This window comes from Sorangium sp. So ce1335 (genome assembly GCF_051521615.1).
In the GTDB taxonomy this organism is placed as follows: domain Bacteria; phylum Myxococcota_A; class Polyangia; order Polyangiales; family Polyangiaceae; genus Sorangium.
This window is the reverse complement of the sequence record NZ_CP150363.1, coordinates 2590929-2706271: the sequence shown is the minus strand read 5'-3', so window position 1 is coordinate 2706271 and position 115343 is coordinate 2590929. Positions and strand designations below refer to the sequence as shown.

Sequence of the window (115343 nt, the reverse complement as noted above, 5' to 3'; positions counted from 1 at the left end):
CGGGCATGGCGGGCTCGCGGTCGAGGAGCTCGAAGATGCGCTCGGCGGCGCCGGTGGCCCTCATGAAGTCGGCCCAGAGGTCGCTGAGGCCGCCGAGCGCGAAGGCGACGACGAACGTGTACATCAGGAACGAGGTGAGCGCGCCGAGGGTCAGGCGGCCGGCGACGACGAGGTGGCCGCCGTACCAGAGCACGAGGGCGGCGGCGCTGTAGCCGGCGAAGTTGACGACGGCCAGGAAGCTCGACGACGCGCGGATGCGCGTCCTGGCGAGCTCGAACGACGCGGAGACGCGGCCGGCGTAGCGCTCGGCCTCGCGCTTCTCGGCGGCGAAGGCGCGGACGGTGCGGACGCCGGAGAGCGCCTCCTCGGCGACCTCGCTGGCGCGGGCGAGCGCGTCCTGCACGCCGCGGGAGAGCCGGCGGACCCTGCGGCCGTAGGCGACCGAGCCGATCGCGACGACGGGCACGACGGCGAGCATGAGCAGGGTGAGCCGCGGCGACGTGTAGAAGAGGAGCGCGACGCCGCCGATGACGGACGCGGTGTAGCGCAGGGCCATCGAGACGTTGACGCTGACGCTGCTCTGCAGGACGGTCGTGTCCGAGGCGAGGCGGTTCGTCAGCTCGCCCGTCCGGTGGTCGTCGAAGAACGCGACCTCCTGCCGGAGGAGGTGCTCGAAGAGCTGCGTCCGGAGGCGGGCCACGACGCGCTCGCCGGCGGTCGAGAAGAGGGCGTACCGCAGCGCGAGGGACGCGGCCTGGACGACGATGAGCAGCGCCAGCCAGAGCGCGGCGTCGTCGATCGCCTCGACGGTGCGGCCCGGGCCGAGCGCGTCGTCGATGATCTTCCGCATCCCCTGGGGGATCAGGAGGGTGATGCCGCTGCCGATGGCCAGGAACACGGTGCCGAGGGCGAGCCGGCCGACCTCCGGGCGGGCGAGGCTGAGGAGGCGTCGGAGGTGCGCTCGGCGGGGGCGCCGGCCGTCGGATGGGCTCTGCATGGCGGGCGCGAGCGTAGCAGGCGCCGCGGAGGCGGCCCGGATCAGCGCTCCGCGGCCCCGCGGCCCGGCCTGCCGCGGCGGTGCAGCGCGACCGCGATCGCGACCGCCGCGGCGCCCAGCGCGGCCACGGCGAGGAGCAGCCCCGTCGCGCGCCAGCGGCGCAGCGGACCGGGCTCGGCGTGGCCGTCCGCCGGGCGCCCGTCCTTCGCGCCCTGCGCGCGCGCGAGCGGGACGAGCGCGCGCCGCGCCACCGCCGCCTCGGCGAGCGCGCGGCGCACGCCGGCGGCGTCGAGCGAGGCGCCCGCGGGGATCAGGGCGCGCAGCGCGTCCCGGCCCCGGAAGAACGGGGCGCCCTCGCTGCTCCACGCGGCGGGCGAGGTGTCGAGCGCCTCGTCGAGCGCGGCCGGGATGACCTCCTTGACGATCGCGTCGACGGCGGCGGGCGACGCCGACCTCGCCAGGGCGATGTAGCCGGCGTCCTGGATGCCGCGGCGCAGGCTCTTCAGGCGCATCGAGGGGAGCACGCCGGCGAAGCCGACGGAGCGGGAGGCGAACTTCCCGCGCTGCGTCCCGGGGTAGAGGAGCATGCCGTCGCCGAGGCAGGCGTCGCCGTCCTGGTTGTGGAAGTTCTCGGCGGTCGTGAACGGGTCGACCGGGCCCCTGCCGCCGCGGTTGCCGTCGTGCCAGAACGCCGTCTCCCACAGGAACCAGCGGCCGACCTCGTGCGAGGCCGCGATCCAGCCGTCGGCCATGAGCCCCGTGAGCGGCGCGTCGATCATGAAGGTGCCGGTCCGCGGCAGCGCGCCGTTGTACACCCAGAGCCGCTTGCCGGCCTCGCGCGCGGCCCGCGCCCACACGGAGTCGAAGCGGTTGGCCGGCGTGAGCACGAGGTCGACGTCCTGCTTCACGGGGTCGACCTCGCCGCACGAGTGCCCGACGAGGATGCGCGACGACAGCCGCGAGCCGCGCACGAGCCGGCGCCACCCGGGCCCGCGGGGGCTCTCGCACTGCTCGTCGACGGCGTAGAGCATCACGTCGTCCACCGCCGGCGGGAGGAGCTCGGCGACGGCCTCGACGCGGCGGAGGGTCTCCTCCCGGGGGTCGCCGAAGCCGCCGTAGGCGCCGAGCGCCACCGCGGCGGGCGGGACGCCCTGGCCCGGCCCGCGGTAGCCGCGCGCCTCCGTGTAGAGCGAGCCGTCGATGGCCGGGCGCAGCCGCTCGACCTCGGCGGGGCTCCGGACCGACGCGAAGCCGTCGACGTGGTGCTCGTGGAGGAGCTGCCAGAGCTGCTGCTCGACGGCGGGGCCGTCGCCGACCCGCTGGGCGACCTTGTCGGCCTCGTAGAACGCGATGAAATCGACGGCGCCGTACGGCAGCGTCACCGGCGCGACGTCGAGCCGCAGGTCGAGCGCCGCGAGCTCGCCGTGCGAGGCCGAGGTGACGACCACCTTGCCCTCGCGGGCGCCGGGGGCCGCGCCCTCGGGGACGTGGACGTCGATCCAGACGGCCCGGGTCTCGCGGGCGCCGACCTCGATCGGATACGGCGCCCAGGGCGGCGCGATCTCGACCGGGATGAGCGCGTCGGGGAGGGCGCCGAGGTGCCGCTCGTCGGGCGGCCGCGCCGCCGGGCTCCACCCGAGCGACTCCAGGGGCCGCTGCTCGTTGCGCGAGCGCTGCGTGATCTCGACGTAGTGCTCGACGAAGCGGTCGATCCGGATCGCCTGCGCGGGCGCCGCTCCGTCGGCCTGCTGCTGCTGCGCCGCGGCCGGCTCCCCTGCGCCGGCCGCGGGGTCGAGCCCGGAGACCTCGACCTTGACGCCGCGCACCGGCTCGGCGCCGGCCTCGACGATCACCTGGAACGCGACGACCTCCCCGCGCAGCGCGCCGAGCCGGATGGGCTCGCCCGGCCGGAAGAGCGCGTTCCCCTCGCCCCGCGAGAGCGGCAGGCCGACGTCCTCCCGGCGCACGCGCGTGCCGTCGTCGGCCGCCCAGACGCGCGCGCCCTCGGGCTGGCCCCCGTCGGCGGCCGCCGCTCGGGCCAGCGCGGTGATCGAGAGCGCGGAGAGCAGCGCGGCGGGGAGGAGCGGGAGGGATCGCGGCATGGCGCTCGGCTTTCGAGGGAGAAGCGGCCGCCGGGATCGGCGGCGAGGCCATGGTAGGAGCGCGGCGCCTCCCCCCTCAAGCGCGGCGTGGCCCGCAGTTGACAGCGCGGTCGCGCTCGGGCCATGTCGCGCGCCGTGGATATGATGAGCGCAGCGCTCCTCGCCGGCGGCGCCGCCGTGGCCGGCGTCATCAACGCGGTGGCCGGGGGCGGGACGCTCGTGTCGTTCCCCGCGGCGATCGCGGCGGGGCTGGCCCCGCTCGCGGCGAACGCGACGAACGCCGTGGCGCTCACGCCCGCGTCGCTCGCGTCGGCGTGGGCGTACCGCCGCGAGCTCTCGCGGGACTACCGGGTGCTGCGCGTGCTCCTCCTGCCGTCGCTGCTCGGCGGCCTCGTCGGGTCGGCGCTCCTGCTCGTGACGCCGCAGCGCGTGTTCGACGCCGCGGTGCCCGGGCTCGTGCTCCTGGCCACGCTGCTGCTGCTCTGGCAGAACCTGCGCCCGGCGAAGCCCGCCGGGCAGGGCGACGCGGCGGAGGAGTTCGCGCTGCCGTCGCGGCCGTGGGTCGTGTTCCTCCTCCAGTTCCTCGTGAGCGTCTACGGCGGCTACTTCGGCGCGGGCATCGGCATCATGATGCTGGCGCTCCTGTCGTCGTTCGCTGGCAACGTGGACATCCACCGGATGAACGCGATCAAGACGGTGCTCGCCAGCCTGATCAACGGCGTCGCGGCGATCGCCTTCCTGTTCGCGGGCGCCGTCGACGGGGCCGCCACGGCGATCATGATGGCGGCGGCGGTCGTCGGCTCGTTCGGCGGCGCGGTCGTCGCGCGGCGCATCGCGCCGAGGAAGGTGCGCTGGTTCGTCGTCGCGCTCGGGCTCGTGCTCACGGCCAAGCTCGCGTGGGACCGGTTCGCCCCGTAGGCCCGGGCGCCGCGCGCGCGCCGCGATGTCACACGGTGGAGCGCGGCACGGCGACCGGGCGGGTCGGCCTCGCGCCCACGAGCAGCGGATAGAGCACCCCCGCGAGCACGCCGCCGACGAGCGGGGCGAGCCAGAACAGCCAGAGCTGCGAGAGCGCCCAGCCGCCGACGAACAGGGCAGGACCGGTCGAGCGCGCCGGGTTCACCGAGACGTTCGTGACCGGGATCCCGATGAGGTGAACGAGCGTGAGCGCGAGCCCGATGGCGATCGGCGCGAAGCCGATCGGGGCGCGGAGATCCGTCGCGCCGAGGACGACCATCACGAAGCCGAAGGTCAGCACGATCTCCGCCACGAGGCACGAGAGCAGCGAGTAGCCGCCGGGCGAGTGCGCGCCGTAGCCGTTCGAGGCGAAGCCGTCGGTCAGCGAGAAGCCCGCGGCGCCGCTGGCGATGGCGTAGATGATCCCCGCGGCGACGATGGCGCCGGCGACCTGGGCGAGGAGATAGGGCAGGAGGTCCCTCGCCGGGAACCGGCCGCCGACGACCTGGCCGACGGTGACGGCGGGGTTGAAGTGGGCGCCCGAGATGTGGCCCACGGCGTACGCCATCGTCAGCATGGAGAGCCCGAACGCGAGCGCGACGCCCAGAAAGCCGATCCCCAGCCCGGGGTACGCGGCCGCGAGCACGGCGCTGCCGCAGCCGCCGAGCACGAGCCAGAACGTCCCGAGAAACTCCGCGGCCGTACGCTTGGACAACGACATCTCCATCTCGACTCCCCCTGTGGCCGGCTCCCTCCGCGTGGCGCGACGCGCGGCAGCGGCCGCGCCCGGCCGCGGAGCCTCCTCGGCGGCCCGGGCAGGCCGCGCGTCCGGCCGGCGGGCTGCCGCCGGACGACGCTTCGCCTGCGCTTCGTCGACGTTGGATGAGCCGCGGCGCGCCGGGTTGCGGGGCATCGCCGCGCGCCGCTCACAGGGGATCGGTTCGTCTCACAGCAGGCCGACGAGCTGGGGCGGGCAGCTGTAGGTGTTGCCCATGTGGGTGACGTCGGTCTGCTCGCCGGAGATGCTGTCGCGATCGCCGGAGATGGTGTTCCCGGCGTTCGTGTTCTCCAGCACCACGTAGTTGCCGCCGAGGTCGTGGGCCTTGTTCTTCATGTCGTTCACCGCGCCCTCCTGCAGGTTCGCGTTGCTCGTGAACTTGCCGGAGATCGAGCCGCCCTGCTCTCCGATCACCGTCCCGAGGAACCTGCACCCCTGGGGGGCAGGCTGCTTCGTGACGATGACCTTCTCCGCGCCGGGGTTGAGCTCCACGGCGGCGCAGGCGGGCAGGATCGACGAGGACAGGAGGATCAGGGCAAACGCGCGGTAGATCGGGGTTTTCATGACAAGCACCTTCTGCCGACTCCTACGGGCGCGCGGCGGCGCTTCTTCCTCGCCGCGCCGCGGGGGCGGCAGGATCCCGACACCTGCCTGGGCGGCGACCGTGTGCCTGCGGGGGTGATCAGCCCGGAGCGAGGCTGCTCAGGCTGTTCCAGGAGGTCATGAGAAGAAAATGAACCACAGAGGCACAGAGGGCACAGAGGGGGAGAGAGGGACGAGAACCTCATTCTCCATCTCTCTTTCTCCCCTCTGTGCCCTCTGTGCCTCTGTGGTTCGTCTCTCTTCTCTCCTTCGTGGCGTCACGATGCGCTCGAGCGCGGCCTCACACGGGGTCGAGCCGCCGCAGCCGGTACGCCCGCCCGTCCCACAGCGCGAACGGCCGTTCGCCGCTCACCAGCACGTCGAACCCGTGGCGGGCGGCGAGCCGCGCCACGTCGGCCGCGTCGCGGTCGGCGTCGCCCCGGTACGCGTAGTTCAGGACGACGAGCTCCCCGCCCGGGCGCAGGACCCGGCGCGCCTCCGCGACGTGACGATCGACGACCTCCTCGCCCGCCGCGACGAGGTACGGGAACGAGTCGACCGCGTACACGAGGTCGAAGCGGGCAGGCGGCACGTCGCCGAGATCGACGCCCGACGAGACAGCGAGCACCACGTTCGAGAGCCCGGCGCAGCGGCGCCGCGCGGCCTCGATCATGCCCGGCGAGACGTCGAGCCCCCATGCCTCGCGCACCCGCGGCGCGAGCGCCGCCTCGAAGCGGCCGATGCCGCAGCCTATCTGCAGGACCGCGCGGTCCTCCCCGAGCACGCCCCACCGGTCGAGGAGCTCGACGACCTCCCGCGTCGACCGCTCGAGGAGCTCCGGGTCGCCGAGCGAGTACGCCGCGACGCTCGCCTCCTCGGAGCGCGCGCAGAGCGCGTCGAAGAGCCGCGCCGCGCGCGCCGGCGCGTCCGCCCCGCCGCCGCCCGCGTCCCGGTGCGCGCCGAGCATCTCGACGAGGGTCGCGCACGCGGCGCGCCGCTCCTCCAGGCAGCGGCGCAGCGCCGCGAGCCGCGCCGCCGCCTCCCCCGCCCCGCCGCCCGCCTCGGCCCCCTGCCCCGCCGCCTCGATGGCGCGCTCCGCGGCCGCGAGATCGCCCGCGGCGCCGAGCAGCCGCACGAGGCCGACCTCCGGCGACACCTCGCCGGACATCACGGCCCCGACCGCGGCCTCGAGCTCGCCCTGGCCGACCGACCGCCCGGCCTCGCCCGCGCCCCGGTGCCGCAGCCGCCGGCGGTACGTCCAGCGGTCGACGGCGCCCCACTCGTACTTGTACGGCTCGCGGCCGCGGAGAAAGTCCACGGTCCGCGCGCCCTCGCGCGCCGCGTGCTCGATCGCGCTGGCGAGCATCACGAGGCCCGGGCTGTACCAGGCGAACTCCGGGTCGAAGCCGGTGATGTACGACGCGAGCCCGTCGCGCTCGGCGAGCCCGTAGAGCGACGCGATGATCCGCCCGTCGAGCCGCAGGCCGAACAACCGCAGCGCGCCCCGCGCGCACAGCCCGGCCGCGACCGCGCGGTGGAACGGCCGGAGCGCCTCGTCCAGCACGCCGCCCTCGCCGCGCGAGACCCAGCGCGCCCGGTGGTTCGCGAACAGCGCGTCGAGCAGCTCGTCGACGCTCGCCGCGTCGGCCACGTCGACGCGCAGCGCCCCGGCCTTCGCGAGCCGCTTCCGCGCGCGGCCCACGCGCGCGCGCATCCCCGGCGAGAACAGGTCGTCCGGCCCGGCGCCCTCCGGGATCGTCACCATCGGGCACGCCTCGAGCTTCTCGATCTCGTCCGACCAGCCGGCGGGCGCCTCGACGGCGAGGAGGGGCGACGACCCGCGGAGGTCGTGGAGATCCGCGACGTCCCAGTCGGCCGCGCGGTCGCGCAGGTGCGCGAGCACCGCCGCCGCCACCGCGCGCTCGTACCCGGGCGCGGCCAGGACGTCGTTGTAATCGGTGATCCCGGCGCCGAGCAGCGCGACGAGGCGCTCCCCTCGGTAGCGGTGGATCGCGAGCGGCGCCAGGCCGACGAGCCCCTGCTCGGACGGCGACCGGAAGACGAGGGCCAGCACCTCCTCGGGCCCGAGCTCGCGGCACCACGGGATCAGCCACTCCGGCCGCTGGAACGTCGTCGCCGCCGGGCACCGCTGCCAGAGCGCGTTCCACGGCTCCCGCAGCGCCGCGAGCTCCCCGCGGCGGTACAGCACCTCGATGTCGAGTCGTTCGCTCACCTGCCCTCCGAGCGGCCGGCGCGAACCTAACACGGCCGCGCGCCCGGGTGTGCCCGAGCGCCGGGCGCGGTCAGGCGCTGCGGGGGGCACCTCGAGAGCGCCGCGCTCGTCGCCGCGCCCGTCAGCCGTCGGCGCGCGCCACGGCGAAGATCAGGTGACGTTCGAGCCGGATCCCCTCCGGCGTGCGGCGGCGCTCGAGCTCCGCCTCGAACGCCCCCCTGACCCGCGCGGCGTCGGCCGGGGCGAAGTTGGACAGGAAGTTGCCAAACGAGCTGGCCAGGTTGAACGCGATCACGTCCTCCGTGTCCGCGAAATGATCCGTGAAGGTGCGTATCTGCAGCTTCGGTCGCGGGAAGCCGGCGAGCACGAGGGTGCTCCTCAGCGCGTCGGAGGTCACCTTGTGGGTCGTGCCGCCGGACGCCTCCGCGGTGCCGGTCAGGCCGAGCGAGGACAGCACGTCCTCGAGCACCCGCTCGACGTCGTGCGGGCGCTCCTTGGCGGCCGCGCTGATGCCGAGTCGCCCTCCCCGCTTGAGCACGCGGCGCGCCTCGCGCAGCGGGCCGAGCTTCTCGGGCAGCCAGTGGAGCACGCTGTTCAGGAAGACGACATCGAAGCTCCCGTCGGCGAACTGCGAGAGATCCTCGGCCCGGCCGACGCTGGCGCGGAACCCCGGCCCGCGCTTGCTGTTCGCCAGCGCGACGCGGAGCGGCAGCGGATCGACGCCGACCACCTCGCCGGAAGGGCCGACCAGCTCGGCCACGTGGGCGCCGAGGCGGCCCGTCCCGCACCCGACGTCGAGGACGCGCTCGCCGGGCGACACCTGGAGATCGTCGATCAGCAGTTTTCCATGGTTGAACTGCCGATCGCTGACGCGATCGTACGTCTCTGCCAGAGCGGCAGAATCGAGCGCAAGGCTGACCATCGTGGCTCCTTCCGTCAGAGGACGGTGGAGCTCGGCCAGGACGGCTCCGCAAAGGAGGTCTCCCCTCGAGCACCACGCGTCTGCTATCCAGGACACTAGTCCGCCATAACGGCAGAAGCAAGCGCGATCTCGACCGCCGCGCGCGACCGCGGCGGTACGTCGGAGTCGCCCGGACAGGGGCGGCCGGTGCCCGACGCGATCGACCGGCACGCACGGCCATGGTACGGTGCGCGCCTGACTTGAACGAGGATCAACGCATGAGCTGGAACGAGCAATACCGCGCCATGGCTCGCTACAATCGGTGGATGAACGACAGGCTCTTCGGTCTTGTCGGCGAGCTCGACGACGTCGAGCGCAAGCGCGACCGCGGGGCCTTCTTCCGATCGATCCACGGCACCCTGAACCACATCCTGCTCGCCGACCGCACGTGGATGGGGCGCTTCACCGGCGACCTGGAGCGCTTCGCCTCCCGCGACGCGAGCGGCAAGGGCATCGAGATCACCTCGCTGGCGCAGGAGCTCTACGCCGATTTCGCCGATCTCGCCCGCGAGCGCGCCAGGACCGACGCGGACATCCTCGAATGGATAGAGAAGGTCGATGAGCGCGCGCTCTCGAGCGACGTGACGTACACGCGGGCCGGGGTGGTCCACACGTATCCGCTCTGGAAGCTCGTGGGCCATTTCTTCAACCACCAGACCCACCACCGAGGCCAGGTGACAACCCTGCTGTCGCAGATGGGGATCGACCCCGGCGTGACGGATCTGTTCGCGATGCTGCGCGACGAGGCCAGCGCGTCGTGACGCGCGCGGGCCCGCGGCGCGACGCGCGCTCGCGTGCCCCGCGCTCGCTCAGCGGTCAATCCGCGGCGAAGCAGTAGACGCGGCCGTTTCCGCCTCCCGGGGCCGTGTCGGCGCAACTGCCATTCGAGTGCACCGAGTTCCACGGCCGGTACATCTCGGCCGTGTTCTGATTGGGACCGGTCCCGTCGGAGTGCCCGACCCAGGCGGTCATGTTGGCTGCCTCGGAGGTCCAGTCCGCGCAGGTCTGACCGGCCTTGAGGGTGCCGTCTCGGTTGCTGCCTGTGAGGATGTCGTGCTGGTTGGGCTGCGGGGAGCCCGCCCACTGGCCCGGCACCGTCTCGCCGTTCTCGTCGAGGAACACGGTGTGATCGCCGTCCCTCGCGTGCAGCTCCTCGAGGTTCGCCGCCACCAGCTCGAGCTTGGCGTTGTACCAGGGGCCCGCGCCGATCCGGTCCCTTGCGTGCACCGGCTGGTCGTCCGGGCCCTTCTCGACGCTGAGGTAGGCGCGCCATGTCCTCGCCCCGGCGCCGGCCGCCGCGGCCAGCTCCTGGCACCTGCGGTCCGCCCCCGCGAGCCCGCCCAGGTTCGCAGTCGGGCTCCCGGTGCTCGACACGAAGAAGCTGAGGGACGGCGACGCGCTGTCGCTCCCGCCGCCACCCCCCGCGCCGCCGTCGCCCGTGCCGCCGCCGCCACCGCCGCCCGTGCCGCCGCCGCCGTCGCCCGCGCCCCCCGTGCCGCCGCCGCTGCCGTCGCTGCCGCCCGTGCCGCCGCCGCTGCTGCTGCTGGTCGTGGCGGCGCTGCTGCTGGAGGCGCTGCCGCTGGTGCCGTTGCTCTCATCGTCGCCGCACGCCGCGGCGGCGAGCGACAGGCCGAGGCCGAGGAAGATGCCGACGTTGCGAAGACCCTCTGATCGTGATCGTCCCATGAATGACTCCTTCACAAATTCCGCCGTGCGCGCGCAGGATAGCCCACGTGAGCCGGATCGATGGCGGCAGATCGTCCTCGCGGGAGCCCCCCGCCGCGACGACGACGACGACGCTCGCCTCGGCGAGCGCGAGCGCGAGGCGACGCTCGCCCCGCTGCGCTGCGCGCGGATGTCGCGCTCGGTCAGCGCGCGGCTCTCTTTTCGGCGCCGCTCCGCGACGTCGTCGTTACCGGCGGGCTCAAGAGTTCGGCCGCCGCTGGATGCGTGGAGACGCGCATGTCTGGATCGGGTAGATTGAAGCGCAGAAGGCGCCGGCGGGCGGCAAGGATGTTCGAGATGCCGTCGTGCGCCAGGAGATCCGGAACGTGAAGATCACCTTCCGCTCTCTCGCTGCCTCTGAGCGCCCGCCGGCCTTCCTGCCCCCCAGCACCCCTCCTGCTCGTTCGAAGAGGAATCGATGTCCACGCAGCACCCCCTGGCGGCCTTCTCGATCTACCTGTCCGGCCGACACGCGGTCCTGCTGTCGATCGCGCGCGAGATCACCGATCGGCTCGACGCGTGCGCCGCCAGCGAAGGCGGCTTCTCCCACGAGGCGAGGACGCGCGCTTCGGATCTGATGTGGCTGTGGACGCTGGGGGCCTACGAGGTGGTCCGGACCATGTGCCAGGCCCAGCGGTGCTTCTCGGAGCGCTGCTACAGGTCGGTATCGAGCCTGAAGGTCGAGCTGGAGCGGGTCAGGGTGCCGAACACCAAGCTGGAGCGTATCAAGTACAACCGGCGGGAGAGGAGCATCCCGGTGGCCTCGGACCGAGGCCCGGACGTGTGGGACGACGCCAGCAAGGACCTCCTCGTGGGCGATCCCGCGGATGCCGTCTCGGCGCGCCTGCTGCTCAGGAGATACGAGAGCGTCATGTCGTCGCTGACGCGGGACGATGTGGTGATGAGCCACGAGGAATCGTTCGAGAGGAAGTAGCGCCACGAAAGGGTGAGCGCGAGCATCGACGGCGGGTCGCCGATCCAGCGGCTCGCCATCAGCGGCTTCCCCGTCAGGTGGCCCGGACGCCCCGTCACGTCCTCTCGAAACGAGCCGTCGCTTGGTCTCGCGATCAGGCGTCGCACAAGGCTGGGCCGGAATAGCACGCATGCGGGCAGATATTGTGCGCCAGTGCCGATGGCTGGGCGGCCAAGGACGGATAGCGCCGCGCTCCGCTCTTGTGCCCACCACATAGCCGTTCGAAGGAGCGAATGACCCAGCATGTCGCTCCGGTTGCGCTCGCCAGATCGGTCTGATAGTCTAGATTCGAACACAAGACGCTCTCCTGTCGGCCATCGGCCTGAACGAAGAGCAACGCCCGGTAGACGGCTCGAGATCTCTACTCCCGGCGCCAACCAAGGATATATCTGCGCCGAGGAGCGACCGTCGGCCGATGGCGCGCGCAGCATGAAGCCGCGTTCGCACGCGTGCGGTGACCAGCGTCGTTCGACGCGGCAGTTGCGTCACTCGCGCCGTGATCGGGCACACGAAATTCTGGCCCCCTGAGTCCCCCGGCACCCGATGACCACCGGGACCGCGTTGTCCTGCGGTGATCGTTCTCGAGCACTCGATGAGGAGGATTGCATGCATCGTTCCATCGCGCGATGGGCGCCCGTCTCCTTCGCTGTCCTGGCCACCTGTCTTCTCGGCGACCGAGCGTCCGCGCACGCGCCGGGCGGGCACGGAGATCCGCCGAAGAGAGACGCGGTCCTCGACTGGAACGCCGTCGCCCTGGATGCGATCGCACGCGACTACAGAGACCCCTCCGGCCCGGTGGAGCAGCGAGGGCCGACGCGCGTCTCGCGCGCTCTCGCGATCGTCCACGCGGCGATCTTCGACGCGGTGAACTCGATCGTCGAGGGTCACGAGCCGTACACCATCCTGTTCCCCGCCCCGGGTGCATCCATCAACGCGGCGGTGGCCGCGGCAGCCCACCGCACGCTGACGGCGTTGTACCCGGGCCAGACGGCCGCGCTCGGCCGCAGGCTCTATCGGTACCTGGAGGAGATCCCCGAGAGCGACGCCAAGGAGGACGGCATCGCGCTGGGCAGCGACGTCGCCGACGAGGTCCTCGCGCAGCGTGAAGACGACGGGGCAGACGAGCCGATGTCATACACCCCCGGTACCGAGCCCGGCCAGCATCGCCCCGATCCGCTCTATCCCGACCAGGGGTTCTTGACCCCCGACTGGGGGGATGTGCGGCCGTTCGCCTTGGCCAGCGGCGACGAGTTCCGGTCTCCGCCGCCCCCGCCGCTGTGGAGCGCGGCGTACGCGCTCAGCTTCTACGAGGTCTTCAGCCTCGGCGGCGATGGCTCCAGCACCCCGACCCTGCGCACGCCGGAGCAGACCGTCATCGGCATCTTCTGGTCGTACGACGGCGCCCCGCGCATCGGGGAGGTGCCTCGGCTCTACAACCAGATCGCGCGCGCCATCGCGGTCCAGAAGGGCAACTCGGAGATCGAGAACGCCCGATACTTCGCCCTTGTCAACATCGCGCTGGCCGACGCGGCCATCGCCACCTGGGACACCAAATATCATCACGAGCTCTGGCGTCCGATCGTCGGGATCCGCCTCGCCGACAGGGATGGAAACGCGTTGACGATACCTGACAGGAGATGGAAGCCGGTCGGATCCCCGGGCAGCAATCGGAGCCCGCAGCGCATGACCCCGCCGTTCCCGGCGTACGTCTCTGGGCACTCGAGCTTCGGGGCTGCCATGTTCCAGGTGCTGACGCGTTACTACGGGAAGGATCGTGTGTCCTTCTGCGCCAGGTCCGATGAGTTCAACGGGATAACGACGGATGCGCGGGGCAACGTCCGCCCCGCGATCAAGCGCTGCTATTCCAGCTTCAGCCAGGCGTCTCAGGAGAACGCGTCGAGCCGCATCTACCTGGGCGTCCACTGGAGGTTCGACGCCGTGGAAGGAATGCGCCAGGGCAAGAGGATCGCAGACGCCGTCGTCGACAGGGTCCTCCAACCGCTGCCTTGACGCCAACGCCGAGGACCTATCGAGGAACGGGCAGCCGGTCCGCGAGCTCTACGGCTCCACGGGCGTATCACCGCGGACCGGCGCGGCGGCGAGCGCGCGGCGCGCGGCACGCGGTGCCAGCACCGGAACGCGCTCGACAATTCCAGCACCACGGCAACATTGCCACTACGACGAAATCCAGACAGCTTTGCGCTGCCGGCACCGGGCCGGGCGATCGGCTCGGGGACGCCTCGGCGAAATAGTTCGAAGGGTCGCTCGGGTCGCGGCATCAAGTCTGTGAGCTGCCCGGATCCGGGCGGCGGGCTGGTGCTCCGTGAACTGCAGCGCTGTGTCGAGGCGTGGTGTCGCACGCGGACGCCGGCGGCTGAGCGCGGCTCGGCGACGCCTTGATCCGCGCGCGGATCGAGGCGTCAAGGCGTTGCCGCTGCGGGCGATGGCGCGCTCGACACCGCCACGGGTCGGAGCGAGCCACAACAGCCGTGCTCGCATGATCCACAGCGGCGCTTCGAACAGAAATCATCTCGGGGCATGAACGATCATGGTGAGTCCGGGAACAGAGGCCTGACAACGAACAGCGCTCTCCAGCTCACGTGACCGAGCCCGGCGGCGCGAGCCGCCGGCCCGCCGGAGACGATCCGAGGGCGCCCGCACACCACCAGGAGCCGATCATGCCTTCTCTGCACCACAGCGTCACTCCTCCGATCTCACATCTTGCCGGCGCAGCGGCCGCGCGCTGGCGATGCGGCCTCGCCATGGTCCTCGTCTCCGCGCTGCTCGGCTCCTCGGCCCTGCTCGCGGGCTGCTCCGGCGACGACGGGGCGCCGGCGAGCACGGCCGTCACCAGCAGCGGCGACGGCGGCAGCGGCGGTGAGGACGAGGGCGGCGACGGCGGCAGCGGCGGCGAGGACGAGGGCGGCGACGGCGGCAGCGGCGGCGAGGACGAGGGCGACGGCGGCAACGGCGGTGAGGACGAGGGCGGCGGCGGCGACGCGGGCACGCCTCCGGGAGAGTGCGCCGGTTCCACGGCCGAGGCCAACACCGACCCTGACGACCCCGTGCAGCAAGGCGCGGACCACCTGGTGCGCGACCTCGAGTTCCCCGCCGTCCTGGTGGCCGTCCAGGATGTCGACGGGGAGACGCGCCACTACGTTGCTGGCGTCGCCGACCTGGAGACCCAGGCGAAGGTGCCTGTCGACGGGCAGGTGCGCATCGGCAGCAACACAAAGCCGTTCACCGCCGCGGTCGTCCTGCAGCTCGTGGGTGAGGGAAAGGTCGACCTCGACGCGCCCATCGAGGCGTACCTGCCGGGCCTGATCCGCGGCGACGGCATCGACGGCCACGACATCACGGTACGGCAGCTCCTCCAGCACACGAGCGGGCTGCCCGATTTCGTCGGCGCGCTCCTGGGCGGCGACTTCGCGAGGACCCTGCACACCTACGTCGACCCCCGCACGCTGCTCGATCTGGCGCTGGCGCAGACGGCGAGCTTCCCCCCCGGCGACCGGTGGGGGTACAGCAACACGAATTACATCGTCGCCGGGCTGCTCATCGAGGAGGTCACCGGCCGCCCGCTGGCGGAGGAGATCACCGAGCGGATCATCGATCGCGTCGGGCTGCGCCACACCTACGTTCCCGGTGTCGGCGACATGAGCATCCGGGAGTGCCACCCCAGGGGCTATCACGCGGACAGCTTCGGAGATCCGCTGTACGACGTGACCGAGCTGGACCCGTCCATCGCAGGGGCCTCCGGCAACATGATCTCCACCCCGAGCGATCTCAATCGCTTCTTCTCCGCCCTGCTCGGCGGCGAGCTCCTCGAGCCGGCGCAGCTCGAGGAGATGCGCGCCACCGTCGACGCGTCGAGCATGTGGCCCGACTACGCGTACGGGCTCGGGCTGAGCAGCAGCCCGCTGAGCTGCGGCGGCCTCGTCTGGGGCCACGGCGGCGACATCTTCGGCTACGAGACCGCCGGCGGCGTCACCGAGGACGGCCGCGCCGTCACCGTCGCCGTCACGGCGCTGCCCTCCGCCGTGCCCGGCGTAGAGACCCGCGAGCAGGCCTATGACGCCTACGCAGATGTGCTCGCCCTCGTCGACGCCGCCCTGTGCGAGTGAGCGCCGCGCGCGGCCTCGCGCGGGCGGTGAGCACGACTGCGATGCTCGCGTGATCCACGGCAGCGCTCGAGACAGAAGATCATCAGAGGATTGAACGATCCTCACGAGTCCGGGAACAGAGCCACGAAGACCAACGGCGCTCTCCACTGCGCGTGACGATGCCTGGCGGCGCGAGCCGCCGGCGCGGCGCGGTGAGCCGAGGGCGCCCGCACACCATCAGGAGCCGATCATGACCTCTCTTCACCACCGTTTCACCTCTCCGAGAACACGAATCGCCCGCGCAGCCGCCACGGGCTTGCGCAATGTCGCCTCGCTCGTCCTCGTCTCGTCGCTGCTCGGCTCCTCGGCCCTGCTCGCAGGCTGCGACGACGACGACCGGGCGCCCGCGAACACCGACGCGGACAGCGGCGGCGGCGGGGGCGTCGAGAGCGGCGACGGAGGCGGCGGCGCCGTTGACGGCAGCGGCGGCAAGGACGAGAACGGCGGCGAGGGCGGCGAGGGCGGCGAGGGCGGCGAGGGCGGCAGCGGCGGCGAGGACGCGAGCGGCGGCGGCGACACAGGCGATCCGCCGGGTGAGTGCGCCGGCTCCACCGAGGAGGCCAACAGCGACCCCGACGATCCCGTGCAGCGGGCCGCCGACCACCTGGTGGGCGACCTGAAGTTCCCCGCCGTGCTGGCGGCCGTCCAGGATGTCGACGGGGAGACGCGCCACTACACCGCCGGCTTTGGCGACGTGGAGACGAAGGCCGAGGTGCCTGTCGACGGGCTCGTGCGCATCGGGAGCAACAGCAAGGCCTTCACCGCCGTCGTGGTCCTGCAGCTCGTCGGCGAGGGAAAGGTCGACCTCGACGCGCCGATCGAGACGTACCTGCCGGACCTCGTCCGCGGCGAGGGCATCGACGGCAACAACATCACGGTGCGGCAGCTCCTCCAGCACACGAGCGGGCTGGCCGATTACGACGCTCTGCTCCTGACCGGCGACTTCTCCGCGCTCCGCAACACCTACTTCAGCCCGCGCGATCTGCTCGATGCCGCGCTGGCGGCGGGGTCGCAGTTCCCCCCAGGCGATCGGTGGGACTACAGCAACACGAACTACACCCTCGCCGGCCTGCTCATCGAGAAGGTCACGGGGCGCCCGCTGAACGAGGAGATCACGCGCCGGATCATCGATCGCATCGGGCTGCGCAACACCTATCTCCCCGAGGTCGGCGAGCAGGGCATCCGGGGGTGCCATGCCAGGGGGTATCACGCGGACAGCGTCGATGGGCCGATGTACGACGCCACCGAGCTGGACCCGTCGTTTGGATGGGCCGCCGGACAGGTCATCGCGACCCCGAGCGATCTCAACCGCTTTTTCCTGGCGCTGTTTGGCGGCGAGCTCCTCGAGCCGGCGCAGCTCGAGGAGATGCGCACGACCATCGAGGCCCCCGGCATGTGGCCGGGCGCCGAGTACGGGCTCGGCCTGTTCACGACGCCGCTGAGCTGCGGCGGCCTCGCCTGGGGCCACGGCGGCGACATCATGGGCTACCACACCCGCGGCGGCGTCTCCGACGACGGCCGCGCCGTCACCGTCGCCATCACCGTCCTGCCGGGCGCGATCCACGGCGAGGAGACCGTCGAGCAGGCGTACATGGATGTCCTCGAGCTCGTCGACACCGCCCTGTGCGACTGAGCCCCGGGGTGCGCGCGCGCGGGGCGCGGCCGCGCGCGGCGCTCACCCCTGCTTGACGAGCTGGATGTCGAGGGTGATCGCGATCTCGTCGCCCACGAGGACGCCGCCCGTCTCGAGGATGGCGTTGAAGCTCATCCCGAAATCGCTGCGGCGGATCTTCGTCGTGGCGGTCGCGCCAAGCCGGCGGCCTCCGTAAGGGTCCGTGTGCTCGCCCGAGAGCTCGCTGACGGCGAGCGTCACCTCGCGCGAGACGCCGCGGATCGTCAGGTCGCCGACGACGTCGAGCCCGTCGCCGCGGCGGCGGACGCTCGTGGCGACGAAGGTGATCGTCGGGTACCGCTCGGCGTCGAGGAAGTCGGCGCTCCGGAGGTGCGCGTCGCGCTCGTCGTTGCGCGTGCGGATCGACGCCGCGTCGATCGCGGCGGAGACCTGCGACGCCTCGGGGCGCCGCGGGTCGTAGGTGACCTCGCCGGCGACGCCCTCGAACTCGCCGCGCACGTTCGAGATCATCATGTGACGCACGGAGAAGGAGACGCCCGAGTGCGCCTTGTCGATCGTCCACCGGGCGGCCTGGGAGGGGATCGCGCTCGGGGTGGTGGTGGTGCTCGTCGTCGTGTTCATGGCTCGTCGTCCTTCCTGGTGAGGGTCAAAGGCCCGCCGCGCGCTGGCGTCCCGGGGCTCCGGGACTTCGGGGCGCGCGGGCCGTGCGTCACACGACAGACCATGCATCGTTGCTCCTGGATGCACTAGACGCGCGGCCGAGAACGGGCTGTTCTCCTGGGACGAACAATGGACCTGAACCGCATCGCCGTCTTCGTGCGCGTCGTCGACGAGCAGGGCTTCACCGCGGCGGCCAGGGCGCTGGGGCTGCCGAAGTCGTCGGTCAGCCGCTCTGTCGCGCTGCTCGAGGAGGCGCTCGGGGCGCGGCTGCTCCACCGGTCGACGCGCAGCGTGCGGCTCACGGAGGCGGGCGCGGCGTTCTACGAGCGGGCGTCGCGCGGCGTGGCGACGCTCGAGGAGGCCGCCGCGCAGGTGGCCGATCTCCAGGGGGTCGTGCGCGGCACCGTCCGCATCACCGCGCCGGTCGACGTCGGCATCGTGATGCTCGAGCCGGCGGTTGCCCGGTTCGTGAAGCGGCACCCGGCCGTGCGGGTCGACGTCGTGCTCACGGGGCGCGTCGTGGATCTCGTGGAGGAGGGCTTCGACCTGGCGCTGCGGGCCGGGCCGGTCCGCGACGGCTCGCTCATCGCGCGCAAGATCGGGCACGTGGAGGACGCGCTGTACGCATCGCCCCGGTACCTGGAGCGCGCCGGCGTCCCCGCGCGCCTCTCGGACCTCTCGGCGCACCGGTGCGTGCTCTTCCGCGAGGCGCGCGACCGCGCCGCGTGGACGCTGCAAGGGCCGGCGGGGGACGAGACGGTGGAGGTGAAGGGGCCGCTCACCGTCGACGAGCAGAGCTTCGCGCGGCGCGCGGTGCTGGCGGGCGTCGGAATCGGCCTCCTCCCGGCCGTCATGTGCGCCCGCGACGTCGCGCGCGGCCGCCTCGCGCGCGTGCTGCCGTCGTACCTGGCCCCGGGGGCGCCGCTCCACCTCGTGTACCCCTCGGCGCGCTACCTGCCCCACCGCGTCGCGGCGCTCCGCGACCTCCTCATCGAGGCGCTCACGCGGCGGCTCCAGCGGTCGCCGTGACCGCGGGCGCCGCGCGTGGAGCGCGGCCCTTCAGCGGGCGGCGCGCCGCCGGGCGTCCTGCCGCCCCTGGCTCGCCGCCCTGGCCTCGACGAACGGGTTGCGCGCCTCCGCGGCGCGCAGCCGCTCGAAGCGCTCGATCCGCGCGCGGTCGCCGCTCTGCCGCAGCGTCCTCGCCAGCACGACGCTCTTGGCGAGCCGGATGAACCGGAGGCGGTGCGCCGAGATCACGTCTTCCACGTCGCGCCTGCCCGCCCCGGGGCCGAACTCGAGGTCGTACGCCGCGCGCAGCCGGTGCTCGCCGCGGAGGCGCAGCGCGTCCGAGAGCCCCTCCAGGGCGGCGCGCTCGGCCGGGCTCGCCCAGGCGAGGATCCTGGAATAGGGCGTCGCCATGGTCTCGTGATCCGGCTTGTTCACGAACCGGCGCAGGAACACATCGGACGTCGCGACGGGCACGTCGCTCGTCGTCTGGTGGAGGAGGGCGTACGCGTACGCCTCGTTCATGCCGACGAACCGGTTCCTGTCGTAGTCGGCGCCGTCCACGCGCCGGCCGAGGCGATCGACGCCCGAGAGGGCGGCGAAGAAGAAGCTGCTGAAGTCCGTGTAGTCGGCCTCGTTGATCTCGGGCGTGCAGCCCGACGCGGGGCGGTCCCTCGTCGCCGCGAAGAACCCGACGACGTCGCGGTCGACGAGCTCGCCGTCGGGCCGGCCGCCCTCGAAGAGGAGGTTCGCGAACGACCCGGAGAAGCACTGGGCCATCACGAGGACGACGGGCGTCTCGTCGGGCAGGTCGTCCATGCGCGCGGCGAGATCGCGCACGGACAGCCCGCCGCCGCCCCAGAGGTCGAACACGTTGTTGTCGAGGTCGCGCTGCGGGTTGGGGCTCCCGTGGCCGGCGAAATACAGGAGCAGCGGGTCGCCCGGGCGCCTGGCGGCGAACCTGCGCCACATCGCGTCGAAGCCGGCGCGGGTCGTCGCCCCGTCGATGCGCGGCAGCCTTGGCGCGCGGTAGCGCATGCGGCGGCCGTCGAGGAACTGCACGCTCCGCGTGCGCCGGCGCCCGTCGGCGAAGAGGACCCGCCGCTCCACGGAGGCCGGGAGCAGCGACTGGAAGTACCGGATGTGCCCCTCGATGGCGACCTGGTTCATCGGCGGCCTGGGGCCGCCCCCGACGACGAGCGCGCGCCAGGACGCAGGCTCGGGCGACGGCGCGGCCGGCGGGGCGAACAACGGCGCGGGAAGAAGGACGGGCAACGGCGCGGGCGCGAGGGCGGGCAACGGCGCGACCGGAAGGACGCGCAATGGCGCCGGCGCGGCAGCCGGCGCGCGCGAGGGCGCGGCAGCAGCGGCCGGCGCGCGCGAGGGCGCGGCAGCAGCGGCGGGGGCTGGGCTGGGCGAGCGCGCGGCCGCCGCCGCCGTCGTCGCCGTGGCAGCAACGAGGACAGCAGCTCGGAGGAGCAGACGGTACGCGGCGGTCACTTCTCGGCCTCGGCAGCGCGCATCGCGCCGCTCGATTCTAGGTAGCACCCGCCCGGCGCTCGCGCAGCGAAGGACCGCGGCGGCGCGCTGCGGCGCGCCTACTTGGCGAGCCTCATCACGAGGCCGCCGACGTCCGTCCAGTAGATGCTTGTGCCGTCGACCGCCAGGTCGTTCGGCGAGACGCCCGAGATCACGACGACCGGCTCGCCGCCGTCGATGGGCACCCGCCTGATCTCGCCCGCGCTCGTGTTGACCCAGTAGACGTGCGTCTCGTCGAGCGCGATGTAGTACGGGCTCGGCTGGTCCGTCGCGAGCGCCACCGGGGTGCCGCCCTCCTTCGGCACCTTGTTCACGGAGCCCACGCCCGGCCCCTCGCCCGGCGTTGTCCAGTACACGTGGGTCGCGTCGAGCACGACCTCGTGCGACTCGAAGTATCCGGTGGCGAGGGCCACGGACTCGCCCCCTTCGATCGGCACCTTCCGGATGGAGCTCGCATCCGCGTTGGTCCAGTAGACGTGCGTTTCATCGACGCTGACGCGGCGGGAGCCGCTGCCCCGGGCGAGCTCTTCCGCGGCGCCTCCCAGGAGCGGGAGCTTCTTGACCGCGTGGTTGTCGCCAACGTAGATGCTCGTCGCGTCCAGCGCGAGGCCCACCGGATCTTCCAGCCCCGCGGTGGAGCGCAGCAGGGGGGTGCCCCCGTCCAGGGGCGCGCTGTAGACGCCGACGGGAACGGCCATCTCGAGGCCGGAATCGGGGGAGCAGGTCCAGTACACGTGCGTCGCGCTCACCGCGATCCCGTACGACGGGCAGCTGTCGGCGAGCACGACCGGCGCCCCTCCTGCGATGGGCGCTCTCATGATCTCGCCAGCGTCCGAGTGCGTCCAGTAGACGTGTGCCCCGTCCACCGCGATGGCGAGGGGATTGCCGGTCGCCTCGGCCAGCACGACCGGCTGGCACGCGCCGTCGATGCACAGCCCGCCCTGGCAGCCATGGCCGCGGGCGCCGCCGACAGCGACGCTCGCCGTTTCGTTGGCCCCGATGCCGCCGCTCCCGGTCGCGCCGGGGGCGTCGATCTCCAGCGCGCACCCGGGCGCGAGCGCCGCCGTGGTCGTGACGAGCGCCGCGCGCGCGGCGGCGATCGCGAGGATTCCCCGTCGCCTCGGGCGCGGCGGACGAGCGTGACGCCGGGAGGACGTGGTATGTGGTCTGTCTGGTTGCATGGTCATTGCGCTCTGCGCATCGCGCAGCCTCCCGCGGATCGGCTAGAGCTCGACCGGTGGCCCGGTCAAGCGAGCTCCCCGTGGCGACTCGACACGATCGAGCGCTGCGCACCCCGCGTGGCGGACGGCGACAGCCTGGCTGAGACCGCCAACATTTCGCCGCAGACGAGGCAGATTGCCCCAGCGCGCCTGTCCTTGAGCACGGCAGAGCTCCCTCCGCCCGGCCCCGGTCATGGCCTCGCCGCCCGGGCTCGCGCGCGCAGGTGGCGCGCCCCGGCGCGCGCGGCGACGGAATGGGCTCGCCCGGCGATGTAGTCGATGTCCGGGAAAGACCTCTCAAGGCCGAGCTCGACCATCTCCTGCCCGGATCGCCGCAGGGCCCCTGGCACGCGCGTTGCCGCTCCCTGTGCAATCGACGTACGAGCACAGGAGAGTGACCATGTCGGCCAGTTCATCGAAGACGACCATCGATCATGACGAGATCCGCCAGTGGGCCGAGTCGCGCGGAGGCCGCCCGGCGACGGTGAAGAGCACCGAGAAGAACGGGGAGCCGGGCATCCTGCGCATTGATTTCCCGGGGTACAGCGGGGAAGGCAGCCTCGAGGAGATCTCGTGGGACGACTTCTTCGCCAAGTTCGAGGAGTCGAACCTCGCCCTCGTGTACCAGGAGACGACGGCGGACGGGCAGCAGAGCAACTTCAACAAGCTGGTGAGCCGCCCCGACGACATGGTCCAGAAGGCCAAACCCACGTCGGGCGCCGCGAAGGGCGGCAAGGCCAAGGCGACCAGCGGAAAGGGCGCGAAGGCGAAGGGCGATGAGCGCGAGCTGGACGTCGAGGTCGAGGTCCAGATGGATCTCGACGAGGAGGCGTCGGGCGAGTCCGGCGGGGGCGAGCGGAAGAAGCCCCGCAGCAAGCAGGCAAGCGCCAGGGGTGCCCAGGAGGGCGCAGAGGACGACCACGCGTCCCACATGACGATCGATCACGACGAGATCCGCGCGTGGGTCGAGGCGCGCGGCGGCCACCCGGCGACGGTGAAGAGCACCGAGAAGGGCGGAGAGCCCGGCGTGCTCCGGATCGACTTCCCGGGGTTCAGCGGGGAGGACTCGCTCGAGGAGATCTCGTGGGACGACTTCTTCGCCAAGTTCGAGGAGTCGAACCTCGCCTTCGTGTACCAGCAGGCCAAGGCGAGCGGCGAGCCGAGCTATTTCTCCAAGCTGGTGAGCCGCCCCGACGATATGGGCGGCAGCAAGGCGAAGCAGGGCAAGTCGAGGTCGAAGAAGGCGGCCTGAGCCGGTAGAGCCCCTGTGCAGGGGCCCGGCGGCCGTGGTCGGATGGGACCATGAGGCGGGAAGGCAGGAAGAGATAGCGCTCTTCCGCCTTCCCGCTTTGCCATCAGCTCGCCCTGAGGGGCCGCGACGGCCAGAGCGACAACCGGGCTGAACCCGCCTGAAACGAGCAGAATTTCAAACCGCCAAGACGCCAAGGACGCCAAGACATCATCTTTTTCTTGTTTTTCTTGGCGTCCTTGGCGCCTTGGCGGTTTATTTCTCTTTCGCCCAACGTGATCGATGTTCTACCGGCTCGGCGCCGGAGGACCGGGAGCGCCTCTCCCTCCACGTTCACGTTCTCTCCGCTTCCAGGCAGCGCCGTGCGCGAGCAGCGTGTCGCGGAGCTCCGCCGCCGCGCCCTGGAGCTCGACCCCGCGACGGCGGACGACGTGGAAGATCCTGCGCGGCAGCTCGGGCATCGGGCGCGCGACGAGGCCGCGCGGCAGGCGGCAGCAGCCGTTGACCACCGCGATGCCGACGCCGAGCCGGACGAAGTGGAGCATCAGCTCCCAGCCGTTCGCCTCGACGGCCGGCTCCCAGCGGACGCCCGCCGAGAGCAGCGCCTGCGCGAGCAGCGCCCGGTGGGGCCGCGAGGGGCCGGGGACCACGAGGCGGGCGCCCTCGAGGTCGCGCAGCGCGATGCGGCGCTTGCGGGCGAGCGGGTGCGCGTCAGGGACGACGAGGACCTGCTCGACCTCGGTGAGGCGGTCGGCGACGAGCCCGTCCGGCGCGCCCTCGAGCGGCGCGACGCCGAGGTGCGCCTCGCCCGTCGCGACGGCGTCGAGCGTGGCGTCGCGGTCGCGCGTGAGCAGCCGGAGCGGGGCGGCGGCGCGGGCGGTGAAGGCGCGGATCCCCTCGCCGAGCAGGTAGAGGTACGAGCCCTCGCCGGCGCAGAGCACCACGGGCTCGCGGCTCTCGCCCTTGCGGAGCACGTCGAGGAACGACCGCGTCCGTTCGCCCACCTCGCGCCCGAAGGCGGCCACGCGCTTGCCGTCGGCGGTGAGCTCGAGCCGCTGACCGCGCCGCCTGTAGAGCGTCACGCCGAGCGCCTCGCCGAGCTTGCCGATCTGGGCGTGGAGCGCCGGCTGCGAGATGTGCAGCGCCCGCGCCGCGCGCGTGAAGTTGAGGTGCTCGGTGAAGACCACGAAGGCGCCGAGCCAGTCGAGGTTGAGCATGGCGGGAGGAAGCTATCGCGAAACGCGATAGCCTATCCAGAAATATCGCTTCCGCGTGATAGCTGGGTGTCTATGCTCCACGTACGTTGACTCCGGGGTTCCGGGGTCCGAGAGGGAAAGAACGGAGCTTGACGATGGGCCGCGATCGCTTGACCGACACGAGCAAGAAGCTCTCCTGGCTGCTCCGCCACGGGGCGCCGTCGCTGGGCATCGCCATGGACGACGCCGGCTGGGTCGCCGTGGACGACGTGCTCGGGGCGCTCGGGATGACGCGCTCCCGCCTGGACGAGGTGGTGGCGAACAACACGAAGAACCGCCTCGAGCTCCGGGGCGACCGGGTGCGCGCCTCGCAGGGACACTCGCGCGAGGGGATGCCGGTGACGCTCGCCGGGCTCGAAGCGTCGTGGGAGGAGGTCCACGTCGACGCGCCGATCTGGCACGGCACGAGCGTGGACGCGGTCCGCGGGATCGCGCGAGACGGGATACGGCCGGCGGCGCGCACGCACGTGCACTGCACCGACGCGCTGGACAGCGCGGTGGGCAAGCGGGCGCGGGTCGACGTGATGCTCGAGATCAGCCCGGCGCGGCTCCGGACGCGGGGGATTCGGGTGTTCCGGAGCCAGAACGGGGTGATCCTCGCGAGGCAGGTGCCGGTGGGGTGCGTCGTGGGGCTCGTGCCGATCGCCGCGCGGGCGCAGCGGGAAGCGGAGGTGCTGCGGGCGCTGCTGCTCGGGGGGTAGCGGCGGGCCCGAGGTGGGGAGTCCGGGGCGGTGCCGCGCCGCTCCCGCCGCCCAGGTGCGCGGCGCGCGGGACGGGCGCCCCCTGCCGAGGCGGCGGCGCGGCCCGGCGCTCAGCCGGCCAGCGCGGCGAGCACCGTCGCCGTCGTCATCACGCGCGCCTCGTCGAGCACCACGCTCCCCTGCATGGTCCCGCCGTAGACCCAGCCGGTGAAGCTCGCAGGATCGAGATCGTCGGGGAGCGGCACGCGCAGGCGCGCCGACGCGTCCCAGGAGCCGTCGGGCCGCTGCGCGCCGCGCAGCCACGCCTCGGCGGCACGCGCGCGACGGCCGATCGCCTCCTCCCCCGCGCCGATGCGCAGGAGGCGCAGGCACCACGCGGTCGCGAAGGGCGAGCCCGCGGGGTGCGCGTCGGTCCGCGCCGCGCCGTCCGCGCCGAGCCTCCGCGCCGCCCAGGCGATCGCGGCGGCGACGCGCGGTCGATCGGCCGCGACGCCGCACCCCGCGAGCCCGAGCGCCGCCAGCGCGGTCGCGTACTCGTCGTCCTGCCACCAGTAGGCGCCGAACGAGCCGTCGGGGCGCTGCGCCGCGAGCAGGAACGGGCGCACCGCGTCGCGCATCTCGGGCAGCGCGGCGGCGGCGGCGGTGACGCAGACGTGCGAGCTGCACCAGCCCGCCAGCGAGATCGCGGGCGGGGCGTTGATGAACGCGCGGATGGCGCCCTCGGAGGCGTACGTGGAGAGGCCGGCGTCGGCCTGGTAGTGACCCATCAGCGCGGCGCGCGCGGCCGCGATCCGCGGGACCTCGGGCGCGCCCACCGCGCGCGCGAGCTGCAGCCCCCAGAGGGTGCTGTCCGCGTCGCCCGGCGTGATCCCGTTGTAGCCCCACGCGCCCCCGGGGCGCTGCGCGCGCGCCACCAGCGCCGCGAGCGCCGCCGCCGCCGCGCGGCGCGCCTCGGAGACCGAGAGGCGCGCGAGCGCCGCGCCCACGTAGCCGGTGACCCACTCGTCGCCCTCGCCGGCGGCGAGCGCGTAGTCGTGGAAGAAGCCGCCCTCGTCCTGCGCGCGCAGGAGGAAGGACAGCGCCCGCGCCGTCGCGGCGCTCACGACGCCCCCCGCGCGCCGCCGCGGCCGCGGCGGTCGAAGATAAGCGGCGTCCTCTCGCCTGCCGCGAGATCGCCCGGGGCCAGGCCGGGGAGCGACTCGCGCCGGTTGTTCTCGCGGATCGTCGCCGCGAACACCTCCTGCGGGGCGGCGCCGGGCGCGATCCCCGGGGCGGCGACGCGCGCCCCGTCGGCGAAGAAGACCACGACGATCGCCTCGCGCCGGCGCGGATCGGTGTTGCTCCGCGACGCGTGCAGCGTCCACCCCGCGTGGAAGCTGGCGTCCCCGGCGTCGAGCGGGCCGTAGCACGTCACCGGGTAGCCGCGCTCGAGGAGCGAGCGCTCGAAGCGATCCATCGAGTCGTCGTCCGGCAGCGACGTCCCCACGTAGCCGGAGCGATGGGAGCCGTCGGCGAAGAGCATGGGCGCCATGTGCGGCGTAACAGGGGCGAGCGCGAGCCACATGGTCACCACGGCCTCGGTGTCGAGCGGCATGAAGTACGCGTCCTGGTGCCAGGCGGTGTTTCCACCGCCGGGCTGCTTGAAATACGACTGGTCCCGGAAGACGCGGACGCGATCGACGCCCAGGAGATCGGCGGCGATCCCCCCGAAGCGCCGCCCCAGCACCAGCTCCCGCGCCGCGGGGTCGAGCCGCCAGAGGTTGTTGACGAACTGCCACCCTTGCTCGCGACCGGCGACGCTGCGCTCCATCTCGTGTCGCTCCTCGTCGTGCCGCTCCACCGCGCCGCGCAGGCGCGGGGCGTAGGCGCGGACCTCGGCCCCTGTCATCACGCCGCGCACGAGCGTGTGCCCGCGGGCGCGGAACCCCTCGACGGCCCCGGCGGGAAGCGCGTGGGGCGAGGCGAACGGCGCCTCGCCCCCGGCGAGCGCCGCGACGGGCTCGGGCGCGGCGGCGTACACCACCGGGTTCGCTGGCCCGGCCGCGACGTCATGGTCGCCGGCGCCGGGGAAGTAGTGGGCGCGCAGCGCCTCCCGGTAGTACGCGCCGGCCCCGCCGCCGGGAAAGCCGAGCACCTCGTCGGCCGGGGCGAGGCGGCTGTCCGCGGGGTAGTAGCAGATGGCGATCACCTCGCGCGTGTAGGCCATCCGGTTGGGGGGCGCGCAGTGCACCACGCGGCCCGAGTGGTAGTCCGCGTCGCCGGCGCGCAGCGCGCGCCCCTCGTCGATGGGATAGCCGAGCTGCTCCATGTCGGAGCGCACCGGATCTCCGGGGCCCCCGTCGCCGCCGTGGCCCAGCTCGACGAACCCGGCGCCCTGCGAGCCATTGGCGAACTTCATCGCCGTCTCGGAGGAGACGTCGACGAGGGGCAGCCAGAGGGTCACGACGTCGCGATCGAGCGGCAGGAAGAGGCCGTCCTGGTGCCAGGGAGTCTCGGCTCCGCCCGGAGCCTTCCAGAAGCCATAGTAGTGGAGCACGCGCACCGCGCGCACGCCCAGGAGCTCCGCGGCGATGCGCCCGAGGCGCCGCGAGAGAAGGAGCGGCCGGAGCGCGGGCGGGGCCTCGGAGATCAGGAAGGCGATGCGGCTGGAGCTGCCGCCGAGCGCCCGCTCCTCGGGGGCCAGCTCGGCCGTATTTTGCCGCACGGCTTCGGCCACGTGCGGGCGGATGGCGGCGACCTCGGCCGCGGTGAGCACCCCGGGCAGGAAGACGTGGCCGTCGCGGCGATACGCGTCCTGCGCGCCCGCGGGGAGCGCGAAGGGGCGATCGAGGGTGGGCAGTGAGCGTACGAGTCGCTCGGTCGAGGAGACAGGGATCATGGGAGTATCCTCCACGCCTAGAAGAGGTAGCGCTGCACGAGGGCGATACGGGATTCGCGGACGTTCTCGTCCAAGGCCACGACGAAGGTTTGCTTGACGATCTTCTCGAGCGCCTGCTGCGTGAGGTAGCCGGTGAGCGGCGCGAAGTTGCGCGCGGCCACCCCGCTGGCGACCCCGCTCAGGGTGAAGGGGCCCGGTCGGACGTAGGCCCCGGCGCCGCGGAACGCGCCGCCGGCGCCGCTGCCGAGGCCGTAGGCGAACCCGCCCACGAGCGCTCGCCGGGTGACCTCGCCGGTGCCGGAGCCGGCGGCGGCCGCCGACCCGCCGGAGAGGAGCAGGCCCGACGTGAACCCGGACACGCCGCGCTGCACGACGCTGGCCTGCAGACTGTTCAACACGGTGTTCTCCACCGCGTTGTATGCCACCCTCGACGAGAATCGAACCGCGGTGTTGCCCAGCGCCTCTCCGGCGAAGCTCACGGCGATGCCGGCGGCCAGATAATAGCCGAAGCTCGCCGGGTTGCTGTCCGCCGGCGCCAGCGAGTAGCCGTTGTAGAGCCCGAAGCCCTCGGCCAGGACGATCGAGCCGGTGCTCAGCCCCACCAGGGGCGCGCCGAGCGCGCCGGCCGCGGCGGTGAGCCCCGCGATTCCATAGGAGGTGCCGTAGTCGAGGAGGTCCGTGCCCTCGGCGCCGCGCGCGATGCCCACCGCGCCGCCGACCGCCCGCCCCGCGGCGTAGGCGCCGAGCAGGATCGTGGCCCCCGCCAGCACCGCCGGGGTGGCCGGCAGCAGGGCGCCGACCGCGATGCCGGCCGCCGCGGCGCCCACGACCGCGCCGATGACGCCGAGCACGTCGCGCCAGGACTCGCCCGTCGGATCGGCCAGAGAAACGGGGTTGTTGCCGACGTAGGCGTACGGCGTTCCGAGCTGCCGCGCTGGATCGGGCGCGTAGAAGCGGCTCAGGTTCCAGTCGTAAAGGCGAGCGCGGTAGTTGTAGAGCCCGTCGTCCAGCGTGGCGCTGAACGGGTCGAACTCCTGCCCGGTGTAGCGATAGCGCAGGGTGTCCGGCGTCCCCGTGGTCCGCATCAGCTTGCCAAAGGGCATGTAATCGTACGAGGCCACCACCCCGCCCGTGGAGTCGATGATCACCCGGGTCGATCCCAGCGCGTCGCGGAGCACGTTGTACGTGGCGCCGCCGCGCACGAAGGCCACCCGCCCGTTCGGCGTGTAGACGTGGAGCGTCACCACCTCCGCCCCGCTCGTGTCCCGATCGATCTCCACGAGCGGCTGGGCGGCGAGGCCGTGCACATAGAGCGTCGCGCGGGTGGCGCCGCCGGTCGTCACGGCCTTGTAGACCCGCCGGGCCTGCTCGTCGTACCGGAACGCAAGCGTGGGCTGAGCGCCGGTCGCAACCGCGACGCTGGTGGCCCTGGTCCACAGCGGGTCGTAGGTGATCGTGCGGATGGAGGGGAGCGCCGACGCCACCGATCCCGAGGGCGTATAGGTGAACTGCGCCGAGACGCTGCCGGAGACCTGGGCCACCTGGTTGGGCACCTGATAGGCATACTTCAGCATCGTGTTGCCGCGGTTCAGCTGGAGCAGGTTGCCGCTCGCGTCGTACTGGACCCCGGGGCCGATGCCGATTCCCCACTCGGTGTTGAGGTTGTTCAAGGCGTACTTGAGCTGGCCGAGCCCGTCGTACGCGTACTGGTTCGTGTAGCCGGCCGGCGCGCCGCTCCACACGGGGCTGTAGGCTTCGGCGGCGACGAGCCCGCTGTAGTAAGTCGCGCCCTTGTAGCCGGCCCCGGGCTGATCATAGAGGAGCGTCTGGGCCAGGTAGCGGTAGCTCACCGTGGAGATCCAGCCCGGCGAGTTGTACGTATAGGTGCGGCTCACCCCCTGCGATCCCCAGACGCCGAGAGACTCCTTGGCGATGGCCCCGTCGGCATCGTAGAGGTACGAGGCGAACGCCGGCGCGCCGTCCTTCGCGGCGGTGTCGAGGAGCCCGCGACGGTTGTACGTGTAGTTGACCACGAGCGTGGAGGAGTCCAGATACGTGATCGTGGCCGGGTTCCTGAAGTTGTCGTAGGTGTAGTCGACTCGATAGGTGCTCGATCCGTAGTCGGCGACGGTGAGCGCCACGGAGGCGACGTTGCCGGCCGCGTCGTAGGTCATCGACTTCAGCACGTCGGGCTTGCGCGCCCCCGCCGCCGTGATGTTGACGGAGGCGAGGCGCCCCAGGTCGCCCGATCCCGGGCCGAAATAGGCGCGCTGCACGCGCGGCGTGAGCGGCGAGGGCGGGACGTACGAGGGCGGCGCGATCGCGGGGAGCCGCGACCAGTCGCACGTGGTCGTGCCGTCGTCGAGCGGGCGCCCGACCGCGTCGTAGGTGAAGTATTGCACGACGTTCGCTGCCGGGTTCGTGTTCACGCCGTCCGCGGTCATCCGGAAGCGCAGCCGCCCCGAGGCGTCGTAGATGGCGCGCGTGTCCCCCTCGGTCCGCCCCGAGGTCTTCACCAGGTGGCCGAGGTAGTTGTACTGCGAGAGGACCGCGTAATCCGAGCGTTGCGTGGGCGGCGGGGGCGCGGCGGCGTCGGGGGGATAGACGGTGATCGCGCGCCCGCTCGACGTCCAGACGTAGGAGTACGTCGTCGTGGCCAAGGTCGCCCCCGAGCTCGCGACCTGCTGGACGATCAGGTTGCCGCCGCGATCCACCGTGGAGGTGACGATCACCCCGTCGGGGTCCGTCTTCGTCGTCACGAAGTAGCTCCGCAGCGGGAGCGAGCCCGTGGTGTTGGTGCCGTAGGCGTACCGCGTCGAGTGCTGCCCCACGGCGAAGCTCTTCCCCGGCAACCCCACCTCGATCACGCGCCCGAGCGGGGACGCCTCGAAGACAGAGCGGCTATAAGGATAGCCCTCGTCCGCGGGGAGATAGGTGGTGATGGCGCCCGTCATCACGCCGTCGCTCCACACGCTGTCCGCGTTGGTGATATAGTCCGTCCGGTAGCCGAAGAGAGCCCCGGCGCCGCCCACGGTGTAGGTGGCGGACTTGGATTGGATGGCCCCGCGGGCGAGGCCATCGAACAGGGTCTGGGTGACCGACACCGTCCCTGCCCCCGTCATGACCTGCACCTGCTGCGCGTTGCCGAGCCCGTCGGCATAACTGATCTCCAGCGTCGGCTCGACGAAGGTGACGAGATCGCGGAACGCGGCCGGGGCCTGCGCGGAGAGCGTCACCGTCCCGGGGACGGCGCCGCTCTGGATGGTGTCCACGAGGAGCCAGCCGCCGGACCAGAAGAGCACCCGCCCGTCGACGTAGGCGAGCGTCCACTCCCGGTCGTACGGGAAGCTGCCGCCGAGCGGGTTGGTGAGGGGCACCGCGCCGAGGTAGTAAGCGCCCTGTCCCGGGTTCGCCGGATCGGGCTTCCAGGAGACCTGCACGTTGCCGAGCGAGAGCGAGACTTGCCCGGCGAACGCGCCTCCCGAAGGCGGGTCGATCTGGACGCGAACCCCGTAGTTCTGCTGTCCGGTGTATCCGCTCCAGGTCGCCGTCCCGCTCGTCCCCGCGTAGACGAGGGCGCCGTTCGCCGCCTGCCACCGCGAGGCGTCGGTGACCTGCCACTGCGACGCCCAGTCGGCCTGGAAGGGCAGATACGCGCCGCCCGCGCGCGCCCCGCAGGTCGTGACGGCGTTGGGCAGCGACGGCGCGGCGTTCGTCGCCCCCGCCTGCCGCGCCAGGAAGTCGAGCGTGAGCGCGTTGACGGACTCGGCCGGCCCCACCGTCGCGACCCGGCGCTGAAAGCCGTCGTGGAGATAGCGCATGGTCCCGTCGAGGGAGAGCTCGGCGGAGACCACCAGATTCGGCGCCAGGTACACCGAGGCTCCGAAGGCGCACACGGCGGGCGCGAACACGAGATCGTCGAGCAGATAGAAGGCAGACGCCTTCTGGGTATACGCCGAGATCGTCACCGTCACCGTCGCGCCGGACGTGGAGGGGGAGATCGGCCCGCTCTCGATCCGCGCCCAGGCCCCGGCGGTGTCGGTGATGGGCAGGCGCTGCACCGGCCGCCCGTCCGAGAAGGCGATCTCGACGTGCGCCGAGCCCGGATCGCCGGCGAACCCAGGAGCCGTCTTCACCCAGAAGGAGAAGACGTATGCCCGCGCCTGGGTGGCCGGCGTGAAGCTCCGGCGCAGCGCGAGGGTGGGCGACGACGAGCCCGACGCCGGCACGCGCAGGCTCGCGACGCCGGTGTGGGCGTCCTGGGTGTCGCTCGCGGCGCCGCCGGACAGGGCCCATCCGGACGCCGCCTCGTAGTCCTCGAATCCGCAATACGACGCCTCCTGTCCGGCCACGGAGGCGTTCTGGAACTCGGCCACCCTGAGGGACTGGGTGGTGTCGTAAAGGGTCGAGATCGTGATCCCGTCCTGGTTCGTGGCCTCGAGCGTGAGCCCGTACGAGGACCGCCGGCTCACCTGGGAGGTCTTCAGCCAGGTCGAGGTCGGCGGATCCTGGTTGCCGGACCACGCCGTGAAGTTGAAATCCGTGGTGTTGCTGAGCGCCTGGAAGGTCTTGAAGGGCGCGTACTGCGTGCCATTCCAGGGCTGCCATGTCGTCGCCGTGATGGCGGTGGCGATCGCCCCGACCGTGCGCTTGCTCTGGGCCACCTGCACGAGCATGTTGAGGGCGGCCATGGCCGGATAGACCTCGGCCGCGTAGGCGACGACATCGGAGATCTCCTCGACGGAGCCGTCCCACGCGGTGTTCGTGGCGGTCGTCGACCGGAGGAGCCCTGCATCGTTGTACGTGCTGGTGACGGTGCCGCTCACGCCGTCGGTCGTGTTGTCGGATCGCGTCTGCCGGAGCCGGCGCCCCACGGTGACGTGCGCGAGCGGGGCGAGGTAGGCCATCCAGTAGAGCGTCGTCCGCGCGGCCTCCGCCGCGGCCGAGGTCCGGGCGATCTCGCAGTAGGTGAGCCCGGTGAAGAGCCCGTAATACGAGCTCGCGTTGGTATAGGCCGTGTCGGCCGGGAACGGCAGCGCGAGGAGCGCGCTGGGCAGCCCGTTGAAGAGGTACTTCTCCGTGCTGCCATGGGGCGCGCTCCCGTCCGCCGCAGCGCCGGAGGCGATGGTGATCTTGTTGTAGAGGTTCGCGTAGCCGGAGGGGGCGCTCGTGGCGCTCGCCTGGTCGTAGGTATAGGCGATGGAGCGCTTGCCGAAGCCGCCGTCCACGTCGACGCGGGTGACCACGTAGTTGGTCACGGGGTCGATGAGGCCGTCGGCGACGAGGGCGTGGATCTGGAGCGAGCCCGGCGTATCGAAGGACCCGGTGTAGCTCACCAGCCCGAGCGGCCCGACGAGCTGCGTGGAGGTGGTGTAGATCGAGCGCCCGGTGAGCACGATCGGGGACAGCGGGGCGCCGTTCTTGAGCGGGATCACATGGCTGTCCGCGCCCTTCTGGTAACAGAGGAACCGGGAGCCCGAGATCTGTACGCTGGCGGCGTTGTTCTTGGCCACGTCGTCGGGGATGGTGCCCACCACGGCCCAGGAGAAATCGGGGTTCTCGTAGTAGAGCTGATCGCTCAGCAGCACGAAGTTGCTGGGGAACCGGATGGTGCTGCTGGTGCGCGGGAAGAACCCCCACTCCGTCTCCTGGCGCGAGGGCCGGTTCGCGCCGTTGAAGGCACCGACGGCGAGCTGCCCCGTCGCGGGGAAGAACTCGGTGATATCATACGCATAGCCGAGGATCTCGCCGTCATACGCTTGCTCGACGCGGCGGACCACCTTGTCGAAGCCATAGGCGAGGAGCCTTCCCCCGGTCTGGTTCGGGTAGCGATAGGCGCGGTCCGAGAGGTCCACGTGATGGCTGAAGTCGCGCCCGTCGAAGCGGAAGACGTGGGTGTCGATCCCCACGAGCGCGCCGCGGATGGCGACCGTGTAGTGCTCGCCCACCCCGGTGGTGACGAGATCCGTGGCCCGCGGCGACCCATAGCGCGCGTCCCAGGTGATCGCCTGATACCGGTATTCGTTGAGCCCGAGGCGGTCGTTCTCGACCTCGAGGATCGCGAACGCGTCGCCGGCGAAGAGCTTCACGCTGTCGGCGTTCTGCGCGGTGGTGACGATCGGTCCCTGGAAGCCCGTCTGCCACGCGCCCTGATCGTCGATGTAGAGCAGGCGGAGCTGGGCGGTCTCGTCCGGGCTGGAGTACGGCCGGGCGATGACCGCGAGGTAGTTGTGATCGCCGGCGACGCTGTAGCAGGGGCTCTGCGTGGCGTAGGGGAGCTGGATGGCCGCCTCCTGCGTCCACGACGCCCCCGTCCACGTGAAGCGGAGCAGCTGGCCGCTCTGCTTGCCGAGCACGGCGACGTAGCGCCGCCCCGCCACGACCTCGACGGGCTCGCCGTCGGTCAGGGAGGTGAGCTCGAAGCGGGCGTACACGTGCTTGCCGGGCTGCGCCGCGTCCTGGTGAACCAGGTCGAGAGAGGGCTTGACCGGCGAAGAGACGGTGTACGTCGGGCGGTAGATGGCGAAGAGATCGGCCGCGGTGGCCACCTGCAGGTTGTCGTACTGGTCGTAGACGCCGATGTCCGGGAGCGCGTCCTCGACCCACCGGCCCGTCCAGGTGTAGACGTAGACGTCCGCGAAGCGGCTCGTGCCGTCGTACCAGGTCACCACCGTGTAGTTGGCGTACGCGTAGACACGGGGCTTGGAGACTCCGGTCTTGAGGATGCTCGTGGTGCGGTCCGCGATCGGCCGCGCCGGGGAGGCGGCCGTGTGCGTATATTGAAAGACCCCGCCCTCGGGGAGGGTCACGCGGTCGAGCACGCCGAGCGGCGCGCCCTTCGCGTCCTGGTAGAGATAGGCGAGCTTCAGGCTCGGGAGCGCGGCCCCGGCGGCGCTCGTGAGCGTCACGCTGGTGAGGTAGCGCTTGGCGAGGAGGCCGTCGCCCACCACGGCGTAGCCGAGCGACACGGTCTCCAGCAGGCGCCCGGCGGCGTCGGTGACGCGGATCGACGAGAGGAAGCGCGTCTCGTAGCGATCCTGGTAGGCGTTCGGGGTGTTGTACTGACCGCTGTGCGGCGCGACATACTCGCGCTGCCCGGAGGGTTCTTGGAGCTTGTCGCCGTACTGGAGCGAGATCACCCGCCCCACGGAGTCCGTGATCGAGAGCAGATAGGAGGCCCGCGTGTAGGCGAGCCCGCCCGCGCCGACCGCGATGTTGTCGTCGGGATAGGCCGAATAGGCGTAGGTGAGCGTGTCCCCGAACGGCGAGGTCACCGAGGCCAGGCTCCAGATCACCGCGCCGCGCGACTGGCCGCTCGTCTGGCTGCTCGCCCCGAGGAAGGCGCCCCAGCGCACGCCCCACTGCACCGCGTTGCCCGCCGCTCCCCCGAACCGGAAGACGGTCCCGTCCTCCTTGGTCACCGTCCAGCCCTCGTTCGCCGCGTCGTAGGCGATGAGCCACGGCTGCCGCCCCTCGGCCGTGAACGCCGGCGTCTGGCCCGGCGCCGCGGTGTTGACGAGCCGCGTCGCCGCCTGCCCGGCGACGTGATAATAGGTGATGTTCCCCGCCGCGGCGCTCTGGTCGGGCACGGCCACGATGTACTCGGTGTCCAGGGAGAACCCGAGCCCGACGACGCCTGTCCCGGCCTCCAGGTTCCAGGTGCCGGCGCTGGCCTGCACGCCGCCGTCGTAGCGGATCGACACGCGGGCGCGGAGCCCGTTCCTGCCCGGGAGATCGATCAGCCTGACAGGGAACGTTATCTGGCCGGTCAGGTGGTTAACGCTCTGATTGAGAACATCGGCCGTCAGCATGATGCGAGTCCTTTCTGACCGCGGTGTCACGCGGGGAGATGAGGGCGGCCCGCCCTCGCGGGTGGGCGCCGCCTCACACGATCGCGAGGCGGCGATCGACTCAGGCGTTGTAGTTGAAGCGCTGGTCGAGGACGGCCGTGCTCCCATCCGGGTTGGTCGCCACGACGTAGACCTCACCGGCGGCGGTGGCCGGCGGCGTCGTGCCGTCGATCTCGACGGAGGAGACGAAGGTGGTCGTCGCCACCGCGCCGCCGAACTTCACCGTCGTGTCCGGCGTGAGGTTCGTCCCGCGGAGGACGAACCTCGTGCCGCCCGCCGCCGGGCCTTGCAGCGGCGAGAGCGAGGTCAGCGTCGGGACGCTGGCGTTGCGGCTGATCCGCGCGACGCCGTTCGACCCGGGAGAGCCCGTGTTGCCCGGCGCGCCCGCGGTGCCCGTCCCGCCGGAGGGCGACTGGGGCCCTTTCCCACCGTTGGCGTGGCCCCCCGCGCCAGGCGCGCCCGGATCGCCGCCGGCGCCGCCCGTGCCCGCTGCGCCGCCGGAGACATCCATGGTCACGTTCCCCGGCATCTGATCGTAGAACACCGCGATCGTGCCGCCCTTGCCGCCGTTCCCGCCGTCGCCGCCCGGCGCGCCGTTGCCGCCGTCACCGCCGTCGCCGCCGGCGGCGATGGGCGTCGTGCACGCCCCGTTCTTGCCGCCGTTTCCGCCGTCCTGCCCCTTGCCGCCCTGGCCTCCCTTGCCGCCATCGCCGCCGGCGCCGCCCACGGCAGCGACGGTGATGTCGCCGGTGAGGCTCGACACCGTGATCGTGCAGTTCGGGCCGGGCTCGCCGTCGTCCCCGGCGCCCCCCGCGTTGGAGGCGTCCCCGTTGCTCCCCTTCTGCCCGGGCAGGCCCCGCGTGGCGGCCTTGCGGCTCCACGCCTCGCACACGGCATCCTTTCCATCACCCGCCCTGGGTGGGTTGGGCGGAGGCGAGGACAGGCCATCGGCGCCGTCCTTCCCGCTCGCGCCCTGCACGCGGATGCCCGTGAAGCCGTCGTCACTCTTCATGGCGCCGCTCCTCTCAGGTGTACGTGAACTTCGAGTCGAGGACTCCGGTGCTTCCATCCGGGTTGATGGCCACCACGAACGCCGCGCCCGAGCCCGGCGGCGTGGTGCCGCGCAGCGTGGTGTCGCTGACGTAAACGAGGTTCGTCACCGCGACCCCGCCGATACGCACCTCCGTCGCGACCTTGCCGCTGCCATCGACGACGAAGTTGGTACCCGAGATCGTCACCGAGGTCCCGCCCGCGGCCGGCCCGTTGTTGGGCGAGATGGCGGTGAGGCTCACGGCAGGCGGGTTCACCCGGAAGTTGAGCTCGCCGTTCCTCCCGGGGGTGCCCGGATCGCCCTGAGGCCCGCTGCCGCCAGGGGCGCCGCCGGCGGCCGTCCCGCCGCCGCCGTTGGACCCTCCCTTGCCACCGTCGCCGCCGCGGCCGCCGGGGCCGCCGGGGCCGAGCGGGCCGCCGGCGACGTTGCCGGTCAGATTGAACCCATTGGCGTTCGTGTAGAGGATGGTGATGATGCCGCCGTCGCCGCCATTGCCGCCCGCGCCGCCCTTCGAGCCGTCGCCGCCGTCGCCGCCCTTGCCGCCGCTCCCGGCGCTGCAGCAGTTGCCGCCGCTGCCGCCGTTGCCGCCCTCGCCGCCCGTGCCGCCGGGCCCGCCGGCGGCGCCGATGCCGCCCGCCGCGCCCGTGGAATAGGCGACGATCGGCGTGAGCAGATCGCGGACATAGGCCGTCGTGCTCCCGCCGGACTGGCCGTCGGTGGCGCGCGAGGGCGGGACGCCCGTGCCGCCCTTGTCGCCCGCGGCGCCGTCGCGATCGCTGGAGGAGTTGCCGCAGCGACTCCAGGTGTTGCAATAGCCGTTCGCCCCGCTGGCGGCCTTCCCCGGGGACGAGCCGGGCTGTCCGATCGGCGGCGTCACGCCGGCGACCTTGCCGCTCAGGTCGATGTTCGTCCCCGAGTCGCTGGGATCGACGAGCTTGATATCGCCGAAGAACGGGATGCTGGCAGTCTTCTTGTTGTGCATCGGAAACCTCTCTTCTCGGTCTGTGGGGTGGTGGTGCCCGGTCGCCTCAGCTCGACTGCTTGGCGATGTACGTGGCCTGGATGGAGAGGTTTCCGGAGCTGACGATGGTCCCGCCCGGGTGGAACAGGATGGTGTTGGCGAGGAGCAGCGCGGCGGGGTCGGAGAACTTCAGCTCGCCGCGGACATCGAGCGTCGTGTAGATGTAGGTGGGGATCGAGAACGGCGCGAAGTACTTCTCGAGGGCGCGCTTGTACCAGCCCACCTGGCGAGAGTCGCCGTAGATGTAGCGGCGCGCGGCGTCGCGCAGGGCCTGGGCCTCGGCGGCGTCGAGCTGGCAGAGGTCCTTCTCCAGGTCGATCACGGTGGTGGGCGCCGTCAGCTGGCAGGGGGCCCCCTGGTGGAACACGGAGTCGGGGGTGCCGATCCACCGCTTCACCACGTCGAGATCGCTGGTGCGGAGGACGAGGTGGGTGCCGCTCGTGTCCTTGCCCTGATCGAGGTGGAGCGTGGCGTGGGCCGGGACGACGAGGTGACCGCGCATGTGCGGGTCCCCCGTGAGCCCGTAGCGGGCGAGCATGGATTCGACGTGCGCGCGGTCGCGCGCGTCCAGCTTATCGATGGTGTGTTGCATGGCTCCTCGTGTTGATGGGTGTCGAGAGGGGGCGAGTGAAATGGTTCAGCCCTTCAGATAGAGGTTCAGCCGGACCTCGCCGGCGGCGTCGAGGCCGAGCCCCAGGAACACGGCGGTGGCGGCGCGCGCGAGGATCTCCGGGAGCACCGGCGGCGGCGCGAGCCCGAAGGCCGCGCACGCGGCCTCGATGCGATGCACCCACTCCTCCGGGGAGAGCGCGAGGCAGGCGCGGCAGCCGCAGATGTCCACCTTCACGTCGGCGAGGGCCCCCGACTCCAGCGCGAACCCCGCGCTGAAGACGGGATAGGTGACCCGGAGCTCTCGATCTCCGGCCATGATGTGGAAGAACCGCCGCAGGGGCTCGTCCCCGAGCAGCGGGAGCCCGAGCCGATCGAGGAGAATGGGCGCGACGACCCCCCACTGGACCTTCACCCGCGACAGCGCCGGCGTGACGCCCTCGACGCCCACGCCGCCGAGCCCGCCCACCGCGTCGAAAGCGGAGAGGAAGCGCTTGGCGAGCGAGGCGTCCGGCAACATGCGATCGAGCCACGCCCGCCCGCGCTCGAGCGACTCGAGATACGAGCCGACGCGGCCGTCGAGGTAGATCCCCACGCCCGGCGTGTCGATCGCTGCGGCCAACCAGAGGATCCGGCTCGTGATCAGCTCGAGGGAGGCGTCGTCCTCCGGCAGCCAGAGGTCGACGGCGGCGTCGAGCACGGGGGCGAGCCGCGTCGCGGAGGTGAGCGGGAGCAGCCGGGCCAGGGCGTCGCGGAAGAGGGCGAGCCGCGCGCGACAACCACGCTCCTCGGGCTCGGGGTCGCCGATGATCCGGTATCGGCAGCCGCTCCGGGTCGAGGTGATGCACAGCTCGAGCGGCGAGCCGTCGTCGTTCAAGGTGGAGGGCCGGCGCCCGCTCACCTCGGGATGGACGCGCATCGTCTCGGCCAGGAGCCGCGTCCTTCCCCCGCTGCCGGCGAGGCGATCGGCGAGATCCAGGAGGCGCGCCTCCGGCGTCGAGCACGGCGACACGGGCCCCGGGGATCCGGCCATGGCACCGAGTCGAGGCGACGGGGTGACTTCGATGGTGGATTCGGACATACCCGCGAGCGCTGCAATCGATGTACCGCGGACATTCCACGGCCCGTGCGGCGACGATCCCTGCGGAATTCAGGGCGAACAGGCCGCCTCTCTCGATGCCGGGCCCTCCGCGACGCAACGGCGACCTGCCGGCTCCGGCAAGCATTTGCCGGCCAGCTTGCCGGCGCGGCAAGCATTTGCCGGCCAGCTTGCCGGCCGGCAAATGCTTGCCGGGCCGATAGCGCACGTGGCCACGCCCATGGTGATGGTCTATTCCCGTCCCGCGCCGACCGCGCCACCGCCCCGCGCCTCCCGTGCCTCCCCGTCACGCTCACGCACCGCCGCCCCGCCTCCCCCGCCCTCCCCCTGTGGTACCCTCCCCCGCATGGGTACCGCGACCTCCCCCTCCCCCCGACGGCGCTCTGCCCTGCGCTGCGCCCCCTGCGCGACCCTCCTGCTGGCCGCCTGCGGCCCCGCGCCCGGCCTCGGCGAGCCGCGCGCGCCGGAGCCGCCCGCCGCCGAGACGGTCTACATCGTCATCCAGGATCCGCCCCCGACGGCCCCAGTGGCGACCGACGGCTGGGTGCCTGACGAGGCCCGGGGCGACAACCCGTTCGAGCGCACGCGGACCTGGATCGGCGATTACGACTGTCCGCAGGGCACGACCCAGATGACGTTCCGGATCCTCCAGGTCAAGGACGACCGCATCAAGGCCATCTTCGACTTCCGTCATGCCGACTCCGGCGCTTCCGGCAAATACCTCATGCTCGGCCGCTACGACGCCGAGACGCGGACCGCGTCGTTCACGCCCGGCGCCTGGCTCGAGCGTCCACCCAACTACGTCACGGTGAGCATGAAGGGCGACCTCGCGCTCGACGGCTCGCTCTTCGCCGGCCGCATCGAGCACCCCGAGTGCGGCGCGTTCCGGCTCCGGCCGGCCGGATAGCTCCGCGCTCTCCACGGCGCCGCGATCAAGACCGTCGTCGGGCGGGTGCTCGCCGTGGGCGCCGGCGGCCAAATGGCGCTCCAGGTGCCGGCGAACACCGGCGTTCGCGTGATCGAGCGCGACGAGATCGGCGGCTATCGTGTCGTGGTCTGGAATGACGCCGCTCACCTCGGCGGCGCGCTCGCCGGGGCGCTCTCCGCGCCCCCGGCGTGACGCGCGCCGCGCTCGGCGCCGCGCGCACGGCAGCGCCCCCCGCGCCGTTCCGCGCGCGGCCCCCTGAGCCGCTGCCGCGCGGGGCCGCCGCCGCTGCCGCGCTTGACGTGGCAGCGAGGCCCGATACCCTCGCCCGAGCCACAGGAATGGACCGCGCCGGAGCGGCGCCGTGGCGAGGAGCGTGCGCATGGACGACCGACGGGCTGCGATCTCCCGGGAGGAAACCCGCTGCGTGTTCGAGCAATGGTTTGCCGCCTGGTCCTCCGGCGACGTCCCGGCGCTCATCTCGCTGCTCGCCGAGGACTGCACGTGGGACGACGTCCCCAACGCGGTCCATCGCGGCAAGCAGGAAGCGGAGGCGCTCGCCCGCGCCACGTACCAGATGGTGCCGGACCTCCACCTCGAGATCCTCAACGTGCTGATCGGCGAGGGTTTCTTCGTCGCGGAGTACCAGGCGACAGGGACGAACGCCGGCGGAGCGCCCGGCATCCCGGCGATCGGCAATCGATTCTGCATGCGAGGCGCGGCGGTGCTGGAGCTGCGCGACGGCAAGATCCACCGATATGCCTCGTACTGGGACACGAACAGCATCACGAGACCGTTCTCCGGATAGGAGCGCGATGGTTCCTTCCCATGGAGGATCGATGACGCCGGAGAAGACGACGGATCCCGCGCGCGGCGCGCTGGACGGGAGCCGAGGGGCCTTCTCGGGGACCGCCGTCGTGACCACCGCCTCGTCAGATGCCGTGACAATAACCATCGAGTGAAGTCAAGCCCCATGCAACATGCAGGTAGAGCGCGACGCCGGTCGGCCTGCCTCCGCGACGCGGTCGCTGGCGAAGGGGTTTAATGCTGGGCGGCGGCCCTCCTGCGCGAGGCACAAGGACCGCGATCATCGTCGTCTCCTCGGAGCGCGAGAGCACTCCGTCCTCGACGCAACGGACGCACGTACCGCCCCCTCCAAGCTGCGTCGTCCGTGATCTCGCGTTTCGTGCCGAGGCCTCGCGCGGCGCTTCCAGGCCGTGGACAGCAAGACGGCCGACCGCGCCGCCACGTCCGCCATCGGCTCACCGTCGGCTTCGGGTATACTCGCGGCCAGCCCGAGGGCGCCTGCGCGGTTAGGACCATGCACGAGCCGATCGACGTCTTCTTTTCCTACGCACAGCAGGACGAGGCGCTCCGCCACGAGCTCGAGAAACACCTCGCGGTTTTGAGGCAGCGCGAGGTCATCCGAGGCTGGCATCGGGGGCGTGTTGGGCCAGGCGAGGAGAGAGAAGGCGCGGCGGCAGCGGCGCTCGACCGTGCGCGCGTCATCCTGCTGCTCGTCAGCGCTGACTACCTCGCATCGGAGGACTGCTATCGTGTGGAGATGGAGAAGGCGCTCGAGCGGCACCGCGCCCGCACGGCGCGGGTGATCCCCGTCCTCCTGCGCGCGTCCGACTGGCACGACGCGCCGTTCGCGCAGCTCGCGGCGTTGCCCGCGGAGGGCAGGCCCGTCACGAGCTGGCCGAACCGGGACGAGGCATGGGAGCACGTGGCACGAGGGATACGCCTGGCCATCGAACAGCTCGGTCCGCGGATCGCTGGACCTTCGCATGCCAGGGGAACTCCGGTGAGCCGGAGCGCGGCGCCCGCTTCCGCGGCCCGGGCTCTGACCCCCGCGTATCCGGACGCCGCGACAGAGCTGCTCAGCCGGCAGATCGAGGCGGCGCGGGCGCGCAGACTGGAGCTCACAAAGGGCGGATTCACGACTGCAGAGATCGATCGCGAGATCGTCGCGTTGCGCAGGCAGCTCCGCGAGGGGGGGCAGGTCCGCGAGGGGGACTCGCTGGAGGACGGGCGCTATCTCCTCCTCGAGCGCGTGGGACGCGGCGGGTTCGCCGTCGTCTGGAAGGCGCACGATCGGGTGAGGGACGAGATCGTCGCGGTCAAGGCGCTCCACGCCAACCTCGCGGGCGACCCGATCGCGCGAGAGCGCTTCTTCCGGGGGGCGCGCACGATGGCGGAGCTCAATCACCCGGCGGTCGTGCGCGTACTCGAGCAGCGCGGAGAAGACGGCGGCCATCACTACTTCGTCATGGAGTTCATCGCCGGGGGCGATCTGCGTAAGGCTGTATTGAGCAACAGGATCTCGAGCGCGGAGGCGCTCGCCGCCATCGTTGGAGTAGGCGAGGCGCTCTCGGCGGCGCACGAGAAGGGCTTCGTCCACCGTGACGTGAAGCCTGCAAACATCCTCTTGGACGACGATGGCAAGCCGAGGCTCAGCGACTTCGATCTCGTCGCTGCTGGTGATACGACCGGTGGGACGAGGACCGGAGCGCTCGGCACCTTTGTCTATGCGTCGCCGGAGAGCATGAATCGCCCGCAGGACGCCGGTCCGAGGGCGGATGTCTACAGCCTGGCGATCACGGCGTTGTTTTGCCTCTACAGGGCAGATTTACCGTTCGATGTTCTCCGGGACGTAGACCGGTTCATCGATTCGATCCCGTGCAGCGCCGCGACCAAAGCGGCGCTGAAGCGAGCGACAGCGTTGGAGCCGGAGAAACGGCTCGGGAGCGTGGCCGAGCTGTGCGAGGCGCTGCGGGGGGAAGGAGCACGAGCGGGGGAGCGGGACCAAGCGCCGCCGCGCGAGCGCACAGCCCGAGCGGGGGGAAGGCGGGCCCGGGCCCTCGTCGCTGCCGGCGCGCTGGTGCTCGCCAGCCTCGGGGTTGCTGGGTGGCGAGCGTGGCGGCTACCTGCAAGCTCGCCTCCAGCGCTTCGCACGCTCGCGCAGGAGTGCCCGGCGGGCATGGTGTTCGTTCCTGCTGGCACGTTCACGATGGGATCGCCGAGCGGTGAAGGCTATTCGGCCGAAGAGCTCCCACCGCGCGAGATCACGGTGAGCGCCTTTTGCATGCATCAGACGGAAGTGACCGTCGCGCAGTACCGCCAGTGCGTGGAGGAGACGCGCTCCGGACTCGCATGCAGGGTAACCGGTGAAGACCGCGGCTGCAACTGGGGCGAGAACGGAATGGATGCGCACCCGGTCAACTGCGTGGACTGGCAGCAGGCGGACACCTACTGCGCCTGGCTCGGAGCGCGCTTGCCCACGGAGGCAGAGTGGGAGTACGCGGCACGGGGGCGCGACCGCCGTACCTACCCCTGGGGGAACGAGTCCCCCCGACCTGCGCTCGCGAGCGCGCAGTTCGCGAGCGCGATCTCGCCGACGAGAACGTCCCCCGTGGGGTCCCACCCAGAGGGGGCCAGCCCTTTCGGTCTGCTCGACATGGCAGGGAATGTGTACGAGTGGACCCAGGACTGGTACGCGCCCTACGACCCATCGGCCCTGGTCAATCCCGTTCGTTCGACGAGGCCCGAGAACGTGTCGCGGCGCGTTGTCCGCGGCGGGAGCTGGCGAGACGACGCGCCGCGGCTCCGAGCGGCGCACCGGGCATGGTACGAGGGCTCGGACCGCGGCCGCACCGTCGGCTTCCGCTGCGTGAGCGCGCCGCAGCGATAGCGTCGCGCTCTTCGTCGGAATCCGCGCCCCGGAGCGCGGCGCCGGCCCGCTCTCTCACATCACGGCGTGCTCGCCGGGTCCGCCGGGTCGCTGCCCTCGTCCAGCTCGTCCCGGTCGCGGTAGCCGTCGCCGTCGCGATCGATCCCGATGCGCACCCCCGAGCCCGGGGGAGCGCACGTGTACGTCAGCTCGCTGTTCTTGTTCCACACCCGCTGCCGGAGCGCGGCGTCGGTGATCGGCGGCGCGTCGATCCGGTCGCCGACGAACAGGCCCGCGCCGACGTAAACGAAGCCCCGCTGCACATGGTTGTGAAGCCCCTTCACGACGAGGTCGCACTCGCCCTCGTCCGCGCGCGCGCGCAGCAGGTCGATCCGCGGCCCGACGACGGCCTCGCTGCCCTTCGTGAGCGTCACCTGCTGTCCCACGATGGGCGCCATGTTGCTGTCGAACGCGAGGAGGAACTGCTCCAGCTCGCGCCGCATCACGTCGCCCTGCGGCCCCGCCGGGAACCCGCCCGGGGTGAGCGGCGACTCGTTGAACCCCATGTCGGGGGTCATCGAGCTCACGAAGCGGAACAGCGTGGGGACGCCGCCCTCGTTGTTGAAGCCGAACCCGCGGACCTGGTCGCCCACGTGATCGTCGCTGCCGGGGAAGAGCTCGTTGTCCCTCATCCCGAACATGCCGACCTTCTGGTACAGGTTGCGGAAGTGCGGCGACTTGAAGGCCTCCGTCTCCAGGTCGAACGTGTACCGCCCGTCGGTCCCGAAGAAGCCCGGCGCGGCGACGCCGAACTCCTCGTTCGCGTGCGGGTCGAGCACGTGGCACGAGACGCAGGTGCCCTCCTCGCTGAAGTCGGACACCGCGTTGAAGAAGAAGTCGCGCCCCGCCGCCTGCGCCGGGGTGAGCGAGTTGTCGAGCGCCCGGATCGGGTTCGGCGGATACGTGACCTGCAGGATGAAATCGGCGAACGCCTGCATGTCGGCCTCGGGGATCGTTTCGCTCCTCCCCACGAGATCCGTGAACGCCGCGTTGAACTTCTTGAACGCCGCCACCTCGTCGAACGTCCCGCTGTCCGGGTGCGCGCTCGGCTCCTCCGCGCCCGCGGTCCGATCGCCGCGCCAGTGCATCGGCCCGTGATTCGCCATCCCGCGGAGGCTCTGCGTCGTCATCGGCCCCTTCATCGGGTGGTGCGTGTCGGGGATCCCGAAATCCAGCGGGTGTGACTCGAACGGCCCCGGGATGTCCACGACCGCCTCGTCCGGGTTCCCGAGATCCCACGCCAGGCTGTCGAAGTCGCCGTACACGTGGCAGCTCGCGCACGCCGAGTCCCCGTGGCTCGACGAGAACGTCGCGTCGTAGAGGAACCGCCGGCCGGCGACGACGCTCGGCGGCTCGGGGTTGTGCATGGGCACGTGCGCCACCTCGGACTTGCTGACCGTGCTGATGACCGAGATCGCGTTATCGAAGCGCGTGATCGTGTAAAGCCGATCCCTCGCCTCGTCGAGCAGGAGCCCGGTCGGCCCGCCGCCGGGCACCGCGATGTGGCTCGCCGCGCTCGGCGTGAAGGTGTCGTTCTCCAGGGCGGCGGTGCTGAACACCCCGATCCTGGACGACCCGATCGTCGCCACGTACAGCGTGCCGCCGTCGCTCGTCACGGCCATCTGCTGCGGCAGCGCGAGGCTCTTCTCGTTCTCGGCGTTCGGGAGCGGCGCGCAGCACGCCTCGTAATCGATGTGCTTGTTGAGGTGCCTCGGCGCGACGCCGCCGGCCGGGTCGAGCACGGTGATCCTGCTCTCGTGGAGGTGGCCTCGAACGCTGTGGCCGGCGAAGATGCCGGGCCCCTCGAAGCGCTTCTCGTTCCCCGCCTCCGTGTTCGAGACATAGACCTTCCCGCTCACCGGGTTGACCGCCATGTTGTAGAGGATCGTGCCGACGCCGGCATAGAACCCCGCGGCGCCGGGGAGCTGCGCCGGCGGGCTCGCGTTCGCGTCGATCACGAACACGTCCTTGTCGGGCAGCGACAGCCGCACGTAGTCGTCCCAGTTCCGATTCAGCTCGTCGACCCAGTGGGCGCCGTCGTGCTTCAGGATGAGCCCCGTCTCGGGGTGCGGGATCCCCTCGAAATTCGTCGCCGGCCCGGGCACGCCGCCCGCCGCCTCCCCGCCGTTCGGCACAACGCCCTCGTGGATCGCCGTCGTGCGGTTTCCTGAGTGGAAGGCCGCCGCATACACCTTGCTGCCGTCCGGCGTCACCGCCAGCGCCCGCGGGGTGTCGCTGAACAGCGTGACGATCGTGAGCGACGTGCCCCCGAGCGTCGCGCCGAGGTCGCCGGCGTCGAACACCCACACGTCCGCGCGGCCGACGCCCGGCGTCGTGAGCTGCGGATCGTACGGCACGTTCTGGCCGCGGTGGGCCGTCGTGATGAAGGCGCGACCCTTCCCGGGCCCGGCGAACACGATGTCCCGCGGCTCATCGCCCACGAGCAGCGTCCGCACGACCCGGCCCGTGTGCGCGCCGTCGGTCAGCTCGACGACGCTCACGCTGTCGGACAGGTGGTTGACGACCCAGACCTCCGTATCGCTCCGCGCCGCCACGGCCACCGGCTCGAGGCCGACGGGGATGGTGGCGCGGTGCTCGAGGCCATGGGGCTTGACGCGATACACCTCGAGGTGATTGTCAGGGGTGTTGACGGCGAAGAGCAGCTTGCCGTCGGGAGAGAGCGCGAGCGGACGCACGTGTCCGCTCTCGAACAGGGTGAAAGGCGACTCCGCCTCGGCAGACCTGCCGGCCGTGAGGCACGCGAGCAGCGCCGAAGCCGCGACGAGACGGGCGAGAAATGGACGCGCGAAAGAAACCGGGGCCATGGCCACCTCCGGAAGTGAGGGTCTCCTCGAAACGATTGCGATGACGGGAGGACAAGAGGCGCGGAGATTCGAGGCTATTCGTGGCCCGTTCGAATTGCAATACTGCAATGCACTGCTGTTCCTTGTTCCCATTCGCCACCTCGTCTTCTTGCTCTTTGCATTCGCTCCTTCGTGCCGTCGCTCGACGTACACCTGCGCCCGATCACCCACGCGCGCTCTCGATGGCTGGTCGGGTGTCCGCCGTGAGGACCGGGAGATCGGCCGCGCCGCGGCAAAACACGGACGCCCCGTCGTACGGCGTCGCGGCGCTCGCCAGGCTCATGGTAGGCTGCCCAACATGTACGAGTTCTCGCCGTCGGGCCGCCGCCGCGACGCTGGCCAGCTGTCTCCGGCGTCCGGCGGCGCGCGGAGGATTCCCAAAGAATCATGAGGACATCGGCCATGCGACGCCCCCTCGGCCGGCTCGCCGCCGCGGCGTTGTTTCTCGTCGCGGCGTGCGAGCCCGGGCCGTCGCCCGGCGCGAGCGGCGCGAGCGGCGCGCGCGGCGAGGGGGCGCGCCCGCCGCTCCGCTTCAGCCACGGCTACTGGCTCGGGTACTTCCCGCTGTCGATCGCCGAGGAGAAGGGCTTCTTCGATCAGCAGGGCGTCGACGTCGAGCTCCTCTTCAATCCGGACCTGTACGGCATGATCTCCGATTTCACCGCGGGGAAGGTCGACGGCTTGCCGTGGACCATGGAGGTCGTCGTGCGCGTCCTCGCGAAGGAGCCGGACGTGCGGGTCGTCCTTTACTCCGGCCAGACCGCGGGCGCCGACGTCATCATGGCGCGGCCGGAGATCCAGACGATCGCCGATCTCAAGGGGAAGCGGATCGCGGCAAAGACCGGCGCGATGGGCGAGATGCTCGTCGGCGAGATGCTCGAGAGGAACGGCCTCGCGCTCGACGACGTGACGCTCGTCAATACGCGCGAGACCGACGTCATCCCGTTCCTGCAGAACAACACGATCCAGGCAGGCCACACCTGGGAGCCCTACGCGACGCAGGGGGCGAGCTCCGGCGCCAAGGTGATCTTCTCGAGCAAGGAGACGCCCGGCCTGTTCGCCGACTTCACGATCTTCCGCGCCTCGGTGCTGCGCGACCGGCCGGACGACGTCCGCGCCTTCCTCCGGGCCTGGTTCCAGGCCGTGGACTACTGGAAGGCGCACCCGCAGGAGGGCAACGAGATCATCGCGAAGGCGCTGAACATCCCGGCCGCGGACATCAGCACGGAGGGTTACGAGTTCTTCTCGCTGGAGGAGGTCCGGCAGAGGTTCGCGCCGGGCAACGACCCCACCTCGCTGGCCTGGCTCGTCGACAAGCACGTCGAGTTCCTCGTGCAGGACGGGCAGCTCGGCCGCCGCCCGGACATCCACCGGATCTTCGACTCGTCCTTCCTGCCTCCCCCAGAGAAGGCCGAGTGATCGCCCCGGCGCCGCGCGCAGGGACAGCCGCCCCACCGGAGACGCAACGAACGCGATGAGCCGCCCGACGCAGCAGAAACCCCCGCTGTTCACCCTCCGGCTGAAGCTCGTGGTGGCGCTCTTGACGGTCGCGCTCGCGCCGCTCTCGATCCTCACCTTCCTGAACAAGCGGACGAACGAGACGGTGATGACCGAGGGCGCTCACCAGGCGCTCGCGGCGGCCGCGTCGCAGGCGGCGACGAGCGTCGACGACTTCATCGAGAGCAACCTGGACGCCGTCCGCGTCGAGGCGCGCCTGCCCGGGCTGACCGGCTACCTGAGCCTCGGCGACGAGGCCCGGAAGACCGCGGCCGAGGAGCACGCGTTCGCGTCGAGGACGCTGCAAGGGCTCATCCGGAAGGACACGATCAACATCCTTTCCTATGCGCTGCTCGACGAGCGCGGGCAGAACATCCTCGACACGAACCAGGCGCCCGCCGACAGGGACGAGTCGCGGCGGGACTACTTCGTGCGCGCCGTGGAGACGGGCCTGCCCTACGCCTCGTCCGTCGTGTTCGCGGGCGCGGTGCCGCAGCTCGTCTTCAGCAGCCCGATCCGCGACGCGGCGAACAAGAAGCGGACCATCGGCGTGCTCCGGTGCGTCTACAACCTGTCCGCCGTCCAGCGGATCATCCTGGAGCAGACCCGCCTCCTCGCCGAGTCGGACGCGTTCGCGGTCCTCCTCGACGAGCACCACGTCCGCCTCGCCCACGGCCGCTCGCCGGACCTCGTCCTCAGGTCGCTCGCGCCGCTCGCGCCCGCCGTCGTCGAGCAGCTCAAGGCGGAGCGGCGCCTCCCGGAGAGGGCCGCCGCCGAGCTGTCCACGGAGCTCCCGGGCTTCGACGAGGGCCTGCGCCGCTTCGAGCAGGAGAAGGACGCGAGAACGACGGCGGCGCGCTTCCTGCGGACCCGGACCGCCGTGACCGACGACATGAGCGTCGTCGCCTTCGCGCGCGTGAGCGCGTTCGAGGGCATGCAGAAGCCCCCGTGGACCGTCGCGTTCATCCGGCCGGAGCAGGCGTTCCTCGGCCCCATCGAGGCGAAGACGACGCGCGACGCGCTGCTGCTCGCCTCGGTGATCGCCGCGATCGTCACGGCGGCCGCCGTCGTCATGGCGCAGCTCCTGACGAGGCCGATCACCCGCCTCGCGCACGCCGCCTCCCAGCTCGCGGCCGGCAAGCTGGACACCGCGGTCGAGGTGCGATCGCACGACGAGATGGGCACGCTGGCCGAGGCGTTCAACCGGATGGCGCGCCAGATCCGCGGATCGTTCGAGGAGCTCGAGGAGCGGGTCGAGCAGCGCACGGCCGAGCTCAAGGAGGCGAAGATCGCCGCGGACGCCGCCAACAAGGCGAAGAGCGAGTTCCTCGCCAACATGAGCCACGAGCTCAGGACCCCGCTCAACGGCATCCTGGGTTATGCGCAGATCCTCCGCCGCTCCCGGGGCATGAGCGACCAGGACCGGCGCGGGCTCGACGTCATCTATCAATCCGGATCTCACCTCCTCACGCTGATCAACGACGTCCTCGATCTCGCGAAGATCGAGGCGCAGACGATGGAGGTCCACGCGAGCGATTTTCACCTCCCCTCCTTCCTGCGCTCGACGGCCGAGATCTGCCGCGTGCGCGCCGAGCAGAAGGGCATCTCGCTCGTCTACAGGCCCGATCCCGATCTCCCCGCCGACGTGCACGCCGACGAGCGGCGGCTCAGGCAGGTGCTGATCAACCTCCTCGGCAACGCCGTGAAGTTCACCGAGAAGGGCAGCGTCACCTTCACGGTGAGGCACCTCGGCGGCGCCGAGCGCCCGCACCTCGGCGGGCCGCGGGACTCGAGCGCCGGCCACGACGCGCCGGCCCGGGCGCACCGGGTGCGCTTCGAGATCGAGGACACCGGGCCTGGCATCCGCCCCGAGCAGCTCGACCACATCTTCCTGCCGTTCAAGCAGGGCAGCGAGGGCAAGCGGCGCGTCGAGGGCACGGGGCTCGGCCTCGCGATCAGCCAGCGGATCATGAAGCTCCTCGGCAGCGCGATCGAGGTGAAGAGCGAGCCCGGCAAGGGGAGCGTCTTCTGGATGGACGTCACCCTCGCCGAGTCCTCGCGCCGGACGCAGGCCGCGGCGCAGCGGCCGAAGGCGGCGATCGTCGGTCACGAGGGCAGGCGGCGGACGGTCCTCGTCGTCGACGATCAGCCGGAGAACCGCGCCGTGCTCGTGGCGATGCTCGCGTCCGTCGGGATCGAGACGGCGGAGGCCACGAACGGCAAGGAGGGCCTCGAGACGGCGTCGGCGCGCGCGTTCGACCTGGTGATCACGGATCTCGCGATGCCCGAGATCGACGGCTGGGAGCTCATCCAGCTCCTCCGGCGAGCGCCGGACCGGGCCGGCCTCAAGATCTTCGCGTCGTCCGCGAGCGTCTTCCTGGCCGACCAGCACAAGAGCCTCGCCGCGGGCGCGGACGACTTCCTGCCGAAGCCTGTGCAGCTCGAGGAGCTCCTCGACAAGCTCGAGCAGCACCTCGGGCTCGTGTGGGTCCACGAGCCGCAGGGCGACGCGGGCGGCGCGGGCGGCGCGGGCGATGATCCCGCGGACGCGCCGCCCGGATCGCGCGCGCCCGAGGCGCTCGAGAGCGCCGATCCCCCCGCGGTCGTCCCCGCCGCCGAGGAGCTCCGGGCCCTCTTCGATCTCGCGCACAGGGGGCTCCACAACCAGCTCCAGAAGCACCTCGACAGGCTCGCTCGGGCCGACCCGAAGCTCGCGCCGTTCTCCAGGCACCTGCGCCACCTGATGAAGGATTTCAGGATGGATGCGGCGGAAGACTTCATCAAGCAGCACTTACGCGACTGACGACGTTGGGCGGCGCGCTCGCGGGAGGCGACATGCGGTCGCGCGCGTCTTGAAGGAGTGAAGATGGATGCCAGTGAAGCCGGAACGATACTGATCGTGGATGACAACCCGAGGAACCTCGGGCTCCTGTCCGACACCCTGACGGGCTCGGGCTTCGACGTCGCGGTGGCGGTGGACGGCGTACGCGCGATCCGGCTCGCGAAGGAAGGGACGCCCGATCTCATCCTGCTCGACGTGAAGATGGATGGGATGGATGGATTCGAGACCTGCCGCCGGCTCAAGGGCGATCCTGCGACGAGCGCGATCCCGGTCATCTTCATGACGGCGAGCACGGATCTGTCCGCAGACCGGGTGAAGGGCCTGAACCTCGGCGCCGTCGATTACCTCGCCAAGCCGTTCCTGGACGAGGAGCTGCTCGCGCGCGTCCGCGTGCACACGAAGCTGAGGAAGCTGACGAAGAGCCTGGCGGCGCAGGTGGAAGAGCGCCTCGCGGCGGAGTCGGCGCTGCAGAGGCTCACCCAGGAGCTGGAGCAGCGGGTCGCGGAGCGCACGGCCGAGCTCGAGCGCGCGCTCGCGGGGCTCAGGCAGGCGCAGGCGGAGCAGGCGGAGATGGCGGCGGCGCTGCGCCGGTCGAACGAGCGCCTGGAGACCGAGGTCGCGCGCCAGACCGAGGAGCTGCGCCGGACGAACGAGCGCCTGGAGCAGGAGCTCGTGGAGCGGGCGCGGGCCGAGGAGGCGCGCGCGGCGCTCCAGGCGGAGATCATCCAGGCGCAGAACGCCCGCCTGGCGGAGCTCTCCACGCCGCTCATCCCGATCACCGATCACATCATGGTGATGCCGCTCATCGGGACGATCGACTGCACCCGGGCGCAGCAGGCGCTCGAGGCGGCGCTGAGCGGCGTCCACGCGAACCGCGCGCGGGTGGTGATCATCGACGTCACCGGCGTGACGGTCCTCGACTCCGAGGTCGCGAGCACGCTGATGAGCACGGCGACGGCGCTTCGCCTGCTCGGGGCGAGGACGGTGATCACCGGCATCCGGGCCGAGCTGGCGCAGACGCTCATCGATCTGGGCATCGATCTCGGCGCGGTCGTCACGAAGGGCACGCTCAAGAGCGGCATCGGCTACGCGCTGAGGCAGGCCGGCGACGGCGCTCCGCACCTCTGACGCCGCGCCGCGCGCTTCAGCGCGCGTCTGACGCCGCGCCGCGCGCTTCAGCGCGCGTCGACGCGCTGGAGCCCGGGGAGCTGCGCCCGGTAGCCGAGGTAGCGCCCGAACCCGCGCATCGCCTGGTTCCAGTGCTTTGGCTGCTTGACCCGCATCGCCTTCACGCCGGCGTCGGCGAGCTCGTCCCCCACGGCGATCCAGTGCGGGTCGCGGGTCAGCGCGTAGGCGGCGCCGAACACGGGCACGATCAGCAGGTTGAGGTCGGCGGTCCCGCTGTCGTCGTACGGGTCGGTCTCGCAGCCCCACAGGTAGCGGAAGGCGCGCCGGTCCGAGGTGATCGCGCGCTCCTCGAGCCAGCCGGCCGCGCGCGCGACCACCTGGCGCACGCGCGGGTCGCCGGTGAGCGCGTGGTACTCCATGAGCGCGTCGACGAGCAGCGCGGTCATGAACGGCGAGCCGCCGCGCGGCCCGCGCTCGCACTCCGACGGGTCGGCGCGGTAGAGGTCGTGCTCGAACGCGCCCGACGCGCCCTGCTGCTGCCAGGCCACGGTGCGATCCGCGAGCCCGCGCAGCGCCGCGAGCACCTCTGGCCTGGGGTCGAGCGCGTACGAGCTCGCGAGGGTCATCATGGCCCAGGCCATGTTGCGCTCGGTCGCGCGAAGCACGTCCTCCTTTGCGCCCGTTGCGCCCGTCGCGCCCGTTGCGCCCGTTCCGCCGGTTCCGCCCGTGAGCGCCGCGAGGTTCATCCGGAGCGCCTCCCCCATCGCGAGGACGGCCTCCTTTGCCGCCGGGTCGCCGGTGAGCAGGTAGTCGTCGAGCATCCCCTGGCCGAGCATGCGCCGGAGGGCGTGCCACGCGAGCGGTTTCTCGGGGCTCCAGGCCTCCGTCTCGCACACGTGGATCGCGAGCCGGCGGTCGGGCGAGAACCGGAGCTCGTGCTGCCTGTACCAGACGGCCTCGGCGCGCGCGCGCCTGTAGCGGACGGCGTCACCGTTCCGGAGGAAGCGCTGGTAGAGCGCGTGCGGGCCGTCGTAGTACGTGCGGTGCGGGCCCGAGCAGCTCACGCCGTACGAATCGTACGCGGGCGACATGCGGTCGAGCCCGCGCTCGATTCCGATCTCGAACCCCGGGAAGCGGCGGTCGTCCATCGCGGGCAGCTGCGGCCCGCACACCTGGCTCGCCGCGTACCACGACGGCGGCAGCACGGCGGCGACAGGCCCGTCCGGGTTCGGCAGGAGCGCCTCGTCGAGCACGGCGCCCTGCGCGACCTGGGCGCCCTGGGTGATCGGCGCGCCTGCCCGCTGCTCCGGCACGCCGGCCCGCTGCCCCGGCGCGCCGGCCCGCTGCCCCGGCGCGTCGGCCCGCTGCCCTGGCATGCCCTCCGGGGGAAGCGCCGGGGCGCCATACTCGAGCGTGTAGATCGCGCGCTCGCCCGGCGAGAGCGCGGCGCGGAAGGCGACGAGCGCGCTGCGGATCGAGCGGCCCTGGGGCCAACCGGCGAGCGGCTTCGCGCGCAGCGGGACCGGCGCGCCGCCCCCGTCCCGCAGGCGGATGAGCCGCACGTCGCGCAGCGCGCCCGGCGCGAACGGCACGGCCGCCGAGACGACGACCGCCGCTGCCGGCGCGGCGCTCGCGCGTGGCGCGCGCTCTTCGGGCGCGCGCGCGGTCGCGCCGTCGCCGCCGTCCGCGACGAGCAGCAGCGGCACCGAGCCCGCGCGCGGCGGCGCCGGCCGCGCGGCGGCGTGCGCCTCCACGACGGCGCGGACGCGCGGCTCTGCCCGGCGCGCGACGGCCACCCGGGCGGGCAGCCTGCTGCAGCCCGCGCAGAGGAGCGGCGCCGCGACCAGCAGCGCCGCGAGCCGGCGGCGGGCGCCGGACCTCATCTTTGCTCGTTGCGCATCCACACGGCATCCGATGCCCGGCGCCGCGGCGCATCGCGGCCGAGCCCGCCAGCCTTGTGTTTACCTGGCGTCCCTGGCGTCCTGGCGGTTCAAGAGACCCCTCCTTCGGCCGAAGTACCCCACGACCGACGGCTGCTCATCCATTGTGGCGCGTCACCGCGATGAGCATCACGGTCAAGCAGATCACCACCCCGAAGGAGACCGCCGCCCCGATGAGCAGGATCCGCTGGAGCTTCGCGACGCGCGCCGCGGAGAGGATCTCCTGCTGGATCCCGTGATAGATCTTCTTGGTCTCCCGCAAAAGGTGTCGCGCCGCCGTCGCATCTCGGGCGATGCGGCTCGATTTGAGGCTCTCCGGCCGTCCGCGCACCATCGCACGGAGGATCAGCACCATCAGCTCGTCCTGCCAGAACTTCTCGGGGATGGCGTTGCGGCGCTTCAGGTAATAGTCGTTCTTCGCCAGCGCGCCCGGCGTGAGGGGCAGGGGCACGTCCTCCAGGGAGCCCACGAATTTTCCGAGCGCCTCCACGTCCTGCTGCTGCTCGGTCAGGAGGAAGTAGAAGAGCGCGCCGACCGCATAGAGGTCGTGCGCCTCGCCGAGCCGACGCACGAGATAGAACTGCTGGTTCTTGTCGTTGAGCGGCGGCTCGCCCCGGAAAGAGGCGACGAGCTCGCCGTTCGACTGGTCCCGCTCGATCCGGATGATCTCGAGATCATGGTTGTGCCGCTGGTCGCGATCGTCGGTCAGGAGGTCGGTCTCCATCAGGTCCGTCGCGAGGGGCTTCGGGATCCGGAAGCGATCCCCCTCGAAGGTGAGCGGCTGCACGATGCGGAACCTGTGGCGGCAGGCTTCGGGCGAGAGGAAGGGGTGCTTGATGCTCCCGCCGGCGACCTCCTCCTCGTACCAGCTGCGCGTCAGCTCGTTCTTGTCGGAGAGGCCGAAATCGATCACCCGGACGTGGAACCGTGGGGAGCTGATCATGTCCTCGAGCACATCCTCGAAGTCCATCGTCGCCTCGCGCTGCCGATCCGCCGTCTCGCGGCTGGCGGGGCAGATCATCAGGTTGTCGGGCGCGAGGTCCTTGTGCACGATGCTCTTCTCGCCGTGCAGCCAGGCGACCGACTCGGCGATCTCCACCATCATCCGCACCTTCTCGAGCAGGATCGCCTTCTGAAAGAGGACATGGGGCCGGTCCTGCCGCCACACGTCCTCGATCCAGGTGCGCGCCCGCCTGTGCCACGGCTCGCCGCGCTGGGCCCGCCCATCGAGCTCGACCCAGGGCTGGCCGTACCGCGCGCACAGGGCCTGCAGGTCGCCCCGGCGGTGCCCGACGAAGTCGACGAGGCTCTCCTCGAGGAGCTCCATCACGATCGCCTCGCGATCGACGAAGTTCAGGATCCTGCCGGATCTGGCGTTGGGCCCTTGCGGGCAGCAGATCTTCGCGGGGTACTCGAGGAGCTCGAAGAACTGCTCGTTGATGTAGCGGCCCGAGAGCTCGTATCCGCACGCCTCGCAGTGCAGCGCCGGGTGGCTCTCCGTGGAGTTGTCCTTGCGCACCAGGGGAACCCCGCACCCCTTCGGGCAGGCAGGGTGATAGATGTTGCCGCAGCCGCACATCACCATCGGCTCGAGCTGGATGATGTCGAGGGTGCTGACCACGTTCACGCCGACGTCGGCCGTCATCTCCTTGAGCAGCTCGATCTCCTGCTTGAAGAGGCGCTCCTCGGCGTTCTTCGCGAAATCGTGGAGCACCTTGATCGCGACGAACCGCACGTGCTGGCCGGCGCTCAGCTGCTTGCCCTTGTAGACCTTGGCGAACTTCCCCTGACCGAGCTCGATCGGCACGCAGCCGCCGCTCGGCTCCTGGTTGATGAGGAACTGATAGCTGACGTTGGCCTGGACGGCGCTCAGCGACGCGCCCGGCGGTGCGCCGCGGAGCGGGGCTCGCGGCGGCGCGCCCTGCGGAGGGCCTCCGGCTGCTCCGGGCGGTATCGGTTGCGTCGACTCCGGCGTCTGTACCAGTGTCAGCATGCTCATCACCTCATGTTCAGGGGTTCGCCGTGCGCGAGGCCGCGAGGGCTCAGGAGATGCTCACGCACGCCAGGTGGATCGCCCCGTCCGCGGGATCCACGGCCGACAGGACCACGAGCTGCTTTGGGGCCTTGTCGGTGGCGATCTCGACGTGGAAGGGCGCGATCTCCACGACGGCCCGCCGCGCGCCGCCGCGCGCCGCCGTGCTGCCGACGAGGATCCGCTGCACCCGCGCGCGGCGGTGCCCCACATCGAAGCTCATGTGCCGCGCGCACTCGGGGATCTGGAGCCCCTCGACGCGGGTCGATGGGTCGGCGGCGTTGTGGTAGAGGCTCGCGCGCTGCCCTCCGGCGAGGACGGCGCGCCGGTCCACCTCGATGTAGAGCGCGTTCGGGCGAGGCGACACGAGCAGCGGCGTCGGCAGGAGCGCCGGAGCGGCCGCGAAGACGAGCGGCGTCGGGACGCGGAGACGCTCGTCGAGCGCGAGCGACTGGAGGACGAGCCGCCGCCCATCGGGCAGCGCGAAATCCCTGTACGCCCCGTCCTGCGGAGCGACGACCTCCAGCAGGCCGTCAGGCTCCTGCGTCGTCGCCCAGGGATCGACCGGCAGGACCGCCGGTGCCACGGCCCGGTGTTCGGCCGGGGCGGCCGCCGGTGCCGGCGGCGCGGCGCGCGGGACCCTCGCGAACCAGGGCGCCTGGCCAAGGGGCCTCGGGGGGCGGGCGGCGAGGCTCGCCCCGAGCGACTCGAGGCAGCGGGCTGCGGCCTCGGGATGGGCGAAGCGCCCGCCGGCCTCCCGGACGATGGCGGCGAGCTCGTCCGCGACGGCGGCAGCGCTCTCCGGCCGCAGCGCGGGATCGCGCGCGAGCGTGCGCAGCACGAGATCATCGAGCCGCGGCGGCACATCGCCCCGCAGGGCGCGCAGGGAGGGGACGGGTGCCTCCCTGACGGCCATGATCGTGGCGACGTCGGTACCGCGCCGGAACAGCGGCTGGCCGCTCAGGAGCTCGTGGAGGATCACGCCCACGGAGAACACGTCGGATCTCCGGGTCAGCGGCGACGCCGCCGCGGTCTGCTCCGGCGACATGTACGCGAGCTTGCCCTTGAGCTGAGGGCAGGAGGTGGCCTCGACGAGCCGGTCCTTGGCCCAGACGATGCCGAAATCGATGATCTTCACCGCACCGTCCTTGCAGCACATGATGTTCTGCGGGGTGACGTCGCGGTGCACGAGGCCGCGCGGATTGCCCAGCTCGTCGCGCAGCTCGTGCGCCGCGTGGAGCCCCCGGCACGCCTGGGCGAGGAGAGAGGCCGCGAGATCCGGCGGGAAGGCGCGCCCCGCGGCCCCGATCTGGGCCCGGAGCGAGGAGAGGGTCACGCCCGGCAGGTGCTCCATCGCCATGTAAAGGACCTGCTGCTCCTCGCCGAAATCGAGGATTCGAACCACGTTGTTGTGGTCGATGCTCGCGAGGACGCGCATCTCCTCCACGAACATCCTGGCGGCGTTGGGGACTTTCCTGGCCAGGTCCGGGAGCATCACCTTCAACGCCACGTTGCGGCCGAACCCGCCAGGTCCCTTCTGCCGCGCCAGGTAGACGGCGCCCATTCCGCCGGAGCTGAGCTCCCCGATCACCTCGTAACGACCGAACGTGAACGGAGCGCTCCTCTGGTGTCCAGGCTCGTGGAGAAGGCGTTCGTCCGTCGAGGCCAGAAAGCGAGCGATTGCATCGGTCACGGTGATGAAAAATATGAGACATGCTCCCTGATCTGGACAGTAGAAATACCGTTGGTCGATAGAATTTGGACGAGTGATATGCGTCCGAATCGGACGTTCGGCAGGCGGGCCCGATGCTGGTCAAGCGCTGCCCGACTGCCAGAAACCGCTCCAGCGCTGCCCCAACCGCTCCAGCTCCGGCACGGCCCGCCCCAGCCATGCCCCGCGCCATGGCCGAGCGCCGGCGGCGCGCGAGCACGCCCGGCTCCGTGATAAGCGTCGCCGCACCATGCAGGCGCCCGACCCCGCCCCTCCCGCACCCCCGGAGCCGCTCGCCGAGAGCGCCCCGCAGCCCGCGGACGCCCCCGCCCCCGCCGCCCGCGGCGCCGCCGCCCCGCCGCCCCGCCGCTGGGCCGTCGGCCTGCTGAGCCTCCTCCACGCGCCCGTCTTCGCCTGGGCCGCGCTCGCCCTCCCCTTCCGGCCGTGGACGCTCTTCGCCGTGGTCACCGCCGCGCTCGCGCTGCTCCACGCCGCCACCGCCGCGCTCTCGCTCGCCCCCCACCCGCTCGCGCCCCGCGCGTTCCGGGTCACCTCCTTCGTCTCGCTCGGCTACCTCGCGTTCCTCAGCTACGGCCTCCTCTCCTCGGCGGTCTACGTCGCCTCGCTGAACCGCGGCCTCGGCGCCGGCATCGCGGCCGCGCTGCTCGCGGTCTGGGGCGTCGTCGCGCTCCTCACGCTGCCGTTCGCCTGCTGGGGCGTCGCCTCGACCGGCGGCCTCCCTCGCCTCCGCCGCCGCTCGTCCCCGCGCGCCGCGCGCGCCACCCTGGCCGCGCTCTCCGCGCTGGCGGTGCTCGCCGCGCTCGCGCTGCTCCTCCGCCACCGCACCGCCAAGGCCGACGTCCTGCCCGTGCCGGGCGGCGCGCCGTCGGGCACCGGCGCGGCGCTGCGCGAGGCGCTCTCGTCCTTCGAGGCGCTCCCCGCGCCGCCGGCCAGGGCGCCGTCGCTCATGACCACCGCGCCCGCCGCGTGCGACGCGCCCCCGGAGCCCGGCCGCCCCACCCTCGTCGTCACGCACCTCGCCCGCGGCAAGGAGCCCGAGCGCGCCGCCGTCGCCACCCGCTGCCTCCAGCCCCCGCCCGGCGAGGACGCCGCGGCCGCGCTCTCCGCCGCGCTCGCCGACGCGCTGCGCGGCTCCCTCAAGATCGACGTCGTCGCGGCCGTGCAGCCGCTCGGCTCACCCGGCCCGGGCCTCGTCGGGCTGTCGCTCCGCCCCGGGCTCGACGGCGTCTGCCTCGCGGGGCGCTGCCTCATGCCGTGGCAGCTCATCGCGCTCGACGCGTTCAACACGAACGCGCCGCTCGCCGGCGTCCCCGACTTCCGCTTCGGCGTGGACCTCGCGACCCTGCGCCGCGCGCTCGGCGAGCCCGAGCCGCCCGGCGGCGCCGCCGGCGCGGACGAGCGCGCCCTGCGGAGCGGCCTGCTCCGGATCGAGACGCTCAGCTACACGGTCGACAGCGCGGGCGCGCTCCACCTCCTCTCCCGGATCGGCGAGCCCGGCGTGGAGCTCACCGAGGCGACCGTCCAGCGGGCGGCGGACGCTGCGCGCCGTTACATCCTCGGCGCGCAGCGGAAGGACGGCATGTTCCGCTACATCGTCGACCCGTTCACCGGGCGCGCCTCGTTCGACGGCTTCTCGATCGCGCGGCAGGCCGGCACGACGCTCGCGCTGTGCGAGCTCGGCGCCGGCGCCGAGGGCGCGCCGGCCCCGAAGGAGCTCAGGACCACGGTGCAGCGCTCGCTCGCGCTGCTCGCGAAGCTGGAGCGCCGCGCCGGCGACGGCGGCGCCGTCGGCGCGCTCTTCTACCCCGCGGACAGCCGCGGGACGGTCGCGAACCTCAACCCCACGGCGCTGAGCCTCGTCGCGTTCCTCTCCTGCCGCGACGCGCTCGGGGAGAAGCGCGAGGCGCGCGCGGCGCACGACCCGCTCATCGGCCGGCTCGCGCGCATGGTGCTCGCGACGCAGCGGGACGACGGCGGCTTCGCGCCGCAGCTCGATCTCGCGCGCGTCGCCCCCGTCCTCGGCCCGACGCAGCTCTACGAGGGCGGCCAGTCGGTGCTCGCGCTTTCGCTCCTCGAGGACCTCGCCGCCCGCGAGCCGGGGCCCGAGCTCCCGCCCGCGGCCGAGGTGCGCGCCGCCGTCGACCGGGCGATGGGCTATTACGCCAACCGCTACTGGGACCATTTCGCCAGTGATTTCGTGTATATGGAAGAGAACTGGCACTGCCTCGCGGCGCGCGCGGCGCTCGGCCGTCATCGCCGGGACGACTACGAGCGGTTCTGCCTCGACTACGTGGCGTTCAAGTCGCGGCTCGTGCTCGACGAGGAGAGCGGCGTCGCGCCCGATCTCGTCGGCGGCTACGGGTTCGGCAACGTGCTGCCCCCGCACAACACGGCGACGGCGGGGTTCGGCGAGGCGCTTGCCGCGGCGATGGCGGTCAAGGCGGCGCGCGGCGAGGATCTCGGCCGCGAGCGGGCGCTGATGGAGCGGGTGCTCCGGTTCCTCGTGCGGCAGCAATGGTCGCCTGCGACCTGCTTCGCCTGCAGCCGCGACGTCGTCATCGAGGGCGGCTTCAGCGAGAGCATGGCGTCGCCGCGGATCCGCATCGACTACGTGCAGCACGCCTGGGCCGCGCTCGGCCACGGCGGCCGGATGCTGGGGCTCTTGCCCGGGCAGAGCGCCCCGCAGGCGGGGCCGCTGTGAGCGCGGGCGAGGGCGGCAGGGTGAGCCCGGGCGGCTTGGCTGGCGGCGGCGCGAGCCCGGGCGGCATGGCCGGCGGCGGAGCGAGCCCGGGCGGCGGCGCTCGCTGGGTCGACCGCAGGGCGTACGCGTACGCCGTGACGGCGGGGTTCGTGCTCCTCATGCTCGCCCCGCTGTTCCGCCGCCCGCCCGTCGACAGCTTCCCGCTGTCGACCTACCCCATGTTCTCGTGGGGTCGCCGCGACGCCAGCGCGACGGTCGAGCGCGCCGTCGGCGTCGACGCCCGGGGCGGGCGGCGGCCGATCCCCCCGCGCCTCGTGGGCAGCGAGGAGGTGCTCCAGGCCAGGGCCACGCTCGCGCAGAGCATCCGTCAGGGCGCCCGCGCGGCGCGCGCGCTCTGCCGCGGCATCGCGGCGCGCGTGGCCGAGCAGGCCGGCCACGCGGACATCGTCAAGGTGGAGATCCGGACCGACACCTTCGACGCGATCGCGTTCTTCGACGGGCACGAGACCCCGCTCGACTCGAAGCTCCACGCGACCTGCAAGGTGGGCGCGCGATGAGGCGGCTCTTCGATCGCTTCGACCGCGCCTTCTTCGCCGAGGCGCCCGCCGAGCGGCTCGCGATCGTGCGGCTCCTCGTCGGCGGCTTCGCGCTCGTGTACCTGTGCGTCCGCGCGGTGCACCTCCAGCGCGTGGGCCACCTGCCTCCGGACGGCTTCAGGCCTGTCGGCGTCGTCTCGGTGCTCTCCGCGCCGCTCCCGCTCTGGGCCGTGCGGGGCCTCATCGGCGCGGCGATCGCGGCCGGCGCCGCCTTCGTCGCCGGCTTCAAGTTCCGCGTCGCCGGTCCGCTCTTCGGCGCGCTGCTGCTCTGGGTGCTGACCTACAGGAACTCGTGGGGCATGGTGTTCCACACGGAGAACCTGCTCGTCCTCCACGTCATCGCGCTCGGCCTCGCCGCTGCGGCCGACGCCTACTCGCTCGACGCCCGCGCCGCGCGCCGCGCGGGCTCGGTGTCGTCGACGTCGTCGACGTCGTCGACGTCGGTTCCCCACGCCCGCTACGGCTGGCCGCTCCGGCTGCTCTGCGCGATCACGGTGACCTCGTATTTCATCGCGGGGGTGGCCAAGCTCCGGAACAGCGGGCTCGACTGGGCGCTCAGCGACATCCTCCGCAACTACGTCGCTTACGACAACGTGCGGAAGATCGCGCTCGGCGACACGCACTCTCCGCTCGGCGGCGCGCTCGTCCGCTACGGCTTCCTGTTCCCGCCGCTCGCGCTCGCGAGCCTCGGCATGGAGCTCTGCGCGCCGCTCGCCCTGTTCAGCCGGCGCGTCGCCGTCGTCTTCTGCGGCGCCGCCTGGCTCTTTCACCTCGGCGTGCTCCTCACGATGGCGATCCTGTTCCCCTACCCGCTGCTCGGCATCGCGTTCGTGGGGTTCTTCGAGCTGGAGAAGATGCGCGACCTGAGGCGCCCGCGCCGCGCCGGGCCTGCCTGAACGACGGGGCTCGGCAACAGGCAGGCAGAGCCCTGGCGGGACTGTTCCGCGGCGCCGTACCGTCACGATCCGTCGGATTCAGGGCGCGCTGAAGGCGCTCCGTTCGCCGCGTTCTGATCTCATAGCTCACCTCGGGGAGGGCTCCGCCTGGCCATCGCGGCCGGCGACGCGGCGGGCTGGATCGCGGAGCGGACTCGGATACGATGCCGTAGTCGAGCGGAGGGAGCTGGGCGTGAGAGCATACATCAAGGAGATCGTCGCGAAGCAGGTGTCCAAGCTTTTCCACGAGCCCGACGCCGAGACGGTGCTTTCCTGGTGGATCGCGAATGAGGGCCGAAGGCCCGTAGTCGTCGTGGGGGCGGGCTTCACACGAAACGCGGTAGTCACGGCGACGGGCATGCCGGTCACAAGCGAGCACGTCCCCCTCTGGGCTGACATCTCGCGGCGCTTCGCCGAAGATCTACGGATCGAGGACGCGAGCGGTATCGATGCGCTCACGCTGGCGGAGCTTCATCGCGACGGCCTCGGCGACCGGCGGTTCTACGATCTCCTGCGCGACATGCTCAAAGATGACGAACTGTCGCCGGGTAGGGCCCACGAGGCGCTGTTCAAGTTCGACGTCGAGGCGATCGTCACCACGAATTTCCTTGACACGCTGCTGGACCGTGCCCCTCGTCGGTGCTCGCCGATCTTCGAGGACATCGACGTGGCCAGAGGCCCTCGTCGGACCCAGGTGCTGTACCTTCACGGGCACCGGACGTGCCCGAGCACGTGGGTGCTCTCGCGGTCGCAGTACGAGGACCTCCCCACCACGCGCCCGGTGCTCCTCGCCCGTGTGCGCCAGCTCCTATCTCAACACCCGGTGCTCACGGTCGGCTTCAGCTTGACGGACCCGGACTTCCATCAGGTCTACCGCCAGCTCAGCCTGGACATGAAGAGCAAGCATCCCATGGGGCTGGCGTTGCTCGGGCCGTCCAGCGACGCGGAACGGAGGTCCGAGCAGGAGTCAGCGCAGCGCCTTCATTGGATGAAGCTCGGGATGCGGATCGCGCGCTTCAAGGACTGGAACGACCTGGGCGATAAGTTCGCGGACTTCTTCGGCACGCTAAACCGCATCACGACCGATCAGCTCAAAGACCACATGCCGCATGGGCGTCCCTTCTCATCTCGCATGGAGTTCGCCAGAAGCGCGATCGAGGATCCCGACGTCGCGAAGTACGTTGAAACCTATCGTGGGTGGGAAAATGACATCTGGCGTCACTGCATCGACCTGGAGTTCGACCGTCGCGAGCACGACTACGTCAAGGAGAAGATTCAGGAGTACACTGATGCTCAATTCGGTGGGCGGGCTGCGGGGCAGGCGGAGATCCGCGTCAGCATCGACGTCGGTGGCCCAACAAAAACCGAGGACAAGAAACCCAAGTTCAAGACGACTTGCTTCGAGGAACGCGTACACAAGCGCTGGAAGTTGGCGTGGCTCGCAGATGAATGGCTCACGACGCGGAAGACAACGGCGGAGCTCTTCGCGGACTGGCTTTACTACCGTGTGCAGCACGAGTTCTGGGAGCAACACCATTGGCGAGCAGACGATGCCGATGTCGACATCGCCGAACTGCTCGCAGTGGTGTGGCTTACGATAGACCAACGGGCCGACGAAACCGGAGGAAAGCCGCACCGAAAGCGAGCTATCAGTCAGTTGCGCGCCGCGCACCGACTCTTAGTAAATTACGACACAGACGAAAGGGCTGCTCGCGTCAAGAGCGACATTGAAGCACTGGGCGGATCGCCGGAGAAAATGAACGAAGAGCCACGGGGAGCCGCACTCATGGAGGCAGCATTCCGCCACATGATGAATGGCGACTATAGCGCGGCCGCCGACGCATACGACAAGGCATTCACCGAAACCCAGCGAACGGAGGACCCCCTGCTTCCATGGCTGGCCGCATGGGGTCGGAGCAGGGCGTACCGCTCCTTCATCAATAGCACAGATCACTACAACAAAACCACCAACGAGGAACGCCGGCTCGCCAAAGAGCACTCGCGCACCGAGAAGGAATTGATTCAAGACACGGCTGTTGATCAATGGATGGAGGAGGCAAGACGGCGCATCACCGAGCTACAAAAGGAGACAATTAAGCAGCTACAAAATAATACACGCGACCGGAAATACGAGCGACGGGGCATGTCATTCAGCCCGACTCTACACTTCGCATGGCGCACATTTCGCGACCTTGAGAACAAGTTCGCCCCACCCGGACTACAAGAGCAGTACCTAACACCTTTGCTCGATCATGGATTTAACAATCCCCCGGAAGAGCTTCGCTATCGCCTGCGCTTCGGCATCCCCAAGACCCAGGATTGGCTTCGCGATGTGCTGGAGTCGAGAGAAAAATCCGTCACGGAGCACCGAAAGCGCGACCGAGAACTTGTACAGATCTGGCGCGATGCGTGGCGCAACGACCCGACGAAGGCGACACTCGTCGCGTGCATCGAAGCGCTAAATCCGATGCTGAAGGTACTGGACGCTGATGACGTCGACCTACCGCTCGAGTTGCTTCGAAAAGCCGATACACTTGGCTCCTCGGTGAACCATCATCGCGGATGGCATGCTATCGGCCATGAGCTGGCGGCGGCCTGGCGCGAATATGCTTCAAATTGCCGCGACACGGCATCTTACAAGGCCTTTCGCACGTTCGCGGAGAAGACGAACGACCGCTTCGCTGCCGATGAGATCGCGCGACACATGAACAACCTCCCCTGGTATCCGTGGCTCATTCTCGAAGTCGCAACACCCGCCGAGTTCGTGACGTGGTTGTGTCGGGATGTCCCCGTGGACGAAAACGGGGAGCGCTGGTCGTGGGGAATGGCGCAAGGGATTGGAGCCGCCATCGTTCGCGTGATCGCCAATGCCCAAGAGGCCATCGAGCCACTCTCGGGAGAGTCTTGGGATCTCGTTGCCGAATGGTGCAATGCGGTCGTGAGGCGAGCGAGAGAACGAGAAGGCGATATTGGCTCGCTCGGCCCCATAGTCGAGATTGTTACACTTCGACGGGCACGGAAGGGCAGCACGGGCAACGGTGAATCGTGGAAGGACGTCGAGCAGCAGGTCCGTGAAACGCTGTTCGCGATATGGAAACGTGCCGCGGCCCAATCCGACAAGCAACCGGATGCATCTGTGGCAATATCCGTGGCCTTCTGTCTTGCGCTGGCCCTCATGGAGGAGGGATTCGATGAGACATGGACCAACCTCGCCGAGCAAATCTGGCTCTGGATCATCAACCATTGGGAGAAGGTAAAAAGCCACCTGACCTATAACCCGCTAGACTCTGCCGAGCTCATCTGGTTCCTGTCCGCGTTCATCGAGCGAGATCTGGGTGGCCGTCGTGCAGAGGCCAGCAAGAGGCTGCTCGAGCTGTGGTCGGTGTCCACGTCAGTTCCGCGCCCGATCTACCGCATCCTCGACCCCGCGTACTGGCCGGGCGGCACATGGATCCAGCTCGTGGACAAGCTCCGCGAAGGCGTGGGCGGAGCCCGGGGCGAGTTCTCGGCGAGCTGGCGAATCGCAATCTCCTCCCTGATCCGCAGCGCCCTCCTACACCGCACGGGGTCCCTTTCTGACGATCTCCAGTTCCTCGTCGAGCACGTTCTCGTCCTCGTCGCCAACGAGGAGGCTTCCGTAGCGAATCATGCAGCCTATACCGCGATCTACTACGCCGAGCTCTGCACAGACACGGACAGCCGTCGGCTAGACCTGGCAGCCAGTACGCTCGAGGCGATGGCCAAAGACGTGCGCTTGCTGGTGCGGCAAGGCGCTGCGTATGGGGCCGCGCGCCTGCGAGAGACTGCCAAGAGCCAGCGTATCCGAGATCTGGCCGAGCGCATGCACGGCGAATTCGAAAAGGAGATGTATCTGCTTATCCAGACGCAGCTGCGAATTGGCGCCGCGGAGGCCGCAGCGAAGGACAGGCGGACGGCGGCTGAGCAGCCGCCCCCGGCGGTGTGAGGGCAAGCGCCGCGGCGCTGTGACCATCGAGCGAGCGGTGCGCATGGGCCGGTTGACGCGGTTCGTCGTCTGCAGCGGGTGACGCGGCGGCTACAGGCGACTCGTTCGCCGCGGGCCGGGTCCCGCTCAGCGGCAGATCAGACGGGGACTGTTAGAGGTGCTGAGCTTTCGCCGTGCCCTTCTCACTGCCGGAGAGATCCTGATGGGATCTCCGCCCCGCGGCACCGGGCGAGCGCGCGCGGCCAGGCAGCGGTCGCCCGGCCGGCCCTCAGTCGCCGAGGGCCTCGATCATCTTCTGACCGTAGCGCTTCCCGAACTCGCGCTGGGCAGCGAGGTTGAAGTGGTACTGATCCATGGCCCCGAGCCCCTCCGAGGAGACGACGAAGGCGTTGGTTATCTGGCCGGGAGCTGGTTCGATGGAGCTGGTGCTCCGGTTCCTCGTGCGGCAGCAATGGTCGCCCGCGACCTGCTTCGCCTGCAGCCGCGACGTCGTCATCGAGGGCGGCTTCAGCGAGAGCATGGCGTCGCCGCGGATCCGCATCGACTACGTGCAGCACGCCTGGGCCGCGCTCGGCCACGGCGGCCGGATGCTGGGGCTCTTGCCCGGGCGGAGCGCCCCGCAGGCGGGACCGCTGTGAGCGCGGGCGAGGGCGGCAGGGTGAGCGAGGGCGCGGTTGCCGGCGGCGGCGCGGGAACGAGCGGGATGGCTGGCGGCGGCGCGAGCCCGGGCGGCTTGGCCGGCGGCGGCGCGAGCCCGGGCGGCGGCGCTCGCTGGGTCGACCGCAGGGCGTACGCGTACGCCGTGACGGCAGGGTTCGTGCTCCTCATGCTCGCCCCGCTGTTCCGCCGCCCGCCCGTCGACAGCTTCCCGCTGTCGACCTACCTCATGTTCTCGCGGGGTCGCCGCGACGCCAGCACGACGGTCGAGCGCGCCGTCGGCGTCGACGCCCGGGGCGGGCGGCGGCCGATCCCCTCGCGCCTCGTGGGCAGCGAGGAGGTGCTCCAGGCCAAGGCCACACTGGCGCACAGCATCCGCCAGGGCGCCAGCGCGGCGCGCGCGCTCTGCCGCGGCATCGCGGCGCGCGTCGCCGAGCAGGCCGGCCACGCGGACATGGCTGCTCTGCTGCATCGAGGATGCCTGCGCCCGATCGCGCGGGCCGCTTCCAGCTGTACGACCGGGTCGTGCGCCGCCGGATCGAACAGCAGCTCGGACGTCTCCACGGCGGCGCCGCAGTAACCGAAGCTCCGCTCGCCGGGCAGGTGGGCGTGACCAGGGCGGCCGTGATCGTAAACTTACCACCTGAGGCGACTCTTCGATCCCTCGATGAAGAAGTCGAGCGACCCGTGATTGATCGAGAGCGCTCCGGTACACGGAGACAGGGACGACGGGTTCCCGATGTCCGTCGCGGGCAGGAAGGAGAGCTCTATCTCAGACGCGATGATCGCGCGACGCGCACCTCGCCCTGGGAGCCCCCTCGGCGCAAGACCGGCCATGATATCGAACGCTTCTTGCTGGCGACGTCTCTCCCTCGCGAGGCTACACCGATGAGCATGAATCGAAAGCAGTCTCTGGCGGCGACCTCGACGACCGCGGGCCTCTTCGTGCTGCTGGCGACCGGACACGCGCGTGCGGCGGAGCACTACGTGGCGCCGGACGGCAGCGATTCCAATCGCGGGAGCATCGGCGAACCGTTCGCCACCCTCTCCAGGGCGAACAGCGCCGCCGCCGCCGGTGACACCATCTGGGTGCGCGGCGGCACCTACGACATCACGACCCAGCTCGTCCTCTCGAGGAGCGGCACGTCGGATGCCAACCGCACCAAGATCTGGGCCTACCCCGGTGAGAGGCCGGTGCTCGACGCGTCGAGGTATGTCACCAGCAACCGGGCCGTCGATGTGCCGGTGGTCCTGGTGACCGGAAGCTGGATGCACCTTCGAGGGCTCGAGATCGGCAACGCGAAGGTGGGCAGAAGCGGCGACCACTCGTACTCGCTGCTCCGCACCAAGGGCTCCAGCAACAACGTCTTCGAGCTGCTCCACCTCCATCATGGCTTCGGGCCCGGCCTGTTCATCGATGGAGGCGAAGGCGGCAACCTCGTCCTCAACTGCGATGCGCACGACAACTACGACCAGAACGGCAGCCAGGGCGACGGCCAGAACGGAGACGGCTTCGGGGTCCATTACCAGCGGACGGGTCCCGGCACGATCATCCGGGGATGCCGTGCGTGGAACAACTCGGACGATGGCTACGACTACATCTCGCAGGAGGTGCCGGTCATCACCGAGGGCAGCTTCGCCATGTCGAACGGCCGGGGCAGCGAAGGCAACGGCAACGGGTTCAAGGTCGGCAGCAGCAAGACGGGCGTCCGGCACATCGTGCGGAACAACGTGGCCTGGAAGAACAAGGCCGCGGGCTTCTACGCGAACCATTCGTCGGGCGGCAACACCTGGCTCAACAACACCGCGTACAACAACGGGACCCAGTACAACATGCTGGCGAGCCCGCCCGACGACAGCAGCCAGACGATCATCTTGACCGGAGCGCTCGCGCACATCATGCGGAACAACATCGGCTTTCCGAACAAGAACTCGAACATGGGGGGCGTCGACACCGCGTTCAACACCTGGGACCTGGACATCACGGAGACGAGCGCGGCCTTCGAGAGCACGTCCGACGCCGGTTGCACCGGCCCCCGCGAGGCCGACGGCAGCATCCCCTCCGCGTGCGTGTTCATGAGGCTCACGACCGAAAGCGCCTTGATCGACAGGGGCACGGACGTTGGGCTTCCGTTCGTCGGCTCGGCGCCGGACCTCGGAGCGTACGAGCTCGGCGCCCAGCCGACCGCAGGAGCGGGCGGCGGCTCGGGCACCGCCGGCGGCGGCACGGGCGGCACGGCAGCCCATGGAAGCGGCGGCGACGGGTCCGGTGGCGCGGTCGGCGCCAGCGGTGGAGCGGGCGCAGCTGGTGACGCTGGCCAGGGTGGCGCTCCGGGTACCGGCGGCTCCCCGGAAACCGTCGGCGCCACCGGCGGCGCCGACGGCGAAACGGGAGGCCGCGCCGGAGCCGCAGGGATCTCGGAAGACGACAGCTCCGCGGCGGGCTGCGCTTGCGCCGTCACTCCCGACGACGCCGCCGCCGGCACCGGCGGGTTCGCGTTCGTCGCGCTTGCCTCCGCGCTCGCCGCGCGCTCTCGAGATCGGAGGGCGGCGCGACGCGAGGGCGGCCGGCAGCCGAGGTTCTGATCAACGAGCCCGGAGGCGTGGACCGGTGCGTCGTCGCCGGCGGACCATCGAGCGGCGGCTCGTTCTCCTGCGCGCGGTGCGTCTCCGAGAAGAACAGCGCACCGAGCTCGGCGACCCAGACCGGCCCCTCGACGACGTCGAGCATGCAGATGGGGGCCGAAGACGCGGTCCGCGAGCCACGTGACAGGCCCCCAACAGCACGGCTACTGGCACGTCGTTCCCTGGAGCGCTTCGGGAGGGGTCGACGGTACGGGAAGCCCATAGGACTCGGCCAAGCGCGCGTACGCGGCCATGTTCGCGTTGGTCGTATACGTATTGTCGCTGAAGTCAAACAGCCTGCGATCGCCATACGCCGTCGGCTCCCAGAGGAACGTACCCCGGCCCATCTGGTCCGGGAAGTCGTGCATGACGGAGTTGATGAGATCCCTGCGGTTGTCGGTATACTCGCAGCTCATCACGGGCAGCTTGTACTCGTTGATGATGTACCCGAACTCCTCCCTCCAGTCCTGGCCGTTGTTGGTGGTTCCGTAGGTCGAGCCGCAGATTCCGTCCACGTCGATAGGCGGATTGTTGGTCAAGTGCGCGTCCACCCACGGGCGGAAGTTGCCGTCGGGTCGCGGTCGACCGTGCTGCGCCCACACGATGATGTTCGGGTCGGTCTCGCGCACGGCCCGAATGCCCGCGTTGACGAGGCCGGAGAAGTTGGCCCAGTTGCTCATGGACACGCCCGACATGCGTGAGTTAGTCTCGTTGCCGACCTGGACCATGTCCGGCTTCACGCCAGCCGCCACCATCTCATCGAGCACACCTTTTACGTGGTCGTGAGCGGCCTCCTGCATCTGTGAGGGGTTCATCCCAGCCCAGGCGGACGGTACGTTCTGGTGACCGATGGACGCCCAGGTGTCGCTCATGTGAAAGTCGAGGAACAGGCCCATTCCGCAGGCTTTGACCCGCTTGGCCATGGCGATGGTGTGAGCGGTGTCGCAGAAGGCCTCCGTCGGGCGAGCGCCCGAATAGAGCTCCGAGGTATAGCCTCCCGGACAATCCGGACACACGAAAGTCCGGAGTCGAACGAAGTTGAACCCGTTATCGACCAAGATCCTCTCGATGGATCTGGTCTGGCCCTTGTCTCGGTAGCGCCGACCAAGCGACTCCTGTTCGAGGGTCCATGAGATATCGGCCCCCAGGATATACGGAGGGTTGAAGATCTCGCCGGTGCCGGAACCGGCGCCGCCGCTCCCCGAGGCACCACCGCTCGTGCTGGTCCCGCCGGCCTCCCCCCCACCCGTGCTCGCCGCACCACCCGAGCTCGAGGTCCCGCCGGAGCCGGTGGACCCGCCGGAGCCGATGGCCCCACTGGAGTGTAGACGGCCACCCCGATCCGCAGATTTGTGACCCTCGCGTCGTTACGCCTGGGGCGAGCGCCGGCGGCCGGGAAGTTCGCCAGCGCGAGGGGCGGCGGTAGAGATCGCGCCCAAGCAGCGCGCCGAAAAGACGAAGGCCCTGGGTAGCGACCAGGGCCTTCCGGGGATCGGCGACAGACCGATGTTCGGCCTGTCTCGCACGACCCAGCCGCCGAGGGCAACTTCTCGGCGCGCTCGTCCGGGGACTCGTGCAAGGCAGCTTCCGGCTCGCCCGTTGTGGGCTCTGCGCCGCCATCTTCTTCGTCTGCGGGCGGTGTGATCGAGGGCAGATGTACTGCGGCAGCGGTTGCCGCGACGCGGCTCGCCAGCGGGCCCAGCGCGCGGCGCGGCTGCGGCACCAGCGCTCCCCCGAGGGGCGCCTCGATCACCGCGATCACCAGCGTGCCTACCGCGCCCGACAAGGCCGGCGCGTGATGGATACGGGTTCCGATAACTTGCCCCCGTCCGCCAGCGTGTGCCCGCGGGCCGGCGCGCCGACGTCGAGGGACGACGTGGCCGTCGCCGGCCCGCAGGAGTCGAGGGATGGACGAGCTGGTGATGACGATCTCCGCGACGCCGCGGGAGACGCGGGTGTTGCTGACGCAGGGGCCCGACGAGGTGATGAAGGCCCGGCTGCGGTCGGTGGCCACGCCGGCGCATCGGTTCGCCGGACCCATGCTGTGCGAGTCGATGGCGCTCTGGCACGATCAGAGGGTCCGCGCTGTCGTTTCTGCGGAGTCCGAGGACGTCTTGTTCGCCCTGGGTTTGTGCGACGGCCTCGGCGTCGCGCGCGCGACGCTTCACTACGTTGTCGAGCCTCTGTTCATGGACGCCCCGCCCCGCCGTGGTCAACGGCTGCCGGGGATCGGTAACTTCCGTGGCGAGCATCGCCTTCGCAGGAGCCTCGGTCGATGACGATCGACCAGGCCAAGGAGGCGGAGATCCGCCGCCTGCACTTCGCCGAGCACTGGAAGGTCGGCACCATCGCGACGCAGCTCGGTCTGCACCACGACACCGTCGAGCGCGTGCTCGGCCTCGGCAAGGGGGCGCGCTCGCTGCCCATCGTTCGCGACGCGGAGGCCGCGATGAGCGAGGTGCCTTTGCCGCTGCGCGGCTACGAGGCCTTCGTCATCGAGACGCTGACGCAGTATCCCCGGCTCCGCGCCACGCGCCTGTACGACATGCTGGTGGAGCGCGGCTACGAGGGCAGCATCCGCACGGTGCGACGGCATGTCCGGCTCGTGCGCCCGGCGCCTCAGAGCGAGGCCTTCCTCCGCGTCGAGCCGCTCATCGCCGAGCAGGCCCAGATCGACTGGGCCTATATCGGCAAGCTGTGCGTCGCGGGAGGCACGCGTCAGCTCTGGGCCTTCGTCATGGTCCTGTCGTACTCGCGCGCGATCTGGGGCGAGCTCGTGCTCGATCTGTCCGCGAGCTCGCTCCGCCGCTCGCTCGTGCGCGCGTGCTGCTACTTCGGCGGCGCGACCAGACAGTGGCTCTTCGACAACCCCAAGACCGTTGTCATCGAGCGCCACGGCGACGCGGTGCGCTTCCACCCGGACCTGCTCTCGCTCGCCGGGCAGCTCTGCGTCGCGCCGCGGCTCTGCGCCGTGCGCAAGCCGCAGCACAAGGGCAAGGTTGAGCGAGCGATCCGCTTCCTGCGCGACCGCTTCTTCGCCGCGCGGACGATTCGTGACCTCGATCAGGGCAACGCCGAGCTGCTCGCCTTCCTCGACGAGATCGCCAACGTGCGCCCGCACCCGCGGTGGCCTGAGCGGCGCGTCGACCAGGTGCTCGCGGAGGAAAGGACGCGGCTGCTCGCGCTGCCCGACCCGCTGCCGGAGACCGACCTCGTCGAGCCCGTGTCCGTCGACAAGACCGCCTTCGTGCACTTCGACGGAAACCGCTATTCGGCGCCGTCGATCCACCACGGCAAGACGCTGACGCTCGTCGCCAGTGACAGGACCGTGCGGCTCTCGGACGGCAGCACCGAGGTAGCGCGGCACGCGCGCTGCTGGGGACGACGCCAGATCATCGAGGCGCCCGAGCATCGTGCCGAGCTGCTCGACCACAAGCGCGCCGCGCGCGAGGCCAAGGGGCGAGATCGGCTCGGCGCCGCGATCCCCGGCTTCGAGATCCTGCAAGCGCGCTGGGTCGAGGCCGGTCGCAACGTCGGCTTCATGACCGCCAAGGCCCTGCGCCTTCTCGACCTGTACGGCGTCGAGATCCTGGGCGCTGCGGCGCGCGAGGCCATCGCCCGCGGCACCCACGATCCCGGCGCCCTCGCCGTGCTCTGCGAGGAGCGCCGCCGCGCCGCCGACGGCCCCGTCCCCATCGACATCGATCTCGGAGCCCACGTCCCCGATCGCGACGTGATCCCCCACGACCTGGAGTCCTACGATGCCCAACGATGACGTCGCCGAGCTGATTCGCTCTCTCGGCGTACGCGTGTCGCGCGAGGCGCTGCTCGCGCTCATCGCGCACGCCACCACGGCGCGCCTGTCGCCGGTGCAGACCTTCGAGGAGCTCGCCGCCATCGCCCGCCGCGAGCGCGCGGAGCGCAACCTCGCCGCGCGCGCCAAGGCGGCGACCCTCGGCGCCTTCAAGCCCCTTGAACGCTTCGACTGGAACCACCCGCGCACGATCCAGCGTGAGCTCGTCGAGGAGCTGATGACCCTCGACTTCATCGCCAAGGGGCACAACGTCCTGCTCCGAGGTCCGAGCGGCGTCGGCAAGACCATGCTCGCCCAGAACCTCGGCATGCTCGCGCTCCAGCGCGGCTACACCGTGCGCTTCACGACGCTGTCGGCCGCGCTCGCCGATCTGCTCAAGCAGGAGTCGCTGCCGGCCCTGGAGCGGCGGCTGCGGAAATACACGGCCCCGTCGCTGCTGATCCTGGACGAGATCGGCTACCTGCCGTGCAGCCGTCAGTCCGCCGACCTGCTCTACAACATCATCAGCCGCAGGCACGAGAGCCGCTCGCTCGTGCTGACGACGAACTTGCCATTCAAGCAGTGGAGCACGGTGTTTCCAGGCGCGGCGTGCGTCTCGGCGCTGATCGACCGCTTCGTCCAGCACTGCCACATCCTCGACATCGATGCCGACTCGTGGCGGCAGAAGGAGTCGCTGGCCATGAGCGAGGCGCGCTCCAGGCCGAGGGCGGAGGCCGCAGAGCCGCCTGCGCCCGCGGCAACGAAGCGGCGCTGACCCGGGCGAGATCGGGTCAGATTTCCGCGGCGCCCAGGGTGAGATTCCCGCGGGCGCCGCGGTCATTTCTCTGCGGACGCGAGGGTCACGTTTCCGCGGATTGTCGCGGTCAGATTCCTGCGGATTTTCGAGGCCATCTACACACTGGAGCCCGTGGCCCCGCCGGAGCCGCCGGATCCGACCGAGCTGGAGGTGCCGCTGGTTCCGTTACCTCCTGTGCCGCCGTCCTCCTCTCGGGGTGCACCACTGCACCCCAGTCCGACGAACACGAGGGCGGTGGCCGTTGCTGCCGATAAGCAAGTTCGCATGGAATGATCCTTTCGGCGGGCGCCGGACACGAGTCGGCCCGCGGGCAACCCCTCGTCCTGCGACGGCTCACCTGTCAGGCGTGCTCGGCGGTCGAGGTTCGATTGACCCCTTCCAGGTTGCTCGAGCGGATCGGACTCAATCACCAGAGTCTCGACCACGGTGCATTTCTTGGAAGCTCGAACATTTCGCAGCGCGCGAGAACATGCGCTCGCGCGCTGCGCTGGAGGGCCGTGCGCCTCCTCGACGCGCACCCCACCCCTGATTTACCGGGATCACCGCAGATCCACGCACACCCCTGGGCCGCCGTCCTCGTGCGCGCCGACGCACCCGCTGCCGCGGCCGCTCCGGATGCGAAACACCTGCTCCACGCACCGAGGTAGCGGCCCCTCGGCTTCTGGTTCGACTCGAGCAGGCCCGACCTGCTCGACGCGCCGCCTCCTCGTCTCTCCCTGCTCTTCGAAGGAGGGGCCTGCGCGACCTCGACGGGATGGGCCTGGGCAAGGCGCACGCGAAAAACGATACCGTGCGGTTCCGGAACTTGACAGTTTCGGAACTGTACGGTATCGATATGTCCAGAGATCGAGAGGCAACGGGAATGACTCGGAAGGATGGCGATTCCGTCGAACTCCAGCCCGCGCAGCCCGGGCGAAAGCGAGACCCCACGCGCGACGCTGAGATCCTCGACGCAACGCTCGAGGTCCTCGCGGAGGTGGGCGCTGCGGGCCTGACGATGGACCTGGTGGCCGCGCGGGCGGGAGCCGGGAAGGCGACCATCTACCGCCGCTGGACCTCGAAGGCGGAGCTGGTCATCGACGCCGTCGCACACATGAAGCGCAAACAGGTGGCTCTCGAGCACCTGCCCGACACGGGCACGCTCCGCGGAGACCTCCTCGGCCTGTTCAAGCCGCAGTCGATCGAGGAAGGCGAGCGCAAGCTCAAGATCATGACGGGGCTCGCCTCGCTGCTCTCGCAAGAGCAGGCGCTCGCCGAGGCAGCGAACAGCGCGGTGGTCCAGCCGTGGGCCGAAGCGCATTTCGCCCTGATGCAGCGAGCCATCGCGCGCGGCGAGATCTCGGCGTCCGCCGACATCCGCACGCTGTCTCAGGTCATCCCGACGATGGCCGCCTACCGCGCCTTGGTCCAGCGCAAGCCGTTCGACCTGACCTTCCTCGTGTCCATGGTCAATGGCGTCATCCTACCGGCCCTCCGGAATCTGCCCTCCGACGTGCCACCAGGCTCGACAGGTCACCACCCCGATCACGCTGCCTCCCTCAGCGGCAGATCCCCGTCGCGCGGACGGACCGCGAGCGCGCGGACACGCTCGAAACCATGAACCTGCACAGGAGAAAGCCATGACCGTGAGCGTCACAAACCACCTCAATTTCCGTGGCAATGCCCGAGCTGCGCTGGAGTTCTACAAGTTCGTATTCGGCGGTGACATCACCATCGTGACCTACAAGGACGCACAGAACGTCCAGGATCCATCGGATGCCGATCAGGTGATGTGGGGCCAGGTCGCTGCCAGGAACGGCTTCCGGGTGATGGCTTACGATGTGCCTTCCGGCACGCCATGGGATCCAGGCAAGAACGCGTTCTTCGTCTCGGTCCGAGGCGACTCGGCCAAGGAGATCACCGAGCTCTGGGAGAAGCTCTCTGCTGGCGCGACCGTCGCGCAGCCTCTGGCGCCGTCCGGATGGGCGCCCCTCTACGGGATGCTCAAGGACCGCTTCGGCATCACCTGGGTCCTGGATGTCGCCACGGAGTACAAGGCCCCCTGACCGCGGATCCGCAGTTTCGGTCAAGCCCGGCCGTTCGTCGCGGTCTACACAGGGAGCATGACCAGATCGAGAACGCTGGAGGAACACCGGCTGCGGATCGCGCGCGCGGTCGAGCACCTCGAGACGCACCTCGACGAGCCGCTCGACGTCGCCTCGCTCGCGCGCGTCGCTTGCATCTCCGAGTTCCACTTCCACCGCGTCTTCCGGGCGATCGTCGGGGAATCCGCCATGAGCCACGTGCGCCGATTGCGGCTCGAGCGCGCGGCGCGGCAGCTCCGCACGAGCGACCGCAAGGTGATCGAGATCGCGCTCGAAGCGGGCTTCGAGGCCCATGAAGCCTTCACGCGGGCGTTCTCCTCGCAGTTCGGCGTCTCGCCGTCCGACTACCGCCGAGCCCACGCGCGCGCGGCCTCCCACGCCCCGGTCTCGCCGCCACCGTCGTTTGCGCGCGTCGAGACGCGCGAGCCCGTCGCCGTGCTCGCGCTGCGGCACGTCGGCGCGTATTCGGATGTCGGCGCCACGTGGAGCGCGCTCCACGCGGCGGCCTCCTCGCGCGGCCTCGCCGGCGACGCCTACGGGCTGTGTCACGACGATCCCGAGGTCACCGATCCCTCCCGCTTCCGCTATGACGCCTGCCTCGCCGTCGGTGCCGTCGATCCGTTCGGTGAGCTCCGGTCCCATACGATCGCGGGCGGCACCTACGCCGTCGGCATCCATCGCGGGAGCTATTCGTCGCTCGGGGAGAGCTACGGGCTTCTCACGCGCTGGGCGCTCGAGCGTGACCTCGCGGTCGCCCCGGACGCCTCGGTCGAGCGGTACCTCGCCGCGCCGGGGAGCGCGCCCGGAGCGGTCATCGAGATCGCATTGAGGATCGGATGAGGAAGCGCATGACGTTGTTCCTCGTCTCCGCCGGCGCGGCCGCGGTCGTCGGGCTCGCTCTCTTCCTCGGGTTTCGATGGCTGACCGGGCGCGCGATGTTCGAGCCCGGCACGGTCGCCGAGCGCGCGCGTGCGGCGGGCGAGCCCCTCGATCCTCCGGGAAGAACGGCCGATCGCTTTCGCGTCACCGAGCACATCGAGCTCGCGCACGACACCTTCGGCGCCGGCGTCGAGCACCTGCTCTTCGTGCACGGCGGTCCGGGATTCCCCCCGCGCGGCCGGCCGCGCGCGCTCGAGATCGCCGCCCGCAAGTACACGGTGCACCTCTACCATCAGCGCGGCGTCGGCGGCTCCACGCGCCCGTTCGCGCGCGCGCCCGAGGGCTCCTTTTACGAGCAGCTCGTCGCTGTCGAGTCGAAGCTCGGGCTCGCCGCGCAGATCGCCGACATCGAACGCATCCGCCGCTCGCTCGAGCGCGAGCGGCTCGTGCTCGTCGGCCATTCGTTCGGGGCGCTCGTCGCCGCGCTCTACGCCGCCGAGTTTCCCGACCGGGTGCGCGCGCTCGTGCTCGTCTCGCCCGCTCCGCTGCACGTCATGCCCGGCGACGTCGATCTCTTCGCGCTCGTGCGCGGTCGTCTACCGGACGCGGACCGCGCCGCGTTCGACGACTACATGCGGTCGTACTTCGATCTCCCTGCGGCGATGGCGCTCGACGAGGGAGCGCTCTCCCGGCATTACGGGCGACTCCGATCGTTCTATGCCCGAGCCGCTGGCATGGCCGAGCCGGAGAACGGAGGTGATGCAGGCGGCTTCATGACCCTCGCGACCTACGCGAGCCTCGGACGGCGACACGATTGGCGCGATGCGTTGAGGCGGGTCACCGCGCCGGCGGTCGTGATCCACGGCCGATCCGATATGGCGCCGGAGTCCGCGACGCGCGATTTCGCGTCGACCCTCTCTCGCGCGGAGGTCGTCGTCGTCGACGCCGCGCACTTCGCGCTGGACGAGGCCGCCGAGCCCGTCGCTGCTGCGATCGACCGGGCGGTCGGGATGGCGCGCTGAACCGGCCGCACCGGCCGGCAATCATTCGCCGAGGGCCTCGATCCTCTTCTGACCGTAGCGCTCCCCGAACTCGCGCTGGGCGGCGAGGTTGAAGTGGTACTCCCTGCGATGGGAGCGCCGCGTCACGATGCGCCTTCGTCCGTCGTCTCGGCGAACGGCTCGCACACGACATAGAACGTCTTCCCTGTCGGGTGGATCGCGAGCGTCCCGAAGCGCTTGCAGGCGAAGCACTCGTGAGCATCCGTCATCTCATCTTCCTTCCGCGGACAGCGCACCTGCCGTGACCTGACGCCATCGCCCTCGACCTCCAGCCACGCCAACCGCTCCGGTGCATCAAGACGACAACCCATGGCGCCCTCCTCCCCCGGCCCTCGGCCGATGAGAGGTACGACTGCAATCACCGAGCCACACGCGGGCGAGCCACAGCGCAGTCCGGCCCGCCGTCTTGGCCATACGCGCCCCACGTCATCCTGCCGTGTCACGGGGCCTCGCCCTGTCCCTCCCTCGCGCCCTGACGGCGAGGACGTCGCGCGCTGGCGGTGGATCCAGCCAGAGCGGCGCACGCGCTGCGCGAACACGCATCCGCTGCACCTCGCGCGGCCCCGTCGCCCGCGCGCCCGCCTCCGCCTCGGCGCTCCGGATGGCGCGCCTCTTGCCGCGACCCTCCGGAGGGGATCACGATGGCAGACTGGCTCATCACGGTGCTGGCGGCGGGCGGGGGCGCCCTCGCGCTTGTCGTCTCCGCACGACGCTGGGTTGCCCGGCGGCATCACCGCGCCTCGGAGGCCACCCTTGTCTGCCCGCGGACAGGCTCCCCGGTGCGGTGCCTTCTCGTCACCGACGAGCGCTCGGGGGAGCACGTCGAGGTCGCCCGGTGCTCGCGGCTCCCCGGCGGGCGGCCCACGTGCGATCAGGACTGCGTGAAGCTCCTCAACCTCGGCATCCGACTCGCGCCCTTCGACCCGGGACGCCGCGACGAGCGCTCCGCCGAGCCGCCGGGCGGCCGTCCCGTGCCCTGATCGCCCCGCGCGTCGCCGCGCGCGCCGGCCGCGCAAGGCGTGCGCCGTCGCGCAGCCCCTGCATCGCGCCGCGCGCCCCGCGGCCGTCGTCGCCGGAGAGCCGTCGCCGGCACATCGTATGCTCTCGCGCCCGGATCATGGCTTTGCCCCGCTCGCTTCACGCGGCGCACTCGTCGCCGTCGTGAGCCCGGCGCCGCGGGCGGCAAGGCAGCGCGCGCGGGAGGGCGCGTCGCGCCGGCGCCGCCCGGCGGGGCGGGCGGGCCGGCGCGCTCGCCGCGCTCAGAAGTCGAACTTGTCGAACGAGTTCAGGTCCTTGCACGCGTCGACGAGGCGCGCCGCCACGCCCTTCTCGCCGAGGTGGAGCCAGCCGCGCGGGTCGATGTACTTCTTGTTGGGCTTGTCCTCGCCCTCGGGGTTGCCGAGCTGCGACTTCAGGTAAGCGCCCTTGTCGTCCATGTACTTCTTGATGGGCTGCGTGAAGGCCCACTGCGTGTCCGTGTCGATGTTCATCTTGATGACGCCGTAGGACACCGCCTCGCGGATCTCCTCGCGCGACGAGCCGGAGCCGCCGTGGAACACGAAGTCGACAGGCTTCGCGCCCGTCTTGCGCTCCTTCTGGATCACGTCCTGGGAGTTCTTCAGGATGGGCGGGCGGAGCTGCACGTTGCCCGGCTTGTAGACGCCGTGCGTGTTGCCGAACGACGCGGCGACCGTGAAGTTGCCGATCGGCTTCAGCGCGTCGTACGCCGCGAGGACCTCCGCCGGCTGGGTGTACAGCTTGGCGTTGTCGATGCCGCTGTTGTCGACGCCGTCCTCCTCGCCGCCGGTGACGCCGAGCTCGATCTCGAGCGTCATGTTGAGGGCGGCCATCTGCCGCAGGTACTTCTGGCAGATCTCGAGGTTCTCGTGGAGCGGCTCCTCGGACAGGTCGAGCATGTGCGAGGAGAACAGGGGCTCTCCGTTCTTCTCGAAGAACTTCTTGCCGTACTCCAGCATGCCGTCGACCCACGGCAGCAGCTTCTTCGCGGCGTGGTCCGTGTGGAGGACGACCGGCACGCCGTAGGCCTCCGCCAGGTTCCGCACGTAGTGCGCGCCCGCGATCGCGCCCGCGATGGCGGCCTTCTCGCCCTTGTTGTCCAGGAACTTGCCGGCGAAGAAGTGGGCGCCGCCGTTCGAGAACTGGATGATGATGGGGCTCTTCGCCTCTCGCGCCGCCTGGAGGGCGGCGACGGTGCTGTGCGAGCCGATCACGTTCACGGCCGGCAGCGCGCACTCGACGCTCTTCATGTACTCGAACAGTTCCTGAAGAGCGGAACCAGTGATCACGCCGGGCTTGAGCTTCATCTTGGACATGGCAGTTTGAATCCTTGTTCCTTGCTCGGGTTTCCGCCGAGCATGCAACGCGGCAACGGAAAGCGGAAGGGTGGATCGGACCCCAGGGGCAGGCGCGTCCGGTACCATCGCCAAAGCCCAGGGAGCAAGCGGATTCTCCCGTTCGGAAGCTGGCAGAGTGAAGCGTCGCGTCACCGCCGATGAGGTGCTGCGGGAAGAAGCCGCCTGGAAACGTCCCTGAGATGTCAAGCGCAACCTCTGCGGCGGGGCCCAGGCAGCACAAAAGCCCTTTGGATTCAACGAGTTAACACGACCCAGGCGGGCGGCTGACGATTGACGCCGCCCGGGAGGTACGCCATGTCGCACGGACACCCCATGACCACCTCATGCGCAACGATCGCGAAAAGGGTTCGCACTCGGGTCGCCTGGCTCGGCCTGGTTGCGTCGCTCCTCCCGCTGGCGGCCGGCTGTGGTGATGACGAGCACAGTCCACCCAAAGGCACCGGCGGCGGTCAGAGCGCTGGAGGAGGCGGCGACGGCGGACTGGGCGGCGACGGTGGCCAAGGCGGCCTGGGCGGCCACGGCGGCCTGGGCGGCCACGGCGGCCTTGGCGGCGGCGGCGGGGCGCCGGGCGAGGTGCAGCGTGTGACGTCGCCGGGCGGCGAGATCGTCGTGACGTTCGACGTGGAGGACGGCGTGGCCTCCTATTCGGTCGAGCGCGCGGGCAGGGCCATCCTTGCCGACTCCGCGCTCGGCCTCGACCTCGGCGACCTCGGGCCGCTCGGCCGCGGCGTGCGCATCACCGGCGTCGATCGGCGGACCGAGGACTCGACATGGCGCCCTGTGTGGGGCGCCGCCTCCGAGATCCGCGAGCACTACAACGAGCTGACGGTCCACCTCGCCTCGGACGCCCCGGCGCGGCGCCTCGACATCGTCTTCCGCGTCTTCGACGATGGACTGGGCCTCCGCTACGTCATCCCCGAGCAGGACGGCCTGAGCGAGCTCACGGTCACCGCCGAGGACACGGAGTTTCGCTTCGCCTCGGACGGCACCGCCTGGTGGACGCGGGCCGATTTCGAGGGCGACGAGTCGCTGTACAACCGCGGCGCGCTCAGCACGGTCGCGAACGCCAATACGCCCATGACGGTCCAGCTCGCCGAGGACCTCTATGTGGCGCTCCACGAGGCCGATCTCGACGACTACGCCGCCATGACCCTGGAGGCGCTGCCGGGCGTCCCCCACGCGTTCCGGAGCGGGCTGGTGCCGGCGCGGAGCGGCCCGGAGAGCACCGACGTCAAGGCGCGGGTCGCGCTCCCCTTCGAGACCCCGTGGCGCACGCTGACCATCGGCACCGGCGCGGGGCGCCTCATCGAGTCGCACCTCATCCTCAACCTCAACGATCCTTGCGCCATCTGCGACGGCGACCTGTCGTGGCTGCGGCCGGGCAAGTACGTGGGCGTCTGGTGGGAGATCCACAAGGGCCTGTCCACGTGGGAGCCCGGCGAGCACGTCGGCGCCACCACCGAGAACACGCAGCGCTACATGGACTTCGCGAGCGAGCACGGCATCCCGTTCGTCCTCGCCGAGGGCTGGAACCAGGGCTGGGACGGCGCGTGGACCGACATGGATTACACGGCGCCGAACGACCGCTTCGACCTCGAGGAGGTCGTCGCGTACGGCGCGGCGCGCGGGGTCGGCTTCGTCGCCCACATGGAGACAGGCGCCAACGTCGACGGCTTCGAGGCCCAGCTCGACGAGGCGTTCGCGCTGTACGAGTCGCTCGGCATCCACGCCATCAAGACGGGGTATGTCGGGAACATCCCGGGGTATCACCATTACAGCCAGCGCATGGTGAACCATTACGCCGAGGTGGCGCGGCGGGCGGCGGACCACGGGATCATGGTCAACGCGCACGAGCCCATCAAGCCGACCGGGGAGGAGCGCACGTATCCCAACTTCATGAGCCGCGAGGGGGTGCGCGGCATGGAGTACGAGGCCTGGAGCGACGGCAACCCCGCCTCGCACACGCTGACGGTGCCGTTCACCCGCATGCTCGGGGGCCCTGTCGACTACAACCCGGGGATCTTCGAGATCCTCTGGGCGCCGGAGAAGATCCCCGAGAGCCCCTTTGCGGGGAACCCGCCCGCCCGGGTGCACACGACGCGCGCGCACCAGCTCGCGCTCTACGTCATCCTGCTGAGCGGGCTCCAGATGGTGACCGACATCCCCGAGCACTACGAGGGGCGCCCCGAGCTCGCCTTCCTCTCGCAGGTGCCGGTGACCTGGGACGAGACCCGCGTGCTGAACGCCTCGATCGGCGAGCACATGACGATCGCGCGCCGCAGCGGCGACGCGTGGTACCTCGGCAGCGGCACGGACGGCACGCCGAGGGCGCTCCGGATCCCGCTCGATTTCCTCGGCGACGGGACGTTCGTCGCCGAGACGTACACGGACGACGCCGAGGCCCACTACGACGCGCGCCCCGAGCTCGTCGCGCGCAGCCGGTTCCTCGTCACGTCCGCCGACACGCTCGTCGCGGCCATGGAGTCGAGCGGCGGCCAGGCCGTCCGCCTCCGCCCGGCGACGCCCGACGATCGGGCGACCCTCGAGGCCTACCGGCCGCCGAGCTACGCCGTCGAGAGCGTCACCGTGCCGGCGCAGGTCGTGAGGGACGACGTCGTGCTCGTGACCGCCGAGGTGACGAACACAGGCAACCTCGTGGGCGGCGAGACGATCGGCATCACCGTGGACGGCGCCTCTGTCGACGCGCGCCTCGTCCGGATCAACGCCGACGCGACGGTGACGGTCGCCTTCGAGATCCGGATCTCCCAGCTCGGCGAGGTCGGCGTGGCCGTCGGCGACGCGGCGCCGGTGCTCGTGACGGTCGTCCCGCCGGACGCGGCGCCCCCTTCGCCGGTCGATCTGCGCGTCACGGACACGAGCGCCGACACCATCGAGCTCGCCTGGGAGCCCACGCCCGAGGCTGTCGCCTACCGCGTCTACCGGCACCTGCCGGGCGGGCTGTACGGCGACACGGCGCACGCGGAGGTGGACGGCGAGCTGACGACGTTCTCGGACACCGGGCTCACCGCCCACCAGACCTATTCGTACATCGTCCGCGCCGTCTTCGCGGATGGGACCGAGTCGCCGGCGTCCAACGAGATCGTCCAGGCGGCGACCCCGCGGCTCGTGGCCGTGACGTTCCGCGTCTCGGCGCCGCTCGAGACGCCGGCGATGTCCGCGATCTACGTGCCCGGCAGCATCGACGCGCTCGGCCCGTGGAACCCGGGCCTCGTCCCGATGACGCACACGGGCGGCGGCCTCTGGCAGACGACGATCGACATCCCGGAGGGGACCGAGCTCCAGTACAAGTACGCCCGCGGCACCTGGGAGCGCGTGGAGTGGTGGGGCAGCATCACCGGCGTCACGAACCGCGCCGTCGCGATCCCGATCGGCAGCGCCGGGCAGGTCGTCGACAACACCTCGACGGCGTGGGACGACGGCGCGATCCCCGACACGCAGAAGGGGATCCGGTTCTGGCGCGATCCGCTGGTGGCCGGCACCGCGCCGGCGGACGGGGCCGTCATCGCCGGGGCGCCCGCGATCGAGATCGGCTTCTCGCGCGACGTCGATCCGCCGGACGCGGGCGGCTACGAGGCCGCGGTGCAGGTGGCGCGCGACGGCGAGCCGGTCGCCGGCGCCGTGGACGAGGTCGCGCCGGGCAGCCTCGTCTTCACGCCGGCCGAGCCGCTCGTGCCGGGCGACTACGAGGTGACGATCTCCCAGGTGAAGAGCGCGCTCGGCGTGGACAGCGTGCCGATGCAGGCGCCGTACGCCTTCGGCTTCACGGTGGAATGACCCGCCGCACGATGGAACACCCCTCCACCGCCACGTGAGACTGACCGCCCCACGGCAAGCGCGGGCTCGCCCGCCGAGCCCGCCAGGAGACCCACATGCAGGCCCAACCCGCGTCATCTGAAGAGCTCCTCGCCGCCCTCCAGGAGGCGGCGCAGGACCTGCTGTTCCCGAGCGAGTCCGACCACCCACTGCAGCCGGCCCGGTGGGGCGTCGACGCGTCATCGCCCGCCGCGCTGCTCGCGGCCGAGGGGCTCGCCGCGGACACGGCGGTCGAGGTCACGACCGTCGACGATTTCTTCGCGCCCGTGCTCGAAGCTCCCGAGGAGGCCGGCGAGGCGGCGCTCGCCGCGGCGGGGCGGTACCAGCGCCTCGTGGACCTGCTGGAGCGCCACCTGACCGATCTCCGCGTCTACCGCGTGGGGCGCGTGGACATCGACGTCCACGTCGTCGGCCGGCACCCGTCGGGCGCCTGGCTCGGCCTGAAGACGAAGGTCGTCGAGACGTGATCGACGGAGGGCGCGCCGATCAGCGGCCGCCGGTGGGCCCGTCGTCGGTGCGCGCCTCGAGCGCCCGCTGCACCGGCTCGGGGAGGGCCGTCAGGACGTCGTAGCCCGAGCGCCGCTCGATCTCGTCGACCGTCGTCCGGTACTTCCCCCAGCCCTCGTCCAGGATCCCCGTCGCGTTCGGCATCACCGCCGCGATGACCCGCGTCGACGGCCCGATGTCCTCCGGCCCCTGCCCTGGCTCGAGGACCACGGCGATCTTGAAGAAGGCGTCCGGCACGGCGACGCCCTTGCCGATGGTGGCCGGGCGCTCGGGCTGGTCGAAGAGGCCGCCGGCGACGAGGAACAGCACCCGCCGCTGCTTCTGCGCGAGCTCCTGGCACGCCTCCTCGAGCCGGAGCCACGGACCGGCGTTGAGGTCGTGGCGCTGCGGGAGGATGTTGGTGAGGAGGAACGTCGCCTTGTTGTCGTCGGGGGTCCGCGTCCGCTCCTCGGAGCGGACCATGTGGCCGCGATCGAAGCCGGAGCCCGTGTAGTCGTCGTGCTGGACGCGGTACCATCCGTCCGGCAGCGCGCTGTCGGTGAGGAACTTGCCCCGATGCCGGGGCGCGTCGCCGAACGACGCGGCGTCGAGCCGCCAGCTCACCCAGTTCGCCCCGTTCCTCGACCGGTTGTACGAGAGGGCGTACTGGGGCTTGATCATCAGGTGATCGTCGGACGCCGCGTCCCCGGTCCGCGCGCCCCTGGCTCCTGTGCGGGCGGGCACGCCGAGCTCGAGGTGGACGCTCGGCGCGGGCGGGCGCGAGGTCGGCGCGTCCTTCGTAGGAGCGCCCTTCGGCGCCGCGGTGCTGCCGGAGCGGCCGGTCGATGGCGACGGCTTCGAGGGGCGATCCCCGCCGTGATCGAGGCCGAGCTCCTTGAGGCCGCGCTCGAGCCCGCACTTGACCCCCGCTGCGCTGAGCCCGGTCACGGCCAGCGCGATGAGCACCTGGGCCCCCCGGGATTTCTGTTTTCGCTTCTTCGAGCCCACGTCAGCGCGTCCAGCCATCCACCTACGGCGGCGGCGGCACGCTACGGCAGCGACGGCGCGATCGTCCAGCGCGACGTCGGCGCGCGCGTGGAACGCGATGGGCGGCGACACGTTTCGCTTGAGCATGCCGCCGCGACTCTCCATGGTTTCCGGAGCGCCGATGGTGAGGCCGGAGGAGAGGGTCCTGCGACGCCGAGCCGCCCCCGGCTCCGCAGCCGAGGCACCGCCGCGCGCCCTGGGCGCGGCTCGGCGCTCCGCCTCGCTCGGCCGCCGCCGCGCCGTCGCTGCGGCCATGGCGCTCGGCGCATGCCTCCCCCTCGCCGACGAGGCCACGGCAGAGCCCGCCGAGGCGCAGCCCCCCGCGGCCGCGGAGCACCCCGCGGCCGCCGCGCAGCACCCCGCGGCCGCCGCGCAGGCGCCTCAGGTCACGATGCCGACGCCGCTCGGGCCCACGGACCCGCCCTACCCGCCTGGCGGCGTCGGCGATGCGACCGTGGTGCTCCGCATCACGGTGCACGCCGACGGATCGGTCACCGTCGTCGACGCCGAGGGCGACGAGCCGTTCGTGAGCGCCGCGGTGAGCGCGGCGCCGTCGTGGCGGTTCGAGCCCGCGCGCCGCGGAGGGCGGGCCCTCGGCGCGCGCATCCTGTTCCGCGTGACGTTCCGCGACCCCCGGGCGGCCGTGCCCGCGGCGCCGGCCGCGCCCGCCGGGCCGCCCGCCGGGCCCGCGCCGCCCGGCCCGAGCGCGGCGCCGGCGCCGCCCGCGCAGCCGCCGGCGCCCGTGGAGCCCATCGACGTCGTGGTCGTCGGCGAGCGCGCGGCGCCGATGACGACCTCGATGACCCGCGAGGAGGTGCGCCAGATGCCCGGCGCGTTCGGCGACCCCTTCCGCGCGGTCGAGGCGATGCCGGGCGTGACGCCCATCGCCTCCGGCGTGCCGTACTTCTTCGTGCGCGGCGCCCCCCCGGGCAACGTCGGCTACTTCGTCGACGGCGTGCGCGTCCCGCTGCTCTACCACGTGGCGCTCGGCCCCAGCGTGATCCACCCGGCGCTCGTCGAGCGCGTCGACCTCTACCCCGGCGGCTTCCCGGCGCGCTTCGGGCGCTACATCGGCGGCGTCATCGCCGGCGAGACGCGGGAGCCGGCGCGCCTGTTCCACGGCGAGGGCAACATCCGCCTGTTCGACGCGGGCGTCCTCGTCGAGGCGCCCTGGGCCGACGGCCGCGGCACCGCGCTCGTCGGCGGCCGGTACGCGTACCCGGGCGCGCTCCTCTCGCTCTTCTCGCCCGGCGTGGAGCTCGGATACTGGGACTACCAGGCCCGCGCCACCTACGACCTCTCGCCGTACGACAGGATCGGGCTCTTCGCCTTCGGGTCGCACGACTACCTCGCCCAGATCGAGGACGACGGCGAGACCGACGTCGTCCTCGCCGGCGACTTCCACCGGCTCGACCTCCGCTACGACAGGTTCTTCGCGCGCGGCGGCCGCCTGCGGCACGCGGTCACGCTCGGCTACGAGCAGAGCTCGAACCAGGACGGCGAGCGGGCCGGCCGCACGCGCCTCCTCGGCACGCGCGCGGAGCTGTCGGCCCCCGTCTCGGATCGGCTGACGGTGCGCGCCGGCGCCGACGCCCAGATCGAGCGGTACGACATCGACATCCGCGAGAACGACGGCGACTTCCCGAGCCGGAACGACATGGCGCTCGCGCGCCTGTTCACGAGCCGCGAGGACCTCGCGGCCGGGCTCTGGGCCGACGTCGTCGTGCGCCCGACGCCCTCGTTCGAGGTCGTCCCCGGCCTGCGGGGCGACCTCTTCGCGTCCGACGGCGCGACAGCGGCGACCGTGGACCCGCGGCTCGCGACGCGCCTGCAGGCGACGCCGGACGTCGCCCTGCTGAGCGCCTTCGGCGTGACCCACCAGCCGCCGAGCTTCCTCGGGGCGGTGCCGGGCCTCCAGGTGGGGGGCCTTCAGGGCGGCGCGCAGACGGGGCTGCTCGCGAGCGCCGGCGTCGAGCTCCGCCTCCCCGAGGGGTTCAGGGCGACGGTCACCGCCTTCCGGAGCGGCTTCTTCGACCTGAGCGACCCGCTCGGCAACCGGCCGCCGACCACCGACATCGGGCTCGCGCGGCGGGCGGAGCTGCGCGCGACCGGCAGCACCCACGGGCTGGAGATCCACGCGCACCGCAGCCTGTCGAAGCGGATCGGCGGGTTCGTTTCCTACACCCTCTCGCGCTCGGTCCGCCATGTCGGCCGCGAGAGCTTCGACTCGGCCTTCGATCGCCGCCACGTGCTCAACGCGGCCGCCGCGGTCGACCTGGGGCGCGGCTGGAAGCTCGGGGGCAGGGCGGTGTTCTACAGCGGCATTCCGATGACGCTCGATTACGACCTGTGGGGGAACGACGACCCGAACAGGCCGCGGCCGGGCAACGACGAGGATCGCCCCGACACGGAGGAGGACATCCGTCGCCGCGAGCGGCTCCGCGAGCAGGTCGCCCGGTACGTGCGCGGGCTGAACCTGCCGGAGCGGCTGCCGGCGTTCTTCCGGCTGGACCTGCGCCTCGAGAAGCGCTGGGTCTTCCGGGAGGGCCGGTGGATCTCCTTCACGGTCGAGGTGCTCAACGCGACCGCCGGGAAGGAGACGCTGCAATACGAATGCTCGATCGTGCGCGGCTGTGAGCCGGAAGAGCTCGGTCCCATCGTGATCCCCAGCATCGGCGGCGAAGCGAGCTTCTGAGCGCCATCGACGTTGGTGTGGGCCGCGGCGGTCGCCGCGAGCCGCGCCAGCGCGCCCGCGTCGCGCTGCGGCGCGCCGGAACCGCATGCCCGGACCCGGGTCGTGCTGAGCCCGCGACTACAGCACGATCGCAAAATTGCATATCGCCACACCGACAACGTCACGGCGGCGATGACGGCTCCTGGCCGAGACGGATCGCGAGGCGCCGTGAAACCACGCGATAATTTGGCGCCATCACAGCAATCGAAACAAGCACGTTTGCCACGGAGCCTGCGGGGACGGCTGGCTCGCGGCGCCCGACCACGCAAGCCGTTGCGGGATGACGCAAACATTTGTGCGCGATCCATGGAGCGTCCACGCCGCGCGAGCGTCCGCTCGTGTCGATCGGTTCACACGTGCGGTGCGCCGAGGGCCCAGAGCACGCCCGGATCCCTTCATTTGTCCGCGCACGGCGCACGTGCGCAGTTTCGGCTGATGCCTATACTCACTGGTCCAACGCTTGCGAACATCGTGAAGCGGTGCTGGGGCGAAGAGGCCACGGGCATCGCACCTCGAGAGCCGTTGCCTCACCTCCAATCACCTACCGCAACCATGAGGGTCAAGTAATGAATCTGTATTCCCGCACGCTTAGCACGGTTCTCTTCTCTGCAGCGCTCGCGGCCACCGCGCTCCCCGCGAGCCAGGCCGAAGCGTCCTCGTCCAGGCACCAGCCCACGAAGGTCGAGCGTCTGGTCTTCCCGGTGACCCTCTCCGACGGCAACACGTACGACGTCGTCGGCTACCTCTATTATCGCGGCCACTACAAGTACCGCCCCCTCCAGGTGCTCGTCCACGGCCTGACCTACACGCACGAGTACTGGGATATGCCGTCGATCGGCGGGCGCAATTATTCCTATGCCGACTACATGACCAAGGAGGGATACGCCGTCCTGGCGCTCGACGTGCTCGGCGCCGGGGAGAGCAGCCGGCCGGACGGCGACTTCCTCGACCTGGCCGAGACGGCCGAGAGCGTGCATCAGGTCATCACGGAGATGCGCACACGCGGCGGGGTCTTCAAAGAGCCTTTCCGGAAGATCGCCCTCGTCGGCCACTCGAACGGCGCCATCATCAGCACGTTCGTTCAGAGCACCTACAATGACGCGGACGTCCTCGTCAACACGGGCTTCGCCTTCACGCCGCACCCGATCCCGGTGCCGCCCGAGGCGATCTCCCAGCTGCTGCAGACCCCCTATATCGCGATCCCGACGGAGATCCGCACCGAGGTCTTCTACGACGCCCCGAACGCGGATCCCGCGGTGATCGATTTCGACAACGCCACCATCGCCGACACGTACACGCGGGGGCAGTTCCTGAGCCTGCTGGCCGTCTCCGGGGACCCGTCGCTCGCCGGCATCGAGGGGGTCACGAGCCCGGTGCTCATCCAGTTCGGGGAGACGGACGAGCTGCAGCCGGCGGCGTACGTGGACTCCGACGCGGCGCTCTACACGAGCGCCGAGAGCGTCACGACGGCGATCGTCCCTGACACAGGCCACATCCTGAACGGCCACTTCGGCTCGCCGGCCGGATGGGAGCAGATCGACTGCTGGATCCACCACAACATGGGCTGGTAGCCCCCGGGCCGCGCTCCCCGCCGATCCCGCGCTGCGCGCCGCGCGCCACGAGCGCGCGCGGCGCTTCCCCCCGACCCGCCACATCCGATCTGCCGGGCGCCCGCGAGGTGAGCGGCCGCCGGCGCCGCGCCCGCGCGATCGGCGCGGGCAGCCGGCTCGCCGCCTGGACCGCCGAGGCCGGCGGCCGCTGCCCTCGCCCGCTCGATCCGCGCCCCGCCACCTTGGCGGCCGCGGCCAGGGATCTATGCTGCGTCCATGCGCGAACAGCTCGCCATCACGCTCGGGGAGGTCTTCTGGACCGACCTCCGCGCCCACGCGGCGCGCGATGCGGTCATCCTCGTCGACGCCGCGCTCGATCTCCTGGACGTGGGCGAGGCCGTGGCCGCGAACGACGCGGCCGCGGTCCAGGCCTGGATCGCCGCCGGCAAGCTGACGAAGCCGACCGCCGAGGACCTCGCGCGCTGGCCCCTCCAGCTCGAGATGCGCTTCCTGTCGCTCGTCGTCGCGCCGTTCGTTCTCGTGCGCCGGCCGCCCGCGCCGGCGCTCTCCTGAGGCGCGCATGCAGCGGGCGCCGGCGCGCCCATTCTGCGCCGTGATATCGTCGCCATCATGCGCAGGTTCGAGTTCGTGCAGGGGACGAGCGCCAAGTTCTGGATGGCCGATGTGGACGACAGGACGTTCATCGTCGTCTACGGCCGGATCGGCTCCGCCGGCCAGCGCAAGGAGAAGGCGTTCCCCACGGCCGAGGCCGCGACGCGCGAGCTGGAGAAGAAGATCGCCGAGAAGCTCAGGGAGGGCTACCAGGAGGTCGCCGCGGCCTCCGGCGGCGCGCCTGCGGGCGCCGCTCCCGCCGCCGCCGAGGAGGCCGCGCCCCCGCCGCCGAAGCTCGACCTGCCGCCGCGCGTGCGGCCCGGCGAGTCGACGGAGGCGCAGAGGAAGGCCGCCGTCCACGCGCTGACCGCGCTCGCGGCCGCGCGCGGCCGGCGGAGCTGGGCCCTCGGGCGCGCCGTCCGCCGCGCCCGGCGTGCGCTCGAGGCGCTCGGCGGGCTCGACCCCGCGACCGACGCGGCGCTGTCCGCCGCGCTGGACGCGCTCATGGCCCGCGTCGTCGCGCCGAGCGCGCCCGATCGGCTGCCGCTCGTGCACGCGGTCGAGCTGCTCTCGGAGCTCGACGCCGCGGCGTTCGCGCGCGCGGTGCGCGAGACGTGGAAGGCCCCGCCCGCGACGTCGCCGGCCGCCGGAGCGCTCGCCCTCCTGAGGCGGCAGCTCGAGGAGCTCGGCGACCCGGAGCTCGGCCTCCGGCTCGGCGCGCTGCTCGTGGACCGGCCGCACAACGGCTCGATGAGCTCCGAGGCCGGGTGGGCGCTCCGGTGGAAGGCGCTCTCGCCGTACCTCGAGGCGCACCTCGCCCGCGGCGGGCGATCGCTGAAGGACCACCTGGCGCGCATCGACGCAGGCGGCGACCCGCACGTCGCAGAGCGCCTCGCGCGGATGCGCGCGGCGTGACGTGCGCGCCGGACGCGCGCCCGCGGGGCAGCGCGACCACGACGAGCCGGCGCGCCGCGCGCGAGGCGCGGACGTGGGCGACTACGCGACACGCAGGTACCCCGCGCGAAGGCGAACCTTCCGTCGTCGCCGGAGCGACTCTGGCTTGACCTGATCCGCAGGGGTCGCGATTCTCTCAGGCCATCCGCCGCGGGAGGCGCCTTGGCGAGCTCACCGAACCCGATCGACATCGCGAACGTCAAGCAGCTCGCCGCGAGCGGGTCGCCCTCCCTCGCCGAGACCATCGAGGCCTACCTCGAGCAGCCGGAGCCCACCCCGGAGGCGCCGCCCCGCGAGGGCGCGCTCACCTTCCCGGCGTTCCTGGGGCTGCTCTCCAGCGCGCAGGGCATGCGCACCCCGGAGCAGCGGCGCGAGCGGGCGACCGACGCGTGGGAGCGCTTCCTCGCGCAGGTCGATCCCGCCCCGCCGGCGCGGCTGGAGCTCGCCGACCTGCTCGTGCGCGTCTACGAGGAGGGCACGGACGCCGGGCGCAGCGCGCTGTGCGACGTCGCCAGGAGCGCGCCGCTCGTCTTCGGCGCGTGGGGCGGGCTGAAGCGCATCTACAAGCTGGCCGAGGCGCGCCTCGACGCGGAGCTCTTCGGGGCGCTCGCCTTCCGCTTCGACGCCGAGCTGACGCGCGGCGGGCGGCGCGAGGTCTCCCGCGGGACGCTCATCTACATGCGGCGCCGCGCGTGGCGCTTCCTGCGCGAGCTCGGCCGGAGCGTGCCCGAGCTCTACCCGCAGTTCGCCGTCGAGGTGCTCCGCCACTACACGCCGGACACGAGGTTCGGCGACCTCTGGGTCGCCAACCACGTCTGGGCGCACCGCGCGGGCAAGTACGACGGGCGCTCGTTCCACGGCGGCGTCCCGCCGAGCGACATGGTGAAGCACCGCGCCTTCAACGACGCGTGGAAGCGATCGCCCGACCCGCTGATGCTCCTGCTCTCGACGTGCCAGGCCGATCCGCCGGCCAGGTTCGCGATCCAGGGGCTCAGGAAGGACTTCCCCGAGGCGCTGCGGAGCGTCACGCCCGCGTGGCTCGCGCGCCTCGCGTACCGGCCGCTCGCGAGCGCGCACGACTTCCTGATCGAGACGCTGCTCGGGTCGCCGGAGCTCCACCAGAGCAAGCTGCGGAGCCTCGGGCTGCACGACGCCGCGCTCGCGCTGCTCGACTCGCCGAGCCCGAAGGCGCGCGCGTTCGCGATCGAGTACGCCCGCGCGCACGCGGCGGATCTCGACCCGGAGCGCCTCGCCGCCCTGCTCGGCTCCGCGCACAAGGAGACGCGCGCGTTCGCCGCGTCGGCGCTGCAGGGCAGGAGCCCGCGCGCGCTCGGCCACGAGCTCCTCGGGCGGCTGCTCACGCGCGGCGAGACCGAGGCCTGGGCCGCCAAGGCGCTGAGCGAGAGCTTCGATCGCGCGGAGCTGCCGGAGCGCTTCGTCATCGACATGATCTACGGCGAGCCCGCGCAGAAGCGGTGGGCGGCCGCGCACTTCAAGGCGAAGTACCGGCCCGGCGAGCTCGGGGCGGGGTTCTGGGTGCGCGTGCTCGACGACCCGCGGCACGAGGAGGACGACCGCGCGACGGACACGGCGCTCGACGCGCTCGGCAAGTACCCTGTCGCGGCGATCGGGACGCCGTGGCTGCTCGACGCGCTCACGCGCAAGCGCATCGGGCACGCCGTCGCGACCTGGCTCCGGAAGGCCGACGCCCTGCCCGACCTGACCGCCGAGGGCGTGGAGCGCCTGAAGGGGCTCGTCTTCAGCGCCGAGACGCGCGCGGTCGCGCTGGAGGTGCTCGGCAACCCGAAGATCGTCGCCCCGCGGCAGCTCACGCTGCCCTGGCTGCTCGCGCTCGCGCGGCGCGCCGATCCCACCCTGAACGGCTTCGCGCGCAGGTACCTCCTCGCGCACATGAAGCCGCAGGACTTCGACCCGGCGCAGGACCCGGGCGGCCGCGGCGACCGCGAGGCGGGCACCGCGAAGCTGTTCGCGCTCGCGCTGGGCGAGAAGGAGCCCGAGCCGATGCGCGCCTTCGCGCAGACGTACCTGCGCTGCCATCACCCGGTCCTCGGCCCCGAGCAGGGCGAGGCCAAGGAGCTCGAGCTCAGGCCTGGGCTGAAGCGCGCGGCGTTCACCGCCGAGCGGATCTGGCCCGCGCTCTTCGACCCGCGCGAGGACGTCCGGCGCTTCGCCGCGCTCGTCACGCGCGCGGAGCTCCGGGCGTGGGGGTACCAGACCCGCGTCTACGAGCTCGCCCACAGCGACGCGAAGGAGGTGCGCAACATCGCCTTCGACGCGCTCCGCAAGGCGGGCGATCCGTCGGCGGATCCGGCGCTCGCGCTCACGGTCGAGGAGCTCGATCCCGCGCAGGTCTTCGCGCTGACCGAGAGCCTGAAGAAGAGCGCGCGCGAGCTCGGCCTGTCGCTCATCCTGAAGCACTACGCGCGCCTCGGCGGCCCGGAGCGCCTCGGCTGGCTGATGCAGAGCGCCGACCGCGAGGTGCGCCTCTTCGCGGTGCGGATGCTCTGGGAGAAGCACCGGCCGCGCGACCTGCCGCCGGGCTGGCGGCCGCGGGCCGCGCGGGCAGAAGCGGGCGCCGCGGCGGAGCCGCCGGAGGACGCGGGGCGGTTCGAGGACGTCGGGGCGCTGCGGCGCTTCCTGCGGTACGTGCTCTCCGGAATCCCCGCGGGGCGGTCGCCTGATCCGGGCGACAGCGCGGGCCCGCGGAGGCGCCTGTCCGCGAGCGAGGCCAAGCGGCGCGTGATCGAGATCGTGCGCGACCTCGCGGTCGAGGACGCGGCGTTCGCGGCGCTCGTCGCCCCCGTGATCGCCGAGTTCACCGGGTCGATCGCGAAGGGAGAGTGGCAGGCGTGCCTGGCGGCGCTCCTGCACCTCAGGCGCGCGCACCCGGGGCTCGAGATCGACGGCCTCGCCGCGCCGGGCGCCGGACAGGGGGGCGCATGAGCCACGCGATCGGCCATCACGAGAAGGTCCGAGCGCTCGCCGTCGGCCCGCGGCTCCTCGCGGTCGGCGGGGTGCGCGCGCCGGCGCAGGGCGGCGCGCGCGGGACGTCGGCGGCGCGATCGGCCGCCGGCGCGAGCCAGGTGACGCTGTTCGATCACGCGGCGAACAAGGCGGTGCGCTCGCTCGACGTGCCCGCGCACGTCCTCGGGCTCGCGTTCGCGGGCGACCTGCTCGCCGCGGCGTGCTCCGACGGCGCGCTCAGGCTGATCGCGGGCGCCGGGGCCGAGGTGCGGTCGATCGACGCGCACCGGGGCGGCGTCACGGCGGTCGCGGCGGCGCCGGGGGGCGCGCGCCTCGCCACCGTGGGCGTCGACGGCGCGCTGCGCGTCTGGCGGGTCGGCGAGGGCGCCGGGTCCCCGGCCCAGCCGACCGGGACCGCCGCCGAGATCGCGTCGTTCGCGCTCTCGACGGCGCCGCTCCGCGCGGTCGCGTTCGATCCCGCCGGCGAGCTGGTCGCGGCCGCGGGAGACGACGGCGTGGTCCGCGTGATCACGCTGTCGACCGGCGCCCGGCGCGACATGCCCGGCCACGAGGGGCCGGTCGCGGCGCTCGCGTTCACGCCGCGCGACGGGCGGCTCGCGTCGGGCGGCGACGACGGCACCGTGCGCCTCTGGTACCTCGTCGGCGACGTCGAGTGCGAGATCCGCGGCGCGGACGGGAGCGGTCACGCGGGCGGCGTCCGCGCGCTGCTCTGCCTGCCCACCCCGCCGCCGCAGGAGGACGGCAAGGAGGCCGGCGACCGCCTCGTGTCCGCCGGCGTGGACGGCGCGCTCCGCATCCACCGGCTCGAGGACCGGCGCAAGCCGCGCACGCTGGAGACGAGCGCGCTGCCGCTCCACGCGCTCGCGCTGGCGCCGCCCGCCGAGGGCGGCCCTGCGCGCCGCGGGGCGCGAGGCAACGCGGGGCGCGGCGCGGCGGACGCGAAGGACGGGCTCGGCGCCGTGTTCGCCGCGGGGGACCGGCGCACGGTCTGGCGCTTCCCGATCGACGCGGCCGGCGCGCCCGCGGACGGCGCCGTCGAGCTGGCGCACGGCTTCGATGTCCTCGCCCAGGCGCTCTCGGGGGCGCGGCCGGCGCGCGAGAGCGCCGTCAAGACCCTCGCGGCGCTCGACGAGCCCGAGGCGCTCGAGGCCGCGCTGCGCGCGCTCCGGTCGGATCCCGACGCCGAGGTGCGCGCGCTCGCCGCCCGCGAGCTCGGGGCGCACGGGCGCCGCGGCGCGCGCGCGAGGCTCCGCGAGGCGCTCGACGACGAGCACGCGGCCGTCCGGCTGGCCGCTCTCGAGGCGCTCCGCGCGATCGATCGCGACGCGCCGCTCACCCCGCTCCGGGCAGGGCTCGAGGCGCGCGCCGCCGACGTGCAGCGCCGGGCGCTCGTCGAGATCGGCAAGCTCCACGGCAGCTCGCCCCTCATCCCCGGGCTCATCGCCGACAAGCTCGCCGGTCGCGACGCCTCGGTGCGGCTCACGGCGCTCGACCAGCTCCAGAAGATCCACCCGGACGGCCCCGAGCCGCTCCGCGCCGCGTTCGAGCGCGGCCCGGCCGACCTCCGGGTCGAGGCGCTCATCCGCGCCGCGCTCCGGGGCTGGCTCTCGGCGCCGGCGTTCGCGCCGATCGCGGCGCGCGCGCTCGACGACGACGACGCCGAGGTGCGCCGCATCGCGTTCGCGGCCAAGGTGCTCGAGCGGCGGGCGCTCGCCCACGCGCTCGAGGCGCGCGACGAGGACCTCGGCCGCGCGGCGCTCGACATCGCGCGGCGCGCGGCCGAGGTGCTGCGGCGCGCCGGCGGCGGCGACGACGAGCAGCCCGCGCCCGAGAAGGCCAGGGCGAAGGCGGCCGACGACGCGATCCTGAAGGCCGCGCGCGCCCGGATCCCCGGCGTGGGGAGCCCGGGGGCCGAGCCCACCGAGGCCGACCTCGAACCGCTGCTCACGGCCGTGGCGTGCCGCACGCCGGACACGGCGGTGCGGGGCGCGCGCGGGCTCGCGCAGCTCGGCGACACGCGCGCGCTCGGCGCGCTGCTGCAGCTCACGCGCGAGCAGGACCCGTCGCTGCGCCAGGCGGCGGCGACAGCGCTCGCCGAGCTCCAGGACACGCGCGCCGAGAAGCGGCTCATCTGGATGCTCGACGACGCGGACGCGGCGGTGCGCGCCGCGGCCCTCGACGCCTACGCGCAGCTCGAGTCGTCGGCCCCGCTCGCCCTGGCCGAGGCGTCGCTCCGCTCGTCGCAGGAGGACATCCGCGTCCGCGGGCTCGACCGGCTCGTGGCGCTCGCCGGCGACGGCAAGGGCCCGAAGCCCCCCGAGGCCGAGGCGCTGCTCGCCGACGCGATCGAGGACGAGTCCCCCAAGGTCCGCGGCGAGGCGTTCCGGACCCTCTGGTCGTGGCACACCGCGGATCCTCAGAGGGCGCTCGACCGCGCCCAGCTCGCGCGCTTCCCCGACCTGCGCCTGCGCGCCGTCGAGGAGCTCAAGGCGCACGGCGAACAGCCCTGGGCCGCGGAGCGCCTGCACGCGGCCATCGGCGACCGCGACGCCGGCGTGGCGCAGGCCGCGTACGACGCGGTGGTGAAGCGGCGCGGCAAGGCCGCCGTCGAGCCGCACCTCGCCGCCATGGCGTCGATCCACCCCTCGGTCCGGGAGAGCGGCGCGCGCGGAGCCGCGCACGCGCCGGTGAGCGAGGCCGCGCGCAGCGCCCTCATCCGGCTGCTCGAGGACGACCACGCGGGGCCGCGCACCGCCGCGATCGAGGCGCTCGACAAGCTGCTTCCCGGCGAGGCGGGGCCGCTCCACATCGGGCTCCAGTCGAGCCACCTCGACCTCCGGGTGCGCGCGGCCGAGCTCTGCGCCGCGCGGCGCGACGAGCAGCTCGTGAGCCCGATGCGGGCGCTCCTCGCCGACAAGTCGCTCTTCAGAGAACTGCCGATCCAGATCCTCGGCCCCCTGCGCGCCCGCGCCGCCACGGCGCTGGCGACGCTCGGGTCGCCGCGCCTCGTCAAGTACTTCGCCACCGAGCTGCTGAAGGACGACTACCCCGACGTGCGCGAGCAGGCGGCGCGCGGGCTCGCGATGGCTGCTCGCCGCGGCGAGGAGGGCCACCTGCTCGACGCCATGGGCCACGCCGACGTCGCGGTGCGATCGTGGGCCGCCGACGGGCTCGCGCGGCTCGGCGACGTGCGCGCGCTGCCGGTGCTCACGGGCACGCTGCGCCACGAGCACCCGCCCATCCGCGTCGCGACGATCATGTCGTTCGCGGCGCTCGGGCCCGAGGGCTACGGGGGCATGCTGCAGGGCCTCGAGGACAGCGCGCGCGAGGTCCAGGAGATCGTCTTCGCGATCGTGCTCGCGCGCGACCTCCGGGCCTTCCGCCGCGGCGATCCGCCGGATCTCCTGACCAGCGCGCTCTCGTCGCAGCGCTCCGACGTGCGCTTCGCCGCGGCGCGCGCGCTGGAGCTCCGCGCCGACCCGGAGGCGTACCTCGCCCACCTCGTCGAGGTGCTGATGCCCCCGCGCCCCGACGCCGCCGCGCAGCCGGACGGCGAGCGCGCGGCCGACGGCGAGAGGCCCTCCGGCATGAAGGACTGGCCGCCCGAGGCCGCGCGCGGCCGCCTCCTCGTCGGCCTCGCGGAGGCGCTCGCCAGCGACAACCCGGAGCAGCGCTACGCGGCCGCGCAGGTGCTCCGCCTCCGGCGCAAGCCCGTCGAGTACTTCCGCGAGGCGAAGCGGGTGGCCGCGCTGCGCCCGGCCGGCGCGCCCGTCGCGGCGGACACGACGCCGCGCGCCTTTGAGGAGACCGACACGACGCCGAAGAAGGGGTGGCTCCGCCGCCTCTTCGCATTCGCGCAGACCGGGCCGAAGGAAGGCGGCAAGCCGGCCGCCGACGTGGTCCCGGAGGGCGAGCAGCGGCGGTTGCGCTGGCTCGCGTTCGGCGCGTACATGGGCCTCCTCCGGCAGGTCGCGCCGGGCGACGACGAGGCGCACCGCACCCGCCGGGACGCCATCGACCGGATCGTCGACGCGTGCGCCAGGGGGCACGTCAGCAGCACGGCGGCGATCCCGCCGCTCGTCCGGGCGCTCGACGACCCGCACCACCTCGTCCGCAAGGCGGCGTTCGCGGGGCTCAAGGCGCTCTTCCCCGCGGGGGCGCGCGAGCCGCTCGCGCTCGGGCTCGCGTCGGCGTCGGCCGACGTGGCGCGGGCCGCGCTCGACGAGATCGCGGCGCGCGGCGAGGACGCCCGCCCCGAGATCGTCCGCGCGCTGAGCTCGCCGCTCTCCGACGTGCGCCGCTACGCCTTCGAGCTCCTCGAGCGGCTCTGCCCAAAGGGGAGCCTCGAGCCGCTCCTCGCGGCGCTCGGCAGCGAGCACGCCGACCTGCGCATCGGCGTGCTCGAGCGCCTCGCGTCGTCGAGCGATCCGCGCATCGTGCCGGCCCTGTGCCGCGCGATGGAGAGCGACCACGACGACCTGCGCCTGCGCGCGGCGGAGCTCCTCGCCCGCCGCCGCGACGATCGCGCCGTCGACGTGCTGGCGGCGTTCCTGCGCGACGCCGCGGCCGCGACGTCGGCGCGCGCCCGCGAGGCGCTCGTCGCGCTCGCGAGCGACGCGGCGGTGCGGGCGCTCGCGGCGCACATGGACGAGTCCGCCGCGCCGGCGGACCGCGCCGCGCTGGCGCGCGCCCTCGGGAGCACGCGCAACCCCGAGGCCACCGGCGCCCTCGCGGCGCGCTTCGACGACGAGGCCGCCGAGGTCCGGAGCGCGGCGTTCAAGGCGTGCCTGGAGATCGTCGACAGGGGGCACGAGCGCGAGAAGCGCGACGCGGCGCGCGCGCTCGGGTTCCTCGCCGCCGCCGCGCGCGCGAAGGACCCGGCGCTCCGCCTCGCCGCGGCGCGCGAGCTCGACCTCGGCGACGATCCCGCGCAGGACGATCTGCTCGCCGCGCTCTTCGCGGATCGCGACCTCCCCACGCGCGTCGCGGCCGTGACGTCGTACGCGAAGCGCGTGAAGGACAAGGGGGCGCCCTCGGGGCCGCTCGAGGCGGTGCTGCGGGCGGGCGCGCGCGAGCTCGTGCTCCCGGCCGCGGAGGGGGTGGCCGCGCGGGGCCTCACGGCGGCGCTCCGGCCGCTGCTGCTCGTCGCGCGCGCGGGCGAGCCCGGGGAGCGCGAGCGGGCGCTGCTCGCGCTCGGCACGCTCGGCGACGCCCGCTCGCTCGACGAGCTCGAGGCGGTGGCCGCCGGCGGGACCAAGGAAGCGCCTGTTGAAATCGCCATGCAGGCCGCCGCCACGGAGGCGCTCGGCCGCATCGCGCCGAAGCTCGCGAGCGCCGAGCTCCGCCGGCGCGCCTCGGAGCGCGTCGAGCAGGCGCTCCAGGCGGACGCCATCGACCTCCGCGAGTCGGCGGCGCGGGGCGTGCGCTGGATGGGCGGCGAGCGCGCGCGCGTGCTGCTCGAAGAGCTCGTGCGCGCCGGCGACACGCCCGACCGGCTCCGCGTCGTCGCGGTGAACGAGCTCGGCCTTCTCGGCGACCCCGCGGCCGAGCCCGCGCTCGCCCGCGCGCTCGACGCGTGGAGCGTCGAGGTCCGCAAGGGCGCGCGCAAGGCGCTCGAGAAGCTCTTCCCGGGCCAGCGTACGCGCGTGGAGCTCCTCGCGGTCGGCAGCGAGTACGACGACATCGCCAGCCCGGCGGCGAGCTACCTCGCCGCCGAGGCCGATCCGGCCGAGCTGCTGCCGCGGCTCGCGTCGCTCAAGGACGAGGATCTCCGGCAGCGCCTCGCCATGGGCCTGCTCCGCCGCGGCCCCCTGCCGGCGGCAGCGCTCGAGCGCATGCTCGCGGACGAGCGCGCCCCGGCGCGGCAGGAGGCCGCGCGGCTCATCGCCGCCGGGACCGTGGACAGCGACCGCGGGGCGCTCGCCGGGGCGCTCGCCGCCGCGGCGGAGCGCGCCGCGGAGCGCTGGTCGGCCGCGCACGGCGACGCGCGCGACGCCGAGGCCGCGGCGTGGCGCGAGCTCGTCTGGGCCGCGGCGCGCGCCGGCGCGACCTCGATGGCGCCCGCGCTGCGCGCGCTGCTCCTCTCCAGCGGCGCTCCTGGCGACGTCCGCCGCGAGGCCGCGCGCGCGCTTGGCGCGCTCGCCGCGCTCGGGTCGGCCGAGGCGACCGCATCCCGGGACACCGTGGAGGCGCTCACGGCCGCCCTCGGGGACATCGACGCCGGCGTCCGGGCCTCGTCGGCGGCCGCGCTCGCCGCACTCGCGCCGGACGGCGCGGCCGCGCGCGCGGCGGCGGTGCGGCCGTTCGACCCCGTCGCCTTCGAGCCGACCGCGCGCGCGGCCCCGCCCGAGGCGCTCTCGGCGCTCGCCGCGAGCGAGCCGGGGAGGCGCCTCGCGCTGCCGGCGATGCTCGCGCGCGGCGCGCTCGCCCCGCTGATCTCGCTCGCGCAGGGCGCGGGCGGCGACGCCGCGGCGCGCCTCGACGCGATCGCGGCGCTCGGCCGCGCCGGCGGCGAGCGCGCGCTCGAGGTGCTGGCCGCGCTCGCGTTCGACGAGGGCGCGGCCGACGTCGCGGCCCGCAAGGCCGCGTACCGGGCGTACCGCCGCGCGAAGCGCGGGGCGGCAGCCGATTCCACGAAGACCGGGCCCACGAAGACCGGGCGCGCCCCCGGTGAGCCCGAGAACCCCGACGGAGTCAACGCATGACGGCGGCCCTCGCACGCCCCATTCACCTCCGGTACGCCGCGCCGAGCGAGCTCACCGCGGCCCCGCTCCACTCGAGCGTGCGCCTCTCCCTCGACAGCGCCCGCGGCCCGGTCGGCGTGCGCGGCGCGCTCCGCGACGCGGCGCTCTTCCGCGACGCCATGGCCGTGCTGGCGACCATCCTGGAGAGCGACCTCCGGTACAAGGGCAGGGACCGCACCGCGTACCTCGCTTACCTGATGAAGCAGGGCAAGAAGGCGACGGCGGCCATCTGGGAGGCGCAGAAGGCCTTCCTGGAGAGCGCCTTCGGCGACGACGCCGCGGGCGCCGGGCAGGGCGACGGTTCCCCCTCCCCGGCGAAGGCCTCCGGCGCGCTCGATCCGGTGCTCACGGTGCACCCGGACGAGGTCTCGATCGAGGTCTTCTCGCGCGACGAGAGCGCCTACGCCCGCCTCGCCTTCTCCAGCGACCTCTTCGAGGGCCGCGAGGCGGCCCACGGCACCGCCTTCGTCGATCTCTCGCCACGCATCGTCGAGCAGATCGATCGCCTGCGCGTCTACACCAGGGTGGAGCTCGACGCCGGCGCGTCGCGCGCCGCCGGCCCCGCCGGTCAAGGCGCGGCGCCGGGGGGGTCGGGCGGCAGGTCGATCGAGCGCTCGCTCGAGGTCCCGACCACGTGGCTCCGCGGCTTCCTCCAGGTGCAGTCGGCGGCCACGCTCCCCGCGGTCTCCTGCGAGCTCGCCCCGATCGATCTCTACAACGCGCTCTTCGTGCTCCGCACCCGCAAGGCGAAGAAACCCCCGCGCGGCCTGCGCTTCGAGCTCGTCCCCGGCAAGCCGCCGCGCCTCATCCTGGAGCCCTGGGAGATCCTCCTCGAGGGCCACGGCCCGCCGTACGAGGGCCCGCCGCGCGTCGTCCGGACGTTCGGCCGGCAGCGGCTGCTCGCGCTGTCGCGCCTCCTGCCGCACGTGCGGAGCGCGCGCGCCGAGCTCCGCGGCCCCGGGCTGCCGGTCTTCTGGGTGCTCGATCTGGGCCGCGCGACGCTCACCGTCGCGCTCACGGGCTGGACCGACAGCAGCTGGGCCAGCGCCGCCTCGTTCGACGCGCTGATGCCGCGCGAGGGCGCCGCCCGCGCGGCGCTCGACGCGCTCGCCGCGCGGCAGCTCGCCCTGCTCCGCGAGCGCGGGCCGCTCCCGCTCGCCGCCCTCGCGGCCGGCGGCAGCGCCGAGGACGCCCGCGCGGCGCTCCAGATCGAGTGCCTGCGCGGCCGCGTGCTCTACGACGTCGCGCGCCGCGTCTACCGCCCGCGCGAGCTGTTCCCCGAGCCGGTCGACGAGCGCGAGATCCGCTACAGCTCGCCCCGCGAGGCCGCGGCCCACCGCCTCCTCGGCGCGCCCGGCGCGGTCAGGACGACCAAGGTGCACGAGATCGCCGGCGAGGGCACCGAGATCCACGGGCAGGTCGCGGACCGGGAGGCGCACCGCGACTTCTCGCCGCGGTTCACGGTCGACCTCGAGGGCCGCGTGTCCGACGCGTGGTGCAGCTGCCCAACGTTCCGGCGCAGCGGGCTGCGCGAGGGGCCGTGCGAGCACATGATCGCGCTCCGCGTCGCCCACGCCCGCGAGCGCGCCGAGCAGGACGCCCTGCGAAAGACGGCCGAGGGCCGATCGCTCATCCGCGCCGAGACGCGCACCTACGTCCGCCGCGAGGCCTCGGGCGCCGAGGTGGTCTATCGTGTCTCCCTCGACGACCGTGTCGTTCACCTGTCGTGGGGCGCGCGTGCCGAGGCGCCTCGCCACCAGCGCATTTGGTTTGACACGGACGGCGAAGCGCGCGACGCGTATTTCAAGCGCCTCGATGCGTTAACATCGTCTGGATTCGTCGACGCCGACGCGTCGTCCGCGTGAGCAGCGCGAAGGGGAGGAGGAGGTCAAGGGTCAAATCGTCGTCGTGTTGCCAGGAGAGGTCCTGAACGCACCAGCCTCCGCGCCTCGAGCGCAGGAGCGGCGTCGCGCCGCTCTGGAGGAACCGCCAGTCACTCTCCGCAAGGTAGCCTGTTCTTGGTTCTCTTCGGCTAGACCAGCGCTACGGCGCGGGGAGAGCTGAGACAACCTCGCAACCGCCGTTTCTCCCCGCGCCGTAGCGCTGGTCTAGCCGGAGAACCGGTGAGGCTACCGTGCCCCAAGCGATGAAGGTGATGCGCTCGGGGCCTCTCTTGGCGACATGAGATCGCACGCGACGACAGGCGTCCCTGCCGCGCCGGGGGGCGTGCCGTGCTCGTCGCGATTCACAGCCACGCTGCCATCGAGACATGACCGCGAAGATCGACGCGACAGTCCAGGCCCGAGCCCCCGTCGTCCTCCCCCTCGCGACATCGCCCGCCGGCGGCGGCGCGGCGCCCCGCGGCGGCGCCAGCGCCGAGGAGCGCCGGCTCGCCCACGAGGCGCGCGTCGCTCGCTGGAAGGCGGTCGCGGAGGCGGGCGGGATCGACGCGTGGGTGACCGCGGAGCTCACGGCCCGCGGCGCCCTCGCGACGGGCGACCCCAGGGCGATGTCGGACCGGGAGCGCGCCCAGTGGAAGGAGCGAAAGAAGGCCGAGGCGAAGGAGCGCCGCGCGCTGCGCCGCCTCGCCTGGGAGGCCTACCTCGCGACGCACATCAACCACCTCGGCGCGGGCGTGCACTGGCGCGATCGCCCGGGGCCGGACAGGCTCGATGTCCCCGGCGCGGCCGAGCGCGCGCGGTCGCACGGGCTCCCCGAGCTCCCCGGCGCGGCCGAGCTCGCGGGCGCGCTCGGGCTGTCGATACCGCGGCTCCGCTGGCTCGCCTACCACCGCGAGGTCGACACGGGCACGCATTACCGGCGGTGGCTCATCCCGAAGCGCGACGGCAGCGCCCGCGCCATCTCGTCCCCCAAGCGGGAGCTGAAGCGCGCGCAGCGCTGGGCGCTCCGCAACCTCTTCGAGAAGCTCCCTGTCCACGCCGCGGCGCACGGCTTCCTCGCGAGCCGGTCCATCGTCACGAACGCCGCCGCGCACGCGGGCGCGGACACGATCGTCAAGGTGGATATCAAGGACTTCTTCCCGACGATCACGTGGCGCCGCGTGCGCGGGCTGCTCCGCAAGGCGGGCGTGGCCGAGGGGCCGGCGACGCTCGTCGCGCTCCTCGCGACGGAGGCGCCGCGCGAGCTCGTGCAGTTCCGCGGGCAGACGCTCCACGTGGCCACCGGACCGCGCGTGCTCCCGCAGGGCGCGCCGACCTCGCCGGCGATCACGAACGCGATCTGCCTGCGCCTCGACCGGCGCGTGTCCGGCCTCGCGCGCAAGCTGGGGTTTCGCTACACGCGGTATGCGGACGATCTCACGCTCTCCTATCGCGCGCCCGAGGCGCGCGACGCGCTGGCGCTCGACGGCGCCGCGCGGCCGCGCGCGCCGGTGGGCGCGCTGCTCCGGGGGATCCGGGAGATCCTGAGCTCCGAGGGCTTCCGGCTCCACCCGAGCAAGACCGTCGTGATGCGCAAGGGCAGCCGGCAGAAGGTGACGGGCCTCATCGTCAACGGCGCTGGCGATGCCGCCCCGGCGGCGCGCGTCCCGCGCGAGCGGGTGCGCGCGCTGCGCGCGGCGATCCGCAACCGCGAGCTCGGGCGGCCCGGCAAGGGAGAGACCCTGGCGCAGCTCAAGGGGCTCGCGGCCTTCGTGTACATGACCGATCCGGTCCGGGGGCGCGCGTTCCTTGGGCGGATCGAGGCGCTGGAGCGGAACCAGCGGGATCAGGGGAACCAGGCGAACCAGAGGAACCAGCCTGCGCCGTCCGGCGAGGCTGGCTGACGCCCGCCGCACGCGCGGGCGCCGCGCATCGGCACGCGACTACTGCCGTTCCATCCTGAGCAGCGTGACGTCCCCCGGGTCGCGGCTGATCGCCGTGCCCCGTTCCCCCTTGGCCGTGAGCACCCAGTCGAAGACGCTGACGCCCCCGAGGGAGTCGACCGTGGTGAACGTGCCCGCGCCGTCCTCTCCGAGCGACCATGTGCCCGTGAAGGTGTCCGTGAAATACTCGCCCTCGAGGCTCCCCGACTCCGTGGCGGTCAGCGTCCCATCACGGTGGAACACGATCACCCCGTTCGCCACGAAGTTGCCGAGCCCCACGAGCGAGCCGGCGGCGTCCCAGCCGTACCTTCCGTGGAAGTCTCCGCCCCTGCGCGCGAGCTCCGACGCCTCCTCCGCGTGAGCGATCCCCGCGCCGCCTCGATCGGCGTCGATGAAGCACGCGAACGTCATGAGACCAACGACACCCAGTCTTCCCAGCGTCTTTTTCATGGCACACCTCCAGCTCCAGTGGCCGCGGCCGGAAGCGTGGAGCCGATGAGGAGCCATCGGCGCTGCCGGTCCAGCCGCCTGCGTCACCGCGCCTGCGACGCGCCCGGGGATCGTGACAGCGCCGATTCCCCGCGCATCGCGCGCCCAGGCGTCAACATTCGATTCACCTTACAGGCGCATCAACTGCGCTGTCAACGCGGCGCCCCCGCGCAGACCTCGTGTTCTGGCCATCCGGTTCGCGACGCGGGCGTCCGCCCACTGGTCGGCTGGTCGCCGATGTGCTGCGCGCCTGTCGCCGGCGGAGCTCCCGGGACACCGGGGAACCTTCCCTCGAAAGCATCGATCCAGCGTCGACTGGACTGCGTGTAGGCCTGATGCTGTAAAGGTGCTTCACCGAGCGGCGTCTAGACATCTGGATTTCAGGATGGATAGGATGATCGGCCATGCAAAAGCCATCTCCTCGTCTCCTCGCGTTTCTGGCCGTCTTGCTCGTCGGTTCCCTCCTCTGCGGGTGCCCCAACCCGAACTCCTACGGGACGCCTCGGACCGTCGCGCCCGGCAAGATCGCGCACTCGGTGTCGCTCGAGAGCTACGGGTACATCGGGGAGGTCCAGGACCTCGTCGAGGATCCGAGCACCGGCGAGACGACGACGAGGCCGAGGAAGGTCAGCGTGTTCGCGCCGAACCTGCCCTCCTACCAGCTCCGGGCCGGCTTGACGGACATGCTCGACATCGGCGCACACCTCCACAACCTCACCTCGTTCGGTGTCGACCTCAAGGTGAACCCTGTCCGCGGCGTCTTCGATCTCGCCGTCGACCCCGGGCTGCAATACTTCTTCCTGACGGCCAGCAACTCCTCGGCGCACGTCCTCTACCTGCACGCGCCGCTGATGCTCGGCGTGAACCCCGTCGACTGGTTCTCGATCGTGGTGACCCCCGGCGTCACGTACGGGCTCGCCTCGGGCAATGTCGTGGGCAGCGACGAGGTTGTGTCGGTCTCGGACGGCCTCCTCTTCCGCGGCAGCCTCGGCTTCCAGTTCCGGACCTCCGACAGCTTCGCGATTCACCCGGAGATCACGATGATGAAGCGCCTCGAGGGGACGGGGCTCGTGTACAACTTCGGTATCGGGTTCAACTTCGGCGCCTTGCCGAGCTACAAGGACCTTCAAGAGCCGATGTGATACGGCCTCCGCTGCAGGCGCCTCCTGCAGTGCTGGCCGTGCCGCCCGAGCATTGCGCTCCGCCCGCCGACGCGCCGCGCGTCGCAGCGGGAGCACCTCAGCGGGCGCGCTCGCGCGTCCGCTTCAGCGCCGCCTTGAGCACGTGCTCCGCGATCAGGTACCCGAACCCCTCCCCGTCGATCCGCCGGAGGAGCTGGTCGCGCGAGATCCGGAGCGCCGCCGCGGTGGCGTCCAGGTTCCACCCGTGCGCGGCGAGCTGCTGGAGCAGCCGTGCGCGCCGCACCTGCCCCGCGGAGAGCCGGTAGGTCTTCGCGTACTCCAGCGTCCCGTCGTCGCGCACGATCGCCTCGCCGATGTGGTTGTCCAGCGCCGGATCGAGCTCCGTCATGAACCGCTGCAGCGAGAACGGCCCCGCCCTGTACACGCGCTCCGCCGCGATCGGCCGGCCGATGAGCCCCGCGGCCGTGTCCACGTGCAGCGCGCCGGCCTCGGCCCGCGCCCGGTCGAGCGCGGCCCGCAGGTCGTCGAGCGAGCCGACCTGCGCCGCGTCGAGCGTGTGAACGAGCGCCTGGCTGTCGCCGTTGTAGCGGGCCGCGTGGAGCAACGTCTGCTCGAAGAAGTCCTCGATCAACGTGCGGTGCAGCGCGCGGTAGTCGTCGGGGTGCGACACGACGAACACCGACGCGAGCAGCTCGCCGACGAAGAGCAGGACGCCGCTCTGACCCTCGTGGATCTCGAAGACGCGCAGCGCGTCCTCCAGGCTCGGTATCGCCCGGCCGGACAGCGACACCTCGGTGCGCGGATCGAGGCCGCGCGAGATCGCGCGCCGCGAGTACTCGGACCAGGCGATCTCGGGCGCGTTGAAGTGCAGGGCGAGGAAGCCCTCCATGGCGAGGTGCTGCGGCAGGAGGCGCAGGCGGTTCCGCTCGGCCGGGTCCTCGCCGCGCGCCTCGCGCCGGGCCATGCGGTGGAGCAGGTTGACGCCGAAGCCCAGCCTGGCGAGCGGGTTGCGCTCGGCCGGCCCCGCGAGCGCCGCGCCGTAGGACGCGACGGGCGAGCCGTCGTCGGTCCACCCGACCACGAGCGCGTGCGGAACGTAGTTCGAGAAGTAAAGCGAGCCTTCGCCCACATCGACGAGCGCCATGGGGTCGTCGTACCCGCGGCGGGCGATGCGCAGGTCGCCCCGCGGCGCGGCCCGGAGGAGCGGGACGAGGCGCACGCCCGCGAAGACCTGGGCGTGCGTGGCCGTGAGACCCCGGAGCGAGAGAGAGCGGAGCAAGGCGGGCGCCTTGGCCATCAGGACGCCCCCGGCGCCGCGACGGGCGCCTCTGCCGGCTCCGCGGCACCCGAAGCGGCGAGCGCCTCCACGGCCTCCTCGCTCGAGCCGGCAGGCGCATCGACCGGCTCGGCGGCGCCGGAGGGCCGCCCGTGCCGCGACAGCAGGGCGGCCGCGCGCCGCGCGAGGTAACGCTCGAGCTCCGCGAGCGGCGCCGTGCCCTCGGCGAAGCGGGCGAAGCCGAGGACCGTGGGCAGATCCTCCGCGTCGCGCAGGCCGACGGTCGGGATCGACGGGCCGAGCCCGCGGGGCGCGTAGCGCTCGCTGTCGAACACGGGGTTGATGTGCACGATGGACGTGCGCTGCCCCGGATCGAGCCGCGCGCGGAAGCAGCGGGCCACCTCGGCGGCGGCGCCCGGCGGGTCGTTCTCGAAGCCGTCCGAGAGGACGACGACGACGTCGGGGCGGAAGGCGAGCGCGTCGAGCAGCGGCGTGGCGAGATCGGTCTGGCCGCGCGCGTCGACGAGGATCTCGTCGGGCGTCGGCGCGGTCCAGAACGCGCGGTACTCGCGGGCGGCGGCGCGGAGCAGGTAGCTCACCCCGAGCGCGACGGCGAGCGGGCGGCGGCGCTTCTCGCTCGACCCGGAGGCCGAGTAGCTCCGGTCGAGCACGGCGGCGACGCGCCCGAGCGCGGCGGGGCTCTTGCGGAGCGCCCGCGCGGCGGCGCGCTCGAGCGCCGCGTGGAGCTCGTCGCGGCGCTCGCGCCGCGCCTTCTCGGGCAGCGAGAGGGCATAGAGGGCGACGCGGGTGAGCGGGGCCCGGCCGAGGTCGACGGCGAGGTCCACCTCCTCGCGCCCCGCCGCGCGCTGGAGCCGCAGGCGCTCGCCCTCGGTCATGCGCGGGGCGGCGCGGCGCAGGAGCTCGTCGCGCGAGACGCCGCGGGCGGCGGCGAGCCCCTCGGCGACCGTCAGCGGCAGGTCGAAGATCGCCTCCTTTGCGAAGCGCGCCTGCCGCGCGCGCTCGAGGAGCGGCGTATCGAACGGCGCGCGTCGGCCGGGCTCGAACAGGAACGGCCCGATCTCGCCGGGGAGCCGGAGGTGGGCGTGCGCGGCGAGCGCGCGGACGTGGGCGCGGTACTTCACGGCGTCGAACGCCGGCTCCGGCCGGCCGGCGAGGTAGTCGCGGACGACGGCGCGCGCGCGGCGGTTGTTCACGCGCCGCTCCCGGAGCGTGCGGAGCGCCCGGAGCGCGCGCTGCGGCGGGAGCTCCCGCAGCGCCGCCGCGATGAGCAACCCCTCCTCGCGCCGGTCTCCGGCGGGCGTCTCGGCGCCGGTCGCGAGGAGGTTCACCGCGATGAGCGCCTGGTTGAAGTGGTTGATGCCGGCGGCGAGCGTGCGCGCGTAGAGCCGGCGGTAGTTGCCGAGGATGTACTCGTGGAGGAACTCGACGGAGACGACCTGTCCGCCGGAGGATCCATAGAACTCGGCCTGCCCGGTGCACGCGAAGCAGGCGTTGATGAACATGACGAGGTCCTCGCGCTCGACGCGCTCGGTGTGAAAGCAGGCGGAGGGCGCGCGACGCGAGGAGGACATACGAAAAGCCGCCCGGGGAATGGAGGGGCGATCAACCTACAACAGTTACCAGACTGGGCTCGGAAATCGCCCCGGAGTCCCACGGGCGGCTGGAGACAGCATACCTCAGGAGGGGCGCCGCGCAGAGCGGGCCGAGCAGGTTTGCATCGCCAGCGCGCTCCGGGCCGCCGGCGGGCGGTCGCGCCGTCACCTACACCGTCACCTACACCGTCACTCCGGTCGAGCTGGATCCGGCGAGTCCGGCCAGACCTCGATCCAGACGAAGAGCACCTGTCCGGCGGCCTGGTCGCGGACAGCGACCGGGTAGACGGCGCGCGCCCGGAGCGCCTCGACGAGGTGATCGTGGTGGATCGCGAACCTGCCGATGAAGTCGTCGCTCACGAGGTCCCTGTCGAGGAGCTCACCGGTGAGGTGGATGTCGGGCGTGAGCGGCACGCGGCGCCACGTCGGCGGGCCGTTCCATCCCGGCGTGCAGGTGTCGCGTTGCCCCTGGCGATCGAGCGCGCGCCTGCCGAGCGACCGCGCGCCGACGAACAGCTCCGCGGACCCGAAGGGCTCGGGCGGCTCGGTCCCCGCCCCCGCCGCCTGCGCGGCGAACCCGGCCACGCTGGCCGCCGCCGCGGCCGGGTGCTCCGTGCGGAGGAGGCCGCCGATGGCGGTGAGCGCCCCCGGCGCGACCGTGCCCAAGCCGTCCCACTGGCGCCCGTCCGCCCTGGCCGGGCTGATGACGGCGCCGCCGATGGAGACGCGCACATGGGCCGGCAGCGGCTCCGCCGCCGGCTTGCACGCAGCGCAGACGAGGGCGAGCCCGCACAGCGAGGCCGCTCCGAGGAGAGGACGTGACGCCATGCCTCGAGAGCGTATCCCGGCGGGCGCGGGGCACCCAAGCGGAAGAGCGGGCGCATCCCCCACGGGGCCGCTCCTCGGCAAGCGCGCCCCGGTCCGTGGCAGGACGACAGCGCAGGCTCAGCAGGGCGCGCCCTCGATGACGCAGGCCCCCATCGTGGCCGGGATGATTCGCGTGAGCCGGAAGGATGCGGCCGCCAGGAGCTCCCGGAACTCGGCCTCGGAGCGCTGGCGGCCTCCGGTACAGACAAGCATGTTGACGTCGTTGGCCGTGGCGCCCTGCGCTTCGAACGACGGCTCGACGCGCCGCGGGTAGAGCCCCTCCACGAGCAACAGCTTCCCGTGCGTCGGCATGGCGCGGCGACACACCTTCAAGATCGCGCAGGCGTCGGCGTCGCTCCAGTCGTGGATCACGTGCTTGAGGAGGTATGCGTCCAGGCCCGCCGGGACGGCGTCGAAGAAGCTCCCCGGCGCGAGGTCGATCCGGGACGATAGCGGGCTCGAAGCGAGCGCGCCGCGGGCTCGCTCGATGACGTCGGGGCGATCGAACAACGTGCCGCGCGGCTTCGGATGCGCGCTCAAGATGGCCGCCAGGAGCGCGCCGTTGCCTCCGCCGACGTCGACGATCGTGGTGAAGATCGAGAAGTCGTAGGCGCTCGCCACCGCCGGCGCGACGAGCGCGGTCCCGGCCGCCATGGCCTTGTCGAAGTTCTCCGCCGTCTCGGGATCCGCCGCGAAGCGCGTGGTCCAATCGGCGTTCGGGTCGTCCTTCTTGAATGCAGGCTGGCCCGTGCGGACGCAGTACTCGAGCTCCCGCCAGCTCTCCTGGATGGGAGGGCCCGCGAACGTCGCGACCAGCGCCCTCATGGACCCCGGCACATCGGATCGGAGGAGCTGACCCACGGCGGTGAGCTCGAAGGCTCCCGCGTCGTCCTCGCGAAACACGTCGGCGCTCACGAGCAGACGCAGCACGCGCCGCAACGCGTGCGGCTGCGTCGACGTGGCGCGCGCCAGATCGTCCACGTTCCGTCGACCTGCGGCGATCAGGTCCGCGACACCGAGCTTCGCGACCAGGGCGAGCGCGCTCGACCGATAGTGGCCGATCGCGAGCTGATAGATGACCAAGGGCGCGGGCGATACGGCTGGGGAGAGGGTCTCGGACACCGTCGTGACCTCCTGCGACGGGATGATCGGCTCGCACAGCCAGTCCGCGCCGGCACCGTGCCGGTGACCACCGAGCGCTCATCGATCCGTTCGCGCCCATGATGATAACAACTTTCATTTGCAATACAACGAGGGACACGCGGGCATCGCGCGGCGTATCCGTGCTGGCGCCCTGCCTCACGGCGCCTCTGGATCCGCTTCAGCCCGCCCCTACTGACCAGTCACCCTCTCGCGCCGACCGCGGCCCGCCGTGCGGAACGCAAACAGGTCGCCCGAGTCGATGTCGATCTTGATTATCATTTGCATCAATGCTATGTGAAGCAGCGAACATATGGAAGACGACCTCGCGGTGGGCCACGTCGCGCGTCGAGCGCGCCGCGCTCGCGGACGACGTGGCGGTGCGCTCGACGCGCTGCACGCGGTACGCGACGGCGCGCGCGCGCCGCGGCGCCGCCCCGCTGTCGTGACCTGGGAGCGCGCGCTTTCGAGCCGTCACGCCGCGATGTTTTCGCACCGACAAGGATGAACGACATGGTACCCGGCTACACAGAAGAGACGGTGCTCGAGGTCCACCACTGGACGGACAAGCTCTTCACGCTCAAGACCACCCGCTCGCCGAGCTTCCGCTTCGCGAACGGGCAGTTCTGCATGATGGGGCTCGAGGTCGCGGGCAAGCCGCTCGTCCGCGCGTACTCCCTCGCGAGCGCGAACCACGAGGAGACGCTCGAGTTCTTCTCGATCAAGGTGCCGAACGGCCCGCTCACCTCGCGCCTGCAGCACATCGCCGTCGGTGAGAAGATCCTCGTCGGCAAGCGCGCGACGGGCACGCTCACGATCGGCAACCTGCGGCCGGGGCGGACCTTGTGGCTGCTGGCGACCGGGACCGGCCTGGCGCCGTTCCTCAGCGTCATCAAGGACCCGGAGACGTACGAGCGCTTCGAGCGCGTGGTCGTCACGCACACGTGCCGCCGCGTGAAGGACCTCGCGTATGCGCGCTACATCGAGCACGATCTCCCGGCGGACGAGCTGCTCGGCGAGATCGTGGGGCCCAGGCTCCGTTATTACCCGTCCGTCACCCGCGAGGCGTTCAAGACCGAGGGCCGGATCACCGCGCTCATCGAGTCCGGCCGCATCTTCGCCGATCTGGCGCTGCCCACGCTCGACCCCGCGCACGACCGGCTGATGCTCTGCGGCAGCTCGGAGATGCTCGCCGACACCGCCGCGCTCCTGGAGTCGCGCGGCTTCGAGGAGGGCAACAGCGGCGAGCCGGGCGACTACCTCGTGGAGAAGGCGTTCGCGGGCGAGAAGCGCGCCCCGCTCGCCAGCGCGTCGCCGACCGAGAGCGCGAGCTCGCCCGGCGCGGCGTGACGTCGCGCGCCGCGCGTCGGGCTGCGCCCGGCGGCGGCGTGACGTCGCGCGCCGGGCTGCGCCCGGCGGCGGGGCGCTACTTCTTCCGCGCAGCCTTCTGCGCCCGCGCAAGGTCGTCCTTCAGGCGCGCGATCACGGCGACGATGCGATCACGCGGCGCGGCGTCGAGCGACATCGTCAGCCCGTGGCTGCGCGCAAAGGCGACGAGCGCGGGGAGCGCGCGACCCGGCTCGCCGGTGATCACCGTGGCGCGGGGGTGAATCCATCCCTGGTCGGTCGCGAGCTCGTCCTCCGCGGTCAGACAAGGCCGCAACGCCACCTTGAGCTCCGCGGGCGCCATGCACGCCGTATTCTGCTCGGAGCGCCGCCAGAACGTGGCGGAGAGCCGGACCGGTCCGCCGTCCATCCACTCCGCGTTCCCGCCGGCGCGCTGGATCACGAAGCCGTAGCGCGGCGGGATCCGCGACGACGTCGCGACGAGATAGCGGTCCGCGATCACCGCCCTGCCGTCGAGCGAATCGGCCATGGAGGCGGCCTTTTCGGCGTCCGGCAACGAGGCCCAGAGTCGCGCGCGGTCGGCGCGCGGGGGGCGGGCAGCGAGCAATTCAGGCCAGCGGGCGTCACGGGGAAGCGGGGCCAGCTCGGCGGCCAGGGTGGCGCCGTGCCGCTCTGCGATCGCCTCGAGCTGCGCGATGGTGCCGTGGAGCGCTCCCATGTCCGGTGCTCCGGAGGAGAGCGATGCGTGGCGGACCGGGACGGGGCCGTACAGGTCGAGGCCGCGCCTCTCGAGGACGGCGATGTCGTCCACCGCCAGCGCGACCTCCGCCGCCTCCAGCGACGCCGCGTCCTCGAACCGCAGGCCCGCCACGAGCTCCACCGGATCGTGCTCGTGGACGCCCGAATAGACGGCTCGTCCGCCCCGCTTCCACAGGAGCGCTCGCAGCGAAGGGAAGTCGTCGTCCACGGCCATGTCGGTGTGCAGCATCACGCTCGGCCCAACGCGCGCGATGGATCCCGGCGCCACCTCTCCGTCGTCCAGGCGGATCCCCTCGCGCTCCAGGAGCGCTCGCCACTCTTCCCCGTACGGCTCGCCGGGAGTCCATCCCGGCAAGAGATCCTCGATATAGCGACGGGCGTCGTCGAGCTCCTCGAAGCGCCCGACGAGCACGCAGTCTCCGCTGTTGTTGCCGGAGAACCCCTGCCAGATACGGATGCCGTCGGAGAGCTGTGCCTTGCGCCGCGCGGGCCTGGCGCAGCCCGGGAGCGGCGCGGGCCCGAGGAGCCGCTCTCGCTCGGCGGACCAGGCGGCGAGCACGTCGTCCGCCGACCGGACGGGTATCCCCCGCTTCTGGAACGAACAGGCCTTGAGCGTGCGATCCGAGGTGATCGTCACGAAGTCCAGGCCGGCCCCGCAGTCGCCGTCCACCCCCTCGAAGAGGCGCGGCACGGGCTCTAGCCTGTCGCCGAAGCAGACCGATAGCCGCGCTCGAACAGGGCTGTCGGCGATGATCTCGGCGAGGCGGCGCTCCCCGTCCCGGTCGAGGTGGTTCTCCGGGTCGAGCCCGACGTACCGCAGCAGCGCCACGTCGCGGCAGCCGAGCCGGGCGAGCCGCGCGAGGAGCGCTGGCAGCGACGGGAGCCGCGCGGGCGTCGCGAGCACGTTCACGCCGAACGTCACGCCCGCGGCCGCGAGCAGCTCCAGCCGGTCCTCCCAGGGCGTGTCTTGATACACGGAGACCCGGATCTCCCCGACGTGCGGCGCGATCGCGCGGAGCCTCCGCTCCGTGAGCAACGTGCCGTTCGTCGTGACGTGGAGGGCGAGCGCGGTCTGTTCGGCGAGGCGCGTCAAGAGCTCGTCGAAGCCGGCGAACGCCAGCGGCTCTCCGCCGCCGAAGGCCACCTCCAGGAGGCCGCGACGCGCGAGGCCCGAGAGCACGTCGAAGGCCGCGTCCACCGTCCACGCGCTCTCCGCGCCCCGGTCCCGCGAGCAGAACGAGCACGCGAGGTTGCACCGGTTGGTGATGCCGAACAGCGCGACGCGCGGGGCCCGCCTCGTCAACCGGCGCGTCGCGGCCCCGTCCCAGCGAACGTTCGTCCCCGTTCGCGGGTGGAACCAGAGGAGCGCCCCGTCGAGCGCGTGGGGCCGGAACACATCGCGGGACGGCAGGGGGATCGCGTCTTCCATGGCGCGGGAAGGCTACCCTTGTCGCGGCTCCGGATCATCCGGGGAGGGCCCTCGACGAGGTCCGTCCCTC

The 115343-nt window shown here is 72.0% G+C and carries 76 protein-coding genes (1 of these 76 only partly in view); 43 read left to right on the top strand and 33 right to left on the bottom strand.

Annotated features, from left to right (window positions below):
- Window positions 1-997: the 5' portion of an ABC transporter ATP-binding protein gene (locus WMF24_RS10050; RefSeq protein WP_437736159.1), read on the bottom strand. The gene continues 785 nt to the left of window position 1, outside the view; the window shows 997 of its 1782 coding nt (coding positions 1-997); its start codon is at window positions 995-997; its stop codon lies beyond the left edge, outside the window.
- Window positions 998-1038: 41 nt separating this feature from the next.
- Window positions 1039-3099, bottom strand: coding sequence for a hypothetical protein (locus tag WMF24_RS10045; RefSeq protein ID WP_437736158.1), 2061 nt, complete (start codon window positions 3097-3099; stop codon window positions 1039-1041).
- Window positions 3100-3240: 141 nt separating this feature from the next.
- Between WMF24_RS10045 and WMF24_RS10040 the strand changes: the two genes are divergently transcribed.
- Entirely contained in the window at window positions 3241-4017 is a 777-nt protein-coding gene (locus WMF24_RS10040) for a sulfite exporter TauE/SafE family protein (protein ID WP_437738787.1), read from the top strand.
- Window positions 4018-4045: 28 nt separating this feature from the next.
- Here the strand turns inward: WMF24_RS10040 and aqpZ are convergent, their stop codons facing one another.
- The 4 genes from aqpZ to WMF24_RS10020 form a co-directional block, all read right to left on the bottom strand.
- On the bottom strand, window positions 4046-4777 hold the full coding sequence (gene aqpZ, locus WMF24_RS10035) for an aquaporin Z (RefSeq protein WP_437736157.1): 732 nt from the start codon (window positions 4775-4777) through the stop codon (window positions 4046-4048).
- A 225-nt stretch (window positions 4778-5002) separates the two neighbouring features.
- Complete coding sequence (locus WMF24_RS10030; protein ID WP_437736156.1) at window positions 5003-5398, bottom strand: DUF4156 domain-containing protein; 396 nt, start codon at window positions 5396-5398, stop codon at window positions 5003-5005.
- Between the two features lie 319 nt (window positions 5399-5717).
- Window positions 5718-7649 (bottom strand): GNAT family N-acetyltransferase, encoded by a 1932-nt coding sequence (locus WMF24_RS10025; RefSeq protein ID WP_437736155.1) that lies wholly within the window; start codon window positions 7647-7649, stop codon window positions 5718-5720.
- Between the two features lie 121 nt (window positions 7650-7770).
- On the bottom strand, window positions 7771-8571 hold the full coding sequence (locus tag WMF24_RS10020) for a class I SAM-dependent methyltransferase (RefSeq protein ID WP_437736154.1): 801 nt from the start codon (window positions 8569-8571) through the stop codon (window positions 7771-7773).
- Between the two features lie 257 nt (window positions 8572-8828).
- Between WMF24_RS10020 and WMF24_RS10015 the strand changes: the two genes are divergently transcribed.
- Window positions 8829-9371 carry a DinB family protein gene (locus tag WMF24_RS10015; protein ID WP_437736153.1) on the top strand — a complete coding sequence of 181 codons (543 nt, stop codon included), beginning with the start codon at window positions 8829-8831 and terminating at the stop codon, window positions 9369-9371.
- A 55-nt stretch (window positions 9372-9426) separates the two neighbouring features.
- Here WMF24_RS10015 and WMF24_RS10010 read toward each other — a convergent pair whose 3' ends face one another.
- Window positions 9427-10296 carry a hypothetical protein gene (locus tag WMF24_RS10010; protein WP_437736152.1) on the bottom strand — a complete coding sequence of 290 codons (870 nt, stop codon included), beginning with the start codon at window positions 10294-10296 and terminating at the stop codon, window positions 9427-9429.
- A 457-nt stretch (window positions 10297-10753) separates the two neighbouring features.
- On the opposite strand from WMF24_RS10010, the gene WMF24_RS10005 reads away from it, so the two are divergent.
- From WMF24_RS10005 to WMF24_RS09990, 4 genes are all read left to right on the top strand, one after another.
- Window positions 10754-11269 carry a hypothetical protein gene (locus WMF24_RS10005; RefSeq protein ID WP_437736151.1) on the top strand — a complete coding sequence of 172 codons (516 nt, stop codon included), beginning with the start codon at window positions 10754-10756 and terminating at the stop codon, window positions 11267-11269.
- Window positions 11270-11914: 645 nt separating this feature from the next.
- A complete protein-coding gene (locus WMF24_RS10000) occupies window positions 11915-13318 on the top strand; it encodes a phosphatase PAP2 family protein (RefSeq protein ID WP_437736150.1) in 1404 nt (467 codons plus the stop codon).
- Window positions 13319-14070: 752 nt separating this feature from the next.
- Window positions 14071-15432 (top strand): serine hydrolase domain-containing protein, encoded by a 1362-nt coding sequence (locus WMF24_RS09995; RefSeq protein WP_437736149.1) that lies wholly within the window; start codon window positions 14071-14073, stop codon window positions 15430-15432.
- 229 nt (window positions 15433-15661) lie between these two features.
- The gene (locus WMF24_RS09990; RefSeq protein ID WP_437736148.1) at window positions 15662-17104 is read left to right on the top strand and encodes a serine hydrolase domain-containing protein; all 1443 of its coding nucleotides are present in this window, start codon (window positions 15662-15664) and stop codon (window positions 17102-17104) included.
- Between the two features lie 42 nt (window positions 17105-17146).
- Here the strand turns inward: WMF24_RS09990 and WMF24_RS09985 are convergent, their stop codons facing one another.
- Window positions 17147-17725 carry a YceI family protein gene (locus tag WMF24_RS09985; RefSeq protein ID WP_437736147.1) on the bottom strand — a complete coding sequence of 193 codons (579 nt, stop codon included), beginning with the start codon at window positions 17723-17725 and terminating at the stop codon, window positions 17147-17149.
- 168 nt (window positions 17726-17893) lie between these two features.
- On the opposite strand from WMF24_RS09985, the gene WMF24_RS09980 reads away from it, so the two are divergent.
- Entirely contained in the window at window positions 17894-18793 is a 900-nt protein-coding gene (locus WMF24_RS09980) for a LysR family transcriptional regulator (RefSeq protein ID WP_437736146.1), read from the top strand.
- A gap of 30 nt (window positions 18794-18823) precedes the next feature.
- On the opposite strand, the gene WMF24_RS09975 is transcribed toward WMF24_RS09980, so the two are convergent.
- Window positions 18824-20020 (bottom strand): hypothetical protein, encoded by a 1197-nt coding sequence (locus WMF24_RS09975; RefSeq protein WP_437736145.1) that lies wholly within the window; start codon window positions 20018-20020, stop codon window positions 18824-18826.
- 347 nt (window positions 20021-20367) lie between these two features.
- Window positions 20368-21126 carry a hypothetical protein gene (locus WMF24_RS09970; protein WP_437736144.1) on the bottom strand — a complete coding sequence of 253 codons (759 nt, stop codon included), beginning with the start codon at window positions 21124-21126 and terminating at the stop codon, window positions 20368-20370.
- Between the two features lie 802 nt (window positions 21127-21928).
- Between WMF24_RS09970 and WMF24_RS09965 the strand changes: the two genes are divergently transcribed.
- Window positions 21929-22780, top strand: coding sequence for a hypothetical protein (locus tag WMF24_RS09965; RefSeq protein WP_437736143.1), 852 nt, complete (start codon window positions 21929-21931; stop codon window positions 22778-22780).
- 284 nt (window positions 22781-23064) lie between these two features.
- Here WMF24_RS09965 and WMF24_RS09960 read toward each other — a convergent pair whose 3' ends face one another.
- Window positions 23065-23994: a LysR family transcriptional regulator gene (locus tag WMF24_RS09960; RefSeq protein WP_437736142.1), complete on the bottom strand. Its 930-nt coding sequence runs from the start codon at window positions 23992-23994 to the stop codon at window positions 23065-23067.
- A 134-nt stretch (window positions 23995-24128) separates the two neighbouring features.
- Between WMF24_RS09960 and WMF24_RS09955 the strand changes: the two genes are divergently transcribed.
- Entirely contained in the window at window positions 24129-24734 is a 606-nt protein-coding gene (locus tag WMF24_RS09955) for an RNA 2'-phosphotransferase (protein ID WP_437736141.1), read from the top strand.
- Window positions 24735-24844: 110 nt separating this feature from the next.
- Here the strand turns inward: WMF24_RS09955 and WMF24_RS09950 are convergent, their stop codons facing one another.
- The 7 genes from WMF24_RS09950 to WMF24_RS09920 all read right to left on the bottom strand — a co-directional run bounded on the left by WMF24_RS09950 (window position 24845) and on the right by WMF24_RS09920 (window position 39176).
- Window positions 24845-25837, bottom strand: a complete 993-nt coding sequence (locus WMF24_RS09950) for a squalene--hopene cyclase (RefSeq protein WP_437736140.1) — start codon at window positions 25835-25837, stop codon at window positions 24845-24847.
- Window positions 25834-27612 (bottom strand): phytanoyl-CoA dioxygenase family protein, encoded by a 1779-nt coding sequence (locus WMF24_RS09945; RefSeq protein ID WP_437736139.1) that lies wholly within the window; start codon window positions 27610-27612, stop codon window positions 25834-25836. Before WMF24_RS09945 ends, WMF24_RS09950 begins: the two co-directional genes overlap by 4 nt.
- A gap of 17 nt (window positions 27613-27629) precedes the next feature.
- Window positions 27630-35423 (bottom strand): RHS repeat domain-containing protein, encoded by a 7794-nt coding sequence (locus WMF24_RS09940; protein WP_437736138.1) that lies wholly within the window; start codon window positions 35421-35423, stop codon window positions 27630-27632.
- A 100-nt stretch (window positions 35424-35523) separates the two neighbouring features.
- Window positions 35524-36474: an IPT/TIG domain-containing protein gene (locus WMF24_RS09935; RefSeq protein ID WP_437736137.1), complete on the bottom strand. Its 951-nt coding sequence runs from the start codon at window positions 36472-36474 to the stop codon at window positions 35524-35526.
- 13 nt (window positions 36475-36487) lie between these two features.
- Entirely contained in the window at window positions 36488-37495 is a 1008-nt protein-coding gene (locus WMF24_RS09930) for an IPT/TIG domain-containing protein (protein ID WP_437736136.1), read from the bottom strand.
- Window positions 37496-37541: 46 nt separating this feature from the next.
- Complete coding sequence (locus WMF24_RS09925; protein WP_437736135.1) at window positions 37542-38126, bottom strand: hypothetical protein; 585 nt, start codon at window positions 38124-38126, stop codon at window positions 37542-37544.
- A gap of 45 nt (window positions 38127-38171) precedes the next feature.
- Window positions 38172-39176 carry a hypothetical protein gene (locus WMF24_RS09920; RefSeq protein WP_437736134.1) on the bottom strand — a complete coding sequence of 335 codons (1005 nt, stop codon included), beginning with the start codon at window positions 39174-39176 and terminating at the stop codon, window positions 38172-38174.
- A gap of 412 nt (window positions 39177-39588) precedes the next feature.
- On the opposite strand from WMF24_RS09920, the gene WMF24_RS09915 reads away from it, so the two are divergent.
- The 4 genes from WMF24_RS09915 to WMF24_RS09900 all read left to right on the top strand — a co-directional run bounded on the left by WMF24_RS09915 (window position 39589) and on the right by WMF24_RS09900 (window position 43861).
- Window positions 39589-40149, top strand: coding sequence for a hypothetical protein (locus tag WMF24_RS09915; protein ID WP_437736133.1), 561 nt, complete (start codon window positions 39589-39591; stop codon window positions 40147-40149).
- A 72-nt stretch (window positions 40150-40221) separates the two neighbouring features.
- Complete coding sequence (locus tag WMF24_RS09910; RefSeq protein WP_437736132.1) at window positions 40222-40362, top strand: hypothetical protein; 141 nt, start codon at window positions 40222-40224, stop codon at window positions 40360-40362.
- Between the two features lie 187 nt (window positions 40363-40549).
- Window positions 40550-40975 (top strand): nuclear transport factor 2 family protein, encoded by a 426-nt coding sequence (locus WMF24_RS09905; RefSeq protein ID WP_437736131.1) that lies wholly within the window; start codon window positions 40550-40552, stop codon window positions 40973-40975.
- Window positions 40976-41488: 513 nt separating this feature from the next.
- On the top strand, window positions 41489-43861 hold the full coding sequence (locus WMF24_RS09900; protein ID WP_437736130.1) for an SUMF1/EgtB/PvdO family nonheme iron enzyme: 2373 nt from the start codon (window positions 41489-41491) through the stop codon (window positions 43859-43861).
- Window positions 43862-43920: 59 nt separating this feature from the next.
- On the opposite strand, the gene WMF24_RS09895 is transcribed toward WMF24_RS09900, so the two are convergent.
- Entirely contained in the window at window positions 43921-46725 is a 2805-nt protein-coding gene (locus WMF24_RS09895; protein WP_437736129.1) for a hypothetical protein, read from the bottom strand.
- 441 nt (window positions 46726-47166) lie between these two features.
- Here WMF24_RS09895 and WMF24_RS09890 point away from each other — a divergent pair, with 441 nt between their 5' ends.
- The 3 genes from WMF24_RS09890 (at window position 47167) to WMF24_RS09880 (ending at window position 52231) form a co-directional block, all read left to right on the top strand.
- Window positions 47167-48183, top strand: coding sequence for an ABC transporter substrate-binding protein (locus tag WMF24_RS09890; protein WP_437736128.1), 1017 nt, complete (start codon window positions 47167-47169; stop codon window positions 48181-48183).
- Window positions 48184-48238: 55 nt separating this feature from the next.
- Window positions 48239-51064, top strand: a complete 2826-nt coding sequence (locus tag WMF24_RS09885; protein WP_437736127.1) for an ATP-binding protein — start codon at window positions 48239-48241, stop codon at window positions 51062-51064.
- Between the two features lie 96 nt (window positions 51065-51160).
- The gene (locus WMF24_RS09880) at window positions 51161-52231 is read left to right on the top strand and encodes a response regulator (protein WP_437736126.1); all 1071 of its coding nucleotides are present in this window, start codon (window positions 51161-51163) and stop codon (window positions 52229-52231) included.
- 47 nt (window positions 52232-52278) lie between these two features.
- Here the strand turns inward: WMF24_RS09880 and WMF24_RS09875 are convergent, their stop codons facing one another.
- The 3 genes from WMF24_RS09875 to WMF24_RS09865 all read right to left on the bottom strand — a co-directional run bounded on the left by WMF24_RS09875 (window position 52279) and on the right by WMF24_RS09865 (window position 57896).
- Complete coding sequence (locus tag WMF24_RS09875) at window positions 52279-54114, bottom strand: hypothetical protein (RefSeq protein WP_437736125.1); 1836 nt, start codon at window positions 54112-54114, stop codon at window positions 52279-52281.
- A 154-nt stretch (window positions 54115-54268) separates the two neighbouring features.
- Window positions 54269-56164 (bottom strand): protein kinase, encoded by a 1896-nt coding sequence (locus WMF24_RS09870; RefSeq protein ID WP_437736124.1) that lies wholly within the window; start codon window positions 56162-56164, stop codon window positions 54269-54271.
- Between the two features lie 49 nt (window positions 56165-56213).
- Entirely contained in the window at window positions 56214-57896 is a 1683-nt protein-coding gene (locus WMF24_RS09865; RefSeq protein ID WP_437736123.1) for a serine/threonine protein kinase, read from the bottom strand.
- Window positions 57897-58164: 268 nt separating this feature from the next.
- On the opposite strand from WMF24_RS09865, the gene WMF24_RS09860 reads away from it, so the two are divergent.
- The 4 genes from WMF24_RS09860 (at window position 58165) to WMF24_RS09845 (ending at window position 66131) form a co-directional block, all read left to right on the top strand.
- Window positions 58165-60636, top strand: a complete 2472-nt coding sequence (locus WMF24_RS09860; RefSeq protein WP_437736122.1) for a hypothetical protein — start codon at window positions 58165-58167, stop codon at window positions 60634-60636.
- Window positions 60633-61193, top strand: coding sequence for a hypothetical protein (locus WMF24_RS09855; RefSeq protein WP_437736121.1), 561 nt, complete (start codon window positions 60633-60635; stop codon window positions 61191-61193). Before WMF24_RS09860 ends, WMF24_RS09855 begins: the two co-directional genes overlap by 4 nt.
- Window positions 61190-62128 carry an HTTM domain-containing protein gene (locus WMF24_RS09850; RefSeq protein ID WP_437736120.1) on the top strand — a complete coding sequence of 313 codons (939 nt, stop codon included), beginning with the start codon at window positions 61190-61192 and terminating at the stop codon, window positions 62126-62128. The genes WMF24_RS09855 and WMF24_RS09850 overlap by 4 nt, the downstream gene beginning before the upstream one ends.
- A 232-nt stretch (window positions 62129-62360) precedes the next feature.
- Window positions 62361-66131 (top strand): SIR2 family protein, encoded by a 3771-nt coding sequence (locus tag WMF24_RS09845; protein WP_437736119.1) that lies wholly within the window; start codon window positions 62361-62363, stop codon window positions 66129-66131.
- A gap of 268 nt (window positions 66132-66399) precedes the next feature.
- Here the strand turns inward: WMF24_RS09845 and WMF24_RS09840 are convergent, their stop codons facing one another.
- On the bottom strand, window positions 66400-66651 hold the full coding sequence (locus WMF24_RS09840; protein WP_437736118.1) for a sialate O-acetylesterase: 252 nt from the start codon (window positions 66649-66651) through the stop codon (window positions 66400-66402).
- A gap of 114 nt (window positions 66652-66765) precedes the next feature.
- Here WMF24_RS09840 and WMF24_RS09835 point away from each other — a divergent pair, with 114 nt between their 5' ends.
- Together WMF24_RS09835 and WMF24_RS09830 are read left to right on the top strand one after the other, a co-directional pair.
- On the top strand, window positions 66766-67368 hold the full coding sequence (locus WMF24_RS09835) for a hypothetical protein (protein WP_437736117.1): 603 nt from the start codon (window positions 66766-66768) through the stop codon (window positions 67366-67368).
- Window positions 67266-69374, top strand: a complete 2109-nt coding sequence (locus tag WMF24_RS09830) for a right-handed parallel beta-helix repeat-containing protein (RefSeq protein WP_437736116.1) — start codon at window positions 67266-67268, stop codon at window positions 69372-69374. Before WMF24_RS09835 ends, WMF24_RS09830 begins: the two co-directional genes overlap by 103 nt.
- 203 nt (window positions 69375-69577) lie before the next feature.
- On the opposite strand, the gene WMF24_RS09825 is transcribed toward WMF24_RS09830, so the two are convergent.
- The gene (locus WMF24_RS09825; RefSeq protein ID WP_437738786.1) at window positions 69578-70561 is read right to left on the bottom strand and encodes a glycosyl hydrolase 53 family protein; all 984 of its coding nucleotides are present in this window, start codon (window positions 70559-70561) and stop codon (window positions 69578-69580) included.
- 759 nt (window positions 70562-71320) lie between these two features.
- Here WMF24_RS09825 and WMF24_RS09820 point away from each other — a divergent pair.
- The 7 genes from WMF24_RS09820 to WMF24_RS09790 all read left to right on the top strand — a co-directional run bounded on the left by WMF24_RS09820 (window position 71321) and on the right by WMF24_RS09790 (window position 78008).
- Window positions 71321-71692, top strand: coding sequence for a hypothetical protein (locus WMF24_RS09820; RefSeq protein ID WP_437730021.1), 372 nt, complete (start codon window positions 71321-71323; stop codon window positions 71690-71692).
- Window positions 71689-73188: an IS21 family transposase gene (gene istA / locus WMF24_RS09815; protein ID WP_437730020.1), complete on the top strand. Its 1500-nt coding sequence runs from the start codon at window positions 71689-71691 to the stop codon at window positions 73186-73188. Before WMF24_RS09820 ends, istA begins: the two co-directional genes overlap by 4 nt.
- Window positions 73175-73981: an IS21-like element helper ATPase IstB gene (gene istB / locus WMF24_RS09810; protein ID WP_437730019.1), complete on the top strand. Its 807-nt coding sequence runs from the start codon at window positions 73175-73177 to the stop codon at window positions 73979-73981. Before istA ends, istB begins: the two co-directional genes overlap by 14 nt.
- Before the next feature lie 904 nt (window positions 73982-74885).
- Window positions 74886-75623 (top strand): TetR/AcrR family transcriptional regulator, encoded by a 738-nt coding sequence (locus tag WMF24_RS09805; RefSeq protein ID WP_437738785.1) that lies wholly within the window; start codon window positions 74886-74888, stop codon window positions 75621-75623.
- 19 nt (window positions 75624-75642) lie between these two features.
- Entirely contained in the window at window positions 75643-76068 is a 426-nt protein-coding gene (locus WMF24_RS09800; RefSeq protein ID WP_437736115.1) for a VOC family protein, read from the top strand.
- Window positions 76069-76125: 57 nt separating this feature from the next.
- Window positions 76126-76947: an AraC family transcriptional regulator gene (locus WMF24_RS09795; protein WP_437736114.1), complete on the top strand. Its 822-nt coding sequence runs from the start codon at window positions 76126-76128 to the stop codon at window positions 76945-76947.
- Window positions 76948-76955: 8 nt separating this feature from the next.
- Entirely contained in the window at window positions 76956-78008 is a 1053-nt protein-coding gene (locus WMF24_RS09790; protein ID WP_437736113.1) for an alpha/beta hydrolase, read from the top strand.
- A gap of 122 nt (window positions 78009-78130) precedes the next feature.
- On the opposite strand, the gene WMF24_RS09785 is transcribed toward WMF24_RS09790, so the two are convergent.
- Window positions 78131-78256: a hypothetical protein gene (locus tag WMF24_RS09785; RefSeq protein WP_437736112.1), complete on the bottom strand. Its 126-nt coding sequence runs from the start codon at window positions 78254-78256 to the stop codon at window positions 78131-78133.
- 432 nt (window positions 78257-78688) lie between these two features.
- Here WMF24_RS09785 and WMF24_RS09780 point away from each other — a divergent pair, with 432 nt between their 5' ends.
- Window positions 78689-79027, top strand: a complete 339-nt coding sequence (locus WMF24_RS09780; protein ID WP_437736111.1) for a hypothetical protein — start codon at window positions 78689-78691, stop codon at window positions 79025-79027.
- 279 nt (window positions 79028-79306) lie between these two features.
- Here WMF24_RS09780 and fbaA read toward each other — a convergent pair whose 3' ends face one another.
- Window positions 79307-80380: a class II fructose-bisphosphate aldolase gene (gene fbaA, locus WMF24_RS09775; RefSeq protein WP_437736110.1), complete on the bottom strand. Its 1074-nt coding sequence runs from the start codon at window positions 80378-80380 to the stop codon at window positions 79307-79309.
- 624 nt (window positions 80381-81004) lie between these two features.
- On the opposite strand from fbaA, the gene WMF24_RS09770 reads away from it, so the two are divergent.
- Together WMF24_RS09770 and WMF24_RS09765 are read left to right on the top strand one after the other, a co-directional pair.
- Window positions 81005-84217 (top strand): glycoside hydrolase family 97 catalytic domain-containing protein, encoded by a 3213-nt coding sequence (locus WMF24_RS09770; protein WP_437736109.1) that lies wholly within the window; start codon window positions 81005-81007, stop codon window positions 84215-84217.
- Between the two features lie 95 nt (window positions 84218-84312).
- Entirely contained in the window at window positions 84313-84723 is a 411-nt protein-coding gene (locus WMF24_RS09765; protein ID WP_437736108.1) for a nuclease A inhibitor family protein, read from the top strand.
- A 19-nt stretch (window positions 84724-84742) separates the two neighbouring features.
- Here the strand turns inward: WMF24_RS09765 and WMF24_RS09760 are convergent, their stop codons facing one another.
- Window positions 84743-85876 (bottom strand): DNA/RNA non-specific endonuclease, encoded by a 1134-nt coding sequence (locus tag WMF24_RS09760; RefSeq protein WP_437736107.1) that lies wholly within the window; start codon window positions 85874-85876, stop codon window positions 84743-84745.
- Between the two features lie 166 nt (window positions 85877-86042).
- Here WMF24_RS09760 and WMF24_RS09755 point away from each other — a divergent pair, with 166 nt between their 5' ends.
- The 8 genes from WMF24_RS09755 to WMF24_RS09720 all read left to right on the top strand — a co-directional run bounded on the left by WMF24_RS09755 (window position 86043) and on the right by WMF24_RS09720 (window position 105172).
- Window positions 86043-88484, top strand: coding sequence for a TonB family protein (locus WMF24_RS09755; RefSeq protein WP_437736106.1), 2442 nt, complete (start codon window positions 86043-86045; stop codon window positions 88482-88484).
- Window positions 88485-89089: 605 nt separating this feature from the next.
- Window positions 89090-90094, top strand: coding sequence for an alpha/beta hydrolase (locus tag WMF24_RS09750; protein ID WP_437736105.1), 1005 nt, complete (start codon window positions 89090-89092; stop codon window positions 90092-90094).
- 255 nt (window positions 90095-90349) lie between these two features.
- Window positions 90350-90646: a DUF2288 family protein gene (locus WMF24_RS09745; protein ID WP_437736104.1), complete on the top strand. Its 297-nt coding sequence runs from the start codon at window positions 90350-90352 to the stop codon at window positions 90644-90646.
- A gap of 57 nt (window positions 90647-90703) precedes the next feature.
- Window positions 90704-91600 carry a WGR domain-containing protein gene (locus WMF24_RS09740; protein ID WP_437736103.1) on the top strand — a complete coding sequence of 299 codons (897 nt, stop codon included), beginning with the start codon at window positions 90704-90706 and terminating at the stop codon, window positions 91598-91600.
- A 201-nt stretch (window positions 91601-91801) separates the two neighbouring features.
- Window positions 91802-94603, top strand: a complete 2802-nt coding sequence (locus WMF24_RS09735; RefSeq protein ID WP_437736102.1) for a hypothetical protein — start codon at window positions 91802-91804, stop codon at window positions 94601-94603.
- Window positions 94600-101349, top strand: coding sequence for a HEAT repeat domain-containing protein (locus tag WMF24_RS09730; RefSeq protein ID WP_437736101.1), 6750 nt, complete (start codon window positions 94600-94602; stop codon window positions 101347-101349). The genes WMF24_RS09735 and WMF24_RS09730 overlap by 4 nt, the downstream gene beginning before the upstream one ends.
- Complete coding sequence (locus tag WMF24_RS09725) at window positions 101346-103253, top strand: SWIM zinc finger family protein (protein ID WP_437736100.1); 1908 nt, start codon at window positions 101346-101348, stop codon at window positions 103251-103253. Before WMF24_RS09730 ends, WMF24_RS09725 begins: the two co-directional genes overlap by 4 nt.
- A 404-nt stretch (window positions 103254-103657) precedes the next feature.
- Window positions 103658-105172, top strand: a complete 1515-nt coding sequence (locus WMF24_RS09720; protein WP_437736099.1) for a reverse transcriptase family protein — start codon at window positions 103658-103660, stop codon at window positions 105170-105172.
- Window positions 105173-105211: 39 nt separating this feature from the next.
- Here WMF24_RS09720 and WMF24_RS09715 read toward each other — a convergent pair whose 3' ends face one another.
- Window positions 105212-105661, bottom strand: coding sequence for a hypothetical protein (locus WMF24_RS09715; RefSeq protein WP_437736098.1), 450 nt, complete (start codon window positions 105659-105661; stop codon window positions 105212-105214).
- A gap of 443 nt (window positions 105662-106104) precedes the next feature.
- On the opposite strand from WMF24_RS09715, the gene WMF24_RS09710 reads away from it, so the two are divergent.
- Window positions 106105-106842, top strand: coding sequence for a hypothetical protein (locus WMF24_RS09710; protein WP_437736097.1), 738 nt, complete (start codon window positions 106105-106107; stop codon window positions 106840-106842).
- A 97-nt stretch (window positions 106843-106939) separates the two neighbouring features.
- Here the strand turns inward: WMF24_RS09710 and WMF24_RS09705 are convergent, their stop codons facing one another.
- From WMF24_RS09705 to WMF24_RS09690, 4 genes are all read right to left on the bottom strand, one after another.
- A complete protein-coding gene (locus tag WMF24_RS09705; protein WP_437736096.1) occupies window positions 106940-108139 on the bottom strand; it encodes an ARPP-2 domain-containing protein in 1200 nt (399 codons plus the stop codon).
- Window positions 108139-109710 carry a hypothetical protein gene (locus WMF24_RS09700; RefSeq protein ID WP_437736095.1) on the bottom strand — a complete coding sequence of 524 codons (1572 nt, stop codon included), beginning with the start codon at window positions 109708-109710 and terminating at the stop codon, window positions 108139-108141. Before WMF24_RS09700 ends, WMF24_RS09705 begins: the two co-directional genes overlap by 1 nt.
- Window positions 109711-109920: 210 nt before the next feature.
- A complete protein-coding gene (locus WMF24_RS09695; protein WP_437736094.1) occupies window positions 109921-110559 on the bottom strand; it encodes a hypothetical protein in 639 nt (212 codons plus the stop codon).
- A 117-nt stretch (window positions 110560-110676) separates the two neighbouring features.
- Window positions 110677-111681: a methyltransferase gene (locus WMF24_RS09690; protein WP_437736093.1), complete on the bottom strand. Its 1005-nt coding sequence runs from the start codon at window positions 111679-111681 to the stop codon at window positions 110677-110679.
- Window positions 111682-112028: 347 nt separating this feature from the next.
- On the opposite strand from WMF24_RS09690, the gene WMF24_RS09685 reads away from it, so the two are divergent.
- Together WMF24_RS09685 and WMF24_RS09680 are read left to right on the top strand one after the other, a co-directional pair.
- A complete protein-coding gene (locus WMF24_RS09685; protein ID WP_437736092.1) occupies window positions 112029-112187 on the top strand; it encodes a hypothetical protein in 159 nt (52 codons plus the stop codon).
- Between the two features lie 64 nt (window positions 112188-112251).
- Window positions 112252-113088, top strand: a complete 837-nt coding sequence (locus WMF24_RS09680) for a ferredoxin--NADP reductase (RefSeq protein ID WP_437736091.1) — start codon at window positions 112252-112254, stop codon at window positions 113086-113088.
- A 76-nt stretch (window positions 113089-113164) separates the two neighbouring features.
- Here WMF24_RS09680 and WMF24_RS09675 read toward each other — a convergent pair whose 3' ends face one another.
- Window positions 113165-115273 carry a radical SAM protein gene (locus tag WMF24_RS09675; protein ID WP_437736090.1) on the bottom strand — a complete coding sequence of 703 codons (2109 nt, stop codon included), beginning with the start codon at window positions 115271-115273 and terminating at the stop codon, window positions 113165-113167.
- Window positions 115274-115343 lie beyond the last annotated feature (70 nt).

What these genes read in the sequence shown, in the direction of transcription:
- WMF24_RS10045 (WP_437736158.1), bottom strand. Translation starts at nt 3,099, where the DNA reads ATGCCGCGATCCCTCCCGCTCCTCCCCGCCGCGCTGCTCTCCGCGCTC.
- WMF24_RS10040 (WP_437738787.1), top strand. Translation starts at nt 3,241, where the DNA reads ATGATGAGCGCAGCGCTCCTCGCCGGCGGCGCCGCCGTGGCCGGCGTC.
- aqpZ (WP_437736157.1), bottom strand. Translation starts at nt 4,777, where the DNA reads ATGTCGTTGTCCAAGCGTACGGCCGCGGAGTTTCTCGGGACGTTCTGG.
- WMF24_RS10030 (WP_437736156.1), bottom strand. Translation starts at nt 5,398, where the DNA reads ATGAAAACCCCGATCTACCGCGCGTTTGCCCTGATCCTCCTGTCCTCG.
- WMF24_RS10020 (WP_437736154.1), bottom strand. Translation starts at nt 8,571, where the DNA reads ATGGTCAGCCTTGCGCTCGATTCTGCCGCTCTGGCAGAGACGTACGAT.
- WMF24_RS10015 (WP_437736153.1), top strand. Translation starts at nt 8,829, where the DNA reads ATGAGCTGGAACGAGCAATACCGCGCCATGGCTCGCTACAATCGGTGG.
- WMF24_RS10010 (WP_437736152.1), bottom strand. Translation starts at nt 10,296, where the DNA reads ATGGGACGATCACGATCAGAGGGTCTTCGCAACGTCGGCATCTTCCTC.
- WMF24_RS10005 (WP_437736151.1), top strand. Translation starts at nt 10,754, where the DNA reads ATGTCCACGCAGCACCCCCTGGCGGCCTTCTCGATCTACCTGTCCGGC.
- WMF24_RS10000 (WP_437736150.1), top strand. Translation starts at nt 11,915, where the DNA reads ATGCATCGTTCCATCGCGCGATGGGCGCCCGTCTCCTTCGCTGTCCTG.
- WMF24_RS09995 (WP_437736149.1), top strand. Translation starts at nt 14,071, where the DNA reads ATGGTCCTCGTCTCCGCGCTGCTCGGCTCCTCGGCCCTGCTCGCGGGC.
- WMF24_RS09990 (WP_437736148.1), top strand. Translation starts at nt 15,662, where the DNA reads ATGACCTCTCTTCACCACCGTTTCACCTCTCCGAGAACACGAATCGCC.
- WMF24_RS09985 (WP_437736147.1), bottom strand. Translation starts at nt 17,725, where the DNA reads ATGAACACGACGACGAGCACCACCACCACCCCGAGCGCGATCCCCTCC.
- WMF24_RS09980 (WP_437736146.1), top strand. Translation starts at nt 17,894, where the DNA reads ATGGACCTGAACCGCATCGCCGTCTTCGTGCGCGTCGTCGACGAGCAG.
- WMF24_RS09970 (WP_437736144.1), bottom strand. Translation starts at nt 21,126, where the DNA reads ATGAGAGCGCCCATCGCAGGAGGGGCGCCGGTCGTGCTCGCCGACAGC.
- WMF24_RS09965 (WP_437736143.1), top strand. Translation starts at nt 21,929, where the DNA reads ATGTCGGCCAGTTCATCGAAGACGACCATCGATCATGACGAGATCCGC.
- WMF24_RS09960 (WP_437736142.1), bottom strand. Translation starts at nt 23,994, where the DNA reads ATGCTCAACCTCGACTGGCTCGGCGCCTTCGTGGTCTTCACCGAGCAC.
- WMF24_RS09955 (WP_437736141.1), top strand. Translation starts at nt 24,129, where the DNA reads ATGGGCCGCGATCGCTTGACCGACACGAGCAAGAAGCTCTCCTGGCTG.
- WMF24_RS09945 (WP_437736139.1), bottom strand. Translation starts at nt 27,612, where the DNA reads ATGATCCCTGTCTCCTCGACCGAGCGACTCGTACGCTCACTGCCCACC.
- WMF24_RS09940 (WP_437736138.1), bottom strand. Translation starts at nt 35,423, where the DNA reads ATGCTGACGGCCGATGTTCTCAATCAGAGCGTTAACCACCTGACCGGC.
- WMF24_RS09935 (WP_437736137.1), bottom strand. Translation starts at nt 36,474, where the DNA reads ATGAAGAGTGACGACGGCTTCACGGGCATCCGCGTGCAGGGCGCGAGC.
- WMF24_RS09930 (WP_437736136.1), bottom strand. Translation starts at nt 37,495, where the DNA reads ATGCACAACAAGAAGACTGCCAGCATCCCGTTCTTCGGCGATATCAAG.
- WMF24_RS09925 (WP_437736135.1), bottom strand. Translation starts at nt 38,126, where the DNA reads ATGCAACACACCATCGATAAGCTGGACGCGCGCGACCGCGCGCACGTC.
- WMF24_RS09920 (WP_437736134.1), bottom strand. Translation starts at nt 39,176, where the DNA reads ATGGCCGGATCCCCGGGGCCCGTGTCGCCGTGCTCGACGCCGGAGGCG.
- WMF24_RS09915 (WP_437736133.1), top strand. Translation starts at nt 39,589, where the DNA reads ATGGGTACCGCGACCTCCCCCTCCCCCCGACGGCGCTCTGCCCTGCGC.
- WMF24_RS09910 (WP_437736132.1), top strand. Translation starts at nt 40,222, where the DNA reads ATGGCGCTCCAGGTGCCGGCGAACACCGGCGTTCGCGTGATCGAGCGC.
- WMF24_RS09905 (WP_437736131.1), top strand. Translation starts at nt 40,550, where the DNA reads ATGGACGACCGACGGGCTGCGATCTCCCGGGAGGAAACCCGCTGCGTG.
- WMF24_RS09900 (WP_437736130.1), top strand. Translation starts at nt 41,489, where the DNA reads ATGCACGAGCCGATCGACGTCTTCTTTTCCTACGCACAGCAGGACGAG.
- WMF24_RS09895 (WP_437736129.1), bottom strand. Translation starts at nt 46,725, where the DNA reads ATGGCCCCGGTTTCTTTCGCGCGTCCATTTCTCGCCCGTCTCGTCGCG.
- WMF24_RS09890 (WP_437736128.1), top strand. Translation starts at nt 47,167, where the DNA reads ATGCGACGCCCCCTCGGCCGGCTCGCCGCCGCGGCGTTGTTTCTCGTC.
- WMF24_RS09885 (WP_437736127.1), top strand. Translation starts at nt 48,239, where the DNA reads ATGAGCCGCCCGACGCAGCAGAAACCCCCGCTGTTCACCCTCCGGCTG.
- WMF24_RS09875 (WP_437736125.1), bottom strand. Translation starts at nt 54,114, where the DNA reads ATGAGGTCCGGCGCCCGCCGCCGGCTCGCGGCGCTGCTGGTCGCGGCG.
- WMF24_RS09870 (WP_437736124.1), bottom strand. Translation starts at nt 56,164, where the DNA reads ATGCTGACACTGGTACAGACGCCGGAGTCGACGCAACCGATACCGCCC.
- WMF24_RS09860 (WP_437736122.1), top strand. Translation starts at nt 58,165, where the DNA reads ATGCAGGCGCCCGACCCCGCCCCTCCCGCACCCCCGGAGCCGCTCGCC.
- WMF24_RS09850 (WP_437736120.1), top strand. Translation starts at nt 61,190, where the DNA reads ATGAGGCGGCTCTTCGATCGCTTCGACCGCGCCTTCTTCGCCGAGGCG.
- WMF24_RS09840 (WP_437736118.1), bottom strand. Translation starts at nt 66,651, where the DNA reads ATGCTCTCGCTGAAGCCGCCCTCGATGACGACGTCGCGGCTGCAGGCG.
- WMF24_RS09830 (WP_437736116.1), top strand. Translation starts at nt 67,266, where the DNA reads ATGCCTGCGCCCGATCGCGCGGGCCGCTTCCAGCTGTACGACCGGGTC.
- WMF24_RS09820 (WP_437730021.1), top strand. Translation starts at nt 71,321, where the DNA reads ATGGACGAGCTGGTGATGACGATCTCCGCGACGCCGCGGGAGACGCGG.
- istA (WP_437730020.1), top strand. Translation starts at nt 71,689, where the DNA reads ATGACGATCGACCAGGCCAAGGAGGCGGAGATCCGCCGCCTGCACTTC.
- istB (WP_437730019.1), top strand. Translation starts at nt 73,175, where the DNA reads ATGCCCAACGATGACGTCGCCGAGCTGATTCGCTCTCTCGGCGTACGC.
- WMF24_RS09805 (WP_437738785.1), top strand. Translation starts at nt 74,886, where the DNA reads ATGACTCGGAAGGATGGCGATTCCGTCGAACTCCAGCCCGCGCAGCCC.
- WMF24_RS09800 (WP_437736115.1), top strand. Translation starts at nt 75,643, where the DNA reads ATGACCGTGAGCGTCACAAACCACCTCAATTTCCGTGGCAATGCCCGA.
- WMF24_RS09795 (WP_437736114.1), top strand. Translation starts at nt 76,126, where the DNA reads ATGACCAGATCGAGAACGCTGGAGGAACACCGGCTGCGGATCGCGCGC.
- WMF24_RS09790 (WP_437736113.1), top strand. Translation starts at nt 76,956, where the DNA reads ATGACGTTGTTCCTCGTCTCCGCCGGCGCGGCCGCGGTCGTCGGGCTC.
- WMF24_RS09785 (WP_437736112.1), bottom strand. Translation starts at nt 78,256, where the DNA reads ATGACGGATGCTCACGAGTGCTTCGCCTGCAAGCGCTTCGGGACGCTC.
- WMF24_RS09780 (WP_437736111.1), top strand. Translation starts at nt 78,689, where the DNA reads ATGGCAGACTGGCTCATCACGGTGCTGGCGGCGGGCGGGGGCGCCCTC.
- fbaA (WP_437736110.1), bottom strand. Translation starts at nt 80,380, where the DNA reads ATGTCCAAGATGAAGCTCAAGCCCGGCGTGATCACTGGTTCCGCTCTT.
- WMF24_RS09765 (WP_437736108.1), top strand. Translation starts at nt 84,313, where the DNA reads ATGCAGGCCCAACCCGCGTCATCTGAAGAGCTCCTCGCCGCCCTCCAG.
- WMF24_RS09760 (WP_437736107.1), bottom strand. Translation starts at nt 85,876, where the DNA reads ATGCTCAAGCGAAACGTGTCGCCGCCCATCGCGTTCCACGCGCGCGCC.
- WMF24_RS09755 (WP_437736106.1), top strand. Translation starts at nt 86,043, where the DNA reads ATGGCGCTCGGCGCATGCCTCCCCCTCGCCGACGAGGCCACGGCAGAG.
- WMF24_RS09750 (WP_437736105.1), top strand. Translation starts at nt 89,090, where the DNA reads ATGAATCTGTATTCCCGCACGCTTAGCACGGTTCTCTTCTCTGCAGCG.
- WMF24_RS09745 (WP_437736104.1), top strand. Translation starts at nt 90,350, where the DNA reads ATGCGCGAACAGCTCGCCATCACGCTCGGGGAGGTCTTCTGGACCGAC.
- WMF24_RS09740 (WP_437736103.1), top strand. Translation starts at nt 90,704, where the DNA reads ATGCGCAGGTTCGAGTTCGTGCAGGGGACGAGCGCCAAGTTCTGGATG.
- WMF24_RS09730 (WP_437736101.1), top strand. Translation starts at nt 94,600, where the DNA reads ATGAGCCACGCGATCGGCCATCACGAGAAGGTCCGAGCGCTCGCCGTC.
- WMF24_RS09725 (WP_437736100.1), top strand. Translation starts at nt 101,346, where the DNA reads ATGACGGCGGCCCTCGCACGCCCCATTCACCTCCGGTACGCCGCGCCG.
- WMF24_RS09720 (WP_437736099.1), top strand. Translation starts at nt 103,658, where the DNA reads ATGACCGCGAAGATCGACGCGACAGTCCAGGCCCGAGCCCCCGTCGTC.
- WMF24_RS09715 (WP_437736098.1), bottom strand. Translation starts at nt 105,661, where the DNA reads ATGAAAAAGACGCTGGGAAGACTGGGTGTCGTTGGTCTCATGACGTTC.
- WMF24_RS09710 (WP_437736097.1), top strand. Translation starts at nt 106,105, where the DNA reads ATGCAAAAGCCATCTCCTCGTCTCCTCGCGTTTCTGGCCGTCTTGCTC.
- WMF24_RS09705 (WP_437736096.1), bottom strand. Translation starts at nt 108,139, where the DNA reads ATGGCCAAGGCGCCCGCCTTGCTCCGCTCTCTCTCGCTCCGGGGTCTC.
- WMF24_RS09700 (WP_437736095.1), bottom strand. Translation starts at nt 109,710, where the DNA reads ATGTCCTCCTCGCGTCGCGCGCCCTCCGCCTGCTTTCACACCGAGCGC.
- WMF24_RS09695 (WP_437736094.1), bottom strand. Translation starts at nt 110,559, where the DNA reads ATGGCGTCACGTCCTCTCCTCGGAGCGGCCTCGCTGTGCGGGCTCGCC.
- WMF24_RS09685 (WP_437736092.1), top strand. Translation starts at nt 112,029, where the DNA reads ATGCTATGTGAAGCAGCGAACATATGGAAGACGACCTCGCGGTGGGCC.
- WMF24_RS09680 (WP_437736091.1), top strand. Translation starts at nt 112,252, where the DNA reads ATGGTACCCGGCTACACAGAAGAGACGGTGCTCGAGGTCCACCACTGG.
- WMF24_RS09675 (WP_437736090.1), bottom strand. Translation starts at nt 115,273, where the DNA reads ATGGAAGACGCGATCCCCCTGCCGTCCCGCGATGTGTTCCGGCCCCAC.